This window comes from Pseudarthrobacter sp. NPDC058119 (assembly GCF_042884655.1).
Taxonomy (GTDB): Bacteria; Actinomycetota; Actinomycetes; order Actinomycetales; family Micrococcaceae; genus Arthrobacter.
In genome coordinates this window covers 1-102,615 of sequence record NZ_JBHVTN010000012.1, presented here as the reverse complement: position 1 = coordinate 102,615, position 102,615 = coordinate 1, and the positions used below count along the sequence as shown (strand labels likewise).

At 66.6% G+C, this 102,615-nt stretch carries 96 protein-coding genes, 1 tRNA gene and 2 riboswitches; of the genes, 32 read left to right on the top strand and 65 right to left on the bottom strand.

The window, feature by feature from the left end:
* Both ACFVTD_RS20370 and ACFVTD_RS20365 read left to right on the top strand, forming a co-directional pair.
* A partial coding sequence (locus ACFVTD_RS20370; RefSeq protein WP_387566770.1) for an integrase core domain-containing protein occupies nt 1–120 on the top strand: 120 nt, incomplete at its 5' end.
* Nucleotides 121–139: 19 nt separating this feature from the next.
* Nucleotides 140–622: a very short patch repair endonuclease gene (locus ACFVTD_RS20365; RefSeq protein WP_387566756.1), complete on the top strand. Its 483-nt coding sequence runs from the start codon at nt 140–142 to the stop codon at nt 620–622.
* A gap of 114 nt (nt 623–736) precedes the next feature.
* On the opposite strand, the gene ACFVTD_RS20360 is transcribed toward ACFVTD_RS20365, so the two are convergent.
* Nucleotides 737–1,915 (bottom strand): glycoside hydrolase family 26 protein, encoded by a 1,179-nt coding sequence (locus ACFVTD_RS20360; RefSeq protein WP_387566753.1) that lies wholly within the window; start codon nt 1,913–1,915, stop codon nt 737–739.
* 277 nt (nt 1,916–2,192) lie between these two features.
* Here ACFVTD_RS20360 and ACFVTD_RS20355 point away from each other — a divergent pair, with 277 nt between their 5' ends.
* Nucleotides 2,193–2,603 carry an Hpt domain-containing protein gene (locus tag ACFVTD_RS20355; protein WP_387566750.1) on the top strand — a complete coding sequence of 137 codons (411 nt, stop codon included), beginning with the start codon at nt 2,193–2,195 and terminating at the stop codon, nt 2,601–2,603.
* Here ACFVTD_RS20355 and ACFVTD_RS20350 read toward each other — a convergent pair.
* Nucleotides 2,576–3,340 carry a response regulator transcription factor gene (locus ACFVTD_RS20350; protein ID WP_387566748.1) on the bottom strand — a complete coding sequence of 255 codons (765 nt, stop codon included), beginning with the start codon at nt 3,338–3,340 and terminating at the stop codon, nt 2,576–2,578. The genes ACFVTD_RS20355 and ACFVTD_RS20350 overlap by 28 nt on opposite strands.
* Nucleotides 3,341–3,434: 94 nt before the next feature.
* Here ACFVTD_RS20350 and ACFVTD_RS20345 point away from each other — a divergent pair, with 94 nt between their 5' ends.
* Entirely contained in the window at nt 3,435–5,099 is a 1,665-nt protein-coding gene (locus tag ACFVTD_RS20345) for a sensor histidine kinase (protein WP_387566745.1), read from the top strand.
* On the opposite strand, the gene ACFVTD_RS20340 is transcribed toward ACFVTD_RS20345, so the two are convergent.
* The 10 genes from ACFVTD_RS20340 to speB form a co-directional block, all read right to left on the bottom strand.
* On the bottom strand, nt 5,068–6,312 hold the full coding sequence (locus tag ACFVTD_RS20340) for a restriction endonuclease (protein ID WP_387566742.1): 1,245 nt from the start codon (nt 6,310–6,312) through the stop codon (nt 5,068–5,070). The genes ACFVTD_RS20345 and ACFVTD_RS20340 overlap by 32 nt on opposite strands.
* Nucleotides 6,299–8,530 carry an McrB family protein gene (locus tag ACFVTD_RS20335; RefSeq protein WP_387566739.1) on the bottom strand — a complete coding sequence of 744 codons (2,232 nt, stop codon included), beginning with the start codon at nt 8,528–8,530 and terminating at the stop codon, nt 6,299–6,301. Before ACFVTD_RS20335 ends, ACFVTD_RS20340 begins: the two co-directional genes overlap by 14 nt.
* Before the next feature lie 70 nt (nt 8,531–8,600).
* Nucleotides 8,601–8,858: a PLD nuclease N-terminal domain-containing protein gene (locus ACFVTD_RS20330; RefSeq protein WP_387566736.1), complete on the bottom strand. Its 258-nt coding sequence runs from the start codon at nt 8,856–8,858 to the stop codon at nt 8,601–8,603.
* A gap of 81 nt (nt 8,859–8,939) precedes the next feature.
* Nucleotides 8,940–9,356, bottom strand: coding sequence for an acyl-CoA thioesterase (locus ACFVTD_RS20325; protein ID WP_387566733.1), 417 nt, complete (start codon nt 9,354–9,356; stop codon nt 8,940–8,942).
* Between the two features lie 38 nt (nt 9,357–9,394).
* Complete coding sequence (locus ACFVTD_RS20320; RefSeq protein WP_387566730.1) at nt 9,395–11,476, bottom strand: ABC transporter ATP-binding protein; 2,082 nt, start codon at nt 11,474–11,476, stop codon at nt 9,395–9,397.
* Complete coding sequence (locus ACFVTD_RS20315; RefSeq protein WP_387566727.1) at nt 11,473–13,206, bottom strand: ABC transporter ATP-binding protein; 1,734 nt, start codon at nt 13,204–13,206, stop codon at nt 11,473–11,475. The genes ACFVTD_RS20320 and ACFVTD_RS20315 overlap by 4 nt, the downstream gene beginning before the upstream one ends.
* A gap of 209 nt (nt 13,207–13,415) precedes the next feature.
* A complete protein-coding gene (locus ACFVTD_RS20310; protein ID WP_387566724.1) occupies nt 13,416–15,617 on the bottom strand; it encodes an MDR family MFS transporter in 2,202 nt (733 codons plus the stop codon).
* Nucleotides 15,610–16,104, bottom strand: coding sequence for a MarR family winged helix-turn-helix transcriptional regulator (locus tag ACFVTD_RS20305; protein WP_387566721.1), 495 nt, complete (start codon nt 16,102–16,104; stop codon nt 15,610–15,612). The genes ACFVTD_RS20310 and ACFVTD_RS20305 overlap by 8 nt, the downstream gene beginning before the upstream one ends.
* Before the next feature lie 156 nt (nt 16,105–16,260).
* Nucleotides 16,261–17,949 (bottom strand): thiamine pyrophosphate-binding protein, encoded by a 1,689-nt coding sequence (locus ACFVTD_RS20300; protein ID WP_387566718.1) that lies wholly within the window; start codon nt 17,947–17,949, stop codon nt 16,261–16,263.
* Nucleotides 17,950–17,953: 4 nt separating this feature from the next.
* On the bottom strand, nt 17,954–19,018 hold the full coding sequence (speB, locus tag ACFVTD_RS20295) for an agmatinase (RefSeq protein ID WP_387566716.1): 1,065 nt from the start codon (nt 19,016–19,018) through the stop codon (nt 17,954–17,956).
* A gap of 645 nt (nt 19,019–19,663) precedes the next feature.
* Here speB and ACFVTD_RS20290 point away from each other — a divergent pair.
* Complete coding sequence (locus ACFVTD_RS20290; RefSeq protein WP_387566714.1) at nt 19,664–20,131, top strand: endonuclease domain-containing protein; 468 nt, start codon at nt 19,664–19,666, stop codon at nt 20,129–20,131.
* A gap of 117 nt (nt 20,132–20,248) precedes the next feature.
* Here ACFVTD_RS20290 and ACFVTD_RS20285 read toward each other — a convergent pair whose 3' ends face one another.
* On the bottom strand, nt 20,249–20,824 hold the full coding sequence (locus ACFVTD_RS20285) for a helix-turn-helix domain-containing protein (RefSeq protein WP_141157976.1): 576 nt from the start codon (nt 20,822–20,824) through the stop codon (nt 20,249–20,251).
* A gap of 258 nt (nt 20,825–21,082) precedes the next feature.
* On the opposite strand from ACFVTD_RS20285, the gene ACFVTD_RS20280 reads away from it, so the two are divergent.
* A complete protein-coding gene (locus ACFVTD_RS20280) occupies nt 21,083–22,609 on the top strand; it encodes a sodium:solute symporter (RefSeq protein ID WP_387566710.1) in 1,527 nt (508 codons plus the stop codon).
* 73 nt (nt 22,610–22,682) lie between these two features.
* On the opposite strand, the gene ACFVTD_RS20275 is transcribed toward ACFVTD_RS20280, so the two are convergent.
* The gene (locus ACFVTD_RS20275) at nt 22,683–22,907 is read right to left on the bottom strand and encodes a hypothetical protein (protein ID WP_387566707.1); all 225 of its coding nucleotides are present in this window, start codon (nt 22,905–22,907) and stop codon (nt 22,683–22,685) included.
* A 265-nt stretch (nt 22,908–23,172) separates the two neighbouring features.
* Between ACFVTD_RS20275 and ACFVTD_RS20270 the strand changes: the two genes are divergently transcribed.
* The gene (locus ACFVTD_RS20270; protein WP_387566704.1) at nt 23,173–24,312 is read left to right on the top strand and encodes a VIT1/CCC1 transporter family protein; all 1,140 of its coding nucleotides are present in this window, start codon (nt 23,173–23,175) and stop codon (nt 24,310–24,312) included.
* A 41-nt stretch (nt 24,313–24,353) separates the two neighbouring features.
* Here ACFVTD_RS20270 and ACFVTD_RS20265 read toward each other — a convergent pair whose 3' ends face one another.
* Nucleotides 24,354–25,490: an LOG family protein gene (locus ACFVTD_RS20265; protein WP_387566701.1), complete on the bottom strand. Its 1,137-nt coding sequence runs from the start codon at nt 25,488–25,490 to the stop codon at nt 24,354–24,356.
* Nucleotides 25,491–25,647: 157 nt separating this feature from the next.
* Entirely contained in the window at nt 25,648–27,045 is a 1,398-nt protein-coding gene (locus ACFVTD_RS20260; RefSeq protein ID WP_387566699.1) for a sugar porter family MFS transporter, read from the bottom strand.
* Between the two features lie 314 nt (nt 27,046–27,359).
* On the opposite strand from ACFVTD_RS20260, the gene ACFVTD_RS20255 reads away from it, so the two are divergent.
* From ACFVTD_RS20255 to ACFVTD_RS20245, 3 genes are read left to right on the top strand one after another with little or no spacing between them, the layout of a single operon-like run.
* Complete coding sequence (locus ACFVTD_RS20255; RefSeq protein ID WP_387566696.1) at nt 27,360–28,100, top strand: GntR family transcriptional regulator; 741 nt, start codon at nt 27,360–27,362, stop codon at nt 28,098–28,100.
* Nucleotides 28,101–28,117: 17 nt separating this feature from the next.
* On the top strand, nt 28,118–29,011 hold the full coding sequence (gene iolB, locus ACFVTD_RS20250) for a 5-deoxy-glucuronate isomerase (RefSeq protein WP_387566693.1): 894 nt from the start codon (nt 28,118–28,120) through the stop codon (nt 29,009–29,011).
* Nucleotides 29,012–29,050: 39 nt separating this feature from the next.
* A complete protein-coding gene (locus ACFVTD_RS20245; RefSeq protein ID WP_387566690.1) occupies nt 29,051–30,067 on the top strand; it encodes a LacI family DNA-binding transcriptional regulator in 1,017 nt (338 codons plus the stop codon).
* On the opposite strand, the gene ACFVTD_RS20240 is transcribed toward ACFVTD_RS20245, so the two are convergent.
* Complete coding sequence (locus tag ACFVTD_RS20240; RefSeq protein ID WP_387566687.1) at nt 30,064–31,266, bottom strand: MFS transporter; 1,203 nt, start codon at nt 31,264–31,266, stop codon at nt 30,064–30,066. The genes ACFVTD_RS20245 and ACFVTD_RS20240 overlap by 4 nt on opposite strands.
* A gap of 165 nt (nt 31,267–31,431) precedes the next feature.
* On the opposite strand from ACFVTD_RS20240, the gene ACFVTD_RS20235 reads away from it, so the two are divergent.
* The gene (locus ACFVTD_RS20235) at nt 31,432–31,881 is read left to right on the top strand and encodes a MarR family winged helix-turn-helix transcriptional regulator (RefSeq protein ID WP_387566684.1); all 450 of its coding nucleotides are present in this window, start codon (nt 31,432–31,434) and stop codon (nt 31,879–31,881) included.
* Nucleotides 31,882–31,969: 88 nt separating this feature from the next.
* Here ACFVTD_RS20235 and ACFVTD_RS20230 read toward each other — a convergent pair whose 3' ends face one another.
* From ACFVTD_RS20230 to ACFVTD_RS20190, 9 genes are all read right to left on the bottom strand, one after another.
* Nucleotides 31,970–33,406 carry a sugar porter family MFS transporter gene (locus ACFVTD_RS20230; protein WP_387566681.1) on the bottom strand — a complete coding sequence of 479 codons (1,437 nt, stop codon included), beginning with the start codon at nt 33,404–33,406 and terminating at the stop codon, nt 31,970–31,972.
* A complete protein-coding gene (locus tag ACFVTD_RS20225; protein WP_387566678.1) occupies nt 33,403–34,278 on the bottom strand; it encodes a sugar phosphate isomerase/epimerase family protein in 876 nt (291 codons plus the stop codon). The genes ACFVTD_RS20230 and ACFVTD_RS20225 overlap by 4 nt, the downstream gene beginning before the upstream one ends.
* 73 nt (nt 34,279–34,351) lie before the next feature.
* Nucleotides 34,352–35,365 (bottom strand): Gfo/Idh/MocA family protein, encoded by a 1,014-nt coding sequence (locus tag ACFVTD_RS20220; protein ID WP_387566675.1) that lies wholly within the window; start codon nt 35,363–35,365, stop codon nt 34,352–34,354.
* A 30-nt stretch (nt 35,366–35,395) separates the two neighbouring features.
* Complete coding sequence (locus tag ACFVTD_RS20215) at nt 35,396–36,307, bottom strand: sugar phosphate isomerase/epimerase family protein (protein ID WP_387566672.1); 912 nt, start codon at nt 36,305–36,307, stop codon at nt 35,396–35,398.
* Nucleotides 36,308–36,458: 151 nt separating this feature from the next.
* Nucleotides 36,459–37,973, bottom strand: a complete 1,515-nt coding sequence (locus ACFVTD_RS20210; RefSeq protein ID WP_387566669.1) for a CoA-acylating methylmalonate-semialdehyde dehydrogenase — start codon at nt 37,971–37,973, stop codon at nt 36,459–36,461.
* A gap of 31 nt (nt 37,974–38,004) precedes the next feature.
* Entirely contained in the window at nt 38,005–39,954 is a 1,950-nt protein-coding gene (gene iolD / locus ACFVTD_RS20205; RefSeq protein WP_387566768.1) for a 3D-(3,5/4)-trihydroxycyclohexane-1,2-dione acylhydrolase (decyclizing), read from the bottom strand.
* Between the two features lie 29 nt (nt 39,955–39,983).
* Nucleotides 39,984–40,922, bottom strand: coding sequence for a deoxyribose-phosphate aldolase (locus ACFVTD_RS20200; protein WP_387566666.1), 939 nt, complete (start codon nt 40,920–40,922; stop codon nt 39,984–39,986).
* A complete protein-coding gene (iolC, locus tag ACFVTD_RS20195) occupies nt 40,919–41,935 on the bottom strand; it encodes a 5-dehydro-2-deoxygluconokinase (RefSeq protein WP_387566663.1) in 1,017 nt (338 codons plus the stop codon). Before iolC ends, ACFVTD_RS20200 begins: the two co-directional genes overlap by 4 nt.
* Before the next feature lie 186 nt (nt 41,936–42,121).
* Complete coding sequence (locus ACFVTD_RS20190) at nt 42,122–42,526, bottom strand: tautomerase family protein (RefSeq protein WP_387566660.1); 405 nt, start codon at nt 42,524–42,526, stop codon at nt 42,122–42,124.
* A gap of 151 nt (nt 42,527–42,677) precedes the next feature.
* Here ACFVTD_RS20190 and ACFVTD_RS20185 point away from each other — a divergent pair, with 151 nt between their 5' ends.
* A complete protein-coding gene (locus ACFVTD_RS20185; RefSeq protein WP_387566658.1) occupies nt 42,678–43,037 on the top strand; it encodes an ArsR/SmtB family transcription factor in 360 nt (119 codons plus the stop codon).
* Entirely contained in the window at nt 43,034–43,516 is a 483-nt protein-coding gene (locus ACFVTD_RS20180) for an SRPBCC family protein (RefSeq protein ID WP_387566655.1), read from the top strand. Before ACFVTD_RS20185 ends, ACFVTD_RS20180 begins: the two co-directional genes overlap by 4 nt.
* Here ACFVTD_RS20180 and ACFVTD_RS20175 read toward each other — a convergent pair.
* From ACFVTD_RS20175 to ACFVTD_RS20100, 16 genes are all read right to left on the bottom strand, one after another.
* Nucleotides 43,474–44,289, bottom strand: a complete 816-nt coding sequence (locus ACFVTD_RS20175) for a triose-phosphate isomerase family protein (protein WP_387566652.1) — start codon at nt 44,287–44,289, stop codon at nt 43,474–43,476. The genes ACFVTD_RS20180 and ACFVTD_RS20175 overlap by 43 nt on opposite strands.
* A 30-nt stretch (nt 44,290–44,319) precedes the next feature.
* Nucleotides 44,320–45,666, bottom strand: a complete 1,347-nt coding sequence (locus ACFVTD_RS20170) for an MFS transporter (protein WP_387566649.1) — start codon at nt 45,664–45,666, stop codon at nt 44,320–44,322.
* Nucleotides 45,667–45,750: 84 nt separating this feature from the next.
* Nucleotides 45,751–46,518, bottom strand: coding sequence for an SDR family NAD(P)-dependent oxidoreductase (locus tag ACFVTD_RS20165; protein WP_387566646.1), 768 nt, complete (start codon nt 46,516–46,518; stop codon nt 45,751–45,753).
* A 17-nt stretch (nt 46,519–46,535) separates the two neighbouring features.
* Nucleotides 46,536–47,489, bottom strand: coding sequence for a 3-hydroxyacyl-CoA dehydrogenase family protein (locus ACFVTD_RS20160; RefSeq protein WP_387566643.1), 954 nt, complete (start codon nt 47,487–47,489; stop codon nt 46,536–46,538).
* Nucleotides 47,486–47,980 carry a ribose-5-phosphate isomerase gene (locus ACFVTD_RS20155; protein ID WP_387566640.1) on the bottom strand — a complete coding sequence of 165 codons (495 nt, stop codon included), beginning with the start codon at nt 47,978–47,980 and terminating at the stop codon, nt 47,486–47,488. The genes ACFVTD_RS20160 and ACFVTD_RS20155 overlap by 4 nt, the downstream gene beginning before the upstream one ends.
* 10 nt (nt 47,981–47,990) lie before the next feature.
* Nucleotides 47,991–49,712, bottom strand: a complete 1,722-nt coding sequence (gene dhaL, locus ACFVTD_RS20150) for a dihydroxyacetone kinase subunit DhaL (protein WP_387566637.1) — start codon at nt 49,710–49,712, stop codon at nt 47,991–47,993.
* A 44-nt stretch (nt 49,713–49,756) separates the two neighbouring features.
* A complete protein-coding gene (locus ACFVTD_RS20145; protein WP_387566635.1) occupies nt 49,757–50,755 on the bottom strand; it encodes a sugar phosphate isomerase/epimerase family protein in 999 nt (332 codons plus the stop codon).
* A gap of 143 nt (nt 50,756–50,898) precedes the next feature.
* Entirely contained in the window at nt 50,899–51,588 is a 690-nt protein-coding gene (locus tag ACFVTD_RS20140) for a GntR family transcriptional regulator (protein WP_387566631.1), read from the bottom strand.
* A gap of 120 nt (nt 51,589–51,708) precedes the next feature.
* Complete coding sequence (locus tag ACFVTD_RS20135) at nt 51,709–52,485, bottom strand: SDR family NAD(P)-dependent oxidoreductase (protein ID WP_387566628.1); 777 nt, start codon at nt 52,483–52,485, stop codon at nt 51,709–51,711.
* A 9-nt stretch (nt 52,486–52,494) separates the two neighbouring features.
* Nucleotides 52,495–53,844, bottom strand: coding sequence for an MFS transporter (locus ACFVTD_RS20130; protein WP_387566625.1), 1,350 nt, complete (start codon nt 53,842–53,844; stop codon nt 52,495–52,497).
* A 217-nt stretch (nt 53,845–54,061) separates the two neighbouring features.
* Entirely contained in the window at nt 54,062–54,793 is a 732-nt protein-coding gene (locus tag ACFVTD_RS20125) for a FadR/GntR family transcriptional regulator (RefSeq protein WP_387566622.1), read from the bottom strand.
* Nucleotides 54,794–54,977: 184 nt separating this feature from the next.
* The gene (gene sucD / locus ACFVTD_RS20120; RefSeq protein WP_104996906.1) at nt 54,978–55,880 is read right to left on the bottom strand and encodes a succinate--CoA ligase subunit alpha; all 903 of its coding nucleotides are present in this window, start codon (nt 55,878–55,880) and stop codon (nt 54,978–54,980) included.
* 11 nt (nt 55,881–55,891) lie between these two features.
* Entirely contained in the window at nt 55,892–57,061 is a 1,170-nt protein-coding gene (sucC, locus tag ACFVTD_RS20115; protein ID WP_175317647.1) for an ADP-forming succinate--CoA ligase subunit beta, read from the bottom strand.
* A gap of 224 nt (nt 57,062–57,285) precedes the next feature.
* Entirely contained in the window at nt 57,286–57,993 is a 708-nt protein-coding gene (locus ACFVTD_RS20110) for a hypothetical protein (protein ID WP_387566617.1), read from the bottom strand.
* 22 nt (nt 57,994–58,015) lie between these two features.
* Nucleotides 58,016–60,559 carry a DNA helicase PcrA gene (gene pcrA, locus ACFVTD_RS20105; protein ID WP_387566765.1) on the bottom strand — a complete coding sequence of 848 codons (2,544 nt, stop codon included), beginning with the start codon at nt 60,557–60,559 and terminating at the stop codon, nt 58,016–58,018.
* Nucleotides 60,560–60,642: 83 nt separating this feature from the next.
* Nucleotides 60,643–61,473, bottom strand: a complete 831-nt coding sequence (locus ACFVTD_RS20100; protein WP_387566615.1) for an inositol monophosphatase family protein — start codon at nt 61,471–61,473, stop codon at nt 60,643–60,645.
* 32 nt (nt 61,474–61,505) lie between these two features.
* Between ACFVTD_RS20100 and ACFVTD_RS20095 the strand changes: the two genes are divergently transcribed.
* The 4 genes from ACFVTD_RS20095 (at nt 61,506) to ACFVTD_RS20080 (ending at nt 64,919) form a co-directional block, all read left to right on the top strand.
* Complete coding sequence (locus ACFVTD_RS20095; protein ID WP_387566612.1) at nt 61,506–62,141, top strand: hypothetical protein; 636 nt, start codon at nt 61,506–61,508, stop codon at nt 62,139–62,141.
* An 89-nt stretch (nt 62,142–62,230) separates the two neighbouring features.
* Nucleotides 62,231–63,031: a hypothetical protein gene (locus ACFVTD_RS20090; protein ID WP_387566610.1), complete on the top strand. Its 801-nt coding sequence runs from the start codon at nt 62,231–62,233 to the stop codon at nt 63,029–63,031.
* Between the two features lie 2 nt (nt 63,032–63,033).
* Nucleotides 63,034–64,500, top strand: coding sequence for a hypothetical protein (locus ACFVTD_RS20085; RefSeq protein WP_387566607.1), 1,467 nt, complete (start codon nt 63,034–63,036; stop codon nt 64,498–64,500).
* A gap of 2 nt (nt 64,501–64,502) precedes the next feature.
* Nucleotides 64,503–64,919, top strand: a complete 417-nt coding sequence (locus ACFVTD_RS20080; protein ID WP_387566604.1) for a hypothetical protein — start codon at nt 64,503–64,505, stop codon at nt 64,917–64,919.
* Here ACFVTD_RS20080 and ACFVTD_RS20075 read toward each other — a convergent pair.
* Nucleotides 64,906–65,673: a DUF998 domain-containing protein gene (locus tag ACFVTD_RS20075; RefSeq protein ID WP_387566601.1), complete on the bottom strand. Its 768-nt coding sequence runs from the start codon at nt 65,671–65,673 to the stop codon at nt 64,906–64,908. The two genes, ACFVTD_RS20080 and ACFVTD_RS20075, sit on opposite strands and share 14 nt — an antisense overlap.
* Before the next feature lie 83 nt (nt 65,674–65,756).
* Between ACFVTD_RS20075 and ACFVTD_RS20070 the strand changes: the two genes are divergently transcribed.
* The 3 genes from ACFVTD_RS20070 (at nt 65,757) to ACFVTD_RS20060 (ending at nt 66,717) form a co-directional block, all read left to right on the top strand.
* Nucleotides 65,757–65,829 (top strand) — tRNA-Arg (locus ACFVTD_RS20070).
* Nucleotide 65,830: 1 nt separating this feature from the next.
* The gene (locus ACFVTD_RS20065) at nt 65,831–66,304 is read left to right on the top strand and encodes a DUF6314 family protein (protein WP_387566598.1); all 474 of its coding nucleotides are present in this window, start codon (nt 65,831–65,833) and stop codon (nt 66,302–66,304) included.
* Complete coding sequence (locus tag ACFVTD_RS20060) at nt 66,301–66,717, top strand: NUDIX domain-containing protein (RefSeq protein ID WP_387566595.1); 417 nt, start codon at nt 66,301–66,303, stop codon at nt 66,715–66,717. Before ACFVTD_RS20065 ends, ACFVTD_RS20060 begins: the two co-directional genes overlap by 4 nt.
* A gap of 13 nt (nt 66,718–66,730) precedes the next feature.
* Here ACFVTD_RS20060 and ACFVTD_RS20055 read toward each other — a convergent pair whose 3' ends face one another.
* Together ACFVTD_RS20055 and ACFVTD_RS20050 are read right to left on the bottom strand one after the other, a co-directional pair.
* Nucleotides 66,731–68,644 carry an ABC transporter ATP-binding protein gene (locus ACFVTD_RS20055; protein WP_387566592.1) on the bottom strand — a complete coding sequence of 638 codons (1,914 nt, stop codon included), beginning with the start codon at nt 68,642–68,644 and terminating at the stop codon, nt 66,731–66,733.
* A gap of 2 nt (nt 68,645–68,646) precedes the next feature.
* On the bottom strand, nt 68,647–70,308 hold the full coding sequence (locus ACFVTD_RS20050) for an ABC-F family ATP-binding cassette domain-containing protein (RefSeq protein ID WP_387566589.1): 1,662 nt from the start codon (nt 70,306–70,308) through the stop codon (nt 68,647–68,649).
* A 247-nt stretch (nt 70,309–70,555) separates the two neighbouring features.
* On the opposite strand from ACFVTD_RS20050, the gene ACFVTD_RS20045 reads away from it, so the two are divergent.
* Together ACFVTD_RS20045 and ACFVTD_RS20040 are read left to right on the top strand one after the other, a co-directional pair.
* Complete coding sequence (locus tag ACFVTD_RS20045) at nt 70,556–71,287, top strand: hypothetical protein (protein ID WP_387566586.1); 732 nt, start codon at nt 70,556–70,558, stop codon at nt 71,285–71,287.
* Nucleotides 71,284–72,021 (top strand): hypothetical protein, encoded by a 738-nt coding sequence (locus tag ACFVTD_RS20040; RefSeq protein ID WP_387566583.1) that lies wholly within the window; start codon nt 71,284–71,286, stop codon nt 72,019–72,021. The genes ACFVTD_RS20045 and ACFVTD_RS20040 overlap by 4 nt, the downstream gene beginning before the upstream one ends.
* A gap of 221 nt (nt 72,022–72,242) precedes the next feature.
* Here ACFVTD_RS20040 and ACFVTD_RS20035 read toward each other — a convergent pair whose 3' ends face one another.
* The 10 genes from ACFVTD_RS20035 to ACFVTD_RS19990 form a co-directional block, all read right to left on the bottom strand.
* On the bottom strand, nt 72,243–75,275 hold the full coding sequence (locus ACFVTD_RS20035) for an alpha-mannosidase (protein WP_387566580.1): 3,033 nt from the start codon (nt 75,273–75,275) through the stop codon (nt 72,243–72,245).
* A gap of 125 nt (nt 75,276–75,400) precedes the next feature.
* A complete protein-coding gene (gene fdhD, locus ACFVTD_RS20030) occupies nt 75,401–76,279 on the bottom strand; it encodes a formate dehydrogenase accessory sulfurtransferase FdhD (RefSeq protein ID WP_387566577.1) in 879 nt (292 codons plus the stop codon).
* A 101-nt stretch (nt 76,280–76,380) separates the two neighbouring features.
* Nucleotides 76,381–77,799: a molybdopterin molybdotransferase MoeA gene (locus tag ACFVTD_RS20025; RefSeq protein WP_387566574.1), complete on the bottom strand. Its 1,419-nt coding sequence runs from the start codon at nt 77,797–77,799 to the stop codon at nt 76,381–76,383.
* The gene (locus ACFVTD_RS20020) at nt 77,796–78,089 is read right to left on the bottom strand and encodes a DUF6457 domain-containing protein (protein ID WP_387566571.1); all 294 of its coding nucleotides are present in this window, start codon (nt 78,087–78,089) and stop codon (nt 77,796–77,798) included. The genes ACFVTD_RS20025 and ACFVTD_RS20020 overlap by 4 nt, the downstream gene beginning before the upstream one ends.
* Nucleotides 78,086–78,790, bottom strand: a complete 705-nt coding sequence (locus ACFVTD_RS20015) for a molybdenum cofactor guanylyltransferase (protein WP_387566569.1) — start codon at nt 78,788–78,790, stop codon at nt 78,086–78,088. The genes ACFVTD_RS20020 and ACFVTD_RS20015 overlap by 4 nt, the downstream gene beginning before the upstream one ends.
* A gap of 55 nt (nt 78,791–78,845) precedes the next feature.
* Nucleotides 78,846–79,346 (bottom strand): HNH endonuclease, encoded by a 501-nt coding sequence (locus ACFVTD_RS20010; protein ID WP_387566566.1) that lies wholly within the window; start codon nt 79,344–79,346, stop codon nt 78,846–78,848.
* 270 nt (nt 79,347–79,616) lie between these two features.
* Nucleotides 79,617–80,384, bottom strand: a complete 768-nt coding sequence (locus ACFVTD_RS20005) for an NlpC/P60 family protein (RefSeq protein ID WP_387566564.1) — start codon at nt 80,382–80,384, stop codon at nt 79,617–79,619.
* A gap of 163 nt (nt 80,385–80,547) precedes the next feature.
* Nucleotides 80,548–81,222, bottom strand: coding sequence for a C40 family peptidase (locus ACFVTD_RS20000; RefSeq protein WP_387566561.1), 675 nt, complete (start codon nt 81,220–81,222; stop codon nt 80,548–80,550).
* A 70-nt stretch (nt 81,223–81,292) separates the two neighbouring features.
* Nucleotides 81,293–81,487, bottom strand: a riboswitch (cyclic di-AMP (ydaO/yuaA leader).
* A gap of 112 nt (nt 81,488–81,599) precedes the next feature.
* Complete coding sequence (locus tag ACFVTD_RS19995; protein WP_387566762.1) at nt 81,600–82,421, bottom strand: M23 family metallopeptidase; 822 nt, start codon at nt 82,419–82,421, stop codon at nt 81,600–81,602.
* A gap of 10 nt (nt 82,422–82,431) precedes the next feature.
* Nucleotides 82,432–82,673: riboswitch (cyclic di-AMP (ydaO/yuaA leader) on the bottom strand.
* A 107-nt stretch (nt 82,674–82,780) separates the two neighbouring features.
* Nucleotides 82,781–83,482, bottom strand: coding sequence for a metal-dependent transcriptional regulator (locus tag ACFVTD_RS19990; protein WP_387566558.1), 702 nt, complete (start codon nt 83,480–83,482; stop codon nt 82,781–82,783).
* A gap of 295 nt (nt 83,483–83,777) precedes the next feature.
* Here ACFVTD_RS19990 and serC point away from each other — a divergent pair, with 295 nt between their 5' ends.
* The gene (gene serC, locus ACFVTD_RS19985; RefSeq protein WP_387566556.1) at nt 83,778–84,908 is read left to right on the top strand and encodes a phosphoserine transaminase; all 1,131 of its coding nucleotides are present in this window, start codon (nt 83,778–83,780) and stop codon (nt 84,906–84,908) included.
* A gap of 110 nt (nt 84,909–85,018) precedes the next feature.
* Here serC and ACFVTD_RS19980 read toward each other — a convergent pair whose 3' ends face one another.
* Together ACFVTD_RS19980 and ACFVTD_RS19975 are read right to left on the bottom strand one after the other, a co-directional pair.
* A complete protein-coding gene (locus ACFVTD_RS19980; RefSeq protein ID WP_387566553.1) occupies nt 85,019–85,525 on the bottom strand; it encodes a DUF3027 domain-containing protein in 507 nt (168 codons plus the stop codon).
* Nucleotides 85,526–85,531: 6 nt separating this feature from the next.
* On the bottom strand, nt 85,532–85,915 hold the full coding sequence (locus ACFVTD_RS19975; RefSeq protein ID WP_387566550.1) for a cold-shock protein: 384 nt from the start codon (nt 85,913–85,915) through the stop codon (nt 85,532–85,534).
* 222 nt (nt 85,916–86,137) lie between these two features.
* On the opposite strand from ACFVTD_RS19975, the gene ACFVTD_RS19970 reads away from it, so the two are divergent.
* From ACFVTD_RS19970 to ACFVTD_RS19960, 3 genes are read left to right on the top strand one after another with little or no spacing between them, the layout of a single operon-like run.
* Nucleotides 86,138–86,371, top strand: a complete 234-nt coding sequence (locus ACFVTD_RS19970; protein ID WP_387566547.1) for a hypothetical protein — start codon at nt 86,138–86,140, stop codon at nt 86,369–86,371.
* Nucleotides 86,372–86,381: 10 nt separating this feature from the next.
* Nucleotides 86,382–88,856, top strand: a complete 2,475-nt coding sequence (locus tag ACFVTD_RS19965) for a helicase-associated domain-containing protein (RefSeq protein WP_387566544.1) — start codon at nt 86,382–86,384, stop codon at nt 88,854–88,856.
* Between the two features lie 12 nt (nt 88,857–88,868).
* A complete protein-coding gene (locus ACFVTD_RS19960; protein ID WP_387566541.1) occupies nt 88,869–90,515 on the top strand; it encodes a DNA repair helicase XPB in 1,647 nt (548 codons plus the stop codon).
* A gap of 19 nt (nt 90,516–90,534) precedes the next feature.
* Here ACFVTD_RS19960 and ACFVTD_RS19955 read toward each other — a convergent pair whose 3' ends face one another.
* Together ACFVTD_RS19955 and ACFVTD_RS19950 are read right to left on the bottom strand one after the other, a co-directional pair.
* Nucleotides 90,535–91,404: an FHA domain-containing protein gene (locus tag ACFVTD_RS19955; protein ID WP_387566538.1), complete on the bottom strand. Its 870-nt coding sequence runs from the start codon at nt 91,402–91,404 to the stop codon at nt 90,535–90,537.
* A gap of 5 nt (nt 91,405–91,409) precedes the next feature.
* Entirely contained in the window at nt 91,410–91,667 is a 258-nt protein-coding gene (locus tag ACFVTD_RS19950; protein ID WP_141158041.1) for a hypothetical protein, read from the bottom strand.
* Nucleotides 91,668–91,910: 243 nt separating this feature from the next.
* Between ACFVTD_RS19950 and ACFVTD_RS19945 the strand changes: the two genes are divergently transcribed.
* From ACFVTD_RS19945 to ACFVTD_RS19930, 4 genes are all read left to right on the top strand, one after another.
* The gene (locus tag ACFVTD_RS19945) at nt 91,911–92,411 is read left to right on the top strand and encodes a DUF427 domain-containing protein (RefSeq protein ID WP_387566534.1); all 501 of its coding nucleotides are present in this window, start codon (nt 91,911–91,913) and stop codon (nt 92,409–92,411) included.
* 73 nt (nt 92,412–92,484) lie between these two features.
* Nucleotides 92,485–93,195: a response regulator transcription factor gene (locus ACFVTD_RS19940; RefSeq protein WP_056331118.1), complete on the top strand. Its 711-nt coding sequence runs from the start codon at nt 92,485–92,487 to the stop codon at nt 93,193–93,195.
* Nucleotides 93,196–93,197: 2 nt separating this feature from the next.
* Nucleotides 93,198–94,709: a sensor histidine kinase gene (locus ACFVTD_RS19935; RefSeq protein ID WP_387566530.1), complete on the top strand. Its 1,512-nt coding sequence runs from the start codon at nt 93,198–93,200 to the stop codon at nt 94,707–94,709.
* A 104-nt stretch (nt 94,710–94,813) separates the two neighbouring features.
* Complete coding sequence (locus ACFVTD_RS19930) at nt 94,814–95,101, top strand: WXG100 family type VII secretion target (RefSeq protein ID WP_387566527.1); 288 nt, start codon at nt 94,814–94,816, stop codon at nt 95,099–95,101.
* Nucleotides 95,102–95,109: 8 nt separating this feature from the next.
* Here the strand turns inward: ACFVTD_RS19930 and ACFVTD_RS19925 are convergent, their stop codons facing one another.
* The 6 genes from ACFVTD_RS19925 to ACFVTD_RS19900 all read right to left on the bottom strand — a co-directional run bounded on the left by ACFVTD_RS19925 (nt 95,110) and on the right by ACFVTD_RS19900 (nt 100,767).
* A complete protein-coding gene (locus tag ACFVTD_RS19925; protein ID WP_387566524.1) occupies nt 95,110–96,120 on the bottom strand; it encodes an RNase H family protein in 1,011 nt (336 codons plus the stop codon).
* Between the two features lie 168 nt (nt 96,121–96,288).
* Nucleotides 96,289–97,923, bottom strand: coding sequence for a chaperonin GroEL (gene groL / locus ACFVTD_RS19920; protein WP_387566521.1), 1,635 nt, complete (start codon nt 97,921–97,923; stop codon nt 96,289–96,291).
* A 291-nt stretch (nt 97,924–98,214) separates the two neighbouring features.
* Nucleotides 98,215–99,483 carry an ABC transporter substrate-binding protein gene (locus ACFVTD_RS19915; protein WP_387566759.1) on the bottom strand — a complete coding sequence of 423 codons (1,269 nt, stop codon included), beginning with the start codon at nt 99,481–99,483 and terminating at the stop codon, nt 98,215–98,217.
* Nucleotides 99,483–99,689 carry a cold-shock protein gene (locus ACFVTD_RS19910; protein ID WP_387566518.1) on the bottom strand — a complete coding sequence of 69 codons (207 nt, stop codon included), beginning with the start codon at nt 99,687–99,689 and terminating at the stop codon, nt 99,483–99,485. The genes ACFVTD_RS19915 and ACFVTD_RS19910 overlap by 1 nt, the downstream gene beginning before the upstream one ends.
* 64 nt (nt 99,690–99,753) lie before the next feature.
* Nucleotides 99,754–100,386 (bottom strand): LytR C-terminal domain-containing protein, encoded by a 633-nt coding sequence (locus tag ACFVTD_RS19905; protein ID WP_387566515.1) that lies wholly within the window; start codon nt 100,384–100,386, stop codon nt 99,754–99,756.
* Between the two features lie 51 nt (nt 100,387–100,437).
* Nucleotides 100,438–100,767: a DUF3263 domain-containing protein gene (locus ACFVTD_RS19900; RefSeq protein WP_387566512.1), complete on the bottom strand. Its 330-nt coding sequence runs from the start codon at nt 100,765–100,767 to the stop codon at nt 100,438–100,440.
* Between the two features lie 137 nt (nt 100,768–100,904).
* Here ACFVTD_RS19900 and ACFVTD_RS19895 point away from each other — a divergent pair, with 137 nt between their 5' ends.
* The gene (locus ACFVTD_RS19895; RefSeq protein ID WP_387566510.1) at nt 100,905–101,675 is read left to right on the top strand and encodes a uracil-DNA glycosylase; all 771 of its coding nucleotides are present in this window, start codon (nt 100,905–100,907) and stop codon (nt 101,673–101,675) included.
* Nucleotides 101,676–101,688: 13 nt separating this feature from the next.
* Nucleotides 101,689–102,528 (top strand): siderophore-interacting protein, encoded by an 840-nt coding sequence (locus ACFVTD_RS19890; RefSeq protein WP_387566507.1) that lies wholly within the window; start codon nt 101,689–101,691, stop codon nt 102,526–102,528.
* The last annotated feature ends 87 nt before the right edge of the window (nt 102,529–102,615 follow it).

Here is a 102,615-nt window from a genome sequence, read left to right as displayed (position 1 = left end):
GCCCGCAGAAACGCCCTCCCGGCATGGCTGCACCACTACAATCACCACAGGCCCCACACCGCAATCGGAGGCCACCCGCCCATCAGCCGCTTAACCAACCTCCCTGGGCAGTACATCTAGGCACTCCTAGACTGGAAGGGTGCCGGACACTTCCAGCTCTGACAAAGCCTCTGCCGACAAGCTCACGCCCGAGCAGCGCAGCTGGAACATGTCGCGGATCCGTGGCAAGAACACCAAGCCTGAGCTACTGGTGCGGCAGCTCCTGCACGCCAGGGGCTACCGATACCGCCTGCACGGCAAGTCCGGCGGCACCAGGCTCCCGGGGAATCCCGACCTCGTCTTCGCCACCCGGCACAAGGTGATTTTCGTCAACGGCTGCTTCTGGCATTTCCACGACTGCAGGGTGGGCCTGCATGCGCCAAAGGCCAATGCCGAGTTCTGGGCTACGAAACGTGCCCGGACCCGTGAGCGCGACGCAGGCCAGCGCCGGCAGCTGGAAGACGCCGGCTGGGAAGTGCTGACGGTCTGGGAGTGCGAGTTGAAGGACCGCTCAGCCCTCGAGGACCAGTTGGTGCACTTCCTCGAAGCCAGCGCCAAAGCCAAGCATTCAGGGAAATCTTGAGCCAATCTTTAGCCGCTTCCACCACTGTCCTTGATCCTGGCAGGGCACGATGAACGGGTTGCCGGCGATCAGGCCGCCGCCGCTGACAGTTTCGGAGCAGCTATCCCCTATCCCCTAGCTTCTCCGTGCCAACAGGGCGGACTTGAACGCCGAGGCCGACGAGTCACTGCTGTTGATGCGCCAGTCCGTTTCCTTTTGCATGTGGAACCAGACGAAGCCCATCACGTCCTGCTGGGCGGCCAGGTAGGACACCAGGTCCGTGTTCCAGGCCGCCTTGGAACCGCCCAGTTCGCTGGACGCCGTTTCCGCGATCAGCACGGGCTTCCCGGGGGCCAGGGCGCGGAGCTGGGAGATGCCGGGGCCAAGGAGGTCCACAGGGGAAACCCAGCTGCTCCAGGTTTGCGAGGTGCCCCAGTTGTAGCCGTCCAGGGCCACGATGTCCGCGTAGCCGGGGCCGGGGTACAGACCGGCGAGGTCGGTGGAGCCCAAGTACGGCACGTTGGGCGACCAGACCCACTGGACGTTGACAGCGCCCGTGGCGGCAACGACGTCGTGGACGTGCCGCCAGGCGGCCACGTAATCCCCGGCCTGGTTTCCGTTGACACCCTCGGCCCACGGATACCAGTTGCCGTTCATCTCGTGGGCAAAGCGCAGCATCACCGGTTTGCCCCAGGCCGCAAGGGACTGGCCCCACTGGCTGATGTACCCGTCAAAATCCCCGGCTGTGATCCGGTCCAGCGAGTACGCCGGCTGGCTGACACCGCCTCCCCAGGCCCACGGCTCCCACGTGACCAAGGGCGTAGCTCCGCGGGAGCGGACGGCATCCAGTTCGGTGATGGGCGGGGCCTGCAGGAAATCCTTGTAGCTCATCACGATGGAAGGGATTTCCCCGGACACTGTGGCCACCTCGTCCAGTTCCGAACTGGCCAGGGGTCCCCCTGGAGTGGCCGCCCCAAAGCGCAGGGCGGCGGAACTGATGGCGGGCGCCGGGGCAGGCGCCGGAGCTGCCTGAACCACGAATGTGGCGGATGCCTTGATGGACGACGTCTTGGCGGTGATGGTGAGATTCCCGGCGGCCGCCGCCGGAATGGTGATCCCCGTGCTGAATGCCCCCGCCGAGGTGGTCTGGAACGCGAAGGTTGTGGAACCCACAATTACGGTCCCGGTGGTGGAGGCCTTAAACCCGGTTCCGGTGACCGTCACGGCGGAACCGGCTGGCCCGGAGGTGGGATTGAGCGAAACTTGCGGTGGCGCGGCTGCTGCGCTGGCCGGTTGGATGACGGACACCGCCAATCCAACCCCGATTATGAGCGCGACAAATAAGGACCTAAGTATTCGGAACACGGCAATCTATCCCCAGATTGAAAGGCGGCAACGGCCGCCGGTGACGACAATGCGGAAAGCACTGGCCTTGATCTTATGGGCAGAAATCCGCACTCCCATCAAGAAAACCACAATTCTTGCCGAGTCTTCTGCTAGGTCAGGGGAACAGTCCTAACCTGAAAAAGAGCAAGCACCCCGGCATTACCGCCCCGTTTCACGAGTCCATAAACCAGCAGAAAGGAGTGTCATGAGCACGTCAGATGATGCGCCCAGGCCGCTGGTAGACCAGTCGGTCCTGGACCGGCTGCGGGACGAACTCGAGGAGGAGGAGGGCTACAGCCGGGTCTTCGTGGGGAACTTCATCGACTTCCTTCCACAACGGCTGGGGCGGTTGCGGCTGGCTTTGACCACCGGCGACCTCGAGGGCTCCATGGACGCGGTCCTGAGCCTGAAGACCTCAAGCCAGATGGTCGGCGCCGAGCGTTTGGCGGGGCTGGCTCTTGAGCTGGAGAACGAGATCCGGGCCGAAGCCCGCCACGCTGACATGGCGGTGGCGCTGCCCCGGCTGGCCGCCTCGTACTTGCGGCCCATCACCCAGTGCAGCAGGCAGACCATGCACCGGCTGCAGGCTCAGTGCTGCCCCGGCGCCAAGCGGTAACCCACCCCGCGAACCGTCTGCAGCCACCGTGGCTGCTGTGGTGAGTCACCCAGCTTCTTGCGCAGGTTCCCCATGTGGACTTCCACAGAACGTTCGTCGGCCTCGCTGATGTAACTGCCGACGTCGTAATCCTCGTCGCGGAGCCGCCGCACCAGGTCGGACTTGGTCCTGACCGTCCGCCCGGCTTCAAGCAGCGCATACAGGAGTTCGAACTCCGTGCGGGTCAGGTTCAGCTCCTTGCCGTCCACAGTGACGGTGCGGGAGGCGTAGCTGAGTTCCAGCCCGTTGTGGCTGAAGTTCCCGCGCTCCGGGTGGGCAGCGCTGTCCGCGGCGGCATCCACTGAAACTTCCTGCGGGTCAGGAGCAGTCCGCGGCCGGCGCATCATGGCCGCTACCCGGGCGCGCAGCTCGCGCGGGCGGAACGGCTTGGTGAGGTAGTCGTCGGCCCCCGATTCGAGCCCGATCAAGGTGTCCAGTTCCTCAGTGCGCGCCGTCAGCATCACGATATACGCATCAGAGAACTCGCGGATCTGCCGCGAAACCTCAAAACCGTCGATGTCCGGCAACCCCAGGTCCAGGGTGATGACATCGGGATTCAGGCTCTTGGCCATCAGGACGCCCTCGGCGCCCCCGCTGGCGACGGTCACGTCAAATCCAGCCTGGGTCAGCACAGTGCGAACCAGTTCCCGAATGTCGTGGTCATCCTCGATGACCAGACCCACACGTGCCTCACTCATAGAGCCCCCTCAGTGCCAACGTCAGAAGTATAGCTGGCTGCGGATATCCTGCTGGTATGGTCCCGCACAGCCCCGCGTCCGCGTCCTCCGCTCCATGAGCAACCCAACTGCCTGGTCCTCCGGACGGCTGCGGTTTTTCAAGCGGCCCTTCCATGAATACCGGCTGACGGACCGGGTAGCGCTGAGCCAGATGCCGTTGTTCGTGACCACCATCCTGACGGCCCTGCTGATGTGGGCATTCTTCCCGGCCACCATGGACAACCCGCTGTTCGTCACGTTCCTCGTCTCCCAACTGGCCATCATGGCGCTCTGCTATGTCATTCCCTGGGATCGGCTGCCGTACACCAGTTTCCTGGCGATTCCGCTGTTGGACTTCGTGTCGATTGCCGCAGGCAGGGAAGGCGGCCAGGAAAGCCTGACGGGAATCAGCCTGCTGGCCGTGTTCCCTGTCATTTGGCTCTGCGCGTCGGGATACTACCCGCGGGCTGCATTGTGGTTCTCTTTCCTTGGCCCGCTGGCCATCATCTGGGTGCCGCTGCTCCTGAAGGGCAACTTCACGCCGCAGGACTTCGCCCGTTCCCTGCTGCTGCCCGTCATGATGCTCGGCATCGGTGTGTCGGTGAGCGTCCTGACCTTGAGCATGATGCGCCAGCAAAAGCAGCTGGAGGACAAGGACGAGCAGCTGCGGGCCAACCTGCGGACCAGCAAGCGCCAGGAATCGCTGCTGAACACGGTGCTGGATACCGTCCATCTGGGGGTTCTGGCTGTCGACGCGGACGGCCACGACATCCTGATGAACCGGAAGCAACGGGCCAACCATGAACTGGCCCGGCCAAAGAACATCGCGGATCCCAACGAGTCGCAACTGCTGGTCTACGGGCCGGACCGGAAGACCCTGATCCCCGTCCAGGAACGTCCAGTGCGCCGGGCCGTGCTGGGGGAAACCTTCACCGACTACCTGGTCTGGCTGGGTGACGGGAAGGACCAGCGGGCGCTCGTCACCACCGCCCGTGCCATGAAGGATTCGGACGGCAACTTCACCGGCTCGGTGGTCGTCTTCAGCGACGTCACGGACCTGGTCAACGCGCTCACCGCCAAGGACGACTTCGTTTCCAGCGTTTCCCACGAATTCCGCACCCCGCTGACGTCCATCCTTGGCTACGTGGAAATTCTCCTGGCCGAGGACCATGACGAACCCCAGCGGGAAATGCTGGAGATCATCCGCCGGAACTCCGAGCGGCTCCTGACGCTGGTATCCGACCTGCTGGCCAGCCGGAACGGCCAACTCATCGTTTCGCCGGACGCCGTGGACGTTGCCGAACTGGTGCGCAGCAGCGTGTCCTCGGCGTTGCCGCGCGCGGCCTCCGCCGGCGTGGAACTGCGGGCGGAAACCCCGGAACGGCTGGAGGCCCACGTGGACAGCGCCAGGATCTCCCAGGTCCTGGACAACCTGGTGTCCAACGCCATCAAGTACTCCCCCGACGGCGGCGAGGTAGTGGTTTCACTAGCACGGGAAAACGGCCATTTGGCCTGCCGGGTCAAGGACACGGGGATGGGCATGAGCCCGGAGGACGCCTCCGAGGTGTTCGCCAAGTTCTTCCGGACCAGCAACGTACGTCGCACGGCTATCCCGGGCGTGGGCCTGGGCCTGCCCATCAGCAAGGCGATCGTGGAGGCCCACGGCGGAACCATCGACGTCGAGAGCACGCTGGGCGAGGGGACGACGTTTACGTTCCGGGTTCCGGTGAGGCAGTCCTGAGCACCTCGCCCCAGGAGTGGGAGGCCAGTTCCCGGATGGATGCCAGGATGGCCGACGGCGGCTGGCTGAGGTCCAGCGGAAACTCCACGATGTCGATGTCGGTGTTCAGGATGCGGCGGAGTTTCATCTCGCCCCTGCCGGCGTAGACCAACCAGGCGGTGGGCACGGCCAGGGCGGTGCAGTGCGCCAGCATCTGGTAGTGGTCGGCGGTCAGGGACGCCCCGGCGTCGGACGCCGCCCGGTATTTGGCGTTGTAGGCCACCACCGGGCGTCCGCCGAGCATGTGGACGGCATCCGGGCGCACGGACAGCCGGTCGGAATCGCGCACCGCCTCGCTGAGGAGGGCGTTGTACCGCAACCGCAGCTCCCCCGGGTAGGACGCCATGGCGCTGCGCAGGGCGGTACCCACGAAGTCCTCGAAAACCTTCGCCATGTCCACCACGAACGACGCCGTCTGCTGTTTCCCCTCACCGGCTTCGGCGGACGCGTTGCGCAGGATCAGCTCCGCCAGCCGAAGCACTGCATGGTAGCGCAGGTTCATCCTGGTGGGCTTCCACGGCGGCACCGGGGCGCCCGCTGGAAGGCGGGTGACGGCGTCGAGCTTTCCCTTCAGCTGGCGCAGCCGGCCCAGCACCTCGGGCCGCACTCCGGGCACCTGTCCCATCCGTTCGAGGGCGGCGCGCAGGATCCGGTTCTCGGCGATGTCCTCGGTGAATTCGTCGTAGGAGACCTCCAGCGGAACCAGCATGCCGGGGCGGCGGGAGATCTGGTCCGATATCCGGATCCGGCCCTTGACCGTGCGCAGGGATTCGTCCACGGTCAGGTAGCCCTGCAGGACCCCGCGGCCCAGGGCGCGTTCAGCCAGCTGCCCCAACGATTCCGCCAGCGCGCTCCACAATTCCCGATCCTCGTCCGCCGCGACGAGCTCCGGGCGGAACCCCTGCTCCCCTGCGTAACTGAGCATGAACAGGAGCCGGCTGAGCCCCAGCCGGTCCTTGGGCCGGACGTCCAGCTGCACCGTGGAGGTGCGTACCGAGCCCACCTTGCCCACCGGCTCGATCCGGTACAGGCCCATGCCCAGGGGCGAGGCCTTGGCCAGGCCGCTGGAATTCAGGAACGAGGCAGTTGGCGGGTCCAGCCGCTCCACCAGCCCGCTGGACAGCTCGTCCAGGACCAGGTGCCGCACCGGCGCCCTGGGGTCAGCGCGCTGCAATGCGTCCCAGCAGCTGGTCCAGCCCGAACCGCTCCTCCAGCTGGGCCCGCGTCAGCTGGCCGTGGTAGTGCTCCTCCAGCAGCGGCATGAGCTCGTACTTCCAGATCCGGCGCAGCCCGGCAGGGGTCTGGGCGGCCGGCTTCATGAAGTAGGACGGGCCGATCATCAGGTCGCGGTCCCACTCGTCGATGGCCCCGTTGAGCGTATCCAGCAGCAGCGCCGGCGTGGTATCCAGTTGGCGGGCCTCCAGGAACCGGAGCAGTGAACCCCTCACCGGCTCCGTCTGCGGGTGCAGCTCGATGAAGGAGAAGCGCCGGCGGATGGCCGCGTCCATCATGGCGATGGAGCGGTCCGCGGTGTTCATGGTGCCGATGATGTAGAGGTTGTCCGGCAGCGTGAACGGCTCGTTGGGGCTGTACTGCAGGTAGATTCGGTCATCGCGGTACTCCAGCAGGAAATACAGCTCACCGAACACCTTGGCCAGGTTGGCGCGGTTCATCTCATCGATGATCAGGAAGTATGGCTTCTTCTCATTCCCTGGCTTCCCGGCTTCCTCCGCAAGCCGGCGCAGAGGTCCGGCCACCAGTTTGAAGGACACCTGGCCTTCGTCCGTCTTGTCCGGCCGGTATCCCTCGAAGAAGTCCTCGTAGGCGTAGGACGGGTGGAACTGGACCAGCTTCACGCGTTCGTCCGTGGTGTCTCCTGCCAGCTCAGCCGCCAGGTGCTTGGCCAAGTAGGTCTTGCCGGTGCCGGGAGGACCGTACAGGACCAGCTGCCGGTTCTCCTCCAGCAGGTCGGCGATTTCCTGGAGGGGCTCCAGCTCCATGTGCAGGGAGGCCGCGAACTCCTGCGTCAGCGGGCGGAAGCCCTCCTGCACAGGGGGGACGGCGGCGGTGCCGTCCGTATCGCCGTCGGGCTCGGTTTCGGCCTCGGCCGGCAGCAGCGCCTGCAGCGACTGGACTACCCGGGTCACATCCACCACGATGCCCGGGGTGGCGAGCTGGCGCTGGACGTGGCGGGGAAGGCTGGTGGTGGTGTGGCCGTCGTCGAACCAGCGCACCTTGCGGCGCAGGCGCCGGTTGTCGTCGTTGTACTCGGGCTCCCCCAGCACGCCGCCCAGCCGCACCGTTCCGTTGTGCTGGTAGAGCACCAGGTCACCGGGCTTCATGACGGTCAGGAAGGCGAAGACGGCGGTTTTGGTGTCCTCGCGCTCCACGTAGCCAAGGTGCTTGTAGTCCTCGTCCACGGCGTGCTGCACCAGGCCGGCGGTCACGCCGGGGTCAAGCGTGCGGAGATGCTCGACGTCGAGGGTCACCTTTTCTTCGCCGTGCCAGGCGGTGAGCAGGTCGGCGTGGTCGCTGTGCGTCCGGAGCAGCCAGGCGCGCCGTCCGGGGTCGCCCACCTTGCGCCACTGGCTGACCAGCTGGCGGGAGTACCAGTCGATGCGCTGGCCGGCCTGCTCGTCCAGGTGCAGCCGGATGCGGTGGATGTCAGCGGTGATGTCCTCTTCCCCGTCACCTTTGGCCCCGCCCACCAGGGAGGCGAAAGCGTCCCGGATCTCCTGGCGTTCGACGTCCGCCACCACGGGTTCGAAGTAGCTGGGCCAGGCCAGGAACTCGATGCTGCGGCGGATGGCGGGCTGGTCGTCAGGGGTGGAAGCGGCGAGGCGGTGGAACTGCAGCGGGTCCTTGATGGCCGCCTGCACCACGGCGGCCGGCCGCTGGGCGACGTTCTGCACGAACCGGCAGAGCCACTTCAGGTGGTCCCAGATAGTCCAGTTGAATTCGGCGGTCCGGTCCCGGATCACGCCGTGGTCGGTCATCCCGGCGTACAGCTCTTCCGGCAGCTCCAGCGGCGGTTCCAGCCAGCCGGCGGCTTCGGCCACGCGGGCACGCTTGACCTTGAGGGATTTTACTTCGTGCGCCAGCGGGAGGGACTGCAGGAAGAGCAGCTCCACGGCCAGCTGTTTAGCCCCGCGGGTGGCACCGTCCAGGTTTTCGCGGAGGTTGGTCATCATCGGAGCTTTGGGGTCCGCGATGCCACGGTCCAGCCGGTCGAGCAGTTCCGCTGCCGCCGGAACTGACCACGTCCTGGTGCGGCCGTCCAGGGGCGAGGCCTTGCCCTGGAGGCCCGGACCCAGTACGAACCAGGCCGCGTCCTCAATCTCCCTGGAGATGCCGAGGGCGCGGGTCATGGCAACAGTGGCAGTGGGGGTCATGCCCTCAAATTTACAGGGTCAAACTGGGCGGCCGCTCCACGGTACCCGGCCGCCCTTCCGCTGGACGGTGCTACTTGCCGGCGGCGGAGTGCTTCCGGCCGAAGATGAAGTAGCCCATGGGGCCGATGAAATTGACGAAGGACGCCGCCCGCCACGCGGCTTTGGGACCGTTGATGAGTTCCGCCGGCCGCCGGGAAATGTCCCGCTGGGCGGCAACCAGCAGTGAAACCTGAACCAGGCCCGTCACAATGGTGCCCATTTTGGCACCCGGTGACATCTCCTTCCAGGTCTTCTTCTTCCGGGCGGCACGGTTCTTGTTGCTGGCCATGGCGGATTCCTTTCGCTGTACAACGTGGTTCCAGTCCACCGGGTCCGGCCCAGTCCGGTCCAGAGTCTAAGTGCCCGGGTCTTAGTGCCTGTATGGGGCCATCCGTTCTTTTTGCTCCGGACTGAGTCTCTGCACGCGGCCCGTCGCCTCATCCACGAACGCCAGATGGCTGCTGGCCTTCACACAGTCCTCCCGCGTGACAGGGTCCTGGAGCAGGTAGTGGATATCAAAGCTGGCGCCCTTGACGGCACCGATCCATACCTGGACCACCGCCGGAACGTTGCGGTACTCCAACGTCCGGACGTAGCGGATCTTGTGGTCCACCACCAGGGCGAGCGTGCCTTCCGGGACGTCGTTAAACAGGGACACCGGTGGTTCAATGCCGGGAAGCCCCGCACCCCGCGGCGGCCCGAAAGCTGCGATCCTTGCTTCCTCCAGCATCCGGACGATCTGGACGTTGTTGATGTGGCCATAGGCGTCCATGTCGCCCCAGCGCATGGGCACCAGCACCTCGATCCGCTGGCCGCCGTGCGCGCTCAGCTGTGCACCGCCGTCGAATCATCAACCGGTACTTCCCCGGCGTCCGTCCCCGCAAACTGCGACATGTAGAGGCGGTGGTATGCCCCGCCCGCGGCGAGCAGCACCTGGTGGTTGCCCTGTTCCACGATTCGTCCGTTCTCCATAACCAGGATGGTATCGGCATCCCGGATGGTGGAGAGCCGGTGCGCGATGACGAAGCTGGTGCGGTCAGAGCGCAGCGCAGCCATGGCCTTCTGCACCAAGAGCTCGGTACGGGTATCCACCGAGCTGGTGGCCTCGTCCAGGATCAGCAGTGACGGGTTGGCTACGAACGCCCGGGCTATGGTGATCAGCTGCTTCTCACCGGCGCTGACGTTGTTGCCTTCTTCGTCGATCACGGTGTTGTAGCCCTCGGGGAGGGCCCGGACAAAGCGGTCCACGAAGGTGGCCTTCGCGGCCGCCATGACCTGCTCCTGGGTGGCCTCGAGGTTGCCGTAGCGGATGTTGTCGTAGATGGACCCGCCAAACAGCCACGCGTCCTGCAGCACCATGCCCACCTTGGAACGCAGTTCGGAGCGGCTGAGGTGGGTGATGTCCACGCCGTCCAGCATGATGGAGCCCCCATTGAGCTCGTAGAAACGCATGACCAGGTTCACCAGGGTGGTTTTGCCGGCGCCCGTGGGCCCGACGATGGCAACCGTGTTGCCCGGCTCAGCAGTGAAGGAAAGATCCTCGATGAGCGGCTTGTCCGGGGTGTAGCTGAAGGTGACGTTTCGAAAGTCCACGTGTCCGTCTGTCCTGGCGGGCAGGTGTTCGGTGGCCGTCTCAACGTCCTGTTCGTCGGCGTCAAGGAATTCGAAAACGCGTTCCGAGGATGCCACGCCGGACTGGAGCATGTTGGCCATGCCAGCCATCTGGCCCAGCGGCTGGGTAAATTCGCGGGAGTACTGGATAAAAGCGGTGGCATCACCCAGGGACATGGCGCCGGAGGCCACTCGAAGGCCGCCGACGACGGCGATGCCCACGTAGCTGAGGTAGGAAACGAACTGCATCACGGGGAAGATGATTCCCGAGACGAACTGCGCTCCGAAGCTTGCCTTGTACAGAGCCTCGTTGCGTTCCTCGAACCGGGCCAGCATGTCCGCGTCCCGGCCGAAGACGCGGACCAGGTCGTGGCCGGAGAAGGATTCCTCGATCTGGCCGTTCAGTGACCCGGTGTTCTTCCACTGGGCTGCGAAGAGCTTCTGGCTCCGCGCCCCGATCAGCCCGGCCGCCACCCCGGACAGCGGCAGCGCGACCAGCGCGATCAAGGCCAGCTGCCAGGAAACGATGAACATCATGACCACGATGCCCACCACGGTCAGCACCGAGTTCACGAGCTGCGCAAACGCCTGTTGCAGCGCCTGCTGGATATTGTCGACGTCGTTGGTCACGCGGGACAGCACGTCCCCGCGCTGCCGGGTATCGAAGTAGTTCAGTGGCAGCCGGTTCAGCTTGCTTTCGGTGTCGTCGCGCAGCCGCCGGATCACCTTCATAACGATGCGGTTCAGCACGTACCCCTGGAGCCACATGAAAATGTTGGCCACGAAGTACATCAGCAGGACGATGGCGATGAGCATGCTGAGCTTGCCGAAGTTGATCCCGGTGCCGGGCACCAGTTCCATCCGGGAGACCATGTCCGCGAAGTTGTCCTGGCCCTGCTGGCGCAGGCCCGCCACGAACTGCTCCTTGCTGGCGCCGGACGGCAGCTGCTTGCCCACCACTCCGGCGAAAATGACGTCCATGGCTTGGCCCAGGATCTTGGGGGCTATCACGTTCAGGACCACCGAAACCACCACCAGGCCCACCACTGCGTAGATGCCGAGGGCCTCTGGTTTCAGCAGGCCCATGAGCCGTTTGGCGGAAGGCCAGAAGTGCTGGGCCTTCTTGGCAGGCATGCCGCCGAACATGTCCCCGTCGGCTTCGGAAGGGGTGAATTCCTCCTCGAAGTAGTCATCGTCCTCAGGCAGGGCGGCGGCTGCTTCCACTTCGCCGTTGGCCGGCGGGAGGGACTGGGTGGGTTCTTCCACGGAGGCGTGGTCCTTCTTGCGGGGGCTCATGCCACTTCCTCCACGCTCAGCTGGGATTCGACAATTTCCTGGTAGGTAGGCGAGGTTTCCAGGAGTTCCTCGTGTGTGCCGCGGTCAACGATGCGTCCGTTGTCCAGCACGAGGATCTGGTCAGCCTCGGTGATGGTGGAAATCCTCTGGGCCACGATGATCACGGTGGCGTCCGAGGTGGTGCGCTTGATGGCGGCGCGGAGGCGGGCGTCGGTGGCGACGTCGAGGGCGGAGAAGGAGTCGTCAAACAGGTAGACCCTCGGCTTGGTCACCAGGGCACGCGCAATGCAAAGGCGCTGGCGCTGGCCGCCGGAGACGTTGGTGCCGCCTTGGGAGATCCTGGAGTCCAGTCCGTTTTTCTTCTCGCGGACAAACGACTCTCCCTGTGCCACCCGGAGCGCGTCCCATAGTTCCTGGTCGGTGGCCTCGGTCTTGCCGAACCGGAGGTTGTGCTCGATGGTGCCGGAGAACAGGTAGGGACGCTGCGGCACCAGGGCCACGCGCTTAGTGATCTCTGCGCGGTCCAGCCGGTCCACGGGGACACCGTCCAGCAGCACCTGGCCTTCGGCGGGGTCGTACAGCCGCGGGAGCAGGGACAGAAGGGAGGTCTTGCCGGCGCCGGTGGAGCCGATGATGGCGATGGTCTGGCCCGGCCGGGCCGTGAAGCTGATGTTGCTCAGCACCGGGGACTCGGCACCGGGGTACGCGAACGTCACGTTGCGGTATTCCACTACCCCGGCAAGGGCAGCCGGGGCTTCGGGGCGTTCGGGATCGTGGATGGAGGGTTCGACGTCGAGCACCTCGCCGATGCGGTCGGCGCAGACGGAGGCGCGCGGGATCATCATGGCCATGAAGGTGCCCATCATGACGGCCATCAGGATCTGCAGCAGGTACTGCAGGAAGGCGGTGAGCGAGCCCACCTGCATGGCGCCGGCGTCCACCCGCTGGCCGCCAAACCAGAGCACGGCTGCGGTGGACAGGTGCAGGATCATGCTGATGGCCGGGAACATGAGGACAAACAGGGCACCAATGCGGAGCGAGACATCCGTGAGTTCCTTGTTGGCACCACCGAACCGGTCTGTTTCATATGGTTCCCGCACGAAGGCGCGGACCACGCGGATGCCGATGATCTGTTCCCGGAGCACGGCGTTGATGCGGTCGATCTTCCGCTGCATGGAGCGAAAGAGTGGCATGAGCCGGACCACCAGGTAGCCCACCACCACAGCCAGCAGCGGGACGGACACCCACACCAGCCAGGACAGGTTGATGTCCTCGCGCAGTGCCATGATGATGCCGCCGATGCACATGATGGGGGTGGCCACCATGAAGTTCAGCCCCATCAGGAGGAGCATCTGCACCTGCTGGACATCGTTGGTGCCGCGGGTGATCAGCGTGGGGGCACCAAAGGCGTTGACGTCCTTGGCGGAGAAGCTGGTGACCTTGCGGAACACGGCGTGGCGCAGATCCCGGCCCACTGCCATGGCCGTCCTCGAGCCGAAGTAGACGCCGGCGATGGCCGCGGCGACCTGGGCGAAGGCGACCAGGAGCATCAGGGCGCCGGTCCGCCAGATGAAGTCCGTGTCTCCCCGCGCTACGCCCTGGTCGATGATTTGGGCGTTCAGGCTGGGCAGGTACAGCGCTGCGATGGTGGAGGCAAGCTGGAAGGCGATGACCGCGGCAATATAGGGAAAATACGGTTTGGAGTAGCGCCGTATGAGGGTGGGGAGCATGCACTCAACTCTAGTAATGCCCACTGACATTTGGGTCCCGTTGGGAGCATAATTCCCCGCTGGAAAGCCTCAAAGCACGGGTCGCCGCCAGCGGACCGGCGATGCCCGGCCCTGCAGGAACGCCGCAGCCCGCATCCGGGGGTGCTCCGGATGCGGGCTGCGGCGTTGATGGGGCGCCGTCCGGGGGGCCCGGCCCCGGACGGACTGGCTTACTGCTCCGTGCCCGGAGCAGAACCTTCCCCGCCGGACGGTGATGGTGCCGCGGCGCTGTGCTTGCCGTGCCCGGCCAGGTACAGGGCGGCTGCTGCCTGGATCTTCCGTTCCTTCAGGAGCTTGCGCTGCAGCCGGCTGAGCTCTGCTGCCGTGGCGGCCTGCCCGGCCGCCACTTCCTGCTGGGAGCGCAGCTGCTGCTGGATGTCCAGCACCAGCGTGCCGAGCTCGGCCTGCTGCCGCGCCAACAGGTGCTGGGTGTCCTGCAGCTTCTGCAGGGTGGCAGCGGCACTGGCGATCGCATCGGCAGCCTTGTCCACGCTGTCGGCGGACCGCAGGTCCAGCTCCTCGGAGCGGAAGCTCCGGGCAAAGACTTCCTCGAAGTCCTCCGTGGCCACCCTGCCGGACGCCGCCGCGGCTGCGGCAGCACCGCCGTCGTACACCTTGGCAGGTGCCGCGGCCGGACGCAGGCCGGCCCGTGCACTCGTGGATTCGGCGGCCGCCCTGTCCGGCACGTCGCTGGAAACCACAGGCAGTTGCCCGGTCATGGTGGCGGTCATGCCGGCCTCACCGGCAGCGTTGGCCTCAAGCGCCTTTTCCGGCGTGATGTCAACGGTCCTCCGCAGCGGTACTTCCTTGATGAAGATGACGGCGATGAGGGCCACGGCTGCAACGATGGCGGAGATCATGAAGATCCCGGCCGTGGCATCGCCGTAGGCGGCACGCATGACTTCGGCGATCGGGGCCGGCAGGTCCTTCAGGTCAAGCGTGGCCCCACTGTTTCCGCCGGCCGGGATGCCGAGCTTTGCCAGCCCATCCGTAGCGAGGTCCTTGACGTGGTTGGCCATCACGGCGCCCAGGACAGACACGCCGATGGCGCCACCCACGGAGCGGAAGAAGGCCACGGAGGCGCTGGCGGAACCGATGTCGGAGGCACGGACCGTGTTCTGGACGGCCAGGACCAGGTTCTGCATGAGCATGCCCAGGCCGATGCCGAAGATACCGGTGTAAAGGCCGGTCAGCCACAGTTCGGTGGTGTGGTCCATGGTCCCGGCGAGCGCCAGGCCGCCGATCAGCAGGATGGTGCCGCCGATCAGGAAGCGCTTCCATTTGCCGTAGCGGCTGATCAGCTGGCCGGAGACGACGGAACCGATCAGGTTGCCGGCGATCATGGGCAGCGTCAGCAGGCCGGCTTCGGTGGGCGTGGCGCCCCTGGCCACCTGGTAGTACTGGCCCAGGAAGGTGGAGGAACCGAACATGGCAACACCCACGGCGACGGACGCGACGATGGCCAGTGCCGTGGTGCGCTCGGAGATGATCTTGAGCGGGATGATCGGCTGGGACACCTTGGACTCCACCAGCACCAGGAGCGCGAGCAGCAGGACGCCGCCGCCCACCATGACGGCTGACTGCCAGGACCACCAGTCGTAGTAGTCGGCCTTGCCGGCGAAGGAGACCCAGATCAGGAGCAGGCTGACGCCGGAGGTCAGCAGGATGGCACCGAACCAGTCGATCCTGGCGGGGCGCTTGACGTGCGGGATCTTCAGCGTGATTTGGAGCAGGATCAGGGCGACGACGGCGAGCGGCACGCAGACGAAGAAGGTCCAGCGCCAGCCCAGGGAGCTGTCCACGATGAAGCCGCCCAGCAGAGGACCGCCGGCGGTGCCCACGGCCATGACGGCACCCATGTAGCCGGAGTACTTGCCGCGTTCGCGGGGCGGGATGATGGAGCCGATGATTGCCTGTGCCAGCGCGGTCAGGCCGCCCATGGCGATGCCCTGGATCACGCGGGCGGTGAGCAGGAACGGGATGTTTTCGGAGAAGCCTGCCATGACCGAGCCAGCCACGAAGATCACGATGCTGAGCTGGACCAGGACCTTTTTATCGAAGAGGTCGGCGAGCTTGCCCCAGATGGGGGTGGTGGCCGCGTTGGCCAGCAGTGCGGCCGTGATCACCCAGGCGAAGTCCGTCTGGGTGCCCTTGAGCTCGGACATGATGGTGGGCAGCGCGTTGGCAACGATGGTGCTGCTGAGGATGGCGGTGAAGAAGGCAGCGAGGAGGCCGGTGAGGGCTTCCATGATCTGCCGGTGGTTCATGGGCGCGCCAGGTTCGTGGCGCTTGGATTGCCGCGATTCCTGCCTGGCGGTGCGTTCGCGCTGGCGCTCCTGCTCCTGGTCCGCGGCGGCGGTGACGTTAGCCATTGATGGACTCCTGCGTTTTCTGTTCAGTGGTGGTTCCGGCCGCCCTTGCCCGGATGGAATTCTTCAGGGATGCCGTGAGCTTGTTGAGCATCGCGGCCGTTGCAACGGCGTCGTCCTCGTTCCAGTCGGAGAGGTACGCCTGGAGCGTCTCCGCCCTGTGCCGCACCAGCTCCGCCAGCTTCTCCTTGCCCCGCGGAGAGAGTGCCAGCAGCTGGGCCCGGCCATCGTCCGGGTCCGGGGTGCGGAGCACCAGTCCCGCGTCCGCCAGTTCGGCCACGTGCCGGCTGAGTACCGGCGGACTGACCCCCAGCCGCTCGGCCAGGTGCGCTGCCCGGGTCTCCCCTTCGCCGATGAACTTGAGCACGCCTTGGAGGGCAATGCCGGTGTCCTGGCCTTTGACGTTGATCATGGTGACGCAGCGCAGTGCGCGCTGGAGGTCATAGATGTGGCTGACGAGGTCGGCTGCGGTGGCCGGTGCGACAGACATGATGCTCCCTAAAGAATTAGTTGCTGCAAGCAACTGTATCAGAAAAAGGTTGCTTAGGGAAACGAAGTTGTTCCTGCCGGTGGTTTAAATGCCAAGCTCCCCCACGCCTGCCGGACGGTGTCCGGGACGTGGAGGAGCTTGCGGCTGCGATCTGGGTCAGGGGGCCAGGTGCGTAGGCCCAAACATCTTCAGGAGGGTTTCAACCACGACGACGTTGGGCCCGTCAGCAGCGAACCCCGCCCGAAGCGCGTCCCCCACGCCCTCCGGGGCCACCCGGGTGGCCGGCACGCCGAAGGATTCCGCGAGCTTCACGAAGTCCGGCCTGGCAAGTTCGGTGGCCGTGGCCTTGCCGAATGCACCCACCATGTACTCGCGCAGGATCCCGTAGCCGCCGTCATCCACAATCAGCCAGGTGACCGGCACGTTGTGCTGCCGGGCAGTGGCCAGTTCCGCAATGGAGTACATGGACGAACCGTCCCCGGAGACGGCCAGCACCCGGCCCGGCTTGCCCACAGTCGCCAGGCCAACCGCTGCACCAATGGCCCCGGGGAACGCATAGCCCAGGCCGCCGGCGCCCTGGGCTGAGTGGAACTGCCCTTCACGGGCATCCCAACAGGACCAGCCCCAGTAGGCGGCGATGGTCATGTCCCAGAACGTCTGCATGTCCGCCGGCACGGCGTCGCGGATATCGGCCATGAACCTCAGTTCCTTGGCCAGGTCCTGCGATTCCAGGCGGGCGCGGACCTTGGCCAGCGACTCCTTGACCAGCTCTTCCGGGGTGCTGCCGTGCCAGTCCGGCATGGTTGCCCTGCCGGTTTCGAGCGCTGCGTCCAGGGCAGCCAGCGCCTGGCCCGCGTCGGCGCGGATCCCCAAGCCTGGCCGGTTGGACTCGAGCACCCGGGGTTCGGCGTCGATCTGGATGATCCTGCCGCGCGGTTCGAAGGTGAAGTAGTTGGAGGTGACCTCGCCCAGGGACGACCCGATGACCACCAGGACGTCCGCATCTTCCAGGAGGTCGGTCATATACCGGTCCTCGATCCAGGACTGCAGGGACAGCCCATGGTTCCAGGGAAACGCACCGTTGCCGCCAGGAGTGCAGATCACCGGGGCGTGCAGCTTCTCGGCAATGGACAACAAGGACTTCTCGGCCTTGCCCCGCCGGGTTCCGCCGCCGGCGATGATGGCCGGGCGCTTGGCTGATTCCAGCCACTTCACGGCCTCGCGCACCAATTCGATCCGCGGCGGATTGTCAGCCGCCTCGGCCAAAGCGTCCTCCACTGGCGGGACCATGATCGGATCCAGCAGGACGTTCTGCGGAATTTCGAGCCACACGGGGCCTTGCGGGGAGGAGATGGCCTCGGTCCAGGCGTCCTGGATGGCCGACGGGATGCCTGAGGCATGCTGGATCAGCCGCTGGCTCTTGGTGACGTTGGCCGCGGAGGCCTTCTGGTCATCGAGCTGGTGGAGCATGCCCTTGCGCCGGGCCCCGAGTCCTTCCAACGGAATCTGGCTGGCCACCACCACCATGGGCACGCCCGTGGCGTAGGCCTCCTGCAGTCCGGCCAGGGACGTCAGTGCGCCGGGGCCGGTGGACAGGAACAGCACGCCGACTTCGCCGGCGGCGCGGGAGTACCCGTCCGCGGCAAAGGCGCTGTTGTTCTCCACGCGGGACGAGACGAAGTGCAGGTTGCCGCGGCCCATGGCATCGAAGAGGCCGAGGGCGTGCTGGCCCGGGATGCCGAACACGGTTTTGGCGCCCAGCGCTTCGAGGGTTTCGACGACGAGGTCGCCGCCGTTGCGGACGCTGCTTTCCAGTGCCGGCGTCGCCTGGGCGATTTCCGTCACGGCGCTACTCCTTGGTGGCGGCAGCGAAGCCGGCGGGGCGTCGGGCTTCCTGTCCGAGCGCCTGGGCCGCATATCCGGTATCGGCGCCAAAACGGCTTCCGGGAGCCGCGTTGTCCGCCATGAGGGTCACCAGCTCATACGCGACGTGGCTGGCGGCAACGCCCGTGATCTCGGCGTGGTCATAGGCAGGAGAAACTTCGACGACGTCCGCGCCCACCAGGTTCATACCCCGGAAGCCGCGGATGATCTCCAGGAGTTCGCGGCTGGTGATGCCGCCCGCTTCGGGGGTGCCGGTGCCGGGGGCGTGGGCCGGGTCCAGGACGTCTATGTCCACCGAAATGTAGAGCGGCCGGTTGCCGATCCGGTCACGGACCTTGGCCACGGTCTCGAGCACGCCCTGGTAGTAGACGTCAGCGGAGGTGACGATGCCGAACCCGAAGCGGTGGTCGTCGTCGAGGTCCTTCTTTCCGTACAGCGGGCCGCGGGTGCCGATGTGGCTGATGGCTTCGGTGTCCAGGATGCCTTCCTCCACTGCCCGGCGGAAGGGCGTGCCGTGGGTGTATTCGGCGCCGAAGTAGGTATCCCACGTGTCCAGGTGGGCGTCGAAGTGCAGCATGGCAATGGGTTCGCCGGCACGTTCGGCGGCGGCGCGCAGCAGCGGCAGGGCGATGGTATGGTCGCCACCCAGGGTCAGCAGCTTGCTCCCGCGGGCCGTGAGGTCCAGGGCGTTCTGCTGGATGGTCTCAATGGCTTCGTTGATGTTAAACGGGTTGACCGCCATGTCCCCGGCATCGGCCACCTGGATGTTCTCGAACGGGCTGACATCCCACGCCGGGTTGTAGGGGCGCAGCAGGCGGCTGGCCTCGCGGACATGGTTCGCGCCGAAGCGCGCGCCCGGGCGGTAGGAAACCCCCGAGTCGAACGGCACACCCACCACCGTTACGTCAGCCTTGGCCACCTGGTCCAGCCGTGGGAGGCGGGCATAGGTGGCAGCCCCGGCATAGCGGGGAATCCGGGATGAATCGATGGGGCCAAGGTTGCCGTTGGCTTCAATGCGCAGCTCTTCCAATGGAGGCCTCTCCTTCGAGGAGTTGGGGACTTCTGTGACTGCCATCATACACCGCGGTTTTCTAATGGGCATCGGTTGTTTACCTAGTTACGTAGTTCTGCGCATTCCTGCCCACTTACTCCCCGGCCATGGATAGGTACGCTCCTGGCATCCGCGTGGTTCCGGCACTACTCCTCACAAGGGCCATAGGTAACTGGGCAGGAACGCCCACCCCGAGTCGCGGCTTACCCACATAGGCCTGGACCCGGGTTCCACTCATGCAACCGAGACCTTCCAATGACCCCATGGACATCCTCGAATACCTGCACACGTGCGGCGGCGTAGCCCGGTCCCGCCAACTCCTGGACGCGGGTTTCCGGCGCCGGGAACTCGTTGAACTCACTGAACGGGGCGCTACCCAGCCCCGCCGCGGCATCTTCGCCCTCCCTGAATGCGACAAGGGACTCCTCGCCGCAGTACTGAACAACGGTCGACTGACCTGCGCCAGCGCCGCCGGCCACTACGGCCTCTGGCTGCGGGAGGCTCCGCCACAGCCCCATTTGGCCTGCGCCCACGGCCACGGCAGTGGGTTTATCCGACACCGCACCGTGAGGTTCCCGGGACACCCGTCCTTGCCGCTGGCAGCCGTGGAGGATGTGGCACTGCATGCTCTGGGTTGCCTGCCGCCTCCGGCATCCGCCGCGGTGGCAACTTCAGCGATCAGGCTTCACAGCGTGCCCCGAGCTGCTGGCGTCCCAGTTGCAGGCGGACCGCTCCGGCACCGCGCGCCGCATCCTGCGCGAACTCGACGTGCGCGCAGAGTCAATCGTGGAGGTTGATGCGCAGCACCTGTTCCGCGCCCACGGAATCGCCTACGACACCCAGGTGTTCCTGCCGGGAATCGGCCGCGTGGATTTCCTGCTGGATGGGTTCTTGATCGTGGAGATCGACGGCTTTGCCTACCACTCGAAGCGTGCGGACATGCTCCGCGACCGGGAGCGAAACAACGCATCCGCCGTCAGCGGCTACACAGTCCTTCGCTACATGCCGGAGCATGTCTGGTTCGATTCCAGCCGGGTAATAACGGAAATCAAGACCGTCCTGGCAGCAGGGCCACGCAATCCGAACCGGTGACCATGCCGTCCAGCCCAGTTACACCCGCCCCAGGGTGCCCCGCTCCAGCACATTCCGCGGAAACGGTCAGCTGCCAAGTGGACGGCAAGAGGTAACTGGGCAGGAGCGCACGGAAGATTACCTGCTCGCGGCGGGCACCAGGACCCAGAGCACCTCGACCGGCTTGTCCGTGGGATTGACCCAGGTGTGGGGCTCCCGCCCCGGGAAGGTAACGGTATCGCCGGTATCGAGGTCGTATTCCTCGTTGGTGAGGATCAGCTTGATGGATCCTTTGATGACGTGCAGGACATCCACGTCGCAATCCACTGCGTACAGCTCGGATTCGCCGCGGCCGTGCGGCTCGATCACGGCCTGGATGATCTGGACTCGGCGCTCCGAGCGGGCCGTCAAAAGCCGCTCCACGATGCCCTGGCCGCCAAGCGAGATCCGCGGCCCGTCATTGCGTTTGGTGAGATGGGTTTCCGGCGCCACGAAGAGGTCCCCAATGGAGATGGAGAGCACCTGGCACAGCGTCACCAGGGAAGCGACGGATGGTGAAGTCAGGTCCCGCTCCACCCGGCTAAGGAATCCCTTGGTCAACCCGGTGGCATCTGCAACCTGCTCGATGGTGAGCCGCTGGGACTGCCTGGCGGCCCGGATCCTGGAGCCAATGGCAACGGGAACATTGCTCGGCTCAACTGGCAGTGCCTTCATCTACGAACCTTTCACGGCCGGCAGCCCGGCTCCACTCTCGAGCCATACTAATGGGCGCCGCTTTTGTGACGTGCGGACGCCACACACCCGGGGTTCCATCCGGACCTCCTTGACTGTCACCCACATCACACCCTAGTCTTTGGAAACTCCTGTTGCCTATAAGGCAATTACAGGTCCTCTCCGTATTCGTCCGCGGCGGTTCCGGGCGTCCCGCCCCCGGTCCTCACACCCGGCCCCAACAGCTCCAAGGAGCCATTTATGGATGCAAGTGCCATCAACATCGCCATCGTGGTGGTGTACCTCCTCGCAATGCTGGCCTTCGGCTGGTGGGGCAAGTCCCGCACCAGGAACAACAGTGACTTCCTGGTGGCCGGCCGCCGCCTGGGCCCGTTCCTCTATACCGGCACCATGGCCGCCGTCGTCCTGGGCGGCGCGTCCACGGTGGGCGGCGTTGGGCTGGGCTACAAATTCGGCATCTCGGGGATGTGGCTGGTTGTGGCCATCGGCGCCGGCGTCCTGCTCCTGAGCCTTCTCTTTGCCGGCACCATCCAGAAGCTGAAGATCTACACGGTGTCCCAAATGCTCACCCTCCGCTACGGCAGCAGGGCCACCGAGGCGTCCGGCATTGTGATGCTCGCCTACACCCTGATGCTCTGCGCCACGTCCACCGGTGCTTACGCCACCATCTTCGTCGTCCTGTTCGGCTGGGACCGGGCGCTGGCCATCGCGGTGGGCGGTGCCATCGTGCTGGTGTACTCCACGATCGGCGGCATGTGGTCCATCACGCTGGCGGACCAGGTCCAGTTCGTCATCAAAACGGTGGGCATCTTCTTCCTGATGCTGCCCTTCACGCTGAACGCCTCGGGCGGCCTGGACGGCATCCGCAGCCGCGTCGACGCCAGCTTCTTCCAGATCGACGGCATCGGCGTCCAGACGATCATCACCTACTTCGTGGTGTACACCCTGGGCCTGCTGATCGGCCAGGACATCTGGCAGCGCGTGTTTACCGCCAAGACGCCCAGGGTGGCCAAATGGGGCGGTTCGACGGCCGGCCTCTACTGCATCCTCTATGGTGCCGCCGGCGCGATGATCGGCCTGGGAGCCCGCGTGGCGCTGCCCGCCATCGACGTGAAGGCCCTGGGCAAGGACGTCGTTTACGCGGAGGTTGCCACCAACCTGCTGCCCATCGGAATCGGCGGCCTGGTGCTCGCCGCCGCCGTCGCCGCCATGATGTCCACCGCCTCCGGCGCCCTGATCGCCGCCGCCACGGTGGCCCGCGCCGACGTTGTGCCCTTCGTTGCCGGCTGGTTTGGCAAGACCATCAACACCGACGACTCCGACAACCCCGAGCACGACGTCAAGGCCAACCGCGTCTGGGTCCTTGGCCTGGGTGTTGTGGCAATCGTCATCGCCATCGTCACCAAGGACGTTGTTGCAGCACTGACCATCGCCTACGACATCCTGGTGGGCGGCCTGCTGGTCGCGATCCTCGGCGGCCTCGTGTGGAAGCGCGGAACCGGCATCGCCGCCGCTGCGTCAATGGCCGTCGGCTCCGTCATCACCCTTGGCACCATGATCATCCTTGAGATCAATGCCGAGGTCCCGCTGGACGGCATCTACGCCAACGAACCCATCTACTACGGCCTGCTGGCCTCCGCCGCGGTATACGTCGCCGCCTCCCTGCTCACGCGCCCAACTGATCCCGCCGTCATGCGCGCCTGGCAGCGCCGCGTCGCAGGGCAGGAGCAGGAAGGGACGCCCGAGGAAGTCCTCGCCGGCCGCTGACCGGCAGGCTGAAAGTACGACGCCGGCACCTCCTCCCGCCCACAGGCGGAAGGAGGTGCCGGCGTCGTCAGTCCTACTCCCCCGTGTCGCGCCCGTCGTCATCCAGCGGGACCTCCCGGTCCTCGGCGTCGACGACGACCGGCGCCGGCTGGACCACCGGTTCTTCCTGGTCGATGAACCCGTCCTCCGAGTCCCAGTCCGCGTCGTCTACCGGTGCATCCTCGGCGTAATCGTAGGCGGGATCCGCTTCGACGGCGTCCAGGTGCGGCATGTCCGGGTGCTGTCCGGTGGTGCTCATGATTCAACCTCCGTATGTTCGCCTGACGTGCTCTTTCAGGTAGGGCGCAGCCTGCGCCACACCTTCATCACAGCACCGCCCGGGCAGACGGGTCAATAGCCGCCGCGGTGCCTGGAAGGGCCCTCCGCGGATGCCAAGCGAAACGGTTTTTTGAGGTCAGCCGAAACTTTCCAGCGAGGTTTGCCAGCCAAAAAACCGCGGAAATCCGCAGTAGGCTGGCAGGGCAAAGGCGCGAGTACATGCCCTTTCCAGCCCAGGAGTTCCAGTGTCGCAGCACGCCCAGTCCCATTCCCACGCCACGCCCCCGGAGGCCGGCGGCGCTGGCCAGCCCTCGCCGTCGAACATAAAGCGGTGGCGCCAGTACCTGGCCGACGAGCGCGCCGAAGCCGCCGTCTACCGGGACCTGGCCCAGAACCGCGAAGGTGAGGAACGGTCCATCCTCCTGGCCCTGGCCGAAGCCGAAGGCCGGCACGAAGCCCACTGGCTCGCACTGCTCGGCGAGCACGCCGGCAAGCCGAAAAGGGCCTCCGCCCGCAGCCGGTTCCTCGGGTTCCTGGCCCGGCATTTCGGCTCCGTCTTCGTCCTGGCCCTGGCCCAGCGCGCCGAGGGCCGCTCCCCCTACGCCAAGGACCCGAACGCCACCCCGGCGATGGCCGCCGATGAACAGATCCATGAGGAAGTGGTCCGGGGCCTGGCCACCCGCGGCCGCAACCGCCTGGCCGGGACCTTCCGCGCCGCAGTTTTCGGCGCAAATGACGGCTTGGTCAGCAACCTCTCCCTGGTGATGGGCATGGCTGCCTCCGGCGTGGCCTCCAGTGTGGTGCTGCTCAGCGGCATCGCCGGGCTCCTTGCGGGCGCCATGTCCATGGGCGCGGGGGAATTCATTTCCGTCCGTTCCCAGCGGGAACTGCTGGCCGCCACCCGGCCCACCCAGGTCACACTGGCGGCCGCGCCCCAGCTTGACCTCGAACACAACGAACTGCTCCTGGTGTATTTGGCCCGCGGGATGTCCCGGGAAGCGGCCGAACACCGGGTGGCCGAACGCATGGGGCTGCTGCCTTGCGACTGCGATCCCAGCCTGTCCCTGCAGCCGGACCTGCCCGAGGAAGAGGACCAGCACGAGGCGGTGGGTACGGCCTGGGGTGCGGCGCTGTCCAGCTTCTGCTTCTTCGCCTCCGGCGCCATCGTCCCCATCCTGCCGTTCCTGTTCGGCCTGACCGGCGTTGCGGCCCTGGTGGTGGCGGGCTCCCTGGTGGGCATCGCACTCCTGGCGACCGGCGCCGCCGTCGGCCTGCTGTCCGGCACGTCCCCGCTGACCCGCGGCCTGCGGCAGCTTGCCATCGGCCTGGGCGCGGCCGCCATCACGTACCTCCTGGGCCTGCTCTTCGGCACGGCGGTCGGCTAGCACCAGGCAGAGGACACTTCGTGGAGGTCCTCCGGCAGCGTTCAGCGTTGGCGGAGGACCTCCACCGCTTCCTCCACTGTGTCCACGAGGTGGATGTAGTCCGCCATGGCACGGCCGGCGGCCAGGCTGCGGAGCATGGGCCAGGCCGGGTACTCCTGTTCCCAGTGCCGCCGCCCCACCAGCACCATGGGGGCCACCTTCTCGCGGGCGCCGTAGTAGTTCTCGCAGGCGTCCTGGAAGATCTCCTGGACGGTGCCGGCAGCTCCCGGCAGGAACACGATTCCGCCTTGGCACAGTTCCAGCAGGATGGCCTCGCGGATGGCGTTGGCGAAGTACTTGGCGATGTGCGTGGCGAAGAAGTTGGGCGGTTCGTGCCCGTAGAACCAGGTGGGGATCCCCAGCGACGGGGTCCCGTCCGGATGGCGTTCGACGACGGCTGCCGCGGCGCGTGCCCACGCCGACACCGAGGGACGGAAGCCGGGAACAGCGGCGAGCGTGGCCAGCGCTCCCTGCACGTCGCCGTCGGACGCCTTGCTGAGGTACGCCCCCATGTTGGCCGCCTCCATGGCACCCGGTCCGCCGCCCGTGGCCACCGAATGGCCCTCGAGGGCCAGCAGCCTCCCCAGCCGCGCCGCCTCCGCGAACTCCCGGCTGCCGCGCGGCGCCGCGTGGCCGCCCATTACGCCGACGATGGACCGGCGGGTCCACGTCCCGGAGCGGGTCAGTTCGTCCAGCGCATCCCCGATGGCATGGTCGTGCAGGGCAGAGGCCAGGGTTGAATCGACGCGGTGGCGCTGGCCGGGCTGGATGCTCCAGTGGTAGATCCGGGCGTCCGGAAGCTCCTCGTAGGGCGAGCTTTCCAGTCCGGCGTATAGCTCGGCCGGGGAATACAGCGACGCACGGTAGGGGTCGAAGGGGACACCCTCCAGGCGCGGGAAGATCAGGGCACCCCGGCTGCGGAGGTTGGCTTCCATGCCGTCATCGAAGATGCAGCCCAGGAACATGGCGCCTGCAACACTGACGTTCTTGAGTGCCGCCGACCGGCCCCGCAGGTCAAGTGACTGGGCGTGCCAGCCATGCAGGTCCACGGCACCGCCTGCCACCAGGCGATCAAAGCTGGCCAGGTCCTGGACCTCGAGGTTGCGGGGGCGGGGACCAAGGCTGCCGGCGAAATTCATGGTTCCCCCGCGATGCAGGTCGGCGCTGTCCGGATCATGGGGCCAGCCTAAGCCACCACACAAAAGAGCGGGGGCCGGACCGCGCCTGTCCGGTTGATGCCGGACGGACTGGGTCCACCCCCGCCGCTGTTGGCGTGCGGTGCCTGAGCAAGCGCCGCTAAGCCGTGACCCTTGCCGGGGCTTCGCCGTCGCGGAAGTGCGCTTCGAGGTCCTCGAGCGAGTGGCCCTTGGTCTCCGGCACGAACTTGATGACAAACGCCAGGGAGGCCAGGTTGACCAGAACGAAGAGGCCGAACGTGCCCGTGGATCCCAGGGCATTGACCACGATGGGGAACAGGAAGGAGATGGCGGCGTTCACGGTCCAGAGTGCGAAGACCGCGATGCCCATGGCGAAGCCGCGGATGGCCAGCGGGAACATTTCGGAGAGCAGGAGCCAGACGCAGGTGCCGATGAAGCATTGCACGAAGGCGACGAACAGCATCATCGCGGCCAGGATGGTGTAGCTGGCAAGGTCGGACTGCGGGAGCAGGAAGACGATGGCCAGCAGGGCCTGGGAACCGACTACTCCGGAGAAGCCGATGACCAGCATCCGGCGGCGGCCAACAAAGCCAAGCAGCCAGATGCCCAGGATGGTCATGAGCACTGAGGTGACGCCGACGCCGATGGTGGCCACGAGCGATGCGCTGACGCCGAGCCCGCTCTTTTCCAGGATGGTGGGCGCGTAGTAGTTCACGGTGTTGATGCCGGTGGCCTGCTGGACCGTGGCCAGGCCGATGCCGATCCAGAGCAGCCGGCGCATCCAGGGGTTGTTGCGGAGGTCGCGGAGGGCGTGGCCGCGTTCTTCCTTGGCGGTGCGTGCTGCCAAGGCAATCTCTTCGAATTCGGCGGCCGCCTCTTCCGGGCTGCGGCTTAGGTTGAGGACGCGCCGGCTGTCTTCCAGGCGGCCGCGGATGGCGTACCAGCGCGGGGATTCGGGAAGCAGAAGCATGCCGGCGAGCAGTGCGAGTGCAGGGACGGAGGCGATGCCCAGCATGCTGCGCCAGACCTCGTTGTCGTGGATGAGGGCGTCGAGGAGGGCGTTGATGGCGAAAGCGAGCATCTGGCCGGTGACGATCATGAGTTCATTGATGGTCACCATGCGGCCACGGAGGTGGGCGGGAGCCATCTCGGCCAGGTACAGGGGGCAGGTTACGGCAGCGGCGCCCACGCCGAGGCCCAGGACGATGCGGGCGGCAATCATGAAGGTCACATTTGGCGCGAGCGCGCAGCCCATGGCGCCGAGCAGGAACAGGAGGGCGCAGACCAGCAGGGAGCCGCGGCGGCCCAGCTTGTCCGCCATGCGCCCGCCTGTGAGGGCGCCGACGGCGGCACCCGGGAAGAGCAGGGCGCTCACCACGGTTGCTTCCTCGACGGCGCTCATGTTGAGGGAGTCGTTCATGTACAGCAGGGCGCCGGAGATCACGCCGGTGTCGTACCCAAAGAGCAGGCCGCCCAGGGTGGAGATCACCGTAAGCCGGGCAAGGTATCCGCGGCGCCTGCTGCCAGTGGCGCCCATTGTTTGTTTCTGCAACAGCATTGTTGCCTCTCAAATTCTCTCGGGGACCGGAAGACCGGTCGGGGAATGTGATGCGTGCCACTAAGATTAGAGCGCTCTAATCGGTGCCGTCAATACAAAGTCCTAATGTCAGCACAATTTAATTCTGCGCCCTCTTCTCAACCTCCGGCCGGCGCCGCCCTTGACCCTTCAGGCCCGCCTGCTACGATCATGGAAGAAACTATGTCCTATCAAGCGAACATATAGCGCCAAAGGATCCACCGGCGCAGCCTCCAGACCGGAGGGCGCCCACACCGAAGACGAGGGAACGCACCGTGGCGAACAACCTGGGACTCAACATTGACCGTTCCTCCCCCGTGCCCCTGTACCACCAGGTGGTCCAGGGCATCGAAGCCGCGATCTACAGCGGAGTACTGGAGCCCGGCAGCAGGCTGGACAACGAGATCGACCTCGCCGCCCAGCTCAACCTTTCCCGGCCCACCATGCGCAAGGCGATGGATGAGCTGGTCCGCTCCGGCCTGCTGGTCCGCAAACGGGGCGTGGGAACCCAGGTGGTCTCGAGCCAGGTCCGGCGCCCGCTGGAGCTTTCCAGCCTCTACGACGACCTCACCAACAACGGCAAGAAACCCACCACGGAGGTGCTGAGTTTCTCGCACCTGGAGGCGGATGACGCCACGAGCGCCACCCTGCAGCTTCCCGCAGGCGCGAAGGTGTACCACTTCACCCGGCTGCGGAGGGTGGGCGGCAAGCCCTTGGCCCTCATGGAGAACTGGGTGCGCGACGACATAGCGGAGATGGACGAGGCCATGCTCAAGGCCGAGGGCCTCTATTCGATCCTTCGCCGCGGGGGCGTGAACTTCCGGCTGGCCACCCAGCGCATCGGCGCCATGACCGCCAATGACTACCAGGCCTCCATGCTGGACACCCACGAGGGTTCGGCCCTGGTCACCATGGAACGTACGGCCGTGGACGATACCGGCCGCCGGGTCGAAACCGGCCAGCACGTCTACCGCGCCGATTCCTACAGCTTTGAAATGACACTCGTACAGCGATAATCCAAGGAGCCATCTCCATGACCAACTGGGTCTACCCCCTGGGCACCGCCACCGACGGCCCCTGGGACGTGTCCATCGGAACCTCCGATTCCGCCCTGTCCGTGGACGGCTGGGCACACACGGGACTGAAGGTGGCCACCCTGGCCGCGGGCGCCGTCGTCGAACTTCCCGCCGCGGACGAGGAACGCATCGTGGTGCCGCTCAATGGGTCCTTCAACGTCACGGTCAACGGCACGGACTACCCGCTTGCGGGACGCGCTTCAGTGTTCTCCGGCCCGACGGATGTGCTCTATTCCGGCACCGGCCGGGCTGTCAGCATCAGCTCGGCCGACGGCGGCAGGGTGGCGGTTGCCACCGCACCGGCCCAGGCCTCCTACCCCACCAGGCTGGTGTCCGCCGCGGAAACCCCGGTGGAGCTGCGCGGCGCGGGCAACTGCTCGCGCCAAGTCCACAATTTTGGCACCCCTGCCGCGCTGGAGGCGGACCGCTTCATCGTCTGCGAAGTCCTCACCCCCGCCGGCAACTGGTCCTCCTACCCGCCGCATAAGCATGACGAGGAAAAGGACGGCGAGACCTCCCTCGAGGAGATCTACTACTTCGAAACGCAGGTGGGAGCAGCATCCGGTGCACCTGCCGACGCCGACGCGATCGGATACCAGCGTGTCTACGCCTCCGATGAGCGCCCCATCGACGTGTCCGCCGAAGTACGGACCGGGGACGTGGTCCTGGTCCCTTACGGCTGGCACGGCCCGGCCATGGCCGCACCGGGATACGACCTCTACTACCTCAACGTCATGGCCGGCCCCGGGCCGGTACGGGAGTGGCTGATCAGCGACGACCCGCACCACGGCTGGGTCCGGCAGACGTGGGAGACCCAGAACATCGACCCCCGGCTGCCGTTCGGCGCGTAACCCCAGGCAGGCCGCCACGGACTGGCATAGTGGAGTTCCGTGAAACAGACTTCCCCTTCCCCGCGCTCGGTGACCATGGAAGACGTGGCGCGCGAGGCCGGGGTGAGCCGCGCCCTGGTGTCGCTGGTGATGCGCGATTCCCCCAAGGTGTCGCAGGCAAAGCGGACGGCGGTGCTGGAAAGCGCCGCCGCCCTGGGCTACTCCCCCAACAGGCTGGCCAGCCGCCTGGCGAGCCACCGCACCAACACGCTGGGCGTCTTGTTCCTCGACCTGCACAACTCCGTCTTCGCCGATATCTACGACGGCATCACCGCAGGCCTGGCGGGCAGCGGCAACCAGCTGATGGTCGCCGTCGGCTCGGCTGACCCCGCAACCGAGCTGGAAGCCGTCCGCTCCTTCGTGGACCTTCGCGTGGACGGCGTGCTGCTGGCCGGCTACACCGGCAGCTCGGCGGAACTGGCCGGAGCGCTGCGCGGGACGCCCGCCGTCGTCATCACCCGGGAGCTGGAAGCCGACGGCGTGGATTCGGTCCTGACCGACGACTTCCGTTCCGGGTCGCTCGCCGTGGAGCACCTGTACCGCCTGGGGCACCGGCGGATCGCGCACGTGGACATCTCCGAATGGCTCCCCTATACGGAACGGCGGGAGGGCTACCTGCACGCCATGGAACAGTTCGGGCTGGAGCCGCAACTGGTCCACAGCGACATGACCGAACGCGGCGGCCGCTCAGTAATGGAGCAGTTCCTGGACTCGGGCGCCGCCCTCCCCACGGCGGTCTTTGCCCACAATGACCTCACCGCCATTGGCATCATGGAAGCGCTGGCGTCCCGGGGGCTGTCCGTCCCGCGCGACATGGCGATCGTTGGCTGCGACAACATCGAGGTGGGCGCCTCACCGCTGATCGGCCTGACGTCCATTGACCAGCATGCCGGGCAGCTCGGCCGGCTGGCGGCTCAGGCCATGCTGGAGCGGATCGCCGGGACGGCCGGACCAGCCGTGACCCGGAAGCTTGAACCCGCCCTGATGGTGCGCCGCTCGTCCGACCCCTCCGCCTAGCGGCTGACCAGTTCCTCCACAGCCGGCGCGCGGTCTTCGCCGCGCTGTTCGCTCCGCCTGGCGGCTGCCGCGGCGAACGCCATGACGGCGAGGCCCGCAAGGGTGATGGCAGCGCCGGCCCAGATGGGCGAGGTGTAGCCGAACCCGGCGGTGATGGTGACGCCGCCCAGCCAGGCGCCCAGGGCGTTGCCAACGTTGAAGGCACCGATGTTGGCACCGGAGGCAAGGGTGGGAGCACCGGAAGCGTACTTCATGACCCGCATCTGCAGGCCCGGGACGGTGGCAAAACCGAAGCCGCCCATGAGCACCAAAGAGATGACCGTCAGGACAGGATTGGCGGCCGTGAGGGCAAACGCCACCAGGACCACCGCCAGGACGGCCAGCACCACCAGGAGCGTCCGGTCCACGTTGCGGTCGGCAGCCTTACCGCCCACGGTGTTGCCTGCGAAGAGGCCCACGCCGAAGACAATGAGCAGCCACGGCAGGGTGGAGGCCGCGAAGCCGGAGACCTCCGTGAGGGTGTAGGCGATGTAGGTGAACGCACCGAACATGCCGCCGAAGCCCAGGATGGTCACCACAATGGAGAGCCAGACCTGCCCGGAGCGGAACGCGCGGAGTTCGGAACGGAGGCTGCCTGCTTTTTCCGCTTCACCGGCGGACTTCGGAACGAGCGCCAGGATGCCGGCGAGCGCGGCGACGCCGATGACGGTGATGGCCCAGAAGGTGGCGCGCCACCCGGCAGCCTGGCCCAGCAGCGTTCCAAACGGTACGCCCAGGACGTTGGCCGCCGTCAGCCCGGTGAACATCAGGGCGATCGCACCAGCCTTCTTGCTGGGCGGCACCATCCCGGCCGCCACCACGGCCCCGATTCCAAAGAAGGCACCGTGCGAAAGGGCGGCGATGACGCGGCCCAGCATCATGGCCCAGTAGCCGTCCGCCGTGGCGGAAAGCAGGTTCCCGGCAATGAACAGGACCAGCAGGGCCGCCAGCACGGGCTTGCGCTGGAAACGGGTGACGGCTGCGGTCAGGCCCAGCGCTCCCACCACCACGGAGAGTGCGTAGCCGGAGATGAACCAGCCGGCGGAGGCCTCGCTGACCCCAAAATCGGTTGCCACCTGCGGAAGGAGGCCGGCGATCACGAATTCCGTGAGTCCAATGCCAAACCCACCCAGGGCGAGTGCTATCAGGCCAACAGGCATGAGGATGCTCCTTTTGAGCTGTTCGTGGTTGTTCCCGAGGCGGGAAGGCGCCTAAGATAGTTGCAGGCGCGGTATTTATTGTTGCACATGCAAATATGCCGCGCAAGCAACTATTTATGACCGCAGCAATGGGCGGCGTCTTCCGCCGTCTTCGAAGGAGCAACCATGGGCATCAAGGACGACGCCGTTGAGGTCCGCGCCCAGGGCTGGCGCACCCTGGCGGCCCTGCACGGGTTGATCGAAAACGAACTGGAACGCAGCCTCCAGGCCGAGTCGAAGCTGTCCGTGGTGGAGTACACAGTGCTCGATGCCCTGAGCCGGCAGGACGGCTGGCACATGCGGATGCAGCAGCTAGCGCGCGCCACGGCGCTCAGCCCCAGCGCCACCACCCGGCTGGTGAACCGGCTGGAAGACCGGGGCCTGCTGACCCGCATCCTGTGCGACGACGACCGGCGCGGGATCTACACCGAGTTGACTTCCAGCGGGAACAGCTTGCTCGCGGAAGCGCGGCCGGTCCACGACGCCACTCTGGAACGCGCCCTCGATGAGGCCACGGCCATCCCGGAGTTGGCACCGCTGGTGGATGCGCTGCCGCGGCTCCACGCGCGCGCCTAGGACGCCGCATCACTCTCGCAACAGTGCCCCCCTTGAGGGTACTCAAGGGGGCACTGCTCTAGTTGGTGGGACCTGCCGGGTCCCCAGCTCAGGAAACCTGCGCGGCGGCCGCCTCTGCCCTGCCGCCTGCGACGTTCTTGAAGTAGTGCTCCAGGTCTTCAAGGCTCTTGTCCTTGGTCTCCGGAACGTATTTCGCCGCGAAGGCAATCGCCCCCACGCCAAGGACTGCGAACACGAAGAACGTGTTGGAGATGCCGATGGCGGCCAGCAGCTGCGGGAACCCGAATCCGATCAGGAAGTTGACGATCCACAGCAGGAAGGCCGACGCCCCCATGCCCAGGCCGCGGATCTTCAGCGGGAAGATTTCCGAGAGCATCAGCCACGTCACCGGCGAAATGGCGCCCTGCTGGAACGCCAGGAACGTCACGGTGAGGGCCAGGATGACGAAGCCGCGGGCGGAACCTTCCGGCAGGATCAGTGAGAAGAAACCGATCAGCAGCAGCGCCGTGGTGGTTCCCACCTGGCCGGTGATAAGCATCCTGCGGCGCCCCACCTTGCCCAGCAGCCAGATCCCGACGAACGTGGCCAGCACCGAGATGACCCCGTTGGCGATGTTAGCGGTGAGGGCAGCTTCCCGGCCGAAACCGGACTGCGAAAGGATCTGGGTGCCGTAGTACATGATCGAGTTGACGCCGGTGATCTGCTGGATCACCGCAAGGCCCAGGCCCACCACGAAGATCCTGCGAAGCCACGGGATGCCCAGGTCCTTCCATGAACCCATCTTGGACTTGTAGTCCTCCACGGCCATGGCCTTGACTTCCTCGAACTCCCTGCGGGCTTCCTCCTGCGACCGGATCCGCTGCAGTACGCTGAGCGTCTCGCCGAAGCTGCCGATGGAGGCCAGCCAGCGGGGACTCTCGGGCATGAAGTTCATCCCGATCCACAGCGCGATGGCCGGCAGGGTGGCGATGACCAGCATCCAGCGCCAAATGCCGTGCGATTCACCGAACGAGTTGCCCAGGTAGGCGTTGAAGATAAAGGCAAGCAGCTGTCCGGTGACGATCATGAGTTCGTTCTGGGTGACGATCCGGCCGCGCCGGTTGCTCGGCGATACCTCCGCCAGGTACACGGGAACCGTCACCGATGCCCCGCCCACGGCGAGTCCCAGGATGAACCGGGCGGCGATCATCACCTCGGTGTTGGGCGAGAACGTGCAGCCCAGCGTACCGAGCAGGAAGATGACGGCCAGCACCATGATCATCCTGCGCCTGCCGTTGCGGTCGGCGAGGCGTCCGCCGAACAGGGCACCAAAGGCTGCCCCGAAGAGCAGGGAGGACGTGACCAGCCCCTCGGTTAGCGGGGTCAGGCCCAGGTCCTCCTGCATGTACGGCAGGGCCCCGTTGATCACGCCGGTGTCGTAGCCGAACAGCAGGCCGCCGAAGGTGGAGATGATGGTGACCGTGCGCAGCGCGCGCTGGTGGTTGCCGGGGCGTGCGGCCTTGGCCGCGGGGGCAGGGGAACTCATAGGCTGACCTTCTGGACGTATTGCTTCATGGTGTCCAGTTGGTAGCGGGACACCTCGTCGGCGTGCTCGTCCTCGGCGAAGACGCTGGACACCATTACCGTATCCTCCCGGTCCAGGAAGCCGATTTCCTTCAGGCCGCCGAAGAACTCGTCCCAGTTCACGTCGCCGTCGCCGATCTTCAAATGCTGGTGGACGCGGACCGGGTTGCCCGGCGGATTGGTGATGTAGCGCAGTCCGTGGGAAGCGTGGTGGTCCATGGTGTCGGCCACGTGGACCAGGCGCAGCTTGTCCCCCGCGGCCCGCATGATGTCCAGCGGAGCGTTCTTCATGTGGAAGCTGTGAGAGGCCACGTAGACCATGCCCACGTTCTTGGAGTTCACGCCCCGGATTACGCGGATGGCGGCGAGGCCTTCCTCCACGAAGTCGTCCGGGTGCGGGTCGATCAGCAGGTCAATGCCTTCCCGCTCGATGATCGGGAGCAGTTCCTCCATGGAGCGGTAGAAGGCCCGCTCGGACTCCTCCGCTTTCTCCGGGCGGCCGCTGAACTCGGTGTTCATGGTGCTGACGCCCAGGTCCACGGCGATCTGGATGGCGCGCTTCCAGTAGCGGACGGCAGCTTCGCGGGCGTCCTCGTCGGGCCCGGACCAGCGCAACACCGGGAGGATGGAGGCGATTTCGATCCCCGCATCCTTGCAGGCCTTGCCCAGCTGGCCCACCAGTTCATCGTCCGCCTTGGGGTGGTTGTAGAACGGGATGAAGTCCGCGTGCGGGGTCAGCTGCATGTACTTGTAGCCGAGGTCCGCCACCACCTTGGGGAACTCCAGCAGGCTGTGCGAGTGGTGGAACGGGGTGGGGTCAAGTGCGATTTTCACGTAAACACTCCATTGTGGATCAGGAAGGGTGGAGACACGAAAGGGGACGGATGGCTCCGCCCCCTTTCCGGTCCTACTTGTAGAGGTCGGGCTTCGTCACCAGCTTCACGGCGACCTTTTCGCCGTTCTTCTGCGCTTCGACGCCTGCCTCGCAGCAGGCGGCGGTGGCGTACCCGTCCCAGGCGGACGGACCGCCGATGTCGCCCTTAAGCGCCGCGTCAACCCATGACTGGATTTCGACGTCGTATGCCGCGCCGAAACGCTCCTCGAAGCCGGGGGTGACATTGCCGCCCCAGCGGCCGGAGCTGCGGGTGTATGGGCCCTTGTCGCCGCCGATGCTGACGATGCCGTCCTCGAAGGACGCCTGGGTGGCCACCTCATAGCCGAACTTGGCGTTGACGTAGATTTCGACGTCGGCCAGGACACCTGACTCGGTCTCCAGCAGGACGTGCTGGGGGTCGTGCTGGCCGGACGGCGCGTTCTTGGTGGCCTTGCCCAGGCGGACCTGGACGCTGGTGATTTCCTCGCCGGTGAAGAACCGGATGGCATCGAACTCGTGCACCACGGAGTCGTTGATGAGCATCTCGTTGGTGAAGCCCTCCGGGGTGCTCGGGTTGCGGTGCTGGTGGTGCAGCATCAGCAGTTCGCCCAGTTCGTGGTTGCGGATGATCGAACCCAGGGTGGCGTATTCGGCGTCAAAGCGGCGCATGAAGCCCACCTGGATGCGCTTGCGGCCCAACGCCACCTCCGCTTCAACGATCTTCAAAGAGGATTCGGCGTCCGGGGTGAGGGGCTTTTCGCAGAGGATCGGGATGTCCCTGGCGAGGGCCTTGAGGAGGATGTCCTCGTGCAGGAAGCCGGGGGTGGCGATCAGGACGGCGTTGACGTCGCCGTTGTTGAGGGCCTCGTCGGCGTCGGCCAGAGCGACCGCGCCCGGGATGCCTTCGATGGCGGCCTGGGCGCGGGCGAGGTCGACGTCCACGACGGCGGCCACCTCGGCTCCGTGGATGCGCTTGCTGAGGCGCTGGATGTGGTCGGCGCCCATGCGGCCGGCGCCGATGACGGCGACGCGGAGGTTTTCAGTCATTGTTCTGTCCTTTGGGTCTGTGTGTCGGGGTTAGCTGACGGCGGTGCGGGAACCGCAGGACAGCAGGTAGTTGCGGGTGCGCTTGGCAATCGGCATGGGAACGTCGAAGGCCACGGGGTACATGTCCTGCTCCACGATGCCGAAGATGGGCCGGTCCAGCGCTTCCACGGCTTCGATGACAGCGCGCAGGTCGGGGAGGCCGTTGGGCGGTTCGGTCATGACGCCGGCCAGGTTGGCTGCTGCCCACGTCATGTTCTCCTCGTTGACTTGTCTGAGGATCTCCGGATTGATCTGCTTCAGGTGCAGGTAGCCGATCCGGTCCGGGTAGTTCTTGATCAGCTCCAGGCTGGAGGCCCCGCAGTACTCGGCGTGTCCGGTGTCCAGGCAGAGGTTCAGGTACTGGGGATCCGTGGCGCCCAGGAGCGTCTCGATGTCCGCCTGCGCGCCGACATGGGAGTCGGCGTGGGAGTGGAACTGCTGCTTCAGGCCGAAGTCCTCCAGCAGGGTCTTGCCCAGGCGGTTGTGGCCGGCGAACAAGTCGTCCCACGCCTTCTCGCCCAGCGTGCCGCTTTCCACGGCTTCGCCGGTGACGTCGTCCCGCCACATGGCCGGGATGACCACGATGTGTTCGCCGCCCATGGCCGCGGTGAGCTCGGCGACCTTGCGGGCGGGCTCCCAGGCGGTTTCCCACTGGTCCAGCCCGCGGTGGAAGGCGGTGAAGACGGTGCCGGCGGAGATCTGCAGGTCACGCTGCTTCAGTTCTTCCGCCAGGCGGGCTGGGTCGGTGGGCAGGTAGCCGTAAGGCCCCAGTTCGATCCACTTGTACCCGGATTCGGCCACCTCGTCGAGGAAGCGTTCCCACGGAGTCTGCTGGGGATCGTCCGCGAACCACACGCCCCAGGAGTCCGGCGCCGTGCCGATGATCAGCTTGTTTTCAGTCATGACAGCGTTGTCTCTTTCTTTGCATCGACTGCTCCCCGCCGGCTCCCTCGCCTCGCAAGCTCGGCCAGGGAACCCTGCCGGCGTGGGCCCACGTGTCGTTGTGGACTCAAAACGGCGTTTACGGAGCAATCGACGGTAGGTGAGGAGGGGATTAATTGGAGGGGAAGTTGTAGGAGGCGCCGGAGGCGTGGTGGGTTTCGGGCCAGCGGGAGGTGACCACCTTGCCGCGGGTGTAGAAGGAGACGCCTTCGGGTCCGTAGATGTGCTTGTCGCCGAAGAGGGATGCCTTCCAGCCGCCGAAGGAGTGGTAGGCCACCGGGACGGGCAGGGGCACGTTGATGCCGATCATGCCCACCGTCACGGAGCGCTGGAAGGTGCGGGCCGCGGCGCCGGAGGAGGTGAAGATGGCGGTGCCGTTGCCGTAGGGGTTGGCGTTGATGAGCTTGATGCCGTCTTCCAGGGTGTCCACGCGGACCACCACCAGGACGGGCCCGAAGATTTCCTCCTGGTAGGCGGTCATTCCGGTCTTGACGTGATCGAGCACCGTGGGGCCAACCCAGAAGCCGTTTTCGTGTCCGGGGACCACCAGGTCGCGTCCGTCAACGACCATGGCGGCGCCTGCGGTTTCGGCTTCGGTGACGATCCTGACGATGCGTTCCTTGGAGGCGGGGGTGATGACCGGGCCCATTTCGGCGCCGGGTTCGGTGCCGTTGTTGACCTTGACGGCTTCGGCGCGTTCCTGGACCTTCGCGACCAGGGCGTCGGCGGCGTCCGCGACAGCGACGGCGACGGAGATGGCCATGCAGCGTTCACCGGCGGAGCCGAACGCGGCGGCGGCCAGGTGGTCGGCTGCGTTGTCCAGGTCGGCGTCGGGCAGGACGATGGCGTGGTTCTTCGCCCCGCCCAGGGCCTGGACGCGCTTGCCGTGCTTGGTGGCGGTTTCGTGGACGTACTGGGCGATCGGGGTGGAGCCGACGAAGGAGATCCCGTCCACGTCCGGGTGGGTCAGCAGCCCGTCGACGGTTTCCTTGTCGCCGTGCAGGACCTGGAACACACCGTCCGGCAGCCCGGCGTCCTTCCAGAGCTTGGCCAGCAGCAGCGATGCAGAGGGGTCCCGCTCGGAAGGCTTGAGGATGAACGCGTTGCCCGTGGCGATAGCCATCGGGGCCATCCACAGCGGCACCATGACCGGGAAGTTGAACGGGGTAATCCCGGCGACCACGCCGAGCGGCTCACGGAAGGAGAACACGTCGATGCCGGTGGAGACCTGGTCCGAGTAGTCACCCTTCAGCAGGGTGGGCACACCGCAGGCGTATTCAACGACTTCGAGGCCGCGGCCGATCTCGCCCTTGGCGTCGGAGAGGACCTTGCCGTGCTCGGCGGTCACGAGTTGGGCGAGTTCGTCCACGTGGGCGGCGACGAGTTCGCGGAACTTGAACAGCACGGCGGTGCGCTTGGCCAGGGAGATGTCGCCCCAGGTGTCGGCGGCCTTGCGGGCGGCGGCGACGGCGGTGTCCAGGTCGGCCCGGTTGGCCAGGCGCAGTTCGCCGGTCACCGCACCGGTGGCCGGGTTGTACACGCGGGTGGTGCGGTCGCCTTCGCCGGCGGTCTCGGCGCCGTCGATGAAGTGGTTGATGACCGTGGTTTCGGTGGTGGTGGCAGTCATGGGACTCTTCCTTGAGTAGTGGAAAGTGTGCTTAGCCGAGCAGTTTGCGCTGGCGTGACTTGTGGTCGACGTAGGTCTGGAAGGCCTGCTTGGTGGATTCCAGTTCGGCGACTTGGGAGACGGGAACATCCCACCAGGACCCGGAGGACGGTGCGTCCAGGAGCGGGTCGGATTCGACGTGGATCAGGATCGGTCCACTGTTTTCCGGGGCGGCCTTCGCGTCGCGGATGGCCTGTTCGAGTTCGGAGATGACCTTCTCCCCCGGCTCGATCCGGATGACCTTCACGCCCAGGGACTCGGCGTTCAGGGCCAGGTCCACGGGCAGTGTCTCGCCCTCGTCGAAGCTGTGCTGCTCCTCGTTCAGGGCCCGGTACTGGGTACCGAACCGCTGCGAACCCAGGGACTCGGACAGCGAGCCGATGGAGGCGTAGCCGTGGTTCTGGATCAGGACCACGATCAGCTTGATGCGTTCGGCGACGGCGGTGACCAGTTCGGTGTGCATCATCAGGTAGGAGCCGTCCCCCACCATGACGACGACGTCCCGCACCGGGTCACCCGACCCGCCTGCCGCCGTCGTACTGGCTGCTTCGGCGATTGCGGCGCGCTTGACGCCCAGGCCGCCGGGGATCTCGTAGCCCATGCAGGAGTAGGCGTACTCGACGTGGTAGCCGAACGGGTCCCGCACGCGCCACATTTTGTGCAGGTCGCCGGGCAGCGACCCGGCGGCGCAGATGACGACGTCGCGGGCGTCCATGGCCCGGTTGGTGGCGCCGATGATCTCGTTCTGCGCCGGAAGCGGGGTGTAGCGGGTGTCGAACGCCTCGTCCACGGTGGCGTTCCAGCGCTTCTTCTCCGCCTCGATCTTCTGTTCCAGGTCCGCGCCGACGCGGTAGCCGCCGAGGGCTGCGTTGAGCTTGACCAGGGCCTTGCGGGCGTCGGCGACGATCGGGAGCGTGGTGCCGTGCTTGTACGCGTCGATCGGGGCGACGTTGATGTTCACGAACTTCACGTCCGGGTTCTGGAACGCGGTCCGGGACGAGGTGGTGAAGTCCTCGTAGCGGGTGCCGATGCCGATGACCAGGTCCGCCTCGGCAGCGAGGGCGTTGGCCGCCGTCGTGCCGGTGGAGCCGATCGCACCGAGGGAGAACTGGTGGTCCCACGGCAGGACGCCGACCCCCGCCTGGGTGTTGCCCACCGGAATCCCGGTCAGCTCGGCGAACTTCGCCAGTTCCTCGTTGGCGTAGGCGTAGAGGACGCCGCCGCCGGCGATGATCAGCGGACGCTTGGCGGTGCGGATGGCTGCGGCGGCGCGGGCGATGTCCTCGTCGTCGGCGTCGGGGCGGCGGATCCGCCACTCCCGCTCGGCGAGGAACTCCACGGGAACGTCGAAGGCCTCGGCCTGGACGTCCTGCGGCAGCGAAATGGTCACCGCGCCGGTCTCGGCCGGGTCGGTCAGGACGCGCAGGCCGTGGTGGAACGCGGAGAACAGCTGCTCGGGCCGGTTGACCCGGTCGAAGAACTTGGACAGCGGCCGGAACGCGTCGTTGACGGTGATGTCGTAGGCGTACGGCTGCTCGAGCTGCTGCAGGACAGGGTCCGCGGCGCGGGTGGCGAACGTGTCGGACGGAAGCAGCAGCACCGGCAGCCGGTTGGTGGTGGCCAGCGCCGCGCCGGTCAACAGGTTCGACGAGCCCGGACCGATCGAGGTGCTGATCGCGAAGGTCTGGCGGCGGCGGGTGTGCCGGGCGTAGCCGACAGCCTGATGGACCTGGGCCTGCTCGTTCCGGCCCTGGTAGTACGGCATCAGGGTGGGGTCCTGCTGCTGGTACTGCTTCAGGGCCTGGCCCACGCCGGCCACGTTGCCGTGCCCGAAGATCCCGAAGGTGCCCGGGATCAGCCGCTCACGGTACTCAACGCCGTTGACCGAGTCCACGGTGTACTGCTTGGAGAGGTATTCGACGACGGCCTGCGCCACCGTCATTCTGCGCGTTCCTGTGGTGGTGCCCATGGCTAGTTCTCCGGGAGTTCTGTGGTGTGGTGCAGGAGCGAGGCGGCCGCGGCAACAGCGCCGGCGACGTCCCCGTCACCGGGATAGAGCAGGGTCCGGCCGACCGTGAGGCCCTGCACGCCGGGCAGCGCCAGGGCAGCACCCCAGGTGGCGAAGACCTCGTCCTGGGACCCGTCAGGGTCACCGCCCAGCAGGACGGTGGGCATGGTGGTGGCGGCCATGACGCGTTCCATTTCCGCCACGACGGGAAGCTTCATCCAGGTGTAGGCGCTGGTGGAACCCAGGCCCTCGGCGATGGCGATGGACTTGATGACCGCGTTGGTGGACAGGTCGTTGCGGACCCGGCCGTTCTCGCGGACCGACAGGAACGGCTCCACCATGGCGATGAGCTTCCGCTCCGCGAGCGAGTCGATGGCCCTGGCAGTCGCTTCCAGGGTCACCACGGTGTCCGGGTCACCCAGGCAGATCCGGGTCAGCATCTTCCCGCCGTCCGCACCGAGAGCTTCGAGGGCGGCGGCGGTGTGCCCGGTGAACCGGTCGTCGAACTCGTTGACCAGGCCGGACAGCCCACCGCGGTTCATCGATCCGAACACCAGCTTGCCGTCCAGGGCGCCGAGCAGGAGCAGGTCGTCCATGATGTCCGGTGAGGCCAGGACACCATCAACGGCCGGATTGGCCAGGGCGATCTGCAGCCGGTCCAGCAGCTGGCGCCGGTCAGCCATGGCCACGGGGTCGCTGCCGACGGCCAACGCACCGCGTGCCGGGTGGTCGGCGGCGACGATGAAGTTCTGCCGGCCGGCCTTCACGCCGGGGTGGCGGCGGCGCGACTTCGCCGCACGGGCCACAGCGGCAGGGTCTTCCAGGCGGATGGTGCTCAGGTGCTCGTAGCGGCGGGGGTCATTGTCCACGGCGTTGTTTGAGGCGAGGGGCGTGAGGGTCACAGTGCTGCTCCTTCGGGAATGGAAGCGCCGGAAGCCGTGCCCGGCACGGTACGTCCGCGTTCGGCCAGCAGCGAGGTGACCTCCTCCGGCGTCGGCATGGCATCGGCGCAGGAGAGGCGGGAGGCCACAATCGCACCGGCGGCGTTCGCGTAGTCCAGGACCTGTTCCAGCGGCCAGCCGGACAGCAGCCCGTGGCAGAACGCGCCGCCGAACGAATCACCAGCGCCCAGGCCGTTGAGGGTTTCCACCGGGACGGGGGCGGAGACCACGCGCTCGGTGCGGGTCTTCGCCATCACGCCCTCGGCACCGAGCTTGACGACGGCGATCTCGACGCCCGCGGCCAGCAGCCGGTCTGCCTGTTCATCAGGGGTTCCCTCCCCCACGGCCACAGCGCATTCCTTGTCATTGCCGATGGCGACGGTGACATGCGGGAGGATCTTCGCGATCTCGGCGCGGGCCTCTTCCTCCGAAGCCCAAAACATCGGCCGGTAGTCCAGGTCCAGGATGGTGAACTGCCCCTCGGCCAGGCCGGTGCGGGGACGTGCCTCATGGGCAGCGAGGTGTGCGGAGCGCGAGGGCTCCTGGCAGAGGCCGGTCACGGTGGACCAGAAGATACCGGCCCCGCGGATGGCGTCCAGGTCCAGTTCTTCAGCCTTGATCTGCAGGTCCGGTGCGGTGGGAAAGCGGCCGTAGAAGTAGAGCGGGAATTCATCCGTGGCCGGCTTGATGGCGCAGAATGTCACCGCCGTGGGCCAGTCCTCTACCGGTGTGACGAACGTGTCGTCGACGTTGAACTTGTGCAGTTCGCGGTGCAGGTAGGTGCCGAAGGCGTCGTTCCCGGTGCGGGTGATGACGCCCGTCCGGCGGCCGTGGCGGGCGGCGGCAACAGCGACGTTGGACGGTGAACCGCCAAGGTATTTACCGAAGGAGCTGACGTCCTCCAGGCCAACCCCGATGTCGTTCGGGTAGATATCAACGCTGATGCGCCCGATCGTAAGAAGCTCGTGGGTCACGGGAATCGTGGACCTTTCTGGTGTGGAACTCGGATCCTTTGAGGGGCAGGAGTTCCGGGACTGGCAGGCCGTGGCGTGGGCCACAGGGACTACTCTGCCCTAGATTGAATGTCCTGTCAAAGGTTTGTTCTGACATACTTACAACCGAAGTTGATAGGCGCCCATCCCCATCGACGGGCGCCCCGGCTACTTCTTGGGAACAGCGAGTTCCCCGGTCACGTACTGGGCGCGGCCGAACCCGAAGGACCAGTCGCCGGCACTGTTTTCGACATAGCCAATGAAGACGTCCTCGCCGGCAACCCCCACTGCTGCAAGTTTTTCGGCCACCGCCGCGAAAAGGCGCTGCTTGGCCTCCTGGGACCGCCCCTCCTGCGTGAAGATCTGGATCATGACCACTCCCGCCGTGCGCTCAAAGCCCAGCCCGGCGTCCTGGGCGAAGATCTGGCCCTGCGGGTGTTCGGTGAGGATGTGGAAGTAGTCCCGCTCCGGGATGCCGTACTCCGCAAGGATGGCATCGTGGATGCCGCGGCTCAGCCGCTGCAGGTCCTCGGCAGTGCGGCCTTCGTTGACGTCAATGCGAACCAGTGGCATGAAGCTTCTCCTTAATTAGTTTGTACTGACATACTAACAAACTGTTCGCAGCCGTCGCGAGAGACCCTTGCGCAGGAATCGCGACAGGTCTACCATTAATCAACCGATAGGTTTATAAAGCCGAAGGTTGATTGAGGGAAAGGCAGGAGTCGTGGCAGATGACGACGCGGCTTTGGACGTGGCTTTCATGGCCTTGGCCGACCCCGTCCGTCGACGCATCATTGCCCGGCTGAGCCGTGGCCCGGCCACCGTCAACGACCTGGCCGAACCCTTCGAGATTTCCAAGCAGGCAGTTTCGAAGCACATCCAGGTGCTCGAGCAGGCGAATTTGGTTACCCGCAGCAGGGACGCCCAGCGCCGGCCCGTCCACCTGAACCCCGCACGGCTGGAGGCGCTCACCGCCTGGATCGACCAGTACCGGCTGGTCCGCGAAGGGCAGTTCCGCAGCCTCGATGCGGTGCTTGAATCCAGCGCCGGGCAAGCGGCGCCAAAGGCAAAGGACACGAAATGACCAACCAACTGAAGATCACCGCCCCCGAGGGACTCCCCTACATCGACTTCGAGCGGGAGTTCGACTTTCCGGTGGCGGACGTGTTCCGGGCGCATAAGGACCCCGAACTGGTGGTCCAATGGCTCGGCCCGCGGGGCATGAAGATGGAAATGGACCACTACGACTTCCGCACCGGAGGAAGCTACCGGTACATCCATACCGGCCCGGAGGGAGTGCCATACGAGTTTCGCGGTATCTTCCATACGGTGCGCGAGAACGAGTTCGCCCTGCAGACCTTCGAGTTCGGCGGCTATCCGGACTCGGTGAGCCTGGAGTCCATGACGTTTGAGGAGCTCGACGGCGGGCGGTGCCGGCTGCGGGGCCACGCCATGTACCAGAGCATGGAGGCACGCGACGGCATGCTGCACTCCGGCATGGAGGGCGGCATGTCCGAGGGCTATGAGCGGCTGGACGAACTGTTGGCGGGCGCGTCGGTCTGACGCAGCAGAAGGGCTTCGTCCAGCACGCGGCCAAGGTTGGCGGCATCGTGGGCGAAGCGGCCCAAGAAGAGTCCGTCGGCGGCGGGCAGCCGGGGAAGCAGGCCCGGCCCGGCGCTGCCGCCGTAGATCAGCGGGCAGGCCGGGCCAAGCTCCTCACGGATCCGCGCCAGGACGGCGTTGACGTGGTGCGGTGGGGCGGGCTCCTGCGCACCGATGGCCCAGACGGGCTCGTAGGCCAGGACCACACGGTTGAACAGGGCGGGGTCGCCGTCCGTGGCGGCACGGACCTGCGTCACGCAGAAGGCGGCGGCAGCACCGGCGTCGAGCCTGTCCGGCTCCCCGATGCAGAGCAGCGGGGTGAGGGCATGTCCGACGGCGGCACGCACCTTGCGTGCCACCACGGCATCGTCTTCCGCGAAGAGTTTGCGGCGTTCGGCATGGCCGATCTCGACGAGTGAGACGCCGAGTTCGGCCAGCATGGCCGGGCTGACTTCACCGGTCAGCGGCCCGTCGCCCCAGGCGCAGTTCTGTGCTCCGAGCAGCACGGGTGAGCCGGCCAGGATCCGGCTGGCTCGCTCGAGGACAGGGAAGGACGGGATGACGAAGACCCGGACCGGGGACTCCGCGGAATGCGTGCCCAGTCCAGGCCTGTCATCCACGAGGGAGCGCACCTCCGACAGCCATCGCAGGCTTGCCTGGTAGCCCAGGTACATCTTGGTGCTGACACCGATGTAGAGGGTGCCGTTGCCTGCCTTGCTGCCGGAGGTGCTCATGGTTTCCTTGCGTGGATGGTGCGGGCCTGCTCAGTCGAGCAGGTCGTCGGCTTTGTTCTTGAACCGCCGGGTGGCGAACATCATGGCCGCCGCCACGAACGGCAGGACGCCCAGGGCGTAGACGCCCATGGAACCGGTCGGAGATCCTGTGGCTTCGTTGACGGCGGTGCGGAGGATCGGCGCCACGAAGCCGCCCAGGTTGCCCAGGGAGTTGATCAGGCCGATGCCGGCGGCGGCAGCCGATCCGGCGAGGAACGCGGTGGGATAGGACCACACCACGGGACCGACGGCCAGGAAGCTGCAGACTGCCAGCGTAATGAAGATCATTCCCAGGACCGGCTGGTGGTTGGTTCCCGCCCAGGCCGAACCGAAGATGCACAGGCCTGTGGAGATGAACAGGATGGTGCCGAACTTGCGGCGCTTCGCTACGGTGTCCGCTGCCTTGCCGATGAAGTAGCAGGCGAAGATGCCGAAGAACCAGGGGACGGCGATCAGGAGGCCGACGGCGAGCCCCACCTTCTGGCCGGTCAGGGAGGACACCTGCTGGGGCAGGAAGAACGTCACGCCGTAGACGGCGATCTGCAGGCAGAAGTAGATGACAGTGAAGTACCAGACACGGCCATTGCGCATGGCGGCGAGGATGCCGCGGGGTCCTGTCTCGTCCTTGATGGTGTCCTCCAGCGCCATGACCTCCTTCAGCGCGTATTTCTCGTCGTTGCTGAGGAACTTGGCCTTTTCCGGGCCATTGATCAGGAAGAAGAAGGCCGCAATGCCTGCCAGGACAGCCAGCATGCCCTCGACGAAGAACATGACCTGCCAGCCGCGCAGGCCGGGCACCTGGTCACCGATGTTGATCAGCCAGCCGGAGAGCGGGTTGCCGATCATCTGGGAGAACGGCTGGGCCAGGTAGAAGATGGCGAACATCTGCACGCGCACCTTGTTGGGGAACCATTCGGCCAGGTACATGATCACGCCGGGGAACAGGCCGGCTTCGGTCACGCCCAGGAGGAACCGCAGGATGACGAACGAGGTCTCGCCCTGGACGAAGGCGAAGCACGCGGAGACGATGCCCCAGGTGATGGCGATGCGTGCCAGCCAGATCTTGGCGCCGACCTTCTTGAGCAGCAGGTTGCTGGGGATTTCGAAGATCGCGTAGCCAATGAAGAAGATGCCGGCGCCGAGGGCGAAGGCCGCGGCGGACACCCCCTTGTCCGTTCCCAGTGCCGCCTCGGCGAAGCCGACGTTGGTGCGGTCCAGGAATGACACGACGTACAGGATGACCAGCATCGGCATGAGCCGGCGGGCCGCCTTGGAAATCGCGGATTTCAGGACCGGACGGGCCAGGAGTTCCTTGGATGTTGCGGTGGTTTCTGACACAACACTCTCCTTCGAGTGGTGACGTTGGTGGTTCCCCCGCGGGCCGGCGGTCCGCGGGGCTTGTGGCATCCGGTACGGGTGCCGTCAGTGCATGTACAGGCCGCCGTCGACGTTCAGCGTCTGCCCGGAGATGTAGCCGGCGTCCTCGCCGATGAGGAAGGAAATGGCCGCCGCGATGTCGCGGGTGGTGCCCACCCGGTTCACCACCAGGTCCTTGACGAGTTCATCCTTGCGTTCCTCGCTGAGGGTGCCGCCCATGATGTCCGTGTCGATCGGACCGGGTGAAATGGCGTTGACAGTGATGTCGTACTCGCCCAGTTCGCGGGCGGTGGCGCGGGTCAGGCCGATGACGCCTGCCTTCGCCACGGAATACGGGGTTTTGCTGAAGGTGCCGCCGCCGCGCTGCGCGGAGACCGAGGAAATGTTGACGATCCTTCCCACCCGGTTCTTGACCATTGATTCGGCCGCCCGGCGGGTGGCGTAGTGGACGCCGTTCATGTTGATGTTCACCACGCGGTCCCACTCCCCCGGTTCCAGTTCAAGGTAGGGTACCGGTGAGCTGACGCCTGCGATGTTTGCCAGGGCCACAAGTTGGGGAAGTTCGGCTTCGATCTCGTCGATGGCGGCACGCACCGAGGCTTCGTCGCCGATGTTGGCGCCGGCGCCGTGGGCCTTGACGCCGTGCTTTTCGGCGAGTTCCTTGGCCAGGGTCTTGCTGGCGGCGTCGTCAAGGTCGATCACGCCGATGTTCCAGCCGCGCTCGGCGAGGTATTCGGCGGTGGCGCGGCCGATGCCGCGTTCGGAGACGGCGCCGGTAACGATCACCGTGCGGTCTGCGGGAAATGCTGTCATGGAGGGTTCCTTAGGGATCAGGAAAGCGGGGCGGGGCCCAGCTCTTCAATGAGCTTCTGCATGGCGACGTAGGCCTTGTTCCGGTAGGCAACCAGGGCTGCGGTGCGGTCGGCGGGGACGTCGAGGAAGCCGGAGCCGGTCTTGGTGCCGAGCTGGCCGGCCTCGACCTTTTCCTGCAGGATCTTGGGGGTGGCGAACCGCTCAGGGAAGCCGGTCTGCAGCGACTTGTAGCAGAAGGCGTAGACGTCCAGCCCGGCCATGTCGGCGATGGCGAAGGGGCCGAAGAACGGCAGCCGGAAACCGAAGGTGGTGCGGACCAGGGTGTCCACGTCCTCCGCGCTGGCGATGCCTTCCTCCACCACCTGGGCGGCTTCGTGGAAGAGGGCGTACTGGAGCCGGTTGAGCACGAAGCCGGTGACGTCCTTGACGGTGGCGGTTTCCTTGCCGGTCTCCCCCACGATGGTGCGGGCCGCCTGGACGGTGGCCTCGGAGGTTCCTTCGTGCGGGATGACTTCCACGCCGGGGATGAACGGTGCCGGGTTGGAGAAGTGGACGCCCAGGAACCGCTCCGGGTTTTCCACTACCTCGGCCAGTTTGGCGATGGAGATGGTGGAGGTGTTGGAACCGATGATGGCGTCCGGGCGCGCTGCAGCGCTGATCCGACCGAGGGTGGCGTGCTTGATTTCCAGGACTTCCGGCACAGCCTCTTCGATGTATTCGGCGCCGGCCACTGCTTCTTTAATGTCCTTGGCTGCCCAGAGGTTTTCCTTGAGCAGGTCCGTGGCGTTGGCCGGGAAGAGGCCTGCGGCGACGAACTCGTCGGATTCCTTCAGCAGCCGCTCGTAGTTGCTCTGGGCGATCTCGGCTGAGACGTCGGCCAGAGCGACGCGGGCTCCTGCGAGTGCCAGGACCTGGGCGATGCCGCCGCCCATGTAGCCTGAGCCGACGACGGCGATGTTACGGGTGCTCATTTGTCCTCAAGTCCTTCCGACGCGTCCTCGTAGGAGGAGATGGCGTCTACTTTTGCCGCGGATGCGGAGTTTTCGTCGAAGCGGTAGTCCAGCCACTCGCCTACGAGTTTCTTGGCGAGTTCCAGGCCGATGACGCGCTGGCCCATAGTCAGCACCTGGGCGTTGTTGGACAGCACGGAGCGTTCCACCGAGTAGCTGTCGTGGGCGGTGACGGCACGGATGCCGGGTACCTTGTTGGCCGAAATGGCCACGCCCAGGCCCGTTCCGCAGATCAGCAGGGCGCGGTCCGCTTCGCCGGCGGCCACCTTGCGGGCGGCGGCGACGGCCAGGTGCGGGTACGCGGTGGCGTCGTTGGAGGCCACTCCCACATCCTCCACCGACGCGACGCGGGGGTCTGCCTCCAGCAGTTCGCGCAGGGCATTCTTGTATTCGACGCCGGCTTCGTCGTTGCCGACGACGATGCGCCAGCCTTGCTGGGTGTTTTCGGTCATGGTGTTCTCCTTAGGAGCTTTCGATGGTGGCGGCGTAATCGGCCATCCTGCGGGCAATGAGGCCGAAGGACACGGCGCCCGGGTCCGGGTGGCCCAGGCTCTTTTCGGCCAAGGGCCGGGCCCGGCCCTTTTTCGGACTGAGGCCGGCGGTCTCGTCGGCGGCTTTTGCTGCCGCCTCCGCTGCCGCGCGGAGGCTTTCGGCCAGGCTGCCGCCGTCGTCGATTGCCTTGGTCAAGGTGTCCGCGAACGGAAGGAGAGCGTCCACCATGGTCTTGTCCCCGGCTTCCGCCTTGCCGAGGGTGATGATGGCGTCGCGGAGGGCGTTGACTGCTGCGGCCGCGTCCGAGGTGGAATAGGAATCCTTGCTGCCCAGGGTCTTTCCGACAGCGGCGACCGCCGCGCCCCACAGGGCGCCGGACGTACCGCCGGCGCGCTCGGCCCACTGCTCCCCCGCCGCCGTGAGGAGTTCCTCAAGCCCGGCGCCGGCCGCGTGGGACTTCTCGGCGGCGGCCACGGCGGCGTCAACGCCGCGGCGCATGCCGATGCCGTGGTCGCCGTCCCCGGCGATGGCGTCCAGTTTGCCCAGTGCTTCCTCATGTTCGACGACGACGGCGCGCGCCTCCTTCAGCGCGTCCAGTGCCGTGGCGGCCAAGGCAGTGGACGCAGGGGTGGCGGCCAGCGCCGGAGTAGCTTCGGCGTCTTCCAGGGCCTCCAGCGAACGGGCCCGGCGGGGAGCCAGGTTGCCCTTCCGGAAGGCCGGAGTGTCGGCGGGGGCTGCCCAGAACTCCTCCAATTCAGCGTCCAGCCAGAACAGCGTGAGGGACAGGCCGGACATGTCCAGGCTGGTGACCAGTTCGCCGCATTCGGGTTCCACGATCTCGAGTCCGGCTGCGGTCAGCAGGGCCTCGATCCTGCCGAACAGCAGGAAGAGTTCGTCGTACTTGACCGTGCCGAGGCCGTTGAGGATCGGCACCACCCTGGTTCCTGCGGCGTCCGGTTTGTCCTTCAACAAGCCGTCCACCAAGAGCTTGGCCAGCTCGGTGGCGGTGGGCAGCGGCTGCTCCGAGATGCCCGGCTCGCCGTGGATGCCGAGCCCCACCGACATCATGCCGTCCGGCACCGTGAACAGTGGCTCGCCGGCTCCCGGCAGGGTGCAGCCGGAGAAGGCCACACCGAGCGAGCGGGTGTGAAGATTGGCCTTGATGGCAAGGCGCTCCACTTCGTCGAGCCCCAGCCCTGCCTCTGCCGCGGCGCCGGCCACCTTGAAGACCGTAAGGTCCCCGGCGATGCCACGGCGCTTGCCGATCTCCTCGAGCGGTGCACTGGCGATGTCGTCAGTGACCAGGACGGTCCGGGTTTCGATGCCCTCGGCGTTCAGCTTGTCCTGGGCCTGGCCGAAGTGGAGGACATCCCCGGCATAGTTGCCATAGCTGAGCAGGACGCCGCCACCGGTCTGGGCCGCTTTGGCCACGCGGTACACCTGCCCGGCGGCGGGGGAAGCGAACATGTTGCCGCAGGCGCTGCCGGCCGCCAGCCCGGCTCCCACCAGGCCCGCGAAGGCCGGGTAGTGGCCGGAACCGCCGCCGATGACCAGTGCAACCTGGCCCTCCGGGGACTCGGTGGAGCGGACCACACCGCCGTCAACGCGGGCCACGTACTGGCGGTTTGCGGCGACGAAGCCGTCAAGGGCATCGTCGGCGAACTGCGCTGGATCGTCAAATATCTTTGTCATGATTCCTCATTGAACCGGTTGTCTCGGTTGGGGTGCCGGTGGCCTTATCGAGCCGGGACGGCCGCCGGGGCCTGCCGTCCCTGGGCCACCAGGCTGGTTCCGAGGGCGTAGCCCTCGCGCTTGGGCAGGACCTGGCGGCGCAGGTAGTCCTGGTTGGCGGCGGTGACGCTCAGGCCGTCGCCGCCGTAGTGCTCGGTGCAGATGATGCCCTGGAAGCCGACGGAAAGGGCGAACTGGAACGCCTCGCGGTAGCTGATGAGGCCCGACTCCATGGGGGCCGGCATGGCGACGTAGTGGTCCCGGGCCTGGTCCTCATCGCGGATGTAGTTCTTCACATGCCAGTAGTTGGAGTACGGCAGGGTCTTGTGCACCAGTTCGCGCCAGTCCTCGATGGGGCGGTGCAGCCGGATCAGGTTGCCCAGGTCCGGGTTCAGGCCCACGTTGGGCAGGTCGATGTCCTGGACCAGCTGCACGGAGGAGTCGCCGGTGCCCAGGTAGGTGTCCTCGTACATTTCCAGCGATACCAGGAGTCCGAGTTCGGCGGCGTGCCTGCCCACCTCGCGGATCCGGGTGACGGCGTTGTTCCATGCGTCTTTGTCCCCGACGGGATCCTTGTAGCCCTCAACCGTCCAGAACCACAGCTGCTTCTTTTGTTCCGGGGTGATGGCCTGGTGCAGGCCGATCGAAACGACTTCGCAGCCAAGCTGTGCCGCGGCTTCCAGGGTGCGGTGGGTGTAGGCCAGGTTGTCTTCCCAGTTGGCCTCTTCAATCACGCTGCGGCGGATGGCGGAGATGGAGGGAAGTCCAAGGCCGGCTGCGGTGGCGGCTGCCTTCAGTTCGTCGAGGCGGGCGCTGGACAGGTCTCCGGGGCGGACCCAGCTGTCGGTGAGGTCGGCGTTGGTGAACCCGGCGTCGGCTACTTCTTCGAAGACCTGCTGCCAGTCGCCGGCGGGGGCGTCCTGGACGGTGGTCCCATCCGGCCTGGTTCCGGGGAACTGCAGCAGGGCGGCGGCGATGGGCCAGTTTTCAGCGGTGTACGGCATTGTCACTCCAGATCTAAATCGCATTTCCTATAGGATCTACGCTGGTTGCGTTCCCTGTCAAGGGCCTTTTTGTTATGCCCGCTCAGGACAGGGATGGGTGCTGCGGCAGCTCAGTCGGAAGCGTAGGTGCGAGGGCGGAACTGCTAGCTGCGCACTTCGCTGTCGTGCTGCGAGCGCTGCTTGACGCCCTCGATGTGATCGATCATTTTCTGCCGGGCGAGCTCGGCATCGGCGGCTTCAAAAGCCTTGAGGATCTCGGTATGTTCCGCGATGGCGTAGTCCGCGTCCGTCACGCCCAGGCCGCCGAAGAAGCGGAAACGCTGCACCTGGCCGCCAAGCGCGTTATAGGCGGACAGCAGGAACTGGTTGTCCGCCGACTCGGCAATGAGCCGGTGGAAGCGTTCGTCCGCTTCCCAGTACGCCCGGAACTCGGCAAAGGACGGGCCGCGCGGGGCTGCCTTCAGGTCCTCGATGGCCTGCTGCAGCTGCGCGGTCAGCTCCCGGTCTGCGTGCTTGCAGGCCATGAAGGCGTTGGCCGGTTCAATCACCAGGCGGGCGTCCATCAGGTCTGCCAGCTCTTCGGGGGAAAACAGCGGGGCCACCCGGTAGCCCCGCAGCGCCATCCTCCGGACCATGCCGGTGGCTTCCAGCCGGGCAAGTGCCTCCCGCACCGGCGTCGGCGAGACATCCAGTTCCCTGGCCATCCCGTCGATACTCACTGGCGTGCCTGCTTCCAGCCGGCCGTCCATGAGGGCAACCAAAAGCGCCTCATAGACGTGGTCCGCGAGGACCTGCCTGCTCACCCCGCCGGTGGCCTGGTTCTTGGTTGCCATGTAGAAATCCTATAGCCGCTGCAGGGGCGTGAAGTTTCGGATGACGCGCCCCGGCTGCGGTGCCGTGCGGCCGGTGGGCCGTACGGCACCGTGCGCCTGGGTGCCGGGAAAGCAGGGGCGTCAGGAAACCTGCAGGCCCCCGTTGATGTCATAGGTCGCGGCCGTGATGTAGCCGGCGTCCTCGCTGAGGAGGAACGCGATCAGGGCAGCAACTTCCTCGCGGGTACCCACCCGGCCCATCATGATCCCCTCCGACATCTGGGCCTTGCGTTCATCACTGAGCGTGCCACCCATGATGTCCGTGTCGATCGGGCCCGGTGCGATGGCGTTCACGGTCACGTTGTGCTCACCGACTTCACGCGCCAGGGCGCGGGTAAACCCGAGAATGCCGGCCTTGGAGGCGCTGTAGGCCACCTTGGAGTAGGTTCCTCCGCCGCGCTGGGCGGAAATGGAGGAAATGCTGACGATCCGGCCAAGCGCCCGTTCGATCATGCCCTTGAGCACCCGCTGGGACACCACGAAGGTGCCACGCATGTTGATCGCGAAGACCTTGTCCCATTCCGCCACGGTGGTTTCCATGAACGGAGTGGGCGAGCTGATGCCGGCGAGGTTCACCAGTCCCACGATGGGCGGCAGCGATTCCTCGATCTCCGTGATGGCCCGGTCCACCGAGGCCTCGTCCGAGACGTCGGCGCCCACGCCGATGGCCTTGACGGCACGGTTGGCGCCGATTTCGGCGGCCGCGGCCTGGGCCTCTTCGGCGTTGATGTCCAGGATGGCGATGGACCAGCCTTCGCTGGCCAGGCGGTCGGCGGTGGCCCGGCCGATGCCGCGGGCTGATGCCGCGCCGGTGAGGACCGCGGTGCGTTCTGCGGGGAAGCTGTTTTGGGATGTCATTGGTATTTCCTAGTGGGTTTCGGCGGCAGGAACGGTGGCTCCGGGGGTGGAGACGCCTTCAGGCCGCTTGCGGGCGTACAGGTAGGTGGCGGCGGCGGTCACGGCGAGGCAGGCGGCCAGGAAGACCAGGCCGGTCTGGCTGCTTCCGGTGGCATCCTTCAGGACGCCCACGATGTAGGGCGCCACGAAGCCGCCCAGGTTGCCGAGCGAGTTGACCATGGCCAGGCCGGCCGCGGCTGCGGCGCCGGTGAGGGCGGCGGACGGCATGGCCAGGAAGGGCGCAATCGCGGAGTAGATCCCCATGGCTGCCAGGGTCAGGAAGACCATGGCGAGGACGGCGTTGACGGGGAGCAGGAAGCCGGCACCCAGGAGTCCGACGGCGGCAAGCACCATGCTGGCGCTGGCGTGCCAGACGCGGTTGCCGGTACGGTCCGAACGCTTGCTCCAGAAGTACACAAACACCGCGGCGATGGCATACGGGATGAAGACGATGAACCCGACCTGCGTTGAGTCGAAGGTTCCCAGCGCCTTGACGATGGTGGGCAGCCAGAGTCCCAGGCCGTAGATGCCGCAGACCAGGCCGAAGTACAGCGCGGAGTACGCAATGGTGCGCGGGTCCTTGAGGCCGGCGAGGAAGTTATGCTTGCCCGCCTTCTGCTTGTCCGCCAGTTCCGCCGCCATGGTGGTGGAGAGCCATTCCCGTTCCTCGGGCTTGAGCCACTTGGCGTGTTCGGGCCGGTCCGTCATGACGAAGGGCGTGATGATGCCCAGGATGATGGCGGGGATGCCTTCGAGGATGTATAGCCACTGCCAGCCATGCAGGCCCGCCACGCCTTCCAGGTTCAAAAGCATGCCGGACACGGGGGCGCCCAGGGCGTTGGAGATGGGCTGGGCAAGGATGAAGATGCCCAGCACGGTCACGCGCTGCGCTGCCGGGAACCAGAGCGTCAGGTAGAAAAGGATCGCCGGGAAGAATCCGGCCTCTGCCGCGCCGAGGAGGAAACGGATGACGTAGAACGTGGCTTCGCCGTTCACCAGGAACATGGCGGTGGCGAAGATGCCCCAGCTGATCAGGATGCGGGCGATCCACTTGCGGGCGCCGTAGCGGTACATGCCGCCGTTGCTGGGAATTTCCAGCAGTGCGTAGCCCAGGAAGAAAATGCCGGCACCAAGGCCATAAGCAGCCTCGGTCAGGCCAATATCGCCCTGCATGCCGAGCTTGGCAAAACCGACGTTGTTCCGGTCCAGGTAGGCGATGAAGTAGAGCAGGACGATCAGGGGCATCAGCCGCCGTCGGACCTTGCGGAGGGTGGTCTCGCCCAATTGGCTGAGTGCGGGTGCGCTGGTGCGGGAGGTCATCGGTGGCCTCCGGCGGTGGTGTCGGGACCCTCAAAAGGGGAATGCGCGCGCATGAAGACTCCTTTGGCTGGCGGCATTTCGGGGGGTGATATCAGATGTCTGATGTCTGACTGAGATTCTAATCACAGGTGGTTGTGGGCGTCAACATAATCGCCGTGCAAGCGGGCAGGAGGCGTGCCACCGGGCTCGGCCCCGCCGGGAGGGGCAGGGGCCGGCCCTAGCGGCCAGTGGTTCCGGTCCGGCTGGACATGGCAAGGAACTGCTCGTAGTCCTCAAAGGTCTGGGTGATGTGGGCGTCCATGGTGGACCGGGCCGTGGCGGGATCGCCGGCGGCGATGGCGGCAAGGACCATCTTGTGGTGGTGGATGGCGTGGCGCTGCACGTCCGGGAATGCCGAGGTTTCGCGGCGCATGGCATATAGCAGGGTGGAGAGCTGGCCCAGCAGGGCGGGCACGAACGGGTTTCCGGAAGCCCGCAGCACGGTGTCGTGGAAGGCGATGTCGGCCACGGTCAGCGCGTCCACGTCACCGGCCAGGTGCGCGGCTTCCATTTGCTCCACACTGTCCTGCAGCGCAGCGAGGTCAACCGGCCGGTGGCGGGAGGCAGCGAGCTCGGCCGCCCCGGTCTCCACCATGCGGCGGACCTCCAGCAGGCGGAGCGCCACCTGGTCCGAGGCCACTCCCCTGGACGCTGCGCGCATGATGGCGTCCAGCCCGGTCCAGCGTTCCGGCGGGTTGACGAAGGTGCCCAGGCCACGCTTGACGTAGACCACGTCCTGCGCCTTGAGTACCTTCATGGCCTCCCGGGCCGTCAGCCTGCTGACACCCGATTCCTTGGCGATGTCAGCCTCAGGCGGCAGGGCGTCGTCGGCCTTTATTTCCCCGCTCATGATGTGTTCCAGGACCTTGTCCACGACGGCGTCGACCAGGGTGGGTCGTTTTTCTGCCATCGATGATCCCCTGCCTGCGCGCCCGGGGCGCCCTGTTTTTCCTGTGCCAACATTACTCGACGGGGCCGGGCAGGCGCCGCCCGCCGTCGTCGCCGTTCGTTAAACAACGAACGCGGGGCCACCCGCAGGTCCGTTCCCACAAGTGGAAACGGGCCCGGGGTGGCCCCGCGTCGTGAAGTGCTGCCTACAGGGCGGCGTAGACCTCGCGGAGCAGCTTGGCGGTCTCGGACGGCGTCTTGCCGACCTTCACGCCGGCGGCCTCGAGGGCTTCCTTCTTGGCCTGTGCGGTGCCTGCGGAGCCGGAGACGATGGCGCCTGCGTGGCCCATGGTCTTGCCCTCCGGGGCGGTGAAGCCGGCAACGTAGCCGACGACCGGCTTGGTGACGTTGGCCTTGATGAAGTCGGCTGCGCGCTCTTCGGCGTCGCCGCCGATCTCGCCGATCATGACGATGGCCTTGGTCTCCGGGTCAGCCTCGAACGCGGCCAGGGCGTCGATGTGCGTGGTGCCGATGATGGGGTCGCCGCCGATGCCGATGGCGGTGGAGAAGCCCAGGTCGCGCAGTTCGTACATCATCTGGTAAGTCAGGGTGCCGGACTTGGAGACGAGGCCGATGGGGCCCTTGCCGGTGATGTTGGCGGGGGTGATGCCCACCAGTGCTTCGCCGGGGGTGATGATGCCGGGGCAGTTCGGGCCGATGATGCGGGTGACCTGATTGCCGTCGGCGTCCACCTTGGACTGGGCCAGGGCCCAGAATTCGGCGGAGTCCTGGACGGGAACGCCCTCGGTGATGACCACGACCAGGCCGATGCCGGCCTCGATGGCTTCAACGACGGCGTTCTTGGTGAATGCCGGCGGAACGAAGACGATGGAGACGTCGGCGCCGGTTTCAGCCATGGCTTCCTTGACGGTGCCGTAGACGTTGATTTCCTTCTCGCCGTGCAGGACCGTGGTGCCGGCCTTGCGGGCGTTGACGCCGCCAACGATGTTGGTGCCGGCCTTGAGCATCAGGGCGGTGTGCTTGGTGCCTTCGCCGCCGGTGATGCCCTGGACGATGACCTTGGAGTCTTTGTTCAGATAGATAGACATGGTGCGTCCCTTTACTTCGCTGCGTTGGCGAGCTCGGCGGCCTTGTCGGCGCCCTCGTCCATGGTGGCGGCCAAGGTAACCAGCGGGTGGTTGGCCTCGGTGAGGATGCGGCGGCCTTCCTCGACGTTGTTGCCGTCGAGGCGGACTACCAGCGGCTTGTTCGCGGAGCTGCCCAGTTCGGCCAGTGCACCGACGATGCCCTTGGCAACGGCGTCGCAGGCGGTGATTCCGCCGAAGACGTTCACGAACACGGACTTGACCTGCTCGTCACCCAGGATGACGTCCAGGCCGGCAGCCATGACCTCGGCGGAGGCTCCACCGCCGATGTCCAGGAAGTTGGCGGGCTTGACGTTGCCGTGGTTCTCGCCGGCGTAGGCCACCACGTCGAGGGTGGACATGACCAGGCCTGCACCGTTGCCGATGATGCCTACTTCGCCGTCGAGCTTGACGTAGTTGAGGTCCTGCGCCTTTGCCTTGGCCTCAAGCGGGTCGGCAGCGTCCTTGTCCTCGAGCTGCGCGTGCTTGGCGTGGCGGAAGTCGGCGTTCTCGTCCAGGGAGACCTTGCCGTCCAGTGCCACGATGTCGCCGGCGCCGGTCTTGACCAGCGGGTTGACCTCCACCAGGGTGGCGTCTTCCTTCTTGAAGACATCCCAGAGCTTGAGGATCACGGCGGCGACCTTGCCGCGCAGTTCCTCGGCGAAGCCTGCGGCTGCGACGATTTCGTCGGCCTTGGCCTGGTCGATGCCCACGGCGGGATCGATGGCGATCTTGGCCAGCGCTTCGGGACGTTCGACGGCGAGCTGCTCGATTTCCATGCCGCCTTCAACCGAGCACATGGCAAGGTAGTTGCGGTTGGCGCGGTCCAGCAGGACGGAGAAGTAGAACTCCTCGGCGATGTCTGCACCCTGGGCGATCATCACCTTGTTCACGGTGTGGCCCTTGATGTCCATGCCCAGGATGTTGGTGGCGTGCTCAAACGCCTCATCAGCGGACTTTGCGACCTTGACGCCGCCGGCCTTGCCACGGCCGCCTACCTTGACCTGTGCCTTGACAACGGTAACGCCGCCGATCTTCTCGGCAGCTGCCTTTGCTTCTTCTGGGGTGTACGCCACGATGCCGGCAAGCACGGGTACACCGTGCGCCTCGAACATATCGCGCGCCTGGTATTCAAACAGGTCCACGGTTTAGTGTCCTTCTACGTCGAAGTAGTTTCTGTACAGTCGGACACCATCTGTACGACGATGACCGGGCTGCGGATTGCACGCACCGGCGGCCTGTCTGGAAACGAGCCACGCGGCGTAATGCTCCATGGGGAACTCTAGTCCTTTGGAGGGACCGGGCCGTCCCAGACTACCGCTTATGTGAGTAAGCACACTATTCTATGGAACGTAGAAAAACCGCGGATTTACGGGGTTTTTTGGCCCTCTGACTGCGGCGGCTGGCTACTTTCGGCCGGCCTTTGGATCAGCTCGTAACGTTTGGGGGAAACAAAGAATCCGACGCCGGCGGAGACGTTTCCGCATGCCACACCGTCGTTGTAGGCGGAGCAGCGCAACCCGTTGCGTTCCAGGTTCTGCCCGTCGGGCAGAACCGCCAGCTGGGCCAGCGGCCCTGTCTTGCTCCCCTTGGGCCCGAAAGCGGCTTCCATGGATGTGACGCCGGAGCGGCATTCGCCGTAGCGGGCAGTGTCCGGCGTCAGGAGGGCCACGCCGCCCAGGTACCCCAAGTGGGTTCCGGCGCAGTCGCCCTTGGTGTCGCCCGGCTGGAGCGCCGGATAGCTGGCGAGCTCGCAGTGGGCTACCGGGACGATGGGCAGTTTGTTGTTGGCGGCGTCGCTGTAGCGGTTCTGCTCATAGGGCAGGTTCAGGTGTTCCCCGCGGGCGGACGTGAGCGAGCACGCGACGGTCCTGTCCGCGGTGATGAACGAGAGGACGGCGTCGCCGCTGGAGAACGCCTTCGCGTCAGCCAGCGGCGCCTTTTCCAGCTGCTCCATGGGTTGCAGCGGAGCCGGCGGAACGTAGGCCGGGTCTTTGGTGGTCACGGTGCAGCCTGTGGCAATGACAAGGAAAAGGGCGGCGAGCATCCCCCATACAGTCCGTCGCATGGCCTCCATTATGCCCGGGCTGGGGCGCGCATCAGGCGTCGAGCTTGGTGAGCGGGGCGTAGCGCAGCAACAGGCGCTTTTCGCCGACGTCGAACTTCACCTTCGCCACGGTTTTGTCTCCGGCTCCTTCAAGGGCCAGGACGGTTCCGTTGCCGAAGCTGGTGTGGTTGACCTTGTCCCCCACGCTGACGGCGATGATCTCCTTTTGCGGCTGCACCCTGTTCTTGGCAATGAAAGCCGGCACGTCGGCGTTGAAGCCGGCAGAGGAGTCTGCCGCTGCGCCGCGGGCCGTGCCGGCGCCCCAGAAGGACCCGCTGTACCGGCCCGAACCAATCGAACCGCCCCCGGCCCATGACTGGCGGCTGGTTCCTTCTCGCTTCCATTCCAGGAGCTCCGCGGGGATTTCCTCGAGGAACTGGCTGGCGGGGTTGTACTGGCTCTGGCCCCACATGCTGCGCACCTCGGACCGGGTCACGTACAACCGCTTCCGGGCACGGGTGAGGCCCACGTAGGCCAGCCGGCGTTCCTCGGCGAGTTCCTTGGGGTCGGTGGCTGAGCGCTGGTGCGGGAAGAGCCCGTGTTCCATGCCTGTCAGGAACACCACCGGGAACTCCAGGCCCTTGGCCGTGTGCAGGGTCATCAGCGTTACCACGCCCAGCCGTTTGGCTTCGGCCACGGCGGCGTCAATGTCCGCGCCGGGGGCATCCGGAATCTGGTCGGCGTCAGCCACCAGGGACACCTGTTCCAGGAAGGCGCCCAGGCTTCCCTCCGGGTTCTCCTGCTCGTACTCGCGCACCACGGCCACGAGTTCGGCGAGGTTTTCCACGCGGGACTCGTCCTGTGGATCGGTGCTGGAGCGCAGCGCGGCAAGGTAGCCGGTCTGTTCAAGGACCGCTTCGAGTGCCGCGGCAGCCCCGGACCCGGCGGCCACCTCGGCGAGGTCGTCCAGCATCTTCACGAAGCCCAAAACGGCGTTGACAGAGCGGGTGGCCATGCCCGGAGCCTGGTCCGCGCGGCGGGCCGCCGCCATGAAGGACGTGCGTTCGCGGCTGGCGAGGGCAGCCACGGCGCCTTCGGCACGGTCGCCGATGCCCCTCTTCGGTTCGTTCAGCACCCGGCGGAGGTTGACGTCGTCGTCCGGGTTCACCAGGACGCGCAGGTACGCCAGGGCGTCCTTGATTTCCTTGCGCTCGTAGAAGCGTGTTCCGCCCACCACTTTGTACGGCAGGCCCACGCGCACCAGCACGTCCTCGATGGAGCGGGACTGTGCGTTGGTGCGGTAGAAGATGGCGACGTCGCCCGGGCGGAGGTTCTCCTCGTCCTGGAGCCGGTCGATTTCCTTGGCGATGAACTGCGCTTCGTCGTGTTCGTTTTCACCGACGTAGCCGATGATTTTGTGGCCTTCGCCCTCGGCGGTCCACAGCCGTTTCTCCGGCCGGTTGGGGTTGCGGGAGATAACCGAGTTGGCGGCACTCAGGATGTTCTGGGTGGAACGGTAGTTCTGCTCCAGCTTGATGGTGCGGGCTTCCGGGTAGTCCTTTTCGAACTCCACGATGTTCCGGATGTCAGCGCCGCGGAAGGCATAGATGGACTGGTCAGAGTCGCCCACAACCGTAAGCTCCGACGCGCCGGGGCCCTCGCCCACGATCTCCCTGACCAGGGCGTACTGGGCGTGGTTGGTGTCCTGGTATTCGTCCACCAGGACGTGGCGGAACCGGCGGCGGTAGGACTCCGCCAGGGCCGGGAAGGCGCGGAACATGTAGACGGTCTCGGCGATGAGGTCGTCGAAGTCCATGGCATTGGCCTGCCGGAGGCGCTGTGTGTAGCCCTTATAGACGTCCGCCACCGCGTGTTCGAAAGGGTCGTTATAGTTGGCTTCCGAGGCAAAGGAGTCGGCGTCCACGAGCTCGTTCTTCAACGCGGAAATCTTGTGCTGGATGGCCTTGGGCGCAAACTTCTTGGGATCCAGGTCAAGGGATTTGGACACCTGGGTAACCAGGCGCAGCGAGTCGGCGGAGTCGTAAATGGAGAAGTTGGATTTCAGGCCGACGTTTGCCGCTTCCTGCCGCAGGATCCGGACGCAGGACGAGTGGAACGTGGAGATCCACATGATCTTGGCACGTCCGCCCACCAGCGCCTCGATGCGCTCCCGCATTTCCGCGGCCGCCTTGTTGGTGAACGTGATGGCGAGGATTTCGCCGTGGTGCGCGCGGCCGGTGGCGATCAGGTAGGCGATCCGGTTACTGAGCACGCGGGTCTTGCCCGAGCCCGCGCCGGCGACGATCAGCAGCGCCGATCCGCCGTGCTTGACCGCTTCCTCCTGCTGCGGGTTCAGCCCTTCGAGCAACTGGGCAGCATCCGGGCGGCGGCTTCCATGGTGGCCGTCGTCGTGCCGGTTTCCGGCGCTCCGGTGGGACTGTTGCCATCCGCCGGAGTGGTTGTGTCCGCCGGCGTTCGGGTCCGGCATTCCGCCCGGCCCTGCCGTGGTGGCAACGCCCTCAGGCTCCGTCCTGGTGCGGGCGGTGGAGGCGGGAGCGGCCTTGAACGGTCCGTCAGAGTACGGGTCAAACAACATATCCATGGTGCCTACAAGTCTAGGCGGTGGGACCGACAACGCCTTCCAGGCTGTGGATTACTCCCGCTCCCGGCCTGACTTCGTCAGGCCACCGAGCCTGACTCGAGGGCCACACGCAGCCCGCGGACCGCCGTCGTTCCTCCTGCGATGAACCACTCCAGCCCGTTGACCCGGACGGTGTCCACGGCTCCCCCGGCTGCAAGGACGATCGCCTTTCCCGGCAGCCAGTCCCATTCGGGGCAGCTGTGCTGGAACCAGCACCCCAGCTGTCCGTCGGCTACCCGGCCCAGGTCGCAGGAACCGGATCCGAGCATGCGGAGGGATGCGGCGGAGGTGGCCGCAGCGTGCCACGGCATGGCGCACATGGGGTCCATCAACCACGTGGGGTGGATGTAGGTGGCAGCGCCGAGTTCGGCGACGCTGGTGGTGTTGCGCCTGCCTCCGTCCTCCGTAAATGCCGTCAGCTGATCGCCGTTGAGCGTCGCACGCCGGTCGTGCCCGCCAAGCCACAGCTTGTCCTCTTCAGGCTGGAAGACGGCGCCCAGCAGCACATCGGCGCGGTCTTTGAGCGCGATGGCGGAGCACCAGTAGGTGGAGCCGTGCAGGAAGTTGTAGGTGCCGTCCACGGGGTCGATCACCCAGGTGCGGCCGCTGGTTCCCTGGACGGAGGCGCCTTCCTCGCCCAGGATGCCGTCCTCCGGCCGGCAGCGCTGAAGCTGTTCCAGCACGTAGGCCTCTGCGGCGCGGTCCGCCGCGGTCACCACATCGGAGACGGAGGTCTTTTGTTCAGACTGCAGGCCTGCCATGCGCATGAGGAGCGCCAGCTGTCCGGCTTCACGGACCAGCGCCGAGGCCAGTTCGTAGTCGTCCAATGAGGGGTCAAGAACAGCTGCGCTGTGTCGGCCAGTGGTCATGGGTTCAGTTTATGGGGCGGGATAATGGTGGCATGGCCAAAACCCCTGCCCAGCGGATCAAGAAGCACGGCGCCAACGCGGCGGTGCCGCAACATCACCTGCCCCCGGTGGTCAACCCCACCACTGCGCGCACGCCGGAAAAGGCGCAGGGAAACAGCAACCTGATCGTCATTGCCGGCGTGGTGGCCAGCCTGTTCCTGTTTTGGTACCTGCACCTGCTGACCCTGACCCAGCTCACGCAGCTCTCCGAGGAACTGGCCATGCCCGACTCGTTGATTGGCGGTTTTGACACCGGCTACATCGGCCGGCTGCAGGGGGTCATGAACAGCGACGCCCTGGGCCAGCTGAACTACGTCCACAAGACCGCGGGCACCCTCTTCCCGCTGATCTTCGGGTTCACCTGGCTGCTGCTCATCGGCACCAACGTGGCACGGAAGGCGGTGCGCTGGGCGCTATGGGCTTTGCCCATGCTGTTCGTGGTGGTGCGGCTGTGGGGCAACGTGGCCATTGACACCATGATGGGCACGGAAGGTCCCGACGCCGGACAGGTGGCCTTGGCGTCCACCCTCACCATTGCAGGCTGGGTGCTTCTGGTGCTGAGCCTCCTGGCCGGGGCCGCGGCGGTGTTCCTGGGGAAGAACGCGGAGAAGAGGAAAGCGAGCCGATAGAGGTCCCCATTTCCGATCCCACGCGCTCAGCATAGGGTTTTCCCTGTAGCGGCGCTGAACAGCTGCTTGGAATCTATCTGGGGGGATTCTTGGGGGAATCACAGCTGGACGGTGCTCTTAGCGCCTTCGAATTAAGCGGGACGGCCTGGGCTCTGACGGTCCACAAGGCGGCCGGCTCATCTGAGGACCTCCAGGCCGCGTATCGAGGCTCGGCAGGAGCCCAGACGGTCGAGACCCTGGACCTTGACACGTTGGAGACGGCCGAAGCCGAGCTGCGCGGGGCCGGAATAGCGGACGAAAGCGGTGCCATCAGCCAGCAGTGGATACTGGCAGCCTGGATCTCAGCTTTCGCACCCCTTCGGGCCGCTGCTGTAGTCCAGTCGGCCAAAGATTCGGTCCACACCGAACTCGCCATTGCCGGGGGAAAGGGTGTGGCGGTCACCTACGCCCGGCGCATCCGGCACGGACAGGGCGTGGAAGTAATCCAGGTCAGCAACGCCGTCGAAGTATGTTTCTTCACCGAAGAAAATGCTTGGGCCGCCCTCAATCGGCACCTTCCGTGCACCGCGAAAACCTCCGGCTGCCACCAACCTTCCACTGAGACCGCGTCCAACGGGAGCGTTGCGGACGCCAGGTACACCATCCATCTGGAAGTGGCAGCCCATCAAGCAGGGCTAAGCCCCGTGCCGATGCCCGGCGGTCCGGGCCCGGACCATGTCAGCAAGGACGCCTGGATCTTGACGGACCGCCTCCATTCACTCCGCGCCTCCGTTTCCAGCGCTGGTTTCGCACTGATTCCTGTTTCCCGGGGTGACATCGGCCAAACGTTCGCGTGGCGCCTGTTGGGCGCCAGGGAATTCCTTGCCAGCGCTGCGGCACAGGTGGCCTGACCATGCCCCTCTATGGAATGGACGTCGAGGGCGGCCGGCGCCTCAGCGAAGAACTGGCCCGTGCCGGTGACCGGCTGGCGGCCTTGGGCCGCAACCTCACACCCCTGGTCCAGGGGGGCTCGCCCTGGAAGGGTGCAGACGCACAAAGATTCGCTGCCGACTGGACCGGGCACCGGGCGAAACTGTTGAGTACGGCCCAGGCCCTCACTGCCGCCTCGAGTGTGGTGAAGCGCCACGTCGAGGAGCAGATTGGAGCGAGCACCGGCGCTGGCGCGCTCTCCGCACCGACGGCTCCCCCGTTATTCGACTCGCTGCTTGACCCCGCTACCGGCTCCGTGGACGACCTGTGGAACACGGCTCGGCAGGTTACGGATACGGTCCGGGAGGTGGCTGGCAGCACATGGGTCTCTGTCCAGGATGCAGCCCGGCTTCCCATCCGGAACCTGATGGATGCGCAGGAAAATGTCTACAGCCAAACGGGCAATGTGATGGACATGGGCTGGCGGTGGCTGACGACGGGTGAGCCACCGTCGCTGACGGAGCTGGCTACCAACGGCCTGCTGCTGGCGGCCTCCCTGGACAACCTGCGGGTAACCACCCTGAGTGCGGGCCTGTGCAACCCACATATATTCGACGACGGGCGGCCGGTTGCGGGGGACCCGATCCCGGTTGGCGTTGGAAATTCGGAGGAGCTGCAGGCCAACGGGAGGGCCAATACTCCGGTCCCGTCCAGCATCAGCGCTGTACTGGAAACAACGAACACAGCCTACTCGGACCAGGGCAAGCCCGGCACTGAGGACACCGGCGTTCGCATCGTCGCGGTTCGTAAACCGGGCGAATCACCGGCCTATATCGTGAGCATCCCGGGCACCACGCGGTGGCTGCCCGATGGTGCAGCAAATCCCACCGACCTCACAGGAAACCTTGAGCTTGCGGGTGGCAACCTGTCCACGGCTGCGGAAGCAGTCCGCATGGCCATGGAACGGGCAGGCATCCCGGAAGGTGCACCGGTGATGCTCTCCGGGCACTCCCAAGGTGGCATGATCGCGGCAGCACTTGCTGCCGACTCGCGCTTCACGGACCGCTTCAACGTCACCAACGTGGTGACCTTCGGCTCACCCGTGGACTCCGCTCCCATTCCACCGTCCATCGATATCCTGGCTCTTCAGCACGCGGGAGATCCGGTGCCAAAGGTGGACCTTGAAGACGCCACGGTATGGCCGGGCGGAATGGTCTCCGCCAGCCGGGACAACGGTGCGGTCGTCGTTGAGCTGCCAAACCCTGCCGGCGAACCCGGCATCGCCGGCATCAACTATCACGATGGCTCCTCGTATGTGGCATCGGTCCGGGACCTCGAAGCTGCAGGACCGATCGCGCAGTACAGTCAACAGCAGTCAACCCAACGATTCCTCACCCCGGATGCCAGCCAAGTGACCTCCACGGTGTCCAACATTTCCCGAAAGCAGTGATGATGAGCCCACTTGAAACCGCTGCCCGTACCGTTGCCCTGGCACTGGCCGTTGTTGCCCTGCCGGCCTGTGGCCAGGGTGGGCCGGCCCCCGCTGAACGCCTGAAAGCCTCAATCGAGGAGGCCGCCACGGCGGTACCCGGAGTGGCATCGGCCCAGGTCCACGTGAACATGAATACGTCGGGCAACTTCATTACCGCGAAGCTCGTGGGCACCGGCAGCGACAAGGCCAGCCTTACCCAGGCTTTGGAAGGAGCCCTCCCAGCGATGCTCGAGAAAACCGAAGACCTTCAGTCCGGAACCTTCTCCACCAGCATCTTTTCCCCTGACGACTCCGTTTCCGTGGGCGCGGCTGCCCTTGGCTACCCTGGTGGCAGTTCGCTAAGTGACTTCCGGGAATTCTTCCTCAACCGGCCCTGACACCCGCTTCCGCAGCCCGCCGCTGCTTCCGGTGCCGGTGCACCCGCTGGGCGATGACCAGCCCCGCAGCGGCCATCCCCACGGTGACCGGATAGCCCATCAGCCGTTCCAGCGTGCCGGGCTCGGGAACCATCATCCGGGTCAGCCCACCGGTGGCCGTGGCCGCCAGCGACACGCCTCCGCACACCAGCAGGAACCACGCCACCCCGGTCTTCCGAAGCCACAGGACGCCGAGCACCAGCAGGGCCAGCCCACCGGAGATGAAATACGTGATGGCGCCGGCGTAGTGCCAGGGTGAGCCCGCATCCTCCGGGACCAGCCCCACTAAAACGGTTCCGGCCCCGGCGGCTCCGGTGAGCAGCCGGACGGCTGAGGCTGCCAGCCAGGGCTCCCGGCGCCGCCAGTCCACCCGGGTGCCGGGCCGGGCGGCCACGCGCAACAGCCCCGAGGTCAGCAGCACCGCCCCCACCAGCAGCCCCAGGCCCTGGACCACGAACGAGGCATTCATCAGCCAGTTCAAGGGCGAGCAGACATCCCTGCCGGAATAGATGCCGCAGTGGAGCGCCCCCAGGTCGCTGATGTACCCGGTCCGCAGGTCGTACGGGCGGGGTCCCGCCCACGCCATGGCCACGGCAGCCTCGGCCGCGAAGTACTGCAGCACGCTCAGCACCGCCCACGCCCCGATGTACTGCCGGGTGGACGCCACGTTCGGGGTGGCGGCGGTGGCGGGAGCGGCAGTGGGGGCTGGACTCATGCCTTGAGCGTAGTACGGCCCGGCACCTTGTATGCTTGTAACCGTGTCCGGACGGGCCGGCCCCGCCGAACCCCCGGATGCGCGCCCTCGTAGCTCAGTGGATAGAGCACGGCTCTCCTAAAGCCGGTGTCGTTGGTTCGATTCCAATCGAGGGCACTTGAACTCTCCTTCCCCGGAGCCGAGCCTCCGCTCCTATCTCCTGGGCCAGACTGCAGGCCACGGACAGCCGGGCCGCTGGCGGCTTGAGCGGGACCTGCTGGACAGGTCGGACGGCACCCGCGGAACCTTTTCCGGCGTCGTGGTTTTCACCCCCACGGACGACGGCGGCCTGGCCCTCCGCGAGGAAGGCACCATGCGCTGGCCTACTTTCACCGGCCCCGCCTCCCGCGAGTACGTCCTGAAGCCCCTGCCGCAGCCCGATGCGCTGGACGTGTTCTTTCCCGACGGCAGGCCGTTCCACCGCATGGGCTTCGCCCCTGATACCAGCCAGGACAGCCACTGGTGCGATCCGGACACCTACCGCGTGTCCTACACCCGACAGGGCCCGGACGCCTTCAGTTACAGCTGGGACGTGACCGGTCCCCGCAAGGATTTGCTGCTCGTCTCGCGCCTGGAAAGGATCACCGCATGAAGGACCGCATCGTGGTCTCCGCTGTCTGCGTCTTTGACGACGCCGGGCGCCTCCTGACCGTGCGGAAGCGCGGGACCGGCATGTTCATGCACCCTGGCGGCAAGCCGGAGCCGGGCGAAACCGCCGTGCAGGCGGCTGCGAGGGAACTCGCCGAAGAGGTGGGCATAGTGGTCCGTCCGGAGGACCTGGACCTCATGGGCGTCTGGATCGCCGACGCCGCCAACGAGGCCGCCACCGACATCGAAGCCACCGTTTTCATCGCCCCGGGCACATGGCAGGCCGCTCCCGCGGCTGAAATCGCGGAGATCCGGTGGCTGGACATCAGCGCGACGGCGGGCGGGGCCCTCACCCACGACCTGGCGCCGCTGCTGACGGACCACATCCTGCCCCTGCTGGCCGCACGGGCAGTCTAAGGACCAGGAACCGCTAGAACTCGGGGACGGACTCCTGCGCCACCGCCGTGGCTTCGGCAAACTGCGTCCGGTACAGCTCGGCGTAGCGGCCGCCCGCTGCCAGCAGTTCGGTGTGGGTTCCGCGTTCGACGATCCGGCCGCCCTCCACCACCAGGATGGCGTCCGCCGCGCGGACGGTGGAGAGCCGGTGCGCAATCACGACGGCGGTACGCCCCTCGAGCGCGGCGCCCAGGGCTGCCTGCACGGCGGCTTCGTTCGTGGAGTCGAGCGCGGCAGTGGCCTCATCGAGGATGACGACACGGGGCTGGGCGATCAGGAGCCGGGCAATGGTGAGCCGTTGGCGTTCGCCGCCGGAAAGCCGGTAGCCCCGCTCCCCCACCACCGTCTCCAGGCCGTCCGGCAGGGACCGGATCATGGCCTCGAGGCGCGCCTGCCGCAGGACGTCCCACATGTCCTCGTCCGTGGCGTCGGGCCGGGCGAGCCGCAGGTTGGAGGCGATGGTTTCGTGGAACAGGTGGCCGTCCTGGGTGACCATGCCCAGGGTGTCCCGCAGGGAGTCGAAGGTGGCGTCGCGGACGTCCAACCCTGTCCCCGGCGCGGTGCCGCCGAGCCGCACGGCGCCCGAGTCGACGTCGTACAGCCGCGACAGGAGCTGGGCGATGGTGGACTTGCCTGCGCCGGAGGAGCCCACCAGGGCCACCGTCTGTCCCGGTTCCACCCGGAAGCTGACGCCGTGCAGCACTTCCTCCCCGCCCCGGGTGTCCAGGGTGGAGACTTCCTCCAGCGACGCCAGGGAGACCTTGTCCGCCGAGGGGTAGGCGAACCGGACGTTGTCGAACTCCACGGAGACCGGCCCGGCAGGGACAGCCACGGCGTCCGGCTTCTGCTGGATGAGCGGCTTCAGGTCAAGAATTTCAAAAACGCGTTCAAAGCTGACCAACGCGCTCATGACCTCCACCCGGGCGTTGGACAGCGCCGTGAGCGGGGCATAAAGGCGGGTCAAGAGCAGCGCCAGGACCACCACGTCGCCGGGCGCCAGCTGGCCACCCAACGCGAGCCAGCCGCCCAGTCCGTAGACCAGCGCGAGTGCGAGCGCCGAGACCAGGGTCAGGGCGGTGACAAACGTGAACTGCAGCATGGCCATGCGGACGCCGATATCGCGGACGCGGCCCGCGCGGGCAGCGAATTCCCGGGATTCCTCATCCGGGCGGCCGAACAGCTTCACCAGCGTGGCACCGGGGGCGGAGAACCGCTCCGTCATCTGGGTGCCCATGGCGGCGTTGTGCGCGGCGGCTTCGCGGCGCAGGTCCGCCAGCTTTGAGCCCATGCGCCTGGCCGGGATCAGGAAGATCGGCAGCAGGACCATGGCGAGCACCGTGACCAGCCAGGACTTGTTGAGCATCACCACCAGGGTCAGGGCCAGCGCCACCGAGTTGCTCACCACGCCGGAGAGCGTGCCGGCAAAGGCGGACTGCGCTCCGATGACGTCGTTGTTGAGGCGGCTGACCAGGGCCCCTGTCCGGGTGCGGGTGAAGAAAGCGATGGGCATGCGCTGCACGTGGTCGAACACCCGGGTGCGCAGGTCCACGATGACGCCTTCGCCGATGGTCGAGGACAGCCAACGGGTCAACAGCCCCACCCCTGCTTCGCCCAGCGCCACGATGGCGATCAGCACCGCCAGCCAGATCACGGTGCCGGCATCCGTCTTGGCGATGATGGCGTCCACCACCTGGCCGGCAAGCACCGGGGTGGCGACGGCCAGGAAGGCCGCTGCGATGGATGAGAGCACGAAGGCGATGAGCTTGCCCTTGTGCGGAGCGGCGAACCCCAGCACCCGTTTCAGGGTTTCCTTGGAGAACGGCTTGGAGCCGCTCTTGGCGGTGCTGATGTTGTAGAGCGAGCTCCACGCAACGCGGTCCATGCTCATGGTTATTTCTCCTGGCTTGCAGTGTGATGGAGCTCCTGGACCGTGCCGTTTTCCAGGTGCCACCGGTAGTCGAGTCGGACATTTTCGAGGAGCCGCCGGTCGTGGGTGACCAGCAGCAGCGCCCCGTCGTAGCTTTCAAGGGCCTCTTCCAGCTGCTCGATGGCCGGCAGGTCGAGGTGGTTGGTGGGTTCGTCAAGCACCAGCAGGTTCACGCCGCGCGCCTGCAGCAGGGCCAGGGCTGCCCGCGTCCGCTCCCCCGGCGACAGGGAATCCACGGTCCGAGACGTATGGTCCGCCTTGAGGCCGAACTTGGCCAGGAGGGTACGGACATCGGCGCTGTTCCAGTCGGCCAGCACGGCTTCGACGGCGTCGCCCAGCGGCTGGGCACCGTCCAGCAGGCCGCGGGCCTGGTCGATTTCGCCGACGGCGACGGTGGCACCCTTGGAGGCGTCGCCGTCGTCCGGTACCTGGGTTCCCAGCAGGAGGCGCAGCAGGGTGGACTTCCCGGCGCCGTTCGGGCCCGTGATCCCGATCCGCTCACCGCCGTTGAGCTGGAGGTTCACCGGCCCGAGTGTGAAGCTGCCCTGGCGCGCCACGGCGTTGCGCAACGTGGCGACGACGGCGCTGGAGCGCGGTGCCTGGCCGATGCTGAACTGCAGCTGCCATTCCTTCCGGGGCTCCTCGACCACGTCCAGCCTGGCGATGCGTGACTCCATTTGCCGGACCTTTTGGGCCTGTTTCTCGGAGGACTCGGTGCTGGCAGCGCGCCGGATCTTGTCGTTGTCGGGGTTTTTCTTCATCGCATTACGGACGCCCTGCGAGCTCCACTCGCGCTGAGTCCGTGCGCGGGACACCAGGTCCGCCTTGGTGGCGGCGTAGTCCTCGTACTTCTCGCGGGCGTGCCGCCGCGCCACGGCGCGTTCCTCGAGGAAGGCATCGTAGCCGCCGTCGTAGACTCCCACGCTGTTCTGGGCCAGGTCCAGCTCAACCACCCTGGTCACGCAGCGGGCCAGGAACTCACGGTCGTGGCTGACCAGCACCACCCCGCCGCGCAATCCGGTCACGAAGTTTTCGAGCGTGGCCAGGCCCGCGAGGTCCAGGTCATTCGTGGGTTCGTCAAGCAGCACCACGTCGAACCGGCTCAGCAGCAGGGCCGCAAGCGCCACCCGCGCCGCCTGGCCGCCGGAAAGCCCGGTCATCAGCGCTTCGGGGCCAGCGTCCAGGCCCAGCTCCGCCAGCACGGCAGGGATGCGGTCATCAAGGTCGGCGGCCCCGGAGGCCATCCAGCGGTCGAAGGCCCGGGCGTAGGCATCGTCCGCCCCGGGAGCGCCAGAGCCCAGACCCTCGGCGGTGGACTCCATCTCGCGGGTGGCTTCCGCGCAGCCGGTACGTCGGGCAATGTAGCCTGCCACTGTTTCACCTGGGACGCGTTCATGTTCCTGGGGCAGCCAGCCAACGAACGCATCTGCCGGAGCAAGGCTGACAGAGCCTCCCTGTGGCTGGTCGACGCCGGCGAGGAGGCGCAGCAGCGTGGACTTTCCGGCGCCGTTGGCGCCCACGACGCCCACCACGTCGCCCGGGGCAACAGTCAGGGAGAGCCCGGAAAAAAGGGTGCGGTGGCCGTGGCCGCCGGAGATGTCCTTGGCAACAAGCGTTGCAGTCATGGTGGTCCTTTCGCCGCTGCCCGGACAGCCATTGACGGCCGGCAGAGGCGGCACAAACAGGCCGCGGCGCCGCTGGGGCTGCAGGACATAGAAGAACCCGCTGGTCCGGACTTGGGGGGTGTACGGACCAACGGGCTCGACCATCAACTATAGACGACTGTGGGCCACGGACAAAATCAGCGGCACGGAGCGCCCGGCCGGGGCACGGTAAAATCGTCAGCACCACCCGTTCTGCAGAGAGCCCTCCATGACCCTTTCCGCCAAGGCGTTCCAGCGCTGGCTGCAAGGCATCGCACCGGATGCCAGCACTGCCGACGTCTGCCGGGTCTCAGGAATCAAGCGGACCACCCTCGCCCAGCAGCTGGTCCGCGGCAAGGTCTCCGTAACCACCGTGGTAAGCATCAGCCGCGCCTACAAGATCAACCCGGTATCCGCACTGGCGGGTTTTGAAGACTACAGCGCGCTGGCGGGGCCGCCGCGTCCGCCCACCAGGAATGAACTCGTGAGCCAGATCTCCAGCGCGGACCTGCTGAGGGCGCTCCTCTCCCGGCCGGCCATGGACGCCCCCCGGGGAGCCGCCGCCCCTGAGCTGAGCCCGGCCCCGCACGCAACTTCCGTAAAGAACTGGGTCGACGCCATTGACGACGGCGAGGTCCGGCACCGGGTGTCGGCCGCCACCGGGGTGGCCCCGCAGAACTATTCCGCGCAGTTGACCGCCAACCGGCTGTCCCCCGAGCTCGCCATGGCCACCGCAGCGGCCGCCGGAGTTGGACCGGCCGGCGGACTGGTCGCTACGGGAATCATCACGGAGGAGGAGGCGGGCTGGCCGCCCGGAGCCCGGCAGGCAGCCTTGGCCAGCCTCTCCGACGGAGAACTCACCGCACTTGCCGGAGACCGGCTTCAGGCAATGGGCAAGGTGTTGCGCCGCCAGGAGCAGGACCAGGCACAGACAGAAAAGATTTGGGAGAACCTGGGATGATCGAGACCCTTCAATGGACCACGCTGGCGATTTGCGCCTTTGTTGCCGCGGCCCGCATCCCCAGCACCCTCCGCGGTGAGAACCGGTCCCTGTTCGGCATCTTTGCCATGATGACCCTGGCCATCCTGCTGAGCATCCAAGGCCCCTACCTGGTGATCGACCAGGCGCTGGGAGGGACCAATCTGGCCAACCTGCTGCTGCGGTTCGTGATCTTCGGAGTCATCTTCTTCATGGGCATCCGCATTTCCCGGGGGTTCGATGCAAAGGACGCTTACCGACTCATCACCGGCCGCACAGGGATGGCAGTCCTCGCAGGCATATCCGCGGTCGCCCTGACACTGTTTTTCATGATGGACACCAGCGGATCCTCCGCCGGACTTACGGGCGTGGTGGGCACCGATCCCTGGAACTCCGCCCTGCTCGAGTATTACGGGGCCGCCGGCCGCGCGTACCCCGCCTACGTTGCGCTGGCCCTGCTCCCGGCCATGATCCGCGCCGCATCAAGCCGCCTGCCGGCTCTTATCCGGGCGGCCGCCGCCCTCCTGGGCCTCGGTGCTGTGGCGACAGGGCTGAGCTTGTCGTTCCCCCTGATCCCGCCTTCCTTTGGCTATATCGAGTTCATCATCAACTACACGGCAGTGCTGTGCTTCGTCGTTGGCCTGGCCCTTATCTGGGCTGCCCGGGTGGTCAACGGGCGCAGCGCGGCGCGCCAAAAGACATCTACCGAAAAGTAACCTAAGGCTGCTTTCACAAAATCATTAGAGTGTGACACAATCATGAATGTGTGAAGGCGGGGCCGCCAAGTGTTTTCGAACGGGGATAAATTCCAAAGCGCCTGCGGCCCCGGGGGCCTTTGCACACATTGGGGGGATGAGTGGTGGCGGATCGTTGGGGACCGCCCCCACTCAGCCTGTTTAAGGCCTCTTTCACGCAGTCTCCAGCCCGGACAGACCCCCTATTTTCGGGCAAACCTCAATGTCACCAACTGGAACGGCCGGAGCGTTAGCGTGGCACCTGCGCCCGTGGGCTGGACGCCGGCAGCTTCGGTGGTGCGCTCCAAAAGGTCCGTGGCCACAACGTCCCGCACCGGGAAGTTCGCCGTAATGTTCCCCAGGGAACGCTGCCCCAGCGACTCATACAGCCGGACCACCACGTCCCCGGAACCGTCCTGCGCCAGTTTCACCGCTTCGATGACCAGGGCAGGATTGTTGACGGAGAACAGCGGCTCCACTTCTTTGGCGCCCGTGACCAGACGGGGTGCCAGGTTTGTCCGGTACCCCTCCTGGACGGCATCGGCAATGCCGGCCCCCGGGCGAATGGCCACCGTCAACTCGTGCCGCCCCCGGTCAGCGTCGGGATCGGGAAACTTGGGCGCCCGCAACAGGGACAGGCGCACCGTGGTGGTGGTGCCGCCGTCGGACTCCCTGATGTTCCTTCCGACGTCATGGCCGTAGGTGGACGAGTTGGCCACGGCCACACCATAGCCGGGTTCACCCACATGGATCCACCGGTGGGCACAGATTTCGAACTTCGCTGCCTCCCACGACGTGTTGGTGTGCGTGGGCCGGAAGACGTGGCCGAACTGCGTTTCGGCAGCAGACCGGTCCGCGCGCACGTCGAGGGCGAAGCCGAGCTTCAGCAGCTTTTCGCGTTCCTGCCAGTCCACGGAGGTGGTGATCTCCAGAGAGGGGCTGCCGGGGGCAAGTCTGATGCGCTGGCTCAGCGGCGAGGTGCCGGCCAGCCGTTCCACCACCACGACGGCGCTGCCGCCTTCGCGCTCAAGCCGTACAGAATCTGCGTGGACCAGCGGGGTGACGTTGCGCCGGTAGAACTCGTCGATATCCCAGGCGTCCCACTCGTTGGGGGTGTCACGGTGCAGTTCGAGCAGGTTGCCCCGTTGGCCGGGGGCGATCGCCTCGCGGCCGCTGGCATGGTCGCGCAGGGAGGACAGCAGCCCGTCTGCATCCACCACGGCCCGAATGACCCCATTGTCCAGGATGTAGCCGCCGTCATGCGGTGTGGCCCGTACCGGTTCCGGGCTCACCACCGGTTCGGCCGCACCCAGCGCGGGGACTCCGTTCCTGGAATGCGGTGCGGCGTTCAACAGGAACTGGCGGTCGCCGGTGCCCAGCACCGCCTCCGCGGCACGGCCGATCAAAGCCTCAAGGGCGGTTTCGATCGCCTGGTAATTCCGCTCAGCGTCCTGGTGGACCCAGGCAATGGAGCTGCCGGGAAGGATGTCGTGGAACTGCTGGAGCAGCACAAGCTGCCAGAGGCGCTGAAGCTCGGCACCCGGGTAGTCGTAGGCGCTGCCGGCGCGTACGGCAGCCGTGGCGCACCACAACTCGGCTTCGCGCAGGAGATGCTCGCTGCGCCGGTTGCCCTTCTTGGTCCGCGCCTGGCTGGTGTAGGTGCCGCGGTGTAGTTCCAGGTACATCTCGCCAACCCAGACCGGCAGCGCGGAGTAGTCTTCCTCGGCCTGCAGGAAGAAGCTTTCCGCGGACCCGACCCGGACCCTTGGCGAGCCCTCCAGGTCCGCCGTGCGTGCAGCCGCGGCGAGCATTTCCCGGGTGGGGCCGCCTCCGCCGTCGCCGTACCCGAACGGGACCAGCGACACGGTGCCGCGGCCATGGTCCCGGTAGTTGCGCTCCGCGTGCGCCAGGTCCCTGGCGCTGAGGTCCGAGTTGTAGGTGTCCACCGGCGGGAAGTGGGTGAACAGCCGGGTGCCGTCGATGCCCTCCCAGTTGAACGTGTGGTGGGGCATCCGGTTGGTCTGGTTCCAGGAAATCTTCTGCGTGAGGAACCAGCGGCTGCCCGCGGACTTCACGATCTGCGGAAGGGCCGCGCTGTAGCCGAACGAATCCGGGAGCCACGCTTCCCTGCACTCGATGCCAAACTCGGCCAGGAAGAAGCCCTTGCCCTCAACGAACTGCCGGGCCATGGCTTCGCCGCCGGGCATATTGGTGTCCGATTCCACCCACATGCCGCCGACCGGGACAAACTGCCCTGCGCGTACCTTTTCCCGGATCCGGCCGAACAGGTCCGGGTACAGCTCCTTGATCCAGGCAAGCTGCTGCGCTGAGGAGCAGGAGAAGACAAAGCCAGGGTCTTCGTCCATCAGGGCCACCACGTTGGAGAATGTCCGTGCGCATTTGCGGATCGTTTCCCGGACCGGCCAGAGCCAGGCGGAGTCGATATGGGCGTGCCCGGTGGCAACCAGCTGGTGCGCGGAGGCATAGGCGGGCCTGGTCAGGACGTCGGCGAGCACCCGGCGCCCGGCGGCTGCGGTCCCGGCGACGTCCTCCGGGTCCATCACGTCCATCATGTGCTCAAGGGCCCGGAGGATCTCGTGGCGGCGCGGGAGTTCCAGTGGGAGCTGCTCCATGAGGCCGGCGAGGGTCCAGATGTCCTGTTGGAGTTCCCATACGGTCTGGTTCAGCTCGGCGATGGCGATGGTTCCGAGCCGGTACTGTGGGGCGTCTCCCGCGGTCGCCTTGTCGCCCAAGGGGGTAGCGGCAAAGGTCCAGCCCTGCGCCATGTCGGGGTTCGCGGCCGCTTCAACGTAAAAATCCACCGCCATGCCGCTGCCGAGCAGCTTGAGAGGGATGTACTGGTTGCGCGGTGAGATGGCCTTGATGATGCTGCCATCCGCCCGCCAGGCGATGCCCTCGCACTGGAACCCGGGGGCTTCGGTGGTAAACCCCAGGTCCACCAGCACCTCTACGGCGGTGTCAGGGCTGCCACCCCAAGATTCGGGCACTTCGCCCTGCAGCCGCAGCCAGGTGGTGCCCCACGGCCGTCCCCAGGGGGCGCCGTGCTCCTGCGGCTGGAAGTCCTGCCGCATCGCCTCAAGCGCCGGGACCGGTTCGCCGGGCACTTCCCAGCTGCTCAGGGTAAGCGGGACTGTCCTGCTGTAAACGGCAGGGGCAATGCGCTCCCGCACAAACCTTGCCAGGCGGACTTCCGTGATCCTGCGGTCGTCATGCAATATAGGTCCTCTTTAGGCTGGAGACTGGATCATCGCGTCCATTCGATGGACAAATCTACCTGCTGGCAGCACTGCAACCAACCCCCTGGGCTGGTGGTGCGGGACGGGCCAAGTCCTTGCCCGCGCTAGGGCCGTGGCACGGCGGGCTGGGGCCCCAGGATTCTGGCGTCTCCGGCGTAGACATTGAAACTGCTGCCCCGGCTGAAACCTGCCAAGGTCAGCCCGTTGGCCTCCGCCAGTTCCACAGCAAGGCTCGACGGTGCACTCACGGCGGCCAGGACGGGGATTCCGGCAAGCGAGGCTTTCTGGACCAGTTCGAAGGACGCCCTGCCGGAAACCTGGAGGACAGTACCGGCCAGCGGCAGGAGCCCTTCACGCAGCGCCCAGCCCACTACCTTGTCCACGGCGTTGTGGCGCCCCACGTCCTCGCGCAGGCACAGGAGCCGGGGCACGCCGCCGTCGTCAATCCTGAACAGGCCCGCCGCGTGCACGCCGCCGGTATCGTCGAAGACGCGCTGGGACTCCCGCAACAGGTCCGGCAGGGAGGCCAGGACCTTGGCATCCACCGTCAGTGGATCCGACTGGGGACTGTGGTGCGAGGACTTTTGGACGGCCTCGATGGAATCGGTTCCGCAGATACCGCAGGAGCTGGACGTGTAGACCCGGCGGCCTGTGTCCGGGAGCGGAACGTCGGGCCGCAGCTGGGCCTCCACCACGTTGAATGTCTGGACGCCATTTTCGTCCTCGCCGGCGCAGAACCGGAGCGACACCAGCTGTTCGGGCGCCCAGATGACGCCTTCGGACACCAGGAAGCCGGCCACCAGGTCGAAGTCGTCCCCGGGCGTGCGCATGGTTACCGAGTAGGACAGGCCGCCGAGCCGGATTTCCAGCGGCTCCTCCACGGCGAGGACGTCTTCGCGGTGGCGGACCGGGTACTCCAAGGCACTCGGCGAACCGTCCAGGACATACTTGTGCACCTTCCGGCGCTGGGTTACTCGTCCCATATTCCACCCTGCCTGTTCATTACTCCATCATGGCACCAACAGAGGCCGCCCTGTTTCACGGGCCGGGGAGAACCCGACAACGGCGCCAGCCCTGCCGTGCATCAGCCCAGGAGCGCGCTCCAGTCGACGGGCCCGCTGGGCGCCGGTTTGGCTTTGGGCTGGCCGGTGCGGGCGGCGGTCCGGGGCTTGGCCTTCGCATCACGTTCGCCGGGCCGCGGAATGGGCGTCCCCCACGGCAGCGCGAAGGCAGGCACCAGTTCGCCCAGCTGCACCCCGTGCGGGGGCACCACCAGTACGCCGTCGGCGGCTGCCAGCCCGCGCATCATGCCGGGCCCCGTGTGCTGCGCCGGGGATGCCATGCCATACAGCAGCCGAAAGGGCATCAGCCGGGTGCGGCCGGGGTCGGGCTCAATCGTCGTCCCGCACGGCACGTCCTCCACCGGCGGCATGGGACGGTGCCCCAGGGCAGCCAGCAGCGGGGCACCCACGGTGGAGAGGGCCATCATGGCCGCCAGCGGGTTGCCGGGAAGTCCCAGGACAAAACGGCCGTCGGGAAGCTCGGCCAGGACCGCGGGGTGTCCCGGCCGCATGGCCACGCCGTCGATGATGAGCCGGCCGCCAAGTTCAGCCACTGCCCGGCGGAGGTGGTCCGTTCCCGAGCGTCCGGTGCCCCCGGTGGTGATGACGACGTCGGCAGGCAGGTCCGGCGCGCCGGGCACCTCGGGGAGCACGTCCTCGAGGGCCGCGAGCCATTCGGTGTAGGAATCGCCGATCCGCTGCTGGCCTGCGGGGATGCCGCCCAGCATGGCCACGACGTCGGGCAGCTGCGGGCCGAACGTATCGCGTACCTGGCCGGGGGCGGGCGTGCCCTGTTCCACCACTTCGGATCCGGTCAGCACCAGGCGGACCACGGGCTTGCCCTGGACCGGCACTTCGTCGTAGCCGGCCAGGGCGGCAAGGGCCAGGTGTGCGGGGTTGAGCGTTACCCCGGCTTTGACCAGGAGGTCCCCTTCGAGGGCTTCCTCCCCGGCCTTCCTGATGTGCTCTCCAGCTCGGGGCTCGCCCGGACGCGCCTTGCCGCCTGTCATCAGGACGGGCAGTCCCTCGTCATCCTGCCCCAGGACCGCGTTCTCGCTGCGAAGCACTGCCTTGGCACCTGGCGGGATGAGGCCACCGGTGGCAATGGGGCTTGCCAGGTGCGGCGCCAGGCGGGTGCCTGTCTCCACCGGTATCCACGGGCCGCTTCCGTTGACTGCCCAGCCGTCCATGGCCGAGGAGGCGTAGTGGGGCATGTCCTGCGGGGCTACGATGTCCTGGTCGAGCCTGCGCCCCAGGGCTATCCGCAGCGCGACGGGGCCGGGCGGAATGGGGGTTGCCGCATCGAAGGCAGCCTGCCTCGCTTCCTGCCAGGTGTGTGCCGCGTGGTGATGGCCAGCGTGTGTGTCTTCAGTTTCGCCCGCGCGCGCCTGGGCTTCCGTGCCCGGCGGCGCGCCAGGACCGTCATGGGGTTCTGCGGTCATTCGCCGGGAGTCCCGGCGGCTTCAGCGTCGTAGTCGGCCGCCAGGGAACGGGCAACGGCCAGCGCCGCGTCCATCGATGCCGCATCCAGCTCCCTGCCGGGTGCGGCAGCAAGACCCGCGGCGAAGCCGGCGATGAAGGTAGTCAGCGGTGCGGCCGGCCGGACAACCGAGTGGGCGGCGACGCCTGCGAGTGACAGCACGGCGTTGACGTCCACCTGGACGTCCTCAAGTTTGTACGCCTGGAGGAGCGCCCTGCACCACTCTTCCAGCGTTTCGTCCTGGCTTTTCACGACTTGCCTCCCACATTGTCTCCGGCTGCGCGCCGGTACTGTCCTGCGTGCTGGTTCCCGGCGGCAACACCCAGCGCGGCAGCATCATCCCAGGTATCCACATCGGCGGTGGACCCGGCGGGGACTGTGACAAGCTGCACGTCCAGACTAGCAAGGAGCGCCCTCACCGGGCCGTTGACCAAGGCGTTGCGCGAAGCCAAGTCGGCGCAGGATCTTCTTAACTCGGCTGTGCTGTAAAAACCTGCCAGCGGCTGCATCCTGCCGTCATCGGAGCAGGCCACCACCGCGTCTGTGCCGGCGCCGGAATCAAGCAGTGCGTCCCGCAGCACAGCCACCGCCTGGGAGGCCAGCGGCATGTCGCATGCCAGCACCAGGGTGCAGGGCGCCCCTCCCCCGCTCCCCGCCAGCGTGTCCAGGCCTGCGGCAATCGCAGCCGCGGGACCGGCAAAGGGTGGCTCCTCCCGGCATGCCAGGAGGTTGCCGGGACGGATCGACGGGGGCAGGCTCTCCCCTCCGTCATCCGGCTGGACTCCCGCATCTCCGACAACCACGGTCAGCCGGGCACCTGCCGCCGCGGCAACTGCGCGCTCCAGGAGGGTTTGGCCGTGGAAGACCAATGACTGCTTGGGTACGCCGCCCAGGCGGGATGAGCGCCCCCCGGCCAGGATCAGGGCATCAAAAGCCAAGCTGTTCTTGTGCACTCCCCCAGCCTACGACCAGCACCCAATCGGGTGCCGCCCAGCGGCCGGGAGGCAGTCAGGCAGCGCGCTCCGGCAACAGGAACGGATCCCATGCGGGGGTCGGCTTCTCCAGCTCCTTGATCTGCCAGATCGTCCCGTGCGGCGGTTCGGGAACAAACCGAAGGGTCCACCCCATCTCGGCGGGAGTGTGGTCGCCCTTGACGTTGTTGCATCGCAGGCAGGCGGCCACCAGGTTCTCCCAGGAATCGGCACCCCCACGCGACTTTGGGTGAACGTGGTCGATTGTGTGCGCGGCCTTGCCGCAGTACGCACATTTATGCCCGTCCCGCCGGAGTACGCCCCTGCGGCTGACTGCCGTCGAGTGGTTGTACCGGGGCCGGATGTAACGGTTGAGGAGGATCACGGACGGGCGGCCCAGGACGTCAGTGGGTCCCACCACGGGGTCGTCCCCTTCAGCCACGACGCTTGCCTTGCCCGTGAGCACAAGCACCAGCGCCCGGCGGAAAGTGACAACCGCCAGCGGTTCATATCCAGCATTCAGAACGAGAGTGCGCATGCACTTACCTCTTCACGGCCGCACCCGTCAGGGGCACGAGGGCCGGCTGCCCTCGGCATGTCCGGGCTATGGATCGACATCACAAGAGTAAACAGAGAAGTGCAAAATCAGGTAATCGCCGCCCCGGAGGCCTTTCCGCCACCAGGACGGGCTAAAGCCAAAGGCGCGGGCGGCAGACCTCTTAAACGCAAAGGACCCCCGCCTTTCTGGCGGGGGTCCTTTGGCAAGCAACATGTCGGCCGGCGCTGGTTCAGGCCGGCATGGGATTGCCTAGCGTACGCGGATGGCAACCGGTCCGGAGCCGACGTTGGCACTGAAGACCACGGTGTCGTTGCCGTTGAAGCCGCCGTGGACGGCCATGCCGTTACCGGCGTAAACGGCAATGTGGGCCATGCCGCCGCCACCGTCGGCGTAGTACAGCAGGTCACCGGGCTGGGCCTGGGACATGGGAACGGTGTCACCCAGCGACAGGTAGCCGGCCGGCCAGTCGTGGAAGTGGATGCCGACGGCGGCCAGTGCGTTGGTCACCAGCATGGTGCAGTCCTGGTGCACGCCGAGCTGGGCGTAGGCGGCGGACAGGATGGCCGCACCCTTGCCGCTCGCGGAAGCCTGGGCCGCAGGAGCGGCGGGAGCGGAAGCCGTAACAACCTTGGCCGTGGCCTTGGGAGCAGCAACAGCCTGCGCGACAGGAGCAGCTTCCTGGACCTGGACCTGGGGCTCGGGCTCAACGACCGGAGCTGGCGTCGTGGTGACGGCAGGCTTCTCGTAGCTGATGGCAATGGTGGAGGCCGCGGAAATCGGGGCGTCGACGGCGGACTCGACTTCCAGCTGGGACGCCGGAGCGGAATCGCGCTTGACGTTGGCATCGGCAGCGTTCGCTGCGATGCCGCTGGTCAGGACCAGGCCGGAAGCCGCAGCGATAACGGCAGCCTGGCGGCCCATGCCGCCGGCGTTGTCGGTGACAGCTTTGGCGATGATGGCGATCGAGTTTGTTTTGGTGACCTCGGCGCGGTGCCGTGCGGTAGCACGAGTCGTCATGAGTTCTCTCTTTCGTTTTTCCTTCGAACCGCGTGTAGGCAGGCAAAGGGGGCTGGACGCGCCGGCATCTTGGGGGTACGCCGGCGCATCCCGAACGGGGATCTGGTTTCTAGCGGGAAAGCTGTGGGCAAAGAAATAGCCCTTGGAGCGCTAAGCCCAAGAACTACTTGTTGAGGTGGTAGTACGACGAGGTACCGGTGGCTGCGGGCGAGTGCAGCAGCGTGCCCTGGGAGGGGTTGAGCGCGCTGATCATCATGCCGTTGCCGACGTAGATGCCCACGTGCGCGCCGCCGTTCTGGACAACGAGGTCGCCCGGCTGCGGCGTGGAGGTGGGGGTCATGATGCTCCACGCATTGGTGCGGGGGATGCTGATCCCGGCCTGTGCGTAGACCCACTGGACGAACCCGGAGCAGTCCCAGCCGGTGACCGGGCTGGTGCCGCCCCATACGTAGGAGTGGCCGATGCCGGTGTAGGCGATGGCTGCAATGCCAGAGGTTGCGGCGGACACAGTCTCGGCAACCTTGGCGGTGGGAGCGGAGTCCTGGCCGGCGGTGGCGGCGCGGTCGGCCGGTGCCGTGGACTGGGGACGCACGGTTTCCACCTTCGGAGCGGCGGTGGTCTTGACGACCGGGCGCTCAAAGGAAACCGTGGCCGTAGGGGCAGCGGTGACGGCCAGGGCCGTCTGCGCCGAGCCGGACTCAGTGGATGCAGAGACGCCGGCGGTGGTGTCAGCTGCATTGGCGGGCAGGCCCATGCTCAGGATGAGGCCCGAAGCGGCTGCCACTACGGCAGCCTGGCGGCCTACGGTCCCGGCATTTGCACTCACGGCCTTGGACACGGCGTCCAAGGGGCTGGTGCGAACCGTTTGCGCACGGTGGCGCGCAGAATGATGGCGTGAAGACACGAAGGTAGCCTCTCCCAATGCCTGCGAGGTGAGCTGTCGGATTCGGATGGGAGTCACCCGGCCACACTGCTTCCTGGGAAGCTCGTGACTTAACCCCAAGGCCTTCTGGAGAGAAGGCCAAAATTGGTTCCCCCGCCCCTGCCAGACGATGAAATGCGAACGGACCTTGAGCGGTGGCAGAGTTAGGCAATCCACTCAAGAGCGTCAACTTCGGAAAAGTTGACGCGAGTTAGACGGTACAGCAGTTTTGTTTCAATGTCACATTCAGGTCACGGCAGGTCACTGCGATCTGAGAGTGGGCAATCATTCGGTTACAGCCAGCCCATCGGATCGACCACTTCACCGTTGACCTGCACTTCGAAGTGCAGGTGGCAGCCGGTGGAAGCACCCGTAGTGCCGCTGAGGGCCACTACTTCTCCGCGGGAGACTGTCTGGCCCACCTTGACGTTGAAGGACGACAGGTGGTTGTAGGTGGTTTCCAGCCCGTTGCCGTGATCGATGACCACCCGGTTTCCGCCGCCGAACTGGTGCCAGCCTGCGAAAGTAACGGTGCCGGTCGCAGCAGCAAGGACGGACGTCCCGCATTGCGCCACGAAGTCCTGGCCGCGGTGGAAGTCGCCGGAGCCGCCGGTAATCGGGCTCACCCTGTATCCGAACGGCGAGGCAGTGGTGAGGGAGGCAAGTGGCGCTGCCAGGGTGCCGGCCGACGCGGCCCGCGTGACCGAGCCGGCGGACTGGGCGCTCAGCAGCTGCTTGAGCTTCCCGTCCGGATCCGCCTGGGTCACCACAGCCGAGCGGCTGAAGTCGATCTGGGCCCCCACATCGGCGGAAATCTGCGGCTGCGGGCTGACGGAGGAAGCCGCCAGGGGCGCGTTGCCGGAAGCGTCAGTGGCCATGACCGGGCTGGTGGCGGGTACTGTGACCGTCAACACCAGGCCGGTGGCGGCCAGGGCGATTCCGGCCTTCTGGCCAATCCCGCTGGCGGCGGCGAATTCGGTTACCTGCCGCAGGGGCCCCCGGCGGCGGCGCGCGTCGCGATGCAGATCGCGGGGGCGCTCCGCTGCTACATCTTCGACAACCCGGGGCGCCGAAGGGGGGCTGGCTGCGCGGCGGCGCCCCCTGGAGGTCTGCATGGTCAAGAAGGGTTCCTCTCTGGAAAAGCCTGCGGAGTTAGCTGTCGGATTCGGGTCAGAGAGATCAAAGACCCGGCCCGTCATGGCAAGCTTCTGCGCAGGGGTATTCCCGGAAGAATCCTTCACTGGAGAGGCTTGCTGCTGACGGACTTCACCCCAAGGCAGTCCCCCGCTGCCGATTGTGGTTCCCCCGCCTCTGCCAGTAACGACTCGTGCACCCGATCCGCTGGCAGAGCTCGGCTCCGGATCGGGTAACGCTTAAGTATCAACGATTGGTTCCACTATAGGGCCTTAAGACCCTAGGTAACAATTCCGTTATCTTTGCGTGAAAGTGCCCCTTCGGGGTACAACCCCGGGGCTCAGGCCTGGGACACAGAGACGAAAACGTGTGCGGCAACCTCAGGCGGCAACTCCAGTGCGCCCTCAATCCCCGGGACCCGGACCGAGATGTAGTCACCCACGTGTTCCAGCGCCACGGCGGCGCCGGGCCGGATTCCGCCTTCGTCCAGTTGCGCCAGCAACTCCGGCTCCACCTGGATCGGTTCGGCCAGCCGGCTGATGGTGACAACTGAGGCCGGCGCATAGCCCTTCATGGCCTCGACCAGGCTGATGGCCCCGTCGGCGCCAGCGGTGGCGGCCTGTCCACCCAGGGCGGCGAGGCCGGGGATGGGGTTGCCGTAGGGCGATTCGGTGGGGTGGTCCAGCATCTCGTAGATGCGCCGCTCAACCCGCTCGCTCATGACATGCTCCCAGCGGCAGGCTTCGTCGTGCACGTAGGCCCAATCCAGGCCGATCACGTCGGCCAGCAGGCGTTCGGCCAGCCGGTGCTTGCGCATGACCTCGGTGGCCCGCTTGCGGCCGGTGTCCGTGAGTTCCAGGTGCCGGTCGCCGGAGACGACCACGAGCCCGTCGCGCTCCATCCTGCCGATGGTCTGGGACACGGTGGGGCCGGAGTGGCGCAGGCGTTCGGCGATACGGGCCCGGAGGGCAACGATGTTTTCTTCCTCAAGCTCCAGGATGGTCCTGAGGTACATCTCCGTAGTGTCGATCAGATCCGTCATCCAGCTCAGCTCCTCGAGCGCAGTACCTTGCGTTGTCCCACCGTATCGCCTCTTCCCGCGAGGTAGTTCGGGGGAAAGCTTAGCCTATTTTGAGTTTGTCCGAATAGCTGCGCTTCGTGCGGCACCGCCCGGGCAGCCCGTCTCAACGTTTGGACTTTGGGGCTGCCGGCTCCCGCCGCCCCTGCCATTCAGGCAGAATGGTGAAGGCCCGCTGCGCAGCCATCGCCTGCTGCCGGCCGGGCCATGACCCGCCCGTCCGGACCAAAAATTTCGTCCCCGCCGAATTGGAGCACCTGTGAGCGACACCAGCATCACGATCCCCGCCGACCTCCTGCCGAAGGATGGGCGGTTCGGCGCCGGCCCGTCAAAGGTGCGCCAGGAACAGATCGATGCACTGGCAGCAGCGTCCAAGACCATCCTCGGCACCTCGCACCGCCAGGCGCCGGTCAAGAACCTGGTGGGGTCCGTCCGCGAAGGGCTGAGCCAGTTCTTCCGCGCCCCGGAGGGCTATGAAGTGGTTCTCGGTGTGGGCGGCTCCACCGCTTTCTGGGATGTGGCAGCTTTCGGCCTGGTGGAGAAGAAGGCCCAGCACCTTTCCTTCGGCGAGTTCGGGTCCAAGTTTGCCGCGGCCACCAACAAGGCACCGTTCCTGGAGGCTTCCTCGATCATCAAGTCCGAGCCGGGCACCCGGCCGGCTGCCCAGGCCGAGGCCGGCGTTGATGTCTATGCCTGGCCCCAGAATGAGACCTCCACCGGTGTGGCCGCCCCCGTCACGCGCGTTTCCGGAGCCGACGAGGGATCGCTGGTCCTGGTGGACGCCACCTCCGCGGCCGGCGGCCTGGACGTGGACGTTGCCCAGAGCGATGTCTACTACTTCGCGCCCCAGAAGAACTTCGCCTCCGACGGCGGCCTCTGGCTTGCCCTGTTCTCCCCTGCCGCTGTTGAGCGCGCCGCGCGGATCAAGGAAAGCGGCCGCTGGATCCCGGACTTCCTGGACCTTCAGACCGCCATCGACAATTCCCGCCTGAACCAGACGTACAACACGCCGTCGCTGTCCACGCTGGTCACGCTGGACGCCCAGGTCCAGTGGCTGAACTCCAGCGGCGGCCTGGATTTCGCCGCCGCGCGCACCGCCGACTCCGCCGGGCGCATCTACAGCTGGGCAGAGGCCTCTGATTTCGCCACCCCGTTCGTGGCCAAGGCGGAGGAACGCTCCAACGTCATCGCCACCATCGACTTCGACGAATCGGTTGATGCCGCGGCCGTGGCCAAGGTCCTGCGCGCCAACGGCATCGTGGATACTGAGCCCTACCGGAAGCTGGGCCGCAACCAGCTCCGGATCGCCACCTTCGTGGCCATCGAGCCGAGCGATGTCTCGGCCCTGCTGTCCAGCATCGACTACGTGGTGGGCGAGCTGCGGAAGTAGGCACGGAAAACAGCTGGAACATACGACGGCGCCGCCTGGGTTCACCCCGGACGGCGCCGTTTTTCGTTGTCCCCGGCGAGGGGGTGGCCGGTTTCCCGGCGGAGGTGCGGTCAGGCTTCCGCCTGTGTCCCGGCGTCGTCCGTTGATTCCTCCGCCGTTTCGCCGTCGTCGGCGTCAGCGGTGGCCGCTTCCTGGCTGTCCGCTTCGGACTCCTGCTGCTGGTCCTCGGGGCGGACGCGTTCGGCCCAGGGCACCCACTCCGGGGCCAGGATCGAATCTTCCGACGGCAGGAGGCCCAGCTCGTTGACCGTGACTACTTTCGAGCGGGAGTTGCGCGTCAGCACCGCATACCACTGCCACCCCGCGTACCCGGGCAGCCGGGACTCAAACAGATGGGTGACCAGCCGGTCGCCCTCGCTCTTGGCGGCGAGGTGCGGTCCGATGGTGGCCGCAGGCGTGATGCCCTCCACGGCAGTCCGGGCAGTGTCGACGGCGGCGGCCAGGAACGCGTCCGGCTTGCCTGTGCGCCACACAGGCACGCCTGCCTTGCGCTTGGGCGCAGCCTTGGCAGCCTGCTCCTGCACAGGCGCGGCCGGCTGTTCAGAATCGGGAGTCATGGGCGCCTAGACGTCGAGCTCGTCGGCGACCTTGCGGAGGGCGGCAGCGATGGCCTTGCCCTTGTTGCCGTCCGGGTACTTGCCCTTGGACAGGGTCCCGGACAGGTTGTCCAGCACCGTCACCAGGTCCTGGACCAGCGGGGCAATGTCCTTGGCGCTCGGACGCTTGGCCTTGGCGATCGAGGGAGTCTTGTCCAGGATGCGCAGGCCCAGTGCCTGGGCGCCCTTGCGCCCGTCCGCTACGCCGAACTCAACCCGGGTGCCTGCTTTGAGCTCGCTGACGCCTTCGGGCAGCGACGACTTGGGCAGGAAGACCTCCTGGCCGTCCTCGCCCGCGAGGAACCCAAAGCCCTTGTCCTTGTCATACCACTTGACCTTGCCGGTAGGCACGTAATCAACCTTCTTCGTTCTGCTGTCATGAGACACGGCCGGCCGCCACCGCATCCGCATGGTTGTGCGGGTTCAGGGTATGGCGAACCGGGACCGTGTTGGTCTGTATGCTTCAAGGTTATCCTGCCCCACGGCCTATCGGCGCTTTGGACAGTGCCGTTCCGCCGCAGGCGCAAGGCCCGGCTTTACCCGCACCGTGCCAGGCGCGGTAGCGTTGCGTCCATGACTCCCTCGCGTTATCGGCGGCCGCTGATGGTCCTCGCCGCAGTTGTTGCCGTGCTGTCCCTGGTAGCCGTGGCAGCTGTCATGGCCCTGGCCTTCGCCGGCTCGGTAGCTCCCGCCTGGATCACCTACACCGCCCTGTACGGCCTGCCCATAGCCTTCATCCTGATGCTCCTGCTGGTCCTGGACGGAGTTGCCGCCCGGCGGCGGGCGGGAAGGGCCCAGCAGCGGTAACGTTGGACTGATGTCCCTCATTCGCGCGCTTGGCAAGGACCTGGAGGCACGCAGCGACGATTCGTTGCGGGCGTTGTTCGCCGCGCGGCCGGACCTCATCACCCCTTCGGTTCCCGACTTCGCTGCGCTGGCAGCCCGCGCAAGCTCCCGGGTCAGCGTCCAGCGCGCCCTGGAGCGGCTCAACCGGCCGCACATGCAGGTCCTGGAAACCCTGCATCTGTGCACCAACACCGACACCGGGCACAGCGCCTCCGCCGAGGCCGTGCACAAACTGATCCGCGGTTCCACCCGGGCCACTGTCGACGGAATCCTGGCCAGCCTGCAGGAACTCGGCCTGGTGCACCCCGCCGCTCCCCCGCACGGCACGCCGCCCCCGGCGGCCAGCCAGCCGTACTACCTCCCCGTGGGCTCGCTCAAGGATGTGGTGGGAATCTACCCCGCCGGACTGGGCCGCAGCTATACCGAACTGGTCCGCCTGCAGCCGGCGTTCGCCCAGCGGGCGGTGCAGCTGGTCTCCGAACTGCACCGCAGCGGCTTCGCGATCCAGGATGCCACCACGCCCATGGAAGCGGCCCTGGCCCTTCAGCACTGGACGTCCACACCGGAGGCCCTGCAGGACATCCTCGCCGGGGCCCCGGAACGGACGACGGCGCTGCTCGCCAGGTTCCGGAACTGGGCCATGGGTGCCGTCCCCCAGGCACAGCGGAAAGCGTCGGTCACGACGGAGGGTACCGACGTCGGGCCCGTTGACTGGCTCCTTGCCCGCGGGCTGCTGGTTCCGCTGGACGCAGCCCACGTGGAGCTGCCGCACAGCGTGGGATTGGCCTTGCGCGGCGGGGCGATCATCAATGACTTCACCTTGTCGCCGCCGGTCCCGGAGCTTGGCCGGACCACGGCGGCGCTGCGCAGGAACGCGGCCCTGAGCGCCATCTCGGAAACCCTGCGGCTGGTCTCCGAGCTGCTGCACGCCGTCCGGGAACACCCGCTGGCCACACTGCGCAGTGGCGGCGTGGGCGTCCGCGAAGTGCGGCGCCTGGCCGAACACCTGCGGATCGACCAGGGCGCGGTGGGCCTGCTCCTGGAGCTGTGCGGGCTGGCGGGCCTGATCCGCCTCGACGTCGACTCCTCATCGTGGGTGCAGCCGCCGGAACTGGAATGGCTGGTCCTTCCCCGGCAGGAACAATGGCTGTGGCTGGTGAACGCCTGGCTGGCCAGCGAACGCGTGCCGTCCATGGTGGGCCAGCCCGTGAACTCAGCCCCGGGCGCGGCGGCGGCCCGGTCAGCGGCCGGAACCACCATCGCCTCACTGTCCGCCGGGGCGCAGCGTCCCGACGCTCCGGTGGTCCGCAAGCGGATCCTGGAGATTCTGCATGAGCTCACCCAGGAGGCGTCCGCGTCCGACGGTGCCGCGCCCGTGCTGGACGCCGCAGCCGTCCTGCAGCGCGCCGAGTGGTCGCAGCCGCGGATGGCCAGGCGGTTCAGCTCGCTGATCCGCGGTGTGCTGGCCGAAGCGGAACTGCTGGGCCTGCTGGGGTCGGGGGCGCTGAGCCAGCTGGGGAGCGCTTTCGCCGAAGACGACCCGGACGCCGCCCTCGCCATTCTGGGTGAACACCTGCCGGCGGCCCTCAACCACGTGCTGCTGCAGGCCGACCTCACGGCGGTTGCGCCCGGCTACCTCGCTCCGGCGCTGACCGAAAAGCTCCTGGCCATGGCCGACGCCGAGGGGCAGGGACCGGCCACGATCTACCGGTTTTCCGCGGCGTCCATCAAACGGGCGCTGGACCACGGATACGACGCCGCCGGCCTGTTGCGCTTCCTGGGTGAACACTCCGCGACGGCGGTACCCCAGCCGCTGGAGTACCTCGTGGAGGACACGGCCTCCCGGCACGGCAGGCTCCGCGTGGGCCAGGCCGCCAGCTTCGTCCAAAGCGACGACGAAGCGGCCCTGCGCGAGCTGCTGGCCGGACCGAAGGCCGTCCAGCTTGGCCTGGCCAGGTTGTCTCCAACCGTCCTGACGTCCTCGTCGCCGCCGCGTGAACTCGCCGCCGCTCTCCGAAGCCTGGGCCTGTCCCCGTCCGTGGACGGCGCCGAACCCGCCCACCTGCGCCGGGCTGCCCCGGCGCAGGAAAGCACCCGCCCTGTCTATACCGCACCCCGGATGGCGCCCCCGGCGGAGGACGTCGAAGCCCAGCTGGCCGTCCTGCGGCAGGCCGGTCCCGGCGTCGGACATCTTCCAGGCACTGCTGCCGGCAGCGAGGCAGCCACCCAGCTGGGGCTTGAGGCACTGCAAAGGGCCATCCGGTTGAAGCAGCGGATCCATATGAACGTGGTGGACAGCCTGGGGAATGCCAGCCTGGAAATTGTTGTTCCGCTCTCTGTGAGCGGCGGCAGGGTCCGGGTATTCGATCCCGCCAAGGACACCGAGCGGGTCCTGTCCGTGCACCGCATCATCGACATCGAGGCCGCAGAGGAACTGCGCCAGTAAAGGACTCCCCGCGTGACCGACGGACCCCTGATCGTCCAAAGCGACAAGACCATCCTGCTCGAGGTGGACCACGAACTGGCCACCGAGGCCCGGCATGCCATCGCGCCTTTCGCCGAGCTGGAACGGGCACCCGAGCATATGCACAGCTACCGGCTGACCCCGCTGGGGCTGTGGAACGCACGCGCCGCCGGGCTGGACGCGGAAAAGGTGCTGGACGCCCTCCTGAAGTACTCCCGCTTCCCGGTGCCGCATTCCCTGCTGATCGACGTCGAGGAAACCATGTCCCGGTACGGCCGGCTGCGCCTCGAAAAGGATCCCCGCCATGGGCTGGTCATGCGGACGGATGACTACCCGGTACTGGAGGAAGTGATCCGCGCCAAGAAGATCGCACCCCTGCTGGGGCCCAGGATTGACGGTGAGACCGTAGTGGTGCACGCCTCCCAGCGCGGCCAGCTCAAGCAGCTGCTGCTGAAGATCGGCTGGCCTGCGGAGGACCTTGCCGGATACGTGGACGGCACCCCGCACCTTATCTCCCTCAACCAGGACGGGTGGGAGCTCCGGCCCTACCAGCGCCTGGCCAGCGAGAACTTCTGGGCGGGCGGCAGCGGGGTGGTGGTACTTCCCTGCGGCGCGGGCAAGACCCTGGTGGGAGCTGCGGCAATGGCCACCGGATCCACCACCACACTGATCCTGGTCACCAACACGGTCGCAGCCCGGCAGTGGAAGGACGAACTGCTCCGGCGCACCTCCCTCACCGAGGAGGAGGTGGGCGAGTACTCGGGCGCGCTCAAGGAGGTGCGGCCGGTGACCATCGCCACCTACCAGGTGCTTACCACCAAGCGCGGCGGCATCTACCCGCACCTGGAACTCGTGGACGGACACGACTGGGGACTGATCATCTACGACGAAGTCCACCTCCTCCCGGCACCGATCTTCCGGATGACCGCAGACCTGCAGGCCCGGCGGCGCCTTGGGCTCACCGCGACGCTGGTCCGGGAGGACGGGCGCGAGGGCGAGGTCTTCAGCCTGATCGGGCCCAAGCGCTACGACGCGCCCTGGAAGGACATCGAGTCGCAGGGCTATATTGCACCGGCGGACTGCGTGGAGGTCCGCGTGGACCTGCCCAAGGATGAGCGGGTTGCCTATGCAATGGCCGACGACGCGGACAAGTACCGGCTCTGCGCCACTTCCGAGTCCAAGACACTGGTGGTGGAACAGCTGGTGGCCCGGCACGCCGGAGAACAGTTGTTGGTCATCGGCCAGTACATCGACCAGCTTGATGAGCTCGGGGAGCGCCTGGAGGCACCGGTCATCAAGGGCGATACCTCGGTGAAGGTACGGCAGAAGCTCTTTGACGCGTTCCGCGCCGGGGAACTGCAGACCCTGGTGGTGTCCAAGGTGGCCAACTTCTCCATCGACCTGCCGGAGGCCTCCGTGGCCATCCAGGTTTCCGGTTCCTTCGGTTCACGGCAGGAGGAAGCACAACGGCTGGGCCGGCTGCTGCGGCCCAAGAAGGACGGCCGCGCAGCCCGCTTCTACTCCCTGGTGGCCCGGGACACCCTGGACCAGGAGTTCGCCGCCAAGCGCCAACGGTTCCTCGCTGAGCAGGGTTACGCCTACCGGATCATGGACGCCAAGGACGTGCACGCCGCGGAGTAGTCCGCAGCGTGCACCCCTCCTAGCGGATGTATTCGGAGCTGTCCCGTTCGATGGTTCCCGTCCGGGGATCGAGCTGCGGACGTTCGTACGCCAGCTCACCGCCGCTCCTGCCGCCATAGGGGCGGCCGTGATCGGCAAACTCCTCGCGGAAGAAGGCCACGCACCACTGCCCCATCTGGATCCTCGCTCCGGTCCGCAGGACCGAAGGACCGGTCCTGGCGACACTGCCGCTGACCGGCCCGTGCGGCACCAGGACGTATTCATCCTCGGCGTCGTGCCTGATCTCGGCGTGGAGCGCTTCCAGGCCCTCCAGTTGGACATCGGATCCGAGCCCGCTGCCGATCGTGGTGACGTCCTCCGAAAGGGCAACCTCCCGGGGGATCTGGCCGGTCCAGGTGGCGGCATCCTGGACAAAGATCAGCCGTGGCCGGCCGCCGCCCCTGGCGTAGTGGGTGGTGGTGATGCGCCGGATGATCTTCCGCCGGACAGTGGGGACCAACGGCAACGGTGTGGACGGGGGCAGCAGGGGCACGCCCTTGGGCCGCCGCCTGCCCTGCCGGAGCAGCGGAAGCAGTGAGCCGAGGTTGCCCAGCCTGATATGCGGCGAGCGCGTCACCAGTCGCTGTGATGCCGGTGCATCCACCTTGCCAAGGCTGACAATGTTTCCGTCAGGACCTGCCACTGTGACGCTGAGCCCCTTGCAGGCCAGCAGGTCCGCCAGCGGCCGGATCCCCTCCAGGGGCGGCAGCCCGGCGCCTGCCAGCGGCGCCAGGTGGTCCAGGGACACGGTTACCTCCGTACCGGCAGCCGTGGCACGCCCATTGGCGACCGCCCCGGACTCGTCCGTGTACGAGAATTCCAGATCGATATCCAGGCGGTTCTCCGTCATCTCGGTCAACCGCGGTTCGAGTCCGATCCTGCCGCGTCCCGGTCACTGGTGGTGACGCGCAGGCTTCCGTTGAGTTTCCAGGTGGCACGCGGTGCGTCCGGTCCGATGTCGCGCGGAACTTCAACGGTCATGTCGACGAACTGGTAATTGATGGCCGCGCCTTTGCCGGTGAGATAGGACCACATCTCCTCGGCAAGGTCCGCCCAGTCCCGGATGCTGCGTTCACTGGCAGCGGGCTTTTCAGTGGCACTCAAGTCAGTCATGATGGTCGATCCCCTTCGATGGGCCAGGAGCTATCGGATAACTACCGCTATTGGAGGGATCCACCGGGGCGCAGGGAGCAACAGCCGGTGGTCCTGTGGAGCGCTGGTGCCGGGCTTGGCCGTCCGGCATGGAACACTGTATTCCCGCACCAGGGGCTGGGGAAGACGCGGGAACCGGAACGTTCTTGACGCGGATTGGGTTCCCGGGTGCGGAAACGCCGCGCGCGGACGCACACTGGAACCATGACTACGAGAATCGTTCCGGCCGTCCCCGGGCCCGGCCAGGAGTCCGTGTGGGACTATCCCCGCCCGCCACGGATCGAACGCAGCAGCGAACGGGTACGCATCGTCCTGGGCGGGGAGCTCATCCTGGACACTACCGATTCCCTTCGTGTTCTTGAGACCAGCCATCCGCCGGTGTACTACGTCCCCAGGTCGGCATTCGCCGAGGGCGCACTGGAACCCGCATCGGGCAGCAGCTTCTGCGAGTTCAAGGGTTCGGCGAAGTACCTCACCGTGCGCGGCGGCGGGAAGGAAGCGGACAGCGCCGCCTGGTCCTACCCTGAGCCGGCGTCCGGTTTCGAGGCCCTCGCCGACCGGGTGGCCGTCTACCCGGGCCGGATGGATTACTGCGAGGTGGACGGGGAGCGGGTCCAGGCGCAGCCCGGCCGTTTCTATGGCGGCTGGATCACCAGCCGTGTGGTGGGCCCGTTCAAAGGCGAACCGGGAACCATGGACTGGTAACCGCAAGCCCACCATCATCATGCTCACAACGAATATCCAGACAACTCCCAGAGACTGGGAGCATGATGGGAACATGAACAAGAACGGTCCAGAAGCCCGGCTGCTCGTCGTCGATGATGAACCCAACATCCGCGAGCTCCTCTCCACGTCGCTACGGTTTGCCGGCTTTGAAGTGGTCTCCGCCGCCAACGGCCGCGATGCCCTCGCCGCTGCCGATACCCACGCCCCTGACCTGGCCGTGCTGGATGTCATGCTCCCCGACATGGACGGCTTCACCGTGACCCGCCGGCTCCGCGCCTCCGGCAAGCATTTTCCTGTCCTGTTCCTGACCGCCAAGGACGACACCGAGGACAAGGTCACCGGCTTGACCGTGGGCGGCGACGACTACGTCACCAAGCCCTTCAGCCTGGACGAAGTGGTGGCCAGGATCCGTGCCGTGCTCCGCCGCACCCAGCCCCTGCTGGACGACGACGCCGTGATCCGGGTGGACGACCTGGAGCTCGACGACGACGCCCACGAGGTGCGGCGCGGCGGAACCGTCATCGAACTCTCCCCCACCGAGTTCAAGCTGCTGCGCTACCTCATGCTCAACCCCAACCGGGTCCTGTCGAAGTCGCAGATCCTGGACCACGTCTGGGAGTACAACTTCAACGGCGATGCGTCCATCGTGGAGTCCTACATCTCCTACCTGCGGCGGAAAGTGGACATCGATCCGGAAGCACCGGCGCTGATCCAGACCAAGCGCGGCGTGGGGTATGTCCTGCGGACGGCTGAAAAGCGCTGACCTTGCTGAAGCGGTGGAAGTCGGCCTCGCTCAGGTCGCAGCTGGTGGCCATGATCATGGCCCTGCTGATTGTTGCCCTGACCGTGACCGGTGCGGTCACCCTGACGCTCCTGCACAGCTACCTCCAGGGCCAGGTGGACGACAAGCTGAACGCCGCGGTCGACTCCGCCCGCAAGCAGCGTTCGTTCACCCAACTGCAGGCGCCCAGCTCCATACCCACCGACTACTCGCTCATGCTGTTCGCCCCGGGCGAGCAGCCGTACACCTTTGGCGGGGATCCTGACGACCACCCCGACATCACTGCGTTCACTGTGGAGCAGGCCCAGGCGCGCGGACAGACTCCCTTCCAGGTCCGCGGGACGGCCGGGGAAAATTGGCGCGTAGTGGCGGTGACGGTCCAGAACGGCCAGACCATGGCCGTGGTGCTCATCGGCCTGCCCCTGGAGAGCGTTGACGACGTCCTCAAGCACGCCACCCTGGTGGTCACCGGGGTAGGCCTGCTGACGCTGCTGCTGGCCTCGCTCATTGCCAGCTGGACCGTGTCCCGCTCCTTCCGCCCGCTGGCCAGGGTGGAGAAGACGGCGGCCGCCATTGCCGCCGGGGACCTCTCCCGCCGCGTCGAAGTGGAGAACCCGACCACCGAACTGGGCCGCCTGAGCAGCTCCCTGAACGCCATGCTTGCGCATATCGAGACTGCGTTCGCCGCCCGGACTGCCTCGGAGGCACGGATGCGCCGCTTCGCCGCGGACGCGTCCCACGAGCTCCGCACGCCGCTGGTCACCATCCGCGGGTTCTCCGAGCTGTACCGCCACGGCGCCCTGGCCACGGACGAAGACGTAGCCACCGCCATGGGCCGGATCGAAAGCGAAGCCAAGCGCATGGGGTCCATGGTGGAGGACCTGCTCCTGCTCGCCCGGCTCGACGAGCAGCGCCCGCTGCAGCAAAAGCCGGTGGACCTGCAACTGATTGCGCACGATGCCGTAGTGGACACCCAGGCAAGCGACCGTTCCCGGGCGATCTCTCTGACCGGGCTCGACGGCGGCCCGGCGGGACCGGCCCCCGTGCTCGGCGATGAGGCCAAGCTTCGCCAGGTGGTGGGAAACCTCGTGGGCAACGCCCTGCGCTACACCCCTGAGGGAAGCCCGATCGAACTTGCAGTCGGGGTCCGGGGAACCGGTGGCGGCGAACGGTCCGTGATCGAGGTACGGGACCATGGGCCCGGCATTTCGGAAGAGGACGCGGCCAAGGTCTTCGAACGCTTCTACCGGGCGGATACGTCCCGCACCAGGGAAACCGGAGGCAGCGGCCTGGGCCTCGCCATCGTGGCGGCAATCGTGGGCTCCCACGGCGGGACGGTGCGGGTGGAAAAGACCGACGGCGGCGGCGCCACCCTGGTGGTCAGCCTGCCGCGTCAAGACGACGCACCCCGCGATGGTGGAGGAGACGGCCAGGAAGAAGCGGACGGCAGCACTGCCGGTTCCAGGGGCGGCGACGGATCGGTTATCCACATATAGCCGGCCGGCGATGGTCCACGCCTGCCACGGCTCCTTAGGCTCGTCCCTGTAGCCCGGAACCGCCGGGCGCGGGGGCAGCCCCGCCGTATCCGAGAGGCAGAGCCATGAGCATCATTTCCGTCGATACAGACCTGCTGCAGCTAAAGTCCGCCAACGTGCAGGCCACCGTGGACCGGATCAGCGCCGACGTCCACGCCATGAAGCGCGGGCTGGACGAACTGCAGGGTTCCTGGCGGGGTTCCGCGGCCACCAACTTCCAGGCGCTCGTGACCGAGTGGACCATCACCCAGGGCCGGGTGGAGGCGTCGTTGGCATCCATCAATGCCGCTCTTGCCTCCGCCGCCGCCACCTATGCCCAGGCCGAACAGGGCAACGCCCAGCGGTTCAGCTGACCTGGCGGTCAGGCCTCAGGGGTTCCCTGGTGGAAGCGCAGCCGCCAGCGTCCCCCGTCAAGGACCCACAGCGAGCTCCGGAGCGTCGTGCCGGAACGCGCAAAGCTTCGGTAGGTCAGCAGGACCGCGGCGGCGCCGATGCGCTCTGCACCCAGGATCTCGATATCGGTCCGTTCCCCCGGGTCCTCTTCCAGGGCCATCATCATGGCATCCCGGGTCCACACCCTTCCCGAACTGCCGATTTCCATGAAGTCCGGGTGCAGAAGGACGGCGGTCCGCCCGATGTCGCCCCGCACCAGCGGACCCAACAGCTCACGTTCGAGCTCTTCCACCAGTGCTTCGGGCGGAATCGAGCCCGCCTGCTGGGTTGCCTCCGCCACCTCAAGGGCTTCATTGTCCAGCTCACTGAACAGGTCGAGTTCCTCGTAGGCTGACACGGGCGCCGCGGAACGGGCCGGCGCTGCGGCCGGGATATCCAGTGTCGCCGGCGGGAAGCCAACGCCTGACGCCGCCTGCGCCGCCGCGGGACGTTCGGCGGCCCCGGGGCGGTGCCCGCCGGGGAACCCGGGGCCGGACCGTGCCGCCACCCCCTGCTGGTACGCCGTGGCCGCAGCCCTGGCCCGTTCATCGGCAGCTTCATTGAGGTCGTGCCCGGCGTGGCCCTTGACCCATTCAAACGTGTAGGTGCGTCCGGCGAGTTCGCGGTCGAGTTCCTTCAGCAGTTCCACGTTGAGGACGGGCTTGCCATCGGCCTTGCGCCATCCCTTGCGCTTCCAACCCGGCATCCACTTGGTAATGGAATTGATCACGTACTGGCTGTCGCAGAGGATGCGCAGGTCTTCCCCCGGCAGGTGCGCGGTAGCACGCAGGAGGTCAAGGACAGCCATCAGCTCCCCCTGGTTGTTGGTCCCGTGGGGCCAGCCGCCGGCACGCCAGCAATCGTCATTCACATACCAGGCCCAGCCGGCCGGGCCGGGGTTTCCCAAGGCCGAACCATCAGCCGCTGCAGTAATCGTCACTGGTCCATCCTGCCAGAAGCGGCCGACACCGGCCCCCGCCCTCCACTCGGAGGTATCCACCCAAGGCTTTCCCGGCCCAACGTTGCCACTCTTAAAACGAAAATGCGGCCCCCTCCGAAGAGGGAGCCGCATTTTGCGGTGTGGCGGGCAGGTCCCGGCCGGGGAGGCTTAGAAGCCGCCCATGCCGCCCATGCCACCCATGTCGTCGCCGCCGGCGGGCGCTGCAGCCTTCTCCGGCTTGTCAGCAACCACTGCTTCGGTGGTGAGGAACAGGCCGGCGATGGAGGCCGCGTTCTGCAGGGCAGAGCGGGTTACCTTGACCGGGTCGTTGACGCCGGCTGCCAGCAGGTCGGTGTATTCACCGGTTGCTGCGTTCAGGCCGTGGCCGGCGGGCAGGCCGCGGACCTTGTCGACAACCACGCCGGGCTCCATGCCGGCGTTGAAGGCGATCTGCTTCAGCGGAGCGTCGATGGCAACGCGGACGATGTTGGCGCCCGTTGCTTCGTCACCGGACAGCTGCAGGTTGGCGAATGCCTTGGCACCGGCCTGGATCAGGGCCACGCCGCCACCGGCAACGATGCCCTCTTCGACAGCAGCCTTGGCGTTGCGCACTGCGTCTTCGATGCGGTGCTTGCGCTCCTTGAGCTCAACCTCGGTTGCGGCTCCGGCCTTGATGACTGCAACGCCGCCGGCCAGCTTGGCCAGGCGCTCCTGCAGCTTCTCGCGGTCGTAGTCGGAGTCGGAGTTCTCGATCTCGGCACGGATCTGGGAAACGCGGCCGGCGATCTGGTCGGCGTCGCCGGCACCTTCGACGATGGTGGTTTCGTCCTTGGTGACAACTACCTTGCGGGCCTGGCCGAGGAGCTCCAGGCCGGCGGTCTCCAGCTTGAGGCCAACTTCTTCGGAGATGACCTGGCCGCCGGTGAGGACGGCGATGTCGGCCAGCTGGGCCTTGCGGCGGTCACCGAAGCCCGGAGCCTTGACGGCGACGGACTTGAAGGTGCCACGGATCTTGTTGACGATCAGGGTGGCCAGGGCCTCGCCCTCGATGTCCTCGGCAATGATCAGCAGCGGCTTATTGGACTGCATGACCTTTTCCAGGACAGCAACCAGTTCCTTGACGTTGGAGATCTTGGAGTTGACGATCAGGATGTACGGGTCCTCGAGGACCGTTTCCTGGCGCTCGGCGTCGGTGACGAAGTAGGCGGAGATGTAGCCCTTGTCGAAGCGCATGCCTTCGGTGAGTTCCAGCTCCAGGCCGAAGGTGTTGGATTCCTCGACCGTGATGACGCCTTCCTTGCCCACCTTGTCCAGGGCTTCGGCGATGAGGGCACCAATCTCGTCGTCACCGGCGGAGATGGAGGCGGTGGCCGCGATCTCTTCCTTGGTTTCGATTTCCTTGGCGGAGTTCAGCAGTTCGGCGGTGACGGCGTCAACAGCCTTCTCGATGCCGCGCTTGAGGGACAGCGGGTCGGCGCCGGCAGCAACGTTGCGCAGGCCTTCCTTGACCAGGGCCTGGGCCAGGACGGTTGCCGTGGTGGTGCCGTCACCGGCAACGTCGTCGGTCTTCTTGGCAACTTCCTTGACCAGCTCGGCGCCGATCTTCTCGTAGGGATCGTCCAGCTCGATCTCCTTGGCGATGGAAACACCATCGTTGGTGATGGTGGGGGCGCCCCACTTCTTTTCGAGGACGACGTTGCGTCCACGCGGGCCGAGGGTGACCTTAACGGCGTCGGCGAGGGTGTTCAGGCCACGCTCAAGGCCGCGGCGTGCCTCTTCATCAAATGCAATGATCTTGGCCATAACGGCAATAGTCCTTTCGGGACAGACGTTAAGAATGAACCTTCGCTGCAGTGCCCGCGACGGACGATCCTTTTGCCGGCGGCCTCTGTATGCCTCCGGGCGGGGATCTCACTGAAGTGAGGTGTTTCTTTCGCTCGTCGACCGGTGCCGTGCGCTGCCGGCCGGAACCAGGCGTTGCTTTAGCAGTCGGTACGTCAGAGTGCTAAGTCAATAATTAGCACTCCCCAGGTTAGAGTGCAAGCGAAACGACGCGTAACGCCCCGCGGGAAGGGGCCGCTTCGCCCAGGGCGATCAGCCTGGGCGCCCCGCCGTCTCCCGGCCGGACAGCGAGGGGTTGTTGTCGGCCCCGAAGGTGTACACAGAGAAAGCGGCTGAGGTGATGTCCCCGTTGGAATCGAAGGCAACCGGGCCCGATTCGCCGTCGTAGTTGATGTCCTGGCTGGCTGCGAGGCCGCCGAGGCACTCCTTATAGCTCAAGCAGGGGGCGGCCGGTTCGCCGGCGCCGGACGCAGCCGATCCCCCGGAAACCGGGACCAGGTTCGCGGCAATGGAGCGTCCGGCGTCATCCTGGGCACGGGCCGCGGCGAGGGCCGCCAACGTGACGGCGTCGTAGGTTTCAGCGGCGAAGGAGACGTCCTTGAGTGCCGGGTCAACCGCCAGCAGTTTCGCCTGGAACGCAGCGCTGGGCAACTGTCCGGGAACGACGGCGCGGGCACCTTCGAGTGTCCGGGGTGCGAGCCCGGACCCGTAGCGGGCAAACGCTCCGTCGCTGAGGATGATCCGGGAGCCGGTAAGGCCTGCATTGTTCAGCTCCACCAGCGCGCCCTGTGCACCCTCGCGGGCAATCAGGACGACGGCGTCCGGCTTGGCCTTGGACGCGGAGCGGGCGGCTTCGGCTGCAGCACCGGGCTTGAAACCGGCACCCGGCAGGACCGTGAGTCCTGACCCTTTTGCTGCATCAGTGACGGCGGCCGAGAGGTCCTTGCCGTAGGGGCCTTCCTGGTAGAGCACGCTGACCGTGGCGGCACCGGCGTCCTTGGCAAGTTTGGCCAGCACGGGTCCTTGCGCGACGTCGGCTGCCGCGGTCCGGAAGTAGTAGCCTCCGCTCGCCAGCCCGGAGAGGCCGGCAGCGGTGTTGGCCGGCGAAATCAGGGGGATGTGCGCACGGGACAGGACGTCCACTGCTGCCGGAGTGTGGCTGGAGTCGGTGGGTCCGATCACCACGTCCGCCTTGGCGGCCGCTGCATCGCTTGCCTGCTTCGCGGTGTCCTGGTCCGGGTGCTCCGGAAGGAGCTCCACTGGCCGGCCTTTATGTCCGCCGGCCGCGTTGATGTCCTGGATGGCGAGCTTGGCGGCAGCCAGTTGCGGTGCGTTGAGGAAGGCGCTGTCACCGGTGTTGTCCAGGATCACTGCCATACGGAGCACACCGTCACCGGAGGCTTCGGCCGGTTCCACCCGCGCGTTGCCGCCGGCGCCGGCGCACGCGCCCAGTGAAAGGACAGCTCCCAGGGAGAGCGCAAGTACCGGCACGGCACGGGCTCCGGGACGCGATGCGGGCATCACGGCGCGGGCCGGACGTTTTCCGCCTGGGGACCTTTTTCGCCCTCGCCGACATCGAGTTGGACCCGCTGGCCCTCGGCCAGAGCACGGTATCCCTCTCCCTGGATGGCGGACCAGTGGACAAAAATGTCGTCACCGGAGCCGTCAACGGTGATGAAGCCGTAGCCCTTTTCAGCGTTGAACCATTTGACGGTTCCCAGTGCCATGCTCAACAACTCTTTCCATCGGGGCCGGGTGGAGGCCTGGCCGGCGTAACTGGGCGGCGTGCGGCTACCGGTAACCCGGGCCAAGGACCACGACGAGGGGCGCCTGGAACTCGGTGCTGCTCACAACGGTGGGGATGTTCAGCAGGCCGGCGAGTTCCTGGGCGCTTGCCAGTTGCTGCGGGCCGGCGTAGAAGATCACGGAGGACTTTTGCGGGGCGCCGGACCAGTTGCCCACCGGGCCGAGCCGCCAACCGTCGGCCTGGACGGTCCCGCCTACCCGGCTTGCCAGTCCGGCCGTGCCGGCGGCGTTGTAGACGGCCACTGCCTGCGTCCTGTCCACTACGGCCTGCTGGGTGGCCGAGGAAGTGGGCTCCGGCTCACTGCCCTGGGTTGGCCCGGCGGACGGCGTGGGGCTCACCGTTGCGGCGGAGCCGGCGGCCTGCGTGGCCGTGGGCGTGGACCCGGTGCCGGCGAGCGGAGCTGACTCCACGCTTGCCGACGCCTGGCTCGCGGTGGCGTTGAAGCCGAGTTTGGGCAGGATCAGGAAGGACACCACCCCAATGGCCAGGGCTGCCATTCCCACCGCCAGGATGGGCCAAAGCCGTACCCGGGACGGGGCCGAAGCCGTCCGGTGGACACCTTGTCGCGACGCGGCCTCGGGGACCTTGTCGAATTCATCGCGGGCGTATCTGGTCATGGTGGAAGGACATCCTTGTTGATTGCGGCTGTTGTCCCGGCCTGGGGCGTCTTAAGCGTCGGATCCCAGGCGCCGGGCAGTACGTGCACGGTGGCGCGACGTACGTAGTCTACGCAATCTCTTGACCAGCATGGGATCGTGGGCCACTGCGTCCTCGCGGTCGATCAATGCGTTGAGGAGCTGATAGTAGTGGGTTGAGGAGAGGTCAAAGAGGTCGCGAATGGCCTGTTCCTTGGCTCCCGCATACTTCCACCACTGCCGTTCCAGGGCCAGCATCTGCTGCTCGCGCTCTGACAGGGAAGACTCACGGAGGATGAAATCCGCCAGGAGGGACTTCCGTGAATCCTGCTCCGGCAGGTGTTCCCGGGCCGGTTCCGCCACGGCGCACTCCTTCGCTGGTTACGGTCAATGTCTTACCCCTATGCTAGCCGCCAAATAACAGCGGTGTCATTCGGCGCGGGGCCCGGCGGCCACCGCACGATGCCCCGGCTCCAGACAGTCCCTGCGACAATGGACCGATGGTTGAATCGGATGCGTTGTTCGAGCTGGAGCAGGACCCGGCGGACACCCTCAGCTTTGCCGGCCTGGCCGGGCTGCCGCTCGCAGAGCTTATGGCTCCGGACTGGGCCGCGGCGCTGCAGGGCGTGGAAGACCAGCTGCGGAAGGTCCTGGCCTTCCTGGCACGCGAAGAGGCGGCCGGGCACCAGCTCCTGCCGCCGCCGTCGAACGTGCTGCGGGCTTTCCGCCAGCCACTCGCCGCCGTAAAGGTCCTCATCGTGGGCCAGGACCCCTATCCCACGCCGGGACACGCCGTCGGCCTGTCCTTTTCCGTCGACCCGCGCACCCGTCCCCTCCCCCGCAGCCTGGTGAACATCTACCGGGAGCTGGAATCGGACCTGGGCATTCCCCCGCGCGTCCACGGTGACCTGTCGGCGTGGACGGAGCAGGGCGTGCTGCTCCTGAACCGGGTCCTTACCGTCAGGGCCGGCGCGGCCGGCTCACACCGCGGGAAGGGCTGGGAGGAAATTACGACGGCGGCAGTCACCGCACTGGCCGCACGCAAGGCCCCGGACGGGTCGGCGTTGCCCTTGGTGGCCCTCTTGTGGGGCAAGGAGGCTGAGGGGGTCCGGCCGCTCCTTGCCGCCACCCCTGCCGTCACCAGCGCCCACCCCAGTCCGTTGTCCGCGTCCCGCGGTTTTTTTGGCTCGAGGCCGTTCAGCCGCGTGAACCAGCTGCTCCGGGAACAAGGGGCAACGGACGTAACCTGGGAACTCCCGCCCGTGCCGTAGCTAGGCTTGCCTTATGAGCACTGTCCCCGCCGCCACCAGCGCAACCAAGAAGAGCCGTCCGCAGGTCAACCTCACCGTGCTGCGCAAGGAGCAGCTGTCCCCGCACATGGTCCGGATCGTGGCCGGCGGGGAGGGTTTCGGCGATTTCATCAACAACGGATTCGTTGACCGGTACGTGAAGATCATCTTCCCGCAGCCGGATGTGGAGTACCCCTCCCCCTTGGACCTGGAGGTTGTCCGGGAAACCATGCCGCGCGACCAGTGGCCCTTCACCCGCACCTACACGGTGCGCTGGGTGGACCCGGAAGCCCGGGAACTGGCCATCGACTTCGTGGTCCATGGCGACGAAGGGCTCGCCGGTCCATGGGCGGCCAAGGCCCAGCCGGGCGAGACCCTGACGTTCACCGGCCCGGGCGGCGCGTACAACCCCAATCCCGGGGCCGACTGGTACCTCTTTGCCGGTGACGAAGCGGCCCTTCCCGCCATCGCCGCCAGTATCGAGGCCCTCCCGGCAGGGGCAACCGGCCTCGCCTTCCTGGAGGTCGGCTCCGAAGCCGACATCCAGCCGCTTTCGGCCCCTGCGGGCCTGCGGGTGACCTGGCTGCCCCGCAACGGCACCCCTGCGGGTTCCAGCGACCTGCTGGTCAAGGCCGTGGCGGACGCGGAATGGCCCAGCGGTACTGTGGACGTCTTTGCCCATGGGGAGCGCGGGTACATGAAGGCGCTGCGTGAGGTCTTCTTCAAGCAGCGCGGCCTGGAACGCCGCCAAGTGTCCCTCTCCGGATACTGGGCCCAGGGCCGGGTGGAGGACGTGTTCCAGGCCGAAAAGAAACTCCCGGTCGGGCAGATCTAGGTGTACTGCCCAGGGACGTTGGTTCGGTGAATGTGATGACTCGCTGGAGTCGTTGAGCCAAAGGTGAGGACCTCCGGTTGCACAGTG

What these genes read in the sequence shown, in the direction of transcription:
- ACFVTD_RS20290 (WP_387566714.1), top strand. Translation starts at nt 19,664, where the DNA reads ATGCTCTGGGTTGCCTGCCGCCTCCGGCATCCGCCGCGGTGGCAACTT.
- ACFVTD_RS19995 (WP_387566762.1), bottom strand. Translation starts at nt 82,421, where the DNA reads ATGCAGACCTCCAGGGGGCGCCGCCGCGCAGCCAGCCCCCCTTCGGCG.
- ACFVTD_RS19965 (WP_387566544.1), top strand. Translation starts at nt 86,382, where the DNA reads ATGTCCCTCATTCGCGCGCTTGGCAAGGACCTGGAGGCACGCAGCGAC.
- ACFVTD_RS20175 (WP_387566652.1), bottom strand. Translation starts at nt 44,289, where the DNA reads ATGAGCACCTCCGGCAGCAAGGCAGGCAACGGCACCCTCTACATCGGT.
- ACFVTD_RS20140 (WP_387566631.1), bottom strand. Translation starts at nt 51,588, where the DNA reads ATGGCAACCAAGAACCAGGCCACCGGCGGGGTGAGCAGGCAGGTCCTC.
- ACFVTD_RS20045 (WP_387566586.1), top strand. Translation starts at nt 70,556, where the DNA reads ATGACCCTTTCCGCCAAGGCGTTCCAGCGCTGGCTGCAAGGCATCGCA.
- ACFVTD_RS20125 (WP_387566622.1), bottom strand. Translation starts at nt 54,793, where the DNA reads ATGGCAGAAAAACGACCCACCCTGGTCGACGCCGTCGTGGACAAGGTC.
- ACFVTD_RS20260 (WP_387566699.1), bottom strand. Translation starts at nt 27,045, where the DNA reads ATGGGCGCCACTGGCAGCAGGCGCCGCGGATACCTTGCCCGGCTTACG.
- ACFVTD_RS20220 (WP_387566675.1), bottom strand. Translation starts at nt 35,365, where the DNA reads ATGACTGAAAACCTCCGCGTCGCCGTCATCGGCGCCGGCCGCATGGGC.
- ACFVTD_RS20130 (WP_387566625.1), bottom strand. Translation starts at nt 53,844, where the DNA reads ATGACCTCCCGCACCAGCGCACCCGCACTCAGCCAATTGGGCGAGACC.
- ACFVTD_RS20280 (WP_387566710.1), top strand. Translation starts at nt 21,083, where the DNA reads ATGGATGCAAGTGCCATCAACATCGCCATCGTGGTGGTGTACCTCCTC.
- ACFVTD_RS20145 (WP_387566635.1), bottom strand. Translation starts at nt 50,755, where the DNA reads ATGCCGTACACCGCTGAAAACTGGCCCATCGCCGCCGCCCTGCTGCAG.
- ACFVTD_RS20320 (WP_387566730.1), bottom strand. Translation starts at nt 11,476, where the DNA reads ATGAGCCCCCGCAAGAAGGACCACGCCTCCGTGGAAGAACCCACCCAG.
- ACFVTD_RS20095 (WP_387566612.1), top strand. Translation starts at nt 61,506, where the DNA reads ATGGCCAAAACCCCTGCCCAGCGGATCAAGAAGCACGGCGCCAACGCG.
- ACFVTD_RS20155 (WP_387566640.1), bottom strand. Translation starts at nt 47,980, where the DNA reads ATGACCGAAAACACCCAGCAAGGCTGGCGCATCGTCGTCGGCAACGAC.
- ACFVTD_RS20040 (WP_387566583.1), top strand. Translation starts at nt 71,284, where the DNA reads ATGATCGAGACCCTTCAATGGACCACGCTGGCGATTTGCGCCTTTGTT.
- ACFVTD_RS20350 (WP_387566748.1), bottom strand. Translation starts at nt 3,340, where the DNA reads ATGAGTGAGGCACGTGTGGGTCTGGTCATCGAGGATGACCACGACATT.
- ACFVTD_RS19905 (WP_387566515.1), bottom strand. Translation starts at nt 100,386, where the DNA reads ATGACCAGATACGCCCGCGATGAATTCGACAAGGTCCCCGAGGCCGCG.
- ACFVTD_RS19970 (WP_387566547.1), top strand. Translation starts at nt 86,138, where the DNA reads ATGACTCCCTCGCGTTATCGGCGGCCGCTGATGGTCCTCGCCGCAGTT.
- ACFVTD_RS20265 (WP_387566701.1), bottom strand. Translation starts at nt 25,490, where the DNA reads ATGAATTTCGCCGGCAGCCTTGGTCCCCGCCCCCGCAACCTCGAGGTC.
- ACFVTD_RS19890 (WP_387566507.1), top strand. Translation starts at nt 101,689, where the DNA reads ATGAGCACTGTCCCCGCCGCCACCAGCGCAACCAAGAAGAGCCGTCCG.
- iolB (WP_387566693.1), top strand. Translation starts at nt 28,118, where the DNA reads ATGACCAACTGGGTCTACCCCCTGGGCACCGCCACCGACGGCCCCTGG.
- ACFVTD_RS20345 (WP_387566745.1), top strand. Translation starts at nt 3,435, where the DNA reads ATGAGCAACCCAACTGCCTGGTCCTCCGGACGGCTGCGGTTTTTCAAG.
- ACFVTD_RS19950 (WP_141158041.1), bottom strand. Translation starts at nt 91,667, where the DNA reads ATGACTGACTTGAGTGCCACTGAAAAGCCCGCTGCCAGTGAACGCAGC.
- ACFVTD_RS20330 (WP_387566736.1), bottom strand. Translation starts at nt 8,858, where the DNA reads ATGGCCAGCAACAAGAACCGTGCCGCCCGGAAGAAGAAGACCTGGAAG.
- ACFVTD_RS20325 (WP_387566733.1), bottom strand. Translation starts at nt 9,356, where the DNA reads ATGCGCTGGGGCGACATGGACGCCTATGGCCACATCAACAACGTCCAG.
- iolD (WP_387566768.1), bottom strand. Translation starts at nt 39,954, where the DNA reads ATGACGGTGGCGCAGGCCGTCGTCGAATACCTCTCCAAGCAGTACACC.
- ACFVTD_RS20190 (WP_387566660.1), bottom strand. Translation starts at nt 42,526, where the DNA reads ATGCCACTGGTTCGCATTGACGTCAACGAAGGCCGCACTGCCGAGGAC.
- ACFVTD_RS20055 (WP_387566592.1), bottom strand. Translation starts at nt 68,644, where the DNA reads ATGAGCATGGACCGCGTTGCGTGGAGCTCGCTCTACAACATCAGCACC.
- ACFVTD_RS20310 (WP_387566724.1), bottom strand. Translation starts at nt 15,617, where the DNA reads ATGGCTAACGTCACCGCCGCCGCGGACCAGGAGCAGGAGCGCCAGCGC.
- groL (WP_387566521.1), bottom strand. Translation starts at nt 97,923, where the DNA reads ATGGCCAAGATCATTGCATTTGATGAAGAGGCACGCCGCGGCCTTGAG.
- ACFVTD_RS20075 (WP_387566601.1), bottom strand. Translation starts at nt 65,673, where the DNA reads ATGAGTCCAGCCCCCACTGCCGCTCCCGCCACCGCCGCCACCCCGAAC.
- fdhD (WP_387566577.1), bottom strand. Translation starts at nt 76,279, where the DNA reads ATGGGACGAGTAACCCAGCGCCGGAAGGTGCACAAGTATGTCCTGGAC.
- ACFVTD_RS20230 (WP_387566681.1), bottom strand. Translation starts at nt 33,406, where the DNA reads ATGAGTTCCCCTGCCCCCGCGGCCAAGGCCGCACGCCCCGGCAACCAC.
- ACFVTD_RS19895 (WP_387566510.1), top strand. Translation starts at nt 100,905, where the DNA reads ATGGTTGAATCGGATGCGTTGTTCGAGCTGGAGCAGGACCCGGCGGAC.
- ACFVTD_RS20275 (WP_387566707.1), bottom strand. Translation starts at nt 22,907, where the DNA reads ATGAGCACCACCGGACAGCACCCGGACATGCCGCACCTGGACGCCGTC.
- ACFVTD_RS20085 (WP_387566607.1), top strand. Translation starts at nt 63,034, where the DNA reads ATGCCCCTCTATGGAATGGACGTCGAGGGCGGCCGGCGCCTCAGCGAA.
- ACFVTD_RS20355 (WP_387566750.1), top strand. Translation starts at nt 2,193, where the DNA reads ATGAGCACGTCAGATGATGCGCCCAGGCCGCTGGTAGACCAGTCGGTC.
- ACFVTD_RS19930 (WP_387566527.1), top strand. Translation starts at nt 94,814, where the DNA reads ATGAGCATCATTTCCGTCGATACAGACCTGCTGCAGCTAAAGTCCGCC.
- ACFVTD_RS20080 (WP_387566604.1), top strand. Translation starts at nt 64,503, where the DNA reads ATGAGCCCACTTGAAACCGCTGCCCGTACCGTTGCCCTGGCACTGGCC.
- sucD (WP_104996906.1), bottom strand. Translation starts at nt 55,880, where the DNA reads ATGTCTATCTATCTGAACAAAGACTCCAAGGTCATCGTCCAGGGCATC.
- ACFVTD_RS20010 (WP_387566566.1), bottom strand. Translation starts at nt 79,346, where the DNA reads ATGCGCACTCTCGTTCTGAATGCTGGATATGAACCGCTGGCGGTTGTC.
- ACFVTD_RS20240 (WP_387566687.1), bottom strand. Translation starts at nt 31,266, where the DNA reads ATGCCTGTTGGCCTGATAGCACTCGCCCTGGGTGGGTTTGGCATTGGA.
- ACFVTD_RS20050 (WP_387566589.1), bottom strand. Translation starts at nt 70,308, where the DNA reads ATGACTGCAACGCTTGTTGCCAAGGACATCTCCGGCGGCCACGGCCAC.
- ACFVTD_RS20005 (WP_387566564.1), bottom strand. Translation starts at nt 80,384, where the DNA reads ATGACGACTCGTGCTACCGCACGGCACCGCGCCGAGGTCACCAAAACA.
- dhaL (WP_387566637.1), bottom strand. Translation starts at nt 49,712, where the DNA reads ATGACAAAGATATTTGACGATCCAGCGCAGTTCGCCGACGATGCCCTT.
- ACFVTD_RS19910 (WP_387566518.1), bottom strand. Translation starts at nt 99,689, where the DNA reads ATGGCACTGGGAACCGTCAAATGGTTCAACGCTGAAAAGGGCTACGGC.
- ACFVTD_RS20335 (WP_387566739.1), bottom strand. Translation starts at nt 8,530, where the DNA reads ATGACCCCCACTGCCACTGTTGCCATGACCCGCGCCCTCGGCATCTCC.
- ACFVTD_RS20180 (WP_387566655.1), top strand. Translation starts at nt 43,034, where the DNA reads ATGACCAACCAACTGAAGATCACCGCCCCCGAGGGACTCCCCTACATC.
- ACFVTD_RS20215 (WP_387566672.1), bottom strand. Translation starts at nt 36,307, where the DNA reads ATGACTGAAAACAAGCTGATCATCGGCACGGCGCCGGACTCCTGGGGC.
- ACFVTD_RS19980 (WP_387566553.1), bottom strand. Translation starts at nt 85,525, where the DNA reads ATGACTCCCGATTCTGAACAGCCGGCCGCGCCTGTGCAGGAGCAGGCT.
- ACFVTD_RS20165 (WP_387566646.1), bottom strand. Translation starts at nt 46,518, where the DNA reads ATGACAGCATTTCCCGCAGACCGCACGGTGATCGTTACCGGCGCCGTC.
- ACFVTD_RS20315 (WP_387566727.1), bottom strand. Translation starts at nt 13,206, where the DNA reads ATGCTCCCCACCCTCATACGGCGCTACTCCAAACCGTATTTTCCCTAT.
- ACFVTD_RS19945 (WP_387566534.1), top strand. Translation starts at nt 91,911, where the DNA reads ATGACTACGAGAATCGTTCCGGCCGTCCCCGGGCCCGGCCAGGAGTCC.
- pcrA (WP_387566765.1), bottom strand. Translation starts at nt 60,559, where the DNA reads ATGTTGTTTGACCCGTACTCTGACGGACCGTTCAAGGCCGCTCCCGCC.
- ACFVTD_RS20305 (WP_387566721.1), bottom strand. Translation starts at nt 16,104, where the DNA reads ATGTCTGTCGCACCGGCCACCGCAGCCGACCTCGTCAGCCACATCTAT.
- ACFVTD_RS20100 (WP_387566615.1), bottom strand. Translation starts at nt 61,473, where the DNA reads ATGACCACTGGCCGACACAGCGCAGCTGTTCTTGACCCCTCATTGGAC.
- ACFVTD_RS20060 (WP_387566595.1), top strand. Translation starts at nt 66,301, where the DNA reads ATGAAGGACCGCATCGTGGTCTCCGCTGTCTGCGTCTTTGACGACGCC.
- ACFVTD_RS19955 (WP_387566538.1), bottom strand. Translation starts at nt 91,404, where the DNA reads ATGACGGAGAACCGCCTGGATATCGATCTGGAATTCTCGTACACGGAC.
- ACFVTD_RS19940 (WP_056331118.1), top strand. Translation starts at nt 92,485, where the DNA reads ATGAACAAGAACGGTCCAGAAGCCCGGCTGCTCGTCGTCGATGATGAA.
- ACFVTD_RS19915 (WP_387566759.1), bottom strand. Translation starts at nt 99,483, where the DNA reads ATGCCCGCATCGCGTCCCGGAGCCCGTGCCGTGCCGGTACTTGCGCTC.
- ACFVTD_RS20135 (WP_387566628.1), bottom strand. Translation starts at nt 52,485, where the DNA reads ATGACATCCCAAAACAGCTTCCCCGCAGAACGCACCGCGGTCCTCACC.
- ACFVTD_RS20285 (WP_141157976.1), bottom strand. Translation starts at nt 20,824, where the DNA reads ATGAAGGCACTGCCAGTTGAGCCGAGCAATGTTCCCGTTGCCATTGGC.
- ACFVTD_RS20160 (WP_387566643.1), bottom strand. Translation starts at nt 47,489, where the DNA reads ATGAGCACCCGTAACATCGCCGTCGTCGGCTCAGGCTACATGGGCGGC.
- ACFVTD_RS19990 (WP_387566558.1), bottom strand. Translation starts at nt 83,482, where the DNA reads ATGACGGATCTGATCGACACTACGGAGATGTACCTCAGGACCATCCTG.
- ACFVTD_RS20235 (WP_387566684.1), top strand. Translation starts at nt 31,432, where the DNA reads ATGGGCATCAAGGACGACGCCGTTGAGGTCCGCGCCCAGGGCTGGCGC.
- ACFVTD_RS20110 (WP_387566617.1), bottom strand. Translation starts at nt 57,993, where the DNA reads ATGGAGGCCATGCGACGGACTGTATGGGGGATGCTCGCCGCCCTTTTC.
- ACFVTD_RS20210 (WP_387566669.1), bottom strand. Translation starts at nt 37,973, where the DNA reads ATGACTGCCACCACCACCGAAACCACGGTCATCAACCACTTCATCGAC.
- ACFVTD_RS20025 (WP_387566574.1), bottom strand. Translation starts at nt 77,799, where the DNA reads ATGACCGCAGAACCCCATGACGGTCCTGGCGCGCCGCCGGGCACGGAA.